A 111,914-nucleotide genomic window follows, 5' to 3' on the forward strand; every position below is an offset into this window, starting at 1 on the left:
CACCGCGGCCTCGCGGACCGAGCCGATCGTCCAGCGCGCGATGTCCGGGTCGGCGGCCCGCTCTTGGTGCGGCTCGTGATGGGACCCCACCGCCGAGGCGCCCAAACTACGAAACAGGCAGCCGCTCTGAGCAACAGGCGTGCCATCTACCCGCCCACAGCGCGGGCCCCCTGATCAGATTGCCGGGGTCTGGGGCAGAGCCCCAGGGGAAGCACGCAACAGGCACCCGCCAACGGCAAGCCAGCCAACACCAAACCTACCGCGACGGATCCAACAACAACTTCCCGGAAGTCCGACGAGCCCGCAGGTCCTCGTGAGCCTGCCGAATCTCCCCCATCCCGTACTCCCCACCGGGGATGGCCTTCAGCTTCCCGTCGACGACGAGCTGGAACAACTCAGCCATAGCCCGATGCGCCAAAGTCCCGTGCTCCGCATCGCGAACCTTCAACGCATGGGGCAGCCACATACCCGCAACGGCCGTGGAGTGCACCAGCAGCGCCCTGGGGTCGACCGGCTTCGGCCTTTCCCGCGAGGCCATGCCGTAAAACGCAAGGCGCCCGAACGGAGCCAGCGCCACCAGCGACTGGTCAGTGGTCGCACCCCCGGTCATGTCCAGCACGACGTCGACGCGGCGACCGCCGTTGGCTTCCTTCAGAGCAGCGGTCATGTCCTCGGACCGCGAGTCGATCGCCACATCCGCCCCGAGGTCAAGCGCCAACTTCCGCTTCTCCTCGGAAGACGCCGTGGCGATCACGCGGCCGGCCCCCCACAACTTGGCCAGCTGCACGGCGATAGTCCCCACCCCACCGGCGGCGGCGTGCACGACCACCGACTCACCGGCCTCCATGTGAGTCGACTTCCGCAGCAACAACCAAGCCGTGGCACCCTGCACGATCAACGACAGCGCCGTCAGGTCGTCCACGCCATCGGGCACGTCGAACGTGGTCAGCAACGGCGCGACGGCCTTCTCCGCGTACCCACCGGAGTTCGCGGTCAACGCAACGACCCGCCGCCCGTCAGCGGTAACCCCAACGATCTCACCGCCGGGCACCAACGGCAGAGACATCTTCGCCAGGTACGAGTTCTCCGCCTGGTGCGTGTCGGCGTAGTTCAGGCCGGCCCGCGACACGTTGATCAGGACTTCGCCCTCGCCCGCCACGGGGTCGGGCAGGTCGACCTGCTGCAGGACCTCGGGGCCGCCGAACTCGGTGATCTGGATGGCACGCACAGTCAGTTCTCCTCGAGCGCGATCGAAACGGGGTCCTTGCGCGCGGCCTCGACCCGCGAGCCGTCCGCGGTACGAGGACCGGGCGGGTTGCGGAAGCCGAACGGCTCCGACGGGCGGCCCGCCTGGACGAACCAGGCCTCGCCCGTGCCCGAACCCTCCACAATAGACATGAAGCCGTCCACGACGTCGGACACCGGAATGATCGGCATGCCGATCTCCTCCAGCGTCGAGCGCAGCGGCACGATGATGTTGGTGTCGGCGAAACCGGGGCACAGCGCGTTCACGCGCACGTCCGGATGAGCGCCGCCGAGCGAACGCACGAGACCGACGACGGCGGCCTTGTTCGCGCCGTACACCGGGTCGCCCGGCATCGGCATGAGGCCGGCCATCGATGCCGTGGCGATGATCTGGCCGCCGCGCTTGCGGAGCTCGGGCAACGCGTAGTGCGCGCCGTAGACGACGCCGTCGAGGTTGATGGCCATCGCACGGCGGTAGGTCTCGACGTCGAAGTCGTCGCCCAGCGAGCAGCCGGTGCCGATGCCCGCGTTCAGGAACGCGATGTCGAGCCCGCCGTACGTGCGCACGGCCAGGGCGACCGCCTCGGCGGAGTCTGCGGGCACCGTCACGTCGCACCGCACGAACACGCCGCCGATCTCGTCGGCGACGGCCTTGCCCTGGTCGGCGTCCACGTCCGCGACCACGACGTGCGCGCCGAGCGATACCAGCCTGCGGGCGGACGCGGCGCCGATGCCGTTGGATCCGCCGGTGATGAGCGCGACCTTGCCGGTGAAGTCCACGGGCACCTGCCTCCTCGAATTGCCACATTCCGACCAGTCGGTATGGTCGTCCGCACAGACCTGGACGTCAAGCGGACTGATAGGTACGTTACTAAGCGCTTGCTTAGCTCACCACTGAGACCTGAGGAGGACCCGTGGCCGACAGGGTTGCGATCGTCACCGGCGCGGCGCGTGGCATCGGTGCCGCGGTCGCGCAGCGCCTCGCCGCGGACGGACTGGCCGTCGCGCTGCTCGACCTCGACGAGCAGGGCGTGCTCGACGGCGCCGAGAAGATCGTCGCGAGCGGCGGGCGCGCCATCGGCCTGAAGGTCGACGTGGCCGACGAGGAGCAGGTCGGCGCCGCGGTCGCGAAGGTCGCCGAGGAGCTCGGCGCGCCGACCGTGCTGATCAACAACGCCGGCGTGCTGCGCGACAACCTGCTGTTCAAGATGACGGCGGGCGACTGGGACACGGTCATGAACGTGCACCTGCGCGGCGCGTTCCTGATGAGCAAGGCCGTGCAGGCGTTCCAGACGAAGGAAGGCTTCGGCCGCATCGTCAACCTGTCGAGCACCAGCGCGCTCGGCAACCGCGGCCAGGCGAACTACTCCGCCGCCAAGGCCGGTCTGCAGGGCTTCACGAAGACCCTCGCGATCGAGCTCGGCAAGTTCGGCGTCACGGTCAACGCGATCGCGCCCGGCTTCATCGCCACCGAGATGACCAAGGCGACGGCCGAGCGGATGAAGATCTCGTTCGAGGACCTCGTCAACGGTGCCGCGCAGGCCATCCCGGTCGCGCGCGTCGGGCAGCCGGAGGACATCGCGCACACCGCGTCGTTCCTCGTCAGCGAGGGTGCCGGGTTCGTGTCCGGCCAGGTCATCTACGTCGCCGGCGGACCGAAGGACTGAGGACGCCCACCATGCGCGCTTTCGAGAACATCGACGAGCTCGTCGCGGCCAAGGGCCAGCACCTCGGCTTCGGCGAGTGGCACGAGGTCACGCAGGAGCAGGTCAACCTGTTCGCCGACGCGACGCTCGACCACCAGTGGATCCACATCGACGTCGAGAAGGCGGCGAAGGGTCCGTTCGGCGGCCCGGTCGCGCACGGCTACCTGACGTTGTCGCTGGTCCCGTACCTGGTGCGGGACGTCTACACCGTCAAGAACATCAAGATGGGCGTGAACTACGGCAGCAACAAGGTCCGCTTCCCGCAGCCGGTGCTCGTCGGTTCCAGGGTGCGCGGCGGGGTCGAGCTGCTGGACGTCACGGACATCGCGCTGGGCAAGCAGCTCGTGACCAAGGTCGTCATCGAGATCGAGGGCAGCGACAAGCCCGCGTGCGTCGCCGAGATCGTCAGCGTGATCGTCCCCTGACGGTCACGGCCTGAGACTGCGGATCAGCAGGTCCGCGTAGTGGTCCGCCAGCCGCTCGGGCGGGATGTCCCCGTCCGGGCGGTACCAGGTGCCGAGCTGGTGCAGCGAGCCGAAGAAGTAGTACGTGGCCACGTCGGCGGGCACGTCGGCGCGGAACGTCCCGTCGCGCTGCCCCTCCTCGACCAGGCCGCGGAACTTCTCGTGGTAACGACGCCGTTCGGACCGCACGACCTTCTGCTTCTCGGCCGAGAGGTGGTTCATCGAGCGGAAGAACACCTTGGCGGCGTCGAAGTCCTCGATGCTGGTGACGATGACGTCGACCGCGGCCTCGCGCAGCCTGTCCTCGATCGGGCCGGTGCTCGACGCGATCTTCTCCAGGTGCTCGGTCTGCAGGCGCAGCAACCGCCCGTAGATCTCGTGCAGCAGGTCGTCCTTGGAGCCGAAGTAGTGGTACATCGCGCCTTTGGTGACACCGGCGTGCTCGACGATCTCCTGCACGGCGACGCGTTCGTACCCCTTGTCCGCGAACAGGCGGGTGGCGGAATCGATCAGTCTTTCAGGCACGGTCACGACCGGAGCGTACCTCCCGCGCTAGGAGAACCCAGGCAATGATCAGCAGCTGGACCGTGGTCGTCGACCGCGGAAACCTCGCCGAAACCGAAGTGCTGCACGACGAAGCACCCGCCGCGGCCGACCTGTCGGACTGCGAGGTGCTGCTCCGGGTGAGCCGGGTGGGCCTCACCGCCAACAACGTCACGTACGGCGTGATCGGCGACCTCATCGGCTACTGGAACTTCTTCCCCGCGGGCGGCCCGGGCCAGGGCGTGATCCCGGTGTGGGGCTTCGCCGACGTCGTCGACTCCACTGTGGACGCCCTGCCCGCCGGCACCCGCGTCTACGGCTACCTGCCGATGGCCGGCCACTTCGTCGCCCGCGCGCGCCTGACCTCGTCCGGCTTCGTCGACACGGCCGACCACCGCGCGTCCCTGCCCGCCGTCTACAACAGCTACCTGGTCACCTCGGCCGACCCCGCCTACGACGAGGCGCTGGAGGACCTGCAGGTCCTGTACCGGCCGCTGTTCCTGACGTCGTTCCTGCTGGCCGACCAGCTCGTGGACAGCGCCTTCCACGGCGCCCGCACGGTCGTGATCTCGTCGGCGTCGAGCAAGACGGCGTTCGGCACCGCGCAGTGCCTGCGCGACGCGGGGGTGCGGGTCGTGGGCCTGACTTCACCGCGCAACGTGGACTTCACCGCCGGCCTCGGGCTGTACGACACCGTGCTGCCCTACGGCGCCGCGGTGGACGTCGAACCGTCGGTGTACCTGGACTTCAGCGGGTCGGCCGAGGTGCGGTCGGCGCTGCACGACCGGCTGGGCGAGGCGCTGGTGAAGGACATCTCGATCGGGCTCACCCACCAGGCGCCGTCGCAGGACCCGCGGTCGGAGTTCTTCTTCGCACCGGACCAGCTGCGCAAGCGGACCGCCGACTGGGGTGCGGACGGGTTCGCGCGGCGGTTCGGGGAGGCGTGGCGCGGGTTCACCGCGCAGGCCGGTGCCTGGGTGGCCGTGACGCACCACAGCGGGCCGGAGGGGCTGGTCGAGGTGTGGCGGTCGGTGCTGGCGGGGACGACGGACCCGGCGCGGGCCGACGTGATCACCTTCTGACGCTCTCAGGACTCCTCCATCACCGCGGACCTCGCCCGAGCAGCCCGGCCAGCAGACCCGCGATGTTGAACGCGTCGTCGTGCCCGCGGTGGTGCGTGCCGTCGATCTTCCGGCCGGTGATCCGCACCGCCTCGGCCATGCCGACCTCCCGCGGCAGGGCGTGGGCCAGCCCGAACAGCGTCTTGACGTTCAGGTGCCGCGGCCCGAACGGGTACCGGACGCCGAAGTCCGCGCACTGCCGTTCGAACATCTTGCGGTCGTAGTCGCCGTAGGACGCCCAGACGCGGCGGTCGGACCGGAACTCCTTGCGCAGCACGGCGCACGCGTCGGCGAACGAGACGCCTTCGGCGACCTGCGAGGCGGTCAGCGTGGTCAGCGAGGTGCAGAACGCACTCACCGACGACCGGGACGGGCGCACCAGCACCGAACGGCGCTCGCCCCGCTTGCCCGTGGCCACCGAGAGCGGGCAGATCCCGATCTCGATGATCTCCGAGACCTCGCCGGGTGGCGGCGATCCCTCCCAGCAGGTCGACTCGACGTCGACCACCAGCACCTCGTCCAACGTGATCACGCCACGATCGTCCCCCACGCGTCTACTGGAATACGACGACCGGCAGCACCACGATCTCGCCGGTGGCGGCGTTCCAGGACTGGACCTTGCCCAGGCAGCGCGCGTTGAACTGGCCCGGTGGGAGCGTGTCGCGCAGTGACGCGCGGTCGCACTCGACGCGGACGCGGGACGAGCCGACCGGTGCGAGCAGCACGGCCGGGTCGTCGCCCTCGCCCACCTCGAAGCGGCCGTGCAGGGCCACGTAGTCGCGGATGTCGTTGAGGCGCTTGGCTTTGCCGCGCCGCCACGCGTCGTCGGCCTTGATGGTCTGCGTGGTCAGGTCCACCTCGACCACGCCGTGGCCCGCGCGCAGGCCCGCCAGCACGACGCCGATCACGTCGATCTCGGTGGCGGGTTTCTCGTAGGTGTCGGTGTTCTGCTCGACGACGGAGCCGTCGACGCCGATGCCGAACTCGCTCGGGCCCACCTGCAGCTTGCCGTTCTTGGTGACGGTGATCTGCTTGACGAACTGCCGGGTGACGGCGTCGTCGTAGCGGCCCACCTTGCAGAGGTTGATCATCCGCTGGCCGTGCACGTAGAACAGCAGGCCCGGCACCTCGGGTTCGGGGGCACGGCGGCGCAGCCACCGCCAGCCGAGCGCGACGACGACCACCAGCGCGATCAGCGTCACGGCCCAGATCAGGATCCAGCCCCACGTGACGGACCACCAGAGCGCTCTATCGACAGCCACGGATCTCCCTCACCGCCTCCAGCAACGACTTCGCGCCCGCCTCGACGAGCCGGCCGCCGCTCGCCTGCGCCACCCGGTCCAGCTCGGCCGTCGAGGCCTCGCCGAACCGGATCGGGAACACGGGCACCTCTCCCCTGCCCACGCGCAGGAACTCGTCGACCGACGGGCCCGCGTTGTTCTCGCCGTCGGTCATCAGCACCACCGCCGTCTCGCCGCGCGCCAGTTGCAGACCGCGTTCCAGCGCGGCCCAGATCGCCGTGTTGTCGCGCAGGTCCTCGGACGCGACGACGGCCAGCAGCGCGTCGAGGTCCTCCTTGCCGCGCACGGTGATCGACCGCTCCTCCAGCACCGTGCCCGCGAACCGCACGATCGTCACGGTCTCGCCGACGTAGAAGCGGTCGAACCCGTTGAGCGACGCGAACGCCTCCCGCAGCCCCGCGAGCCGCGCGCCCCGCATGGACGTCGAGTAGTCCAGCACGAACACCACCTGGCGGCCGTCGCCCGCGCGGTCGTGGAACAGCAGCAGCCGGTCGATCACCTCGGCGCTGTCCGGGAAGTAGAGCGCGATGCCGAGGTCGGCGCGCAGCTTCTGGTCGCGCACCACGGACGGCTCGACGGGGCGGCGCCAGGTGCGGTCGGCGATCATCTGCTGCGCGGCGGGCGACCGCAGCCACTCGACGACGCGGTCGTAGGTGGCCCGGTGCTCGGGTCTCACCAGCATCAGCGGGTAGTCGGACAGGACGATGCCGTCGCGCGGATAGACGATCTCCAGCGGTTCCGGCAGCGAAGCGTTGAGCGACAACAACTCCGACTCGTGCGCGACCAGTCCGTCCACATCGGACCGGCGGGCGAACTCGGCGACCGGGTCCGGCACGTCGAACGCCCGCCCGGCCAGAAAGCCCTGCAACCGGTCGCAGCTGACGTCCTCGGGTCTCAACGGCGCACCGGTGCCCGCGGCCGCCGTGGCGACCCCGATCAACGCGGCCATCCCGCCGCCGGACACGCGCGGATCCGCCATGCCGTACCGGAACTGGCCCAGCGCGGCGCGGTCCGCGACGTCGGCCCAGGTCGGCCGATCCCCCAGCACCGCCCGCTTGCCGCGTTTCACGCCCAGCACCACCGGGGACGTCATGACGCTCGCCGCGAGCTCCGGCTCGGCACCGCGCAGGCGCAGGAACCTGGTGGTGGACAACCACGCCAGGTCGAACCCGTCGAGCGACCTGCTCGCCTCGACCGTGCCGCGGTGCTCCACGGCCAGCTCGACCCCCGTGGCCTTCTTCAGCTCCGCGAGCACCGGCCCGAGGTCGGCGAGCTCGGTGCTCGCCAGCACCTTCAACCGGACCGCGGGCGTGCTCGGCGTGCACGCGGCCAGCAGGAGCAGCAGGACCGCCGCCAGCACCCTCACTTGCACTCGCCGACGACGTCGAGCATGCGCTCGAACAGCTCGGCCTTGGGCAGCTGGACCCGGCCGGTGTCCCCGGCCGGCGGCTCCGGCAGCCCGCGGCTCGTGATGTGGGCGCCGAAGTCGGCACCGGTCTCCCCGTTCCACCCCAGCGGGTGGAAGCCCAGCTCGACCGCGCGCTGCCGCAGCTCGGGGTCGTTCATCATCAGCTCGCCGATCCGGTCGCCCTCGGGCGTGAACGAGATCAGCTCGGGCGTGCTCTGGTGCTGCTTCTCCGGGTAGAGCAGCACGCGCTCGGTGTCGACGCTCTTCTGCCGCAACTGGTAGGCGATGTACTGGTGCTCGTAGATCACCGCGATGACGGCGTGCGTGCGGCCCTCGGGCACGAAGTACTTGGGGGCCATGTCCTCGCCCGCCTGGCCCTGCGCGTCGACGTAAGGCTTGACGTCGCGCGCCAGTTGCTCCGCCGCCTCGACGGTCTGCGGCGGCTCGTCGCCGAAGGCGGTGGCGAAGAACCCGACGAGGGTCGCGCCCGAGTAGGCCTTGCAGGGGTCCGGCGACTGCACGAGGATCCGGTTCTCGTTCGGCAGGCCGTAGTCCTTCCAGCGCCTCTGGGCGTTGGCCAGTTCCGTGAGCTTGTCCATCTTGAGGGTGTAGTAGAGGTCGCCGTGCTTGGTCGCGGCACCCGCCTTCACCAGCGCCTCGGCGTACTCGCGGAACGTCGCCAGCACGACCGGCGTGAAGAACGGCCGGTACGGCACGACGTGCTTACCCGCCCTGCGGGTCTTCACGTGCTCGTTCGCCACGTGTCCCGACGGGAACACGAAGTGGTACGAGTCGAGGTCGGGCTTCTCGGCCAGGTCGCGGGACCCGATCGGCGTCACGTGCACCTGGTAGCCGCGGGCCATCAGGATCCGCTTGACCTGCTCGTCCTGGAAGAAGTCGCGCTTGGACGCGAAGAGCGCCCGCACGACCGTCACCGAACGGAAAGGGCCGGTGATGTGCCCCGCCACGAGCAGCACCACCAGCCCGACCACGAACACCGCCAGCGGCGGCGCGAACCACAGCAGGAACCGTCTTCGCGGGTCCACGACCTTGAACTCGGGCTCCCGCACGGCTCCCCCTGGAGTCAGACGATCACGGCACCACCGTCGACGACGAGCGTCTCGCCCGTAACGTAACCGCCCGCCGGGGAGGCCAGGAACAAAACGGCGGCGGCTAGTTCCTCCGGGTCACCGATTCGCCCGGATGGCAGAGAGGCCTGCATCTTCTCGAGGTACCCGGGCGGGTACTGGTCGGTCATCTCCGACTCGAAGAAACCGGGGCAGATCGCGTTGACGCGGATGCCCTTGCGGCCGGTCCACTGCTGCGCGAGGTCCCGCGTCAGGCCGAGCAGGCCCGCCTTGGACGCCGAGTACGCGGCCTGCGGGATGCCGCCGGTCACGAGGCCGAGCACGCTGGAGATGTTGATGATCGAACCACCGGAGGTCATGACCGCCGCGGCGGCCTGGGCCATCCAGTAGGCGCCGTTGAGGTTCACGTCCACCACACCGCGGAACTCCTCCGGCGTCTCCCGCGAGGCCGGGACGGCCGACGCGACACCGGCGTTGTTCACGAGCACCGCGACCGTGCCGAACTCGGCCGCCGCACGGGCCACCTCGCGGCAGTCCTCGGGCTTCGAGACGTCGGCCTGCACGACGAGCGCGCGCTGCCCGGTGGCCTCGACGAGCGCGGCCGTGTCCTTCAGCTTGTCCGCGCGGCGGGCGGCGAGCACGACGTCCGCGCCGGCCTCCGCGAGGCCCTTGGCGAACGCGACGCCGAGACCCGAGGAGGCGCCGGTGACGATCGCGACCTTCCCGTCCAGGCGGAACTTGTCCAGGATTCCCACTACGACAGCCTTTCCAGGATGATCGCCATGCCCTGACCGCCGCCGACGCACATGGTCTCGAGGCCGAACTGGGCGTCGCGGGCCTGCATGCCGTTGATCAGGGTCGTCATGATCCGCGCGCCGGTCGAGCCGAACGGGTGGCCGAGCGCGATCGCGCCGCCGTGCACGTTCAGCTTGTCCAGGTCGATGCCCAGCGCGCGCTGGGACCCGAGCACCTGCACGGCGAACGCCTCGTTGATCTCCACCAGGTCGATGTCCGAAATGGACAGACCGGCGTGTCCCAGGGCCTGCTTCGTGGCGTCGACCGGGCCCAGGCCCATGATCTCCGGCGAGAGGCCCGAGACGCCCGTGGACACGATGCGCGCCAACGGGGTCAGGCCGAGCTCACGTGCCCGCACGTCGCTCATGATCACGACCGCGGCCGCGCCGTCGTTCAACGGGCAGCAGTTGCCGGCCGTGACGGTGCCCTCGGGGCGGAAGACGGTCTTGAGCTGGGAGACCGCCTCGTAGGTGACGCCGGCGCGCGGTCCGTCGTCCGTGGAGACGACGGTGCCGTCGGGCAGGGTGATCGGCGTGATCTCGCGGGCGAAGAACCCGTCCGCGATCGCCTTCTCCGCGAGGTTCTGCGACCGCACGCCGAACTCGTCCTGGTCGTGGCGCGAGATGCCGAGCTGCGTCGCGACGTTCTCGGCCGTCTGGCCCATCGCGATGTAGTAGTCGGGCAGCGTGCCGTCGAGGCGCGGGTCGGTCCACGGCGCGTTGGAGGCCGCCGTGTCCTCGGTGCGTTGCCGCGCCTCGTCGAACAGCGGGTTGAACGACGGTGCGCCCGAGTGCATGTACCGCGACACGCACTCGACACCGGCCGAGATGAAGGCGTTGCCCTCGCCCGCCTTGACGGCGTGGAAGGCCATCCGCGCGGTCTGCACCGAGGAGGCGCAGAACCGGTTGACGGTCGTGCCGGGCAGGCCGTCGTGGCCGAGCTGCACGGCGACGCGGCGCGCGATGTTCTGACCGTGCTCGTCCTGCGGCTCGGCGCACCCGAGGTGCAGGTCGGTGATCTCGGACGCCGGGAGGTCGCCCAGCGCGGCCGAGATCACCTGAGCGGCCAGGTCGTCGGGCCTCATCGAGGCGAGGGAACCCTTGCGGGCACGGCCGATCGGCGACCGGGCGGTGGAGACGATGACTGCTTCGGGCATGTCGTTCTCCCCTTACAGGCCGAGGTCGCGGCCGATGAGTTCCTTCATGATCTCGTTGGAGCCGGCCCAGATCTTCGTGACGCGGGCGTCCATCCACGCGCGGGCGACGCGGTACTCGGTCATGTAGCCGTAGCCGCCGTGCAGCTGCACGCAGGCGTCGATGACCTCGTTCTCGACCTCGGCGCTCCAGTACTTCGCCTGCGCCGCCTCGACCGGGGTGAGCTCGCCGCGAACGTGCTGCAGGGTCAGCGTGTCGACGAACGCCTGGGTGACGTCGAGCTTGGTGCGCAGCTCGGACAGCAGGAACTTGTTGTGCTGGAACTTGCCGATCGCCTGCCCGAAGGCCTTGCGCTCCTTGACGTACTCGAGCGTCTCGTCGAAGACGCCCTGCGCGTGCGCGAGGTTCGAGATGGCGGCGCCGATCCGCTCCTGCGGCAGGCGTTCCATCATGTAGATGAAGCCCTGGCCCTCCTCGCCGATGACGTGCTCGGACGAGAGCCGCACGTCGGAGAAGAACAGCTCCGCGGTGTCGGACGGGTGCTGGCCGACCTTGTCGAGCTTGCGGCCGCGCTCGAAGCCGGGCATGCCGGTCTCGACGGCGAACAGCGTGATGCCGCGCGCGCCCTTGGACGGGTCGGTGCGGGCCGCGACGACGATCATGTCGGCGGTGTAGCCGTTGGTGATGAACGTCTTGGAGCCGTTGAGGATCCAGTCGTCACCGTCGCGCACGGCGTTGGTCTTGAGCGCCGCGAGGTCGGAGCCGCCGGACGGCTCGGTCATCGCGATGCCGGTCTTGATCTCGCCGGTGCACATGCCGGGCAGCCAGCGCTGCTTCTGCTCCTCGGTGCACAGGTCGACGAGGTAGGGCGCCACGACGTCGCCGTGGATGCCGAGCGACGAGGCGACCGCGGCGTTGACCCGGCACAGCTCCTCGGCGAAGACGGTGTTGAAGCGGTAGTCGTTCGCGCCGCTGCCGCCGTACTCCTCGGGGATCTCGAGGCCCAGCAGGCCCTGCCGTCCGGCCTCCAGCCAGACGTCCCGGTCGATCACCCGCTCCTCGATGAACTTCTCGACGTTCGGGGTGATCGTGCGCTCGACGAACGCCTTCGCCGACTCCCGGAACGCGGCGTGATCCTCGTTGAACAGCGTCCGCTGCACGACTAACCTCCATACTAAGCGGTTGCTTAGCGCTAAGCGCACGCTTAGCGTGCAGTACGATCCATCACCTGTCAACACGCTAGGAGCGACCCGATGACGACGACCGGACTGGACGGGTTCGCGCTGCTCGACGAGACCTGGCGCGCGGTCACCCCCGAGGCCGCCCGCCGGATGCTCATCGCGGCCGTCCAGGCGTTCGCGGACAAGGGATACCACGCCACGACGACGCGGGACATAGCTTCACGGGCGGGAATGTCCCCTGCGGCCGTGTACATCCATTACCGGTCCAAAGAGGAACTGCTCTTCAACATCTCGCTCGTCGGTCACGAGACGTCGCTGGCGCTGCTGTCGTCGATCGAGGGCAGCGACGCGACGGACCGGCTGAAGAACGCCGTCGCGGCGTTCGCGGGGTGGCACGCGGAGTTCCACACGACGGCGAGGGTGGTGCAGTACGAGCTCGGCGCGCTCTCTCCCGAACACCACGCACAGGTGGCGGAGCTGCGCCGGCAGATCGAGCAGCGGATGCGGTCGTACATCGCCGACGGCGTCGAAGAGGGCGTGTTCGACGTGCCGGATCTGAAGGGCGCGACCCTGGCCGTGCTGTCGCTGTGCATCGACGTCGCGCGCTGGTACCAGCCGGGCGGGAAGCGGACCCCGGACGAGATCGGCGCGATGTACGCCGACCTCGTCCTGCGGATGGTCCGTCCTAGCTGACCGACTTCCTGCCGTACAGCCCTGCCACCAGGGACACGCCGACCGCGGCGACCACGATCTGGACGATGAGCTCGATCCAGTCGATGCCGGGCGTGTCCTCCACGCCGAGCAGCCGCGCGATCCACGTGCCGATGAACGCGGCCACGATGCCGACGATGATGGTCAGCCAGATCGGGATGTTCTGCTTGCCCGGCGCGAACAGCCGGCCGAGCACGCCCAGGATCAGACCGATGACGAGCGCACCGATGATGCTGCCGATGCCCATGACCGCCTCCTCCGCGATGATTTCGGATCTTGGCCGAGATCATCCCTTCAGAGCACGGTTCACGCAGCGTGAGGCGTAATGCCATCGACCGTTCGGGTTACCAGCGGCTGCCGGAGACCTGCGCCATCCACTGGTTGATCGTCGCGGTCCAGTCGGTGGCGACGGCCTGCTGGTGCGACACCGCGAACCGGCCGTAGGCGTCGCCGCCCGCGCGGAGCAGCCCGGCGCGCTTGTCGGCCTCCAGGATCACGTGCAGCTCGTGCGGCGTCGTGACGAACGTCAGCTCGACCTGCTTGAGGCGGCCGGCGAACTGCGCCGGCGGGTAGAACTCGATCTCCTGGTAGAACGGCAGCTGCTGCGGGACGCCGTAGATGCGGCCCTTCTCGTTGTCCGCCTTGGTGAAGCGGAAGCCCATCTGCCCGAACGCCTGGAGCACGGCGTCCTGCGACGGCAGCGGGTGCACCCAGATCGGGTCGAGGTCGCCGGGGTCGACGGCGCCGCGGACCTCCAGCTCGGTGCGCAGGCCGAGCTGCATGCCGTTGAGGTGGCCGCCGCCGACGACGTTGAGCGGGCACTCGAACGGCACGGGGACCTGGAACGGCAGCGTGAGGTTCTGGTGCGGCTGGGCGATGATCCGCTGGCCCACGGAGAACTTGTGGAACTCCATGTTGGTGTTGTACTCGTTGTCGCCGCTCTCGACCTCGACGCGGGTGAGCAGCGCGAGCGTGACGTGGTCGATCTCGGCCGGGTGGTCACCGCCGGCGATGCGCACCTCGCCCGAGAGCACCTCGCCGGGCCTGACGTTGGGGTTCGTCAGCACCGTGTCGACAGTCGGCCCGCCCACACCGAACGCGCGCATCATCCTCTTGAACACCACTGCGGCCTCCTGAAAGCCCTACGCATGTTTGCGGGGAGTCTGCCAACTGGATCGCCCATTCGCGGCGAAGTGTTCCGTTGACGCCTCAGCACCACGATCGGTTCCGTATGGACTTCCGTTGACTTCAGATGGCAACATGCGACCGCCGTCACATACTAAGCGGTCGCTCAGGAGGATTGCCGTGCTGCTCGTCGCCAACCGGGGTGAGGTCGCTGTCCGCGTGCTGCGCGCGGCAGCTGACCTGGGAATACGCACCGTGGCGGTGTACGCGGAGGACGACGCTTCGTCGCTGCACGTGAGGCTCGCGGACCGGGCCGTGGCACTGCGCGGCCCCTCGCCGTACCTCGACGTGGAGCAGATCCTCGACGCCGCCGACGGCTGTCAGGCGGTGCACCCGGGGTGGGGGTTCCTGTCCGAGAACGCCGATTTCGCTCGGGCGTGTTCGGCGCGCGGACTGGCCTTCGTGGGGCCGTCCGCTGACGTTCTGGAACTGCTCGGTGACAAGCGGCGAGCACGGGAACTGGCGGCGTCGCTGGGGATTCCGGTGCTGGACGCCCCGCCGGGCACGTTCCCGGTGATGGTGAAGGCGGTCGCCGGTGGCGGCGGCAAGGGCATGCGGGCGGTGTTCGCGCCCGAGGACCTCGACAGCGCCGTCGAGGCGTGCCGGGCGGAGGCGCTGGCAGCGTTCGGGAACGGTGACGTCTACTTCGAACGGTTGCTGCCCTCCGCCCGGCACATCGAGGTGCAGCTCGTCGGGACGTCCGTGATCGGCGACCGCGACTGCTCGCTGCAGCTGCGGCACCAGAAGGTCGTCGAGATCGCCCCCGCTCCACTGCTGGACCCGTTGCTGCGCAAGGATCTGCACGCGGCCGCCGTCGCGCTGGCGGAGGCCGCCGGGTACACCGGTGTCGGCACGGTGGAGTTCCTGGTCTCCGGGGACTCGTTCGCGTTCCTGGAGGTCAACCCGCGGCTGCAGGTCGAGCACACGGTGACCGAGATGGTGTCCGGAGTGGACCTCGTGCGCACGCAGCTGCTGCTCGCGTGGGGCGGGGACGTCGACTTCACCCCGCACGACCGGGGCGCGGCCGTGCAGGTGCGGGTGAACCAGACCTCGGGCGGGGTGCTGTCGGCGTTCGGGCTGCCCGCCGGCCCCGGTGTCCGCGTCGACACGCACGGGTACGTCGGCTACCGGGTCGGCACGCGCTACGACGGGCTGCTCGCGAAGCTCGTGGTGCACGGCGAGGACCTGGACGTGGCCCTGAACCGGGCGCGGCGGGCGCTCGGCGAGTTCCGCGTCGAGGGTGTGGGCACGAACCTGGAGTTCCTGTCGGGGCTGCTGGCGCGGGATGTCGTCGGCGCGACCACGGACTTCGTGGTCGAGGAGCCCGTCACGGGCATGCGCGCCCCGCTGGCCGGGACGGTGGTGGCCGTCTCGCCGGACTCCGTGGTGCTGGAAGCGATGAAGATGCAGCACGTCGTGCGGGTGTCCGGCGACGTGCTGGTGGCGGTCGGTGACACGGTGGCCGAGGGCCAGGTGCTGGCGTCGGGCGTCGGCGAGTCCACTGAGGACGATCTGCGCGTCGATCTGGAGCACGTGCGGCCGGACCTGGCGGAAGTATTGGCACGCCACGACTTCTCGCGCCCGGAGGCCGAGGCCCGGCGGCACGCGCGGGGCGGGCGGACCGCGCGGGAGAACATCGCGGACCTGTGCACGGACTTCGTCGAGTACGGCGGTCTTGCGATCGCCGCCCAGCGCGCGCGTCGTTCGTTGGAAGACCTGATCGAACGCACGCCCGCGGACGGCATGGTGGCGGGCATCGGTGTCGTGAACGGGTCTCGGGTCGTGGCGATGTCCTACGACTACGCGGTGCTTGCCGGCACACAGGGCATGCGCAACCACCAGAAGAAGGACCGGCTCTTCGCCCTCGCGCAGCAGGAGAACCTGCCGGTGGTGCTGTTCGCCGAGGGTGGCGGCGGGCGGCCGGGCGACACGGACCACAGCATGGTCAGCGGCCTCGACTGCGGCTCGTTCCACGCGTTCGCGCAGCTCAGCGGCCAGGTGCCGTTGGTCGGCGTGGTGGCGGGGCGGTGCTTCGCGGGCAACGCGGTGCTGCTCGGCACGTGCGACGTGATCATCGCGGTGGAGGGCGCGAACATCGGCATGGGCGGGCCGGCGATGATCGAGGGCGGCGGGCTGGGGGTGTTCCGGCCCGAGGAGATCGGGCCGTTGGACGTGCAGGTGCCCAACGGTGTCGTGGACGTGGTGGTCGGTACCGAGGAAGAAGCGGTGGCCGTCGCCAAGAAGTACCTCTCGTACTTCCAGAGCACTTCGGCCGAGTGGACGTGCGACGACCAACGTCGGCTGCGCCACGCCGTCCCCGAGAACCGCCTCCGCGCCTACGACGTCCGCGCCGTCATCGACACCCTCGCCGACACCGGCAGCGTCCTCGAACTGCGCCGCGCGTTCGGCAAGGCCATCGTCACCGCGCTGATCCGCGTCGAGGGCCGCCCCATCGCGGTCATCGCCAACGATCCGGCCGTCCTCGGGGGCGCCATCGACGCCGACGCCGCCGACAAGTGCGCCCGCTTCCTCCAGCTCGCCGACGCGTTCGGCATCGCCGTCGTCTCGCTCACCGACACCCCGGGCTTCATGGTCGGCCCGGACGCCGAGCGCACCGCCACCGTCCGCCACCTCACCCGCATGGTCGTGACGGGTGCCAACCTGACCGTCCCCTTCGGACTCGTCGTGCTGCGCAAGGCGTACGGCCTCGGTGCCCAGGCGATGGCGGGCGGCAGCCTCAAGGTCCCGCAGTTCGCGATCTCCTGGCCCACCGGCGAGTTCGGGCCGATGGGCCTCGAAGGTGCCATCAAACTCGGCTTCCGCAAGGAGCTCGACGCCATCGAGGACCCGGACGAGCGCCGCGAGCGCTACGAGCAGATGGTCGCGATGGCCTACGAGCACGGCAAAGCCCTCAACGTCGCCTCGGTCTTCGAGATCGACGACGTGATCGACCCGGCCGACACGCGCCGTTGGATCGCCACGGCGCTGGCCCCCTCGACTTCCCCTTCCCAAGGGAAGAAACGCCCGTTCATCGACACGTGGTGAGGAGAATCCGTGGTCAGCGTCGCCCCTGCGGAAAAGACGACCCTGCGCCGGCTCATGGCGGCAGGACTCGTCGGTTCGAGTCTCGAGTGGTACGACTTCTTCATCTACGCGACAGCCGCGGCCCTGGTGTTCCCGAAACTGTTCTTCCCCGAGGCGACGCCGCTGGTGGCGTTGCTGCTGTCCTTCAGCACGTTCTGGGCGGGCTTCATCGCGCGCCCGATCGGCGGCCTGGTGTTCGGGCACGTCGGGGACAGGTTCGGCCGCAAGCCGGCCCTCGTCATCTGCCTCGCGCTGATGGCGGCGGCCACGTTCCTCATCGGCCTGCTGCCCACGACGGCGACGCTCGGCGTCGGCGCTCCCCTGCTGCTCGTGCTGCTGCGCTTCCTGCAGGGCATCGCGGTCGGCGGCCAGTGGGGTGGCGTGGTCCTGCTGCTGACCGAGTCGGCCGGGCCGCGCCGGCGCGGGTTCGCGGGCACGTTCGGGCAGGCCGGCGTGCCGATCGGGGTGCTGCTGGGCAACGTCGCCTTCATCAGCGCCACGACCTCTCTCTCGCCCGAGGCCTTCGCGTCGTGGGGCTGGCGTGTGCCGTTCCTGGCGTCGGCGCTCCTCTTCCCCGTGGTGCTGTTCATTCAGCTCAAGGTCGAGGACAGCCCTGTCTTCCGTGAGATGCAGCAGCGCCGTGCGGAGGCACCTGCCGTGAAGCACGCACCGCTGAGGGAGGCGCTGCGGACGCACCGCAAGCCGATCCTGCTCGGCGCGGGCCTGATGTTCGCGTCCAACGCGATCTTCTACGTGTCGATCGCGGGCGTGCTGTCCTACGCGACCACCACGCTCGGTCTCTCCCGTGAGTCGGTGCTGGTCGTGAGCCTGCTGTCGTCGCTCGTGAGCGTCCCGGTGATCCTCTACGCCGGCGCGCTGAGCGACCGGCTGGGACGGCGTCCGTTGATCATCGCGGGCACCGTCGGCCTGATCGTGTGGGCGTTCCCGTACTTCCTGCTCGTGGACACGGCGTCGCTGCTGATGCTGTTCATCGCGAACACGATCGGTGGCATCGCGTCCTCTCTCGTGTACGGGCCGATCGCCGCCTACCTGGGTGAGCTGTTCGAGGCGCACGTGCGGTATTCGGGTGCCTCTCTCGCGTACCAGCTGGCGTCGATCCTGGTCAGCGGCGGTACGCCGTTCGTGATGACGGCGCTGCTCGGCGCGACCGGGACGTCGATGTCCGTGTCGGCGTTCTTGCTGGTCATGGGCCTGGTCACGCTCGTGTCGGTGCTGAAGCTGCCGGAGACCCACCAGCCGGAACGGGCCTGATCATCAGCCGGCCGGATTGGTGCTACCGTGGTAGCACCAATCCGGTTACCATCAGAAACATGGCGGTGGAGAAGCTGAGCGTGTCGATGCCGGGCGTCGTCGTGGCCAGGGCACGACTCGCCGCAGACCGGGCCGGGGTGCCGCTGTCAACCTGGCTCGCCGAGGCGGCGGAAGCGGCCGCGGACCTCTCCGAAGCCCAGGCGGCCGCGCAGGAGTACGCCGAGAAGTTCGGCGAGCCGGACCAGGCCGAACTGGACGCGATCCGCACTCAACTCGCGGAAGCGGGCGTGGGCGCCCCCGAGTCACCGATCGATGCCGCGGCACGGGCAGCAGCACTGGCAAGGTTGCTGGGACTGCCGGACGAAAGGCAGGCGGGGTGAGCACGCGAGGCCTCGTTCTGGATGCCGGAGCGTTGATCCACGTCGAGGGCAACCCCAGAGGCCGCGTCTACGGGGCGTGCCGCGACGCGTTGGACTCGGGCACCCGCGCGTTGCTCCCCAGCGTCGTGCTCGCCCAGGTGTGGCGAGGAACGGCCAGGCAGGCACCCGTGTCGATGTTGCGGCGGATGTGCAAGCCGGTGCCCTTCACCGAGGACGTGGCGGAGGCGGTCGGCCGGCTCCTGGCGCTCGCGGGGACGGCGGACGTGGTGGACGCCGCCGTCGTCATCGCGGCCGTCAGCCACAACTGCGCGGTGCTCACCTCTGACCCCGGTGACCTCGGCAAACTGGCCGATGCCGTAGGTGTGCAAGTGCCCCTCATCGTCGTCTGACCGGACAAATCGGGCCTTCACAGTCAAGACCTCTGCGGAACCTGGAGCCGATGCCGTACGTTGCTGCGTCGTGACCACTCTCATGGCGCGCTTGAAGCAGCGGATGCGCAGGTTCGCGCAGAAACCGGGCTCCGTCGACCTCGCCCCGTTCCAGGCAATGCTCGCGGACGTGGAGAAACACGCTGACGCGTTCAAGGCGTTCAGCGACGAGGAGCTGACGGAACACGCGAAGAAGCTGCGCGACGAGAGCACCGACACCGAGCTCGTGGCCCTCACGCGGGAGGCCGCGGAGCGCGCCATCGGGCAGCGCCCGTTCGACGTGCAGGTGCTGGGCGCGCTGGGCATGTTGAGCGGCCTCGTCGTCGAGATGGCGACCGGTGAGGGCAAGACGCTCGCGGGCGCCATGGCCGCGGCCGGGTTCGCGATCAAGGGCAAGCGCGTCCACGTGGTCAGCGTCAACGACTACCTCGCCCAGCGCGACGCGGAGTGGATGGGGCCGCTGTACCGGCTGCTCGGCGTCACCGTCGGGTGGATCAACGGCAGCTCGAAGGCCGAGGAGCGCCGCGAGGCCTACCAGTGCGAGGTCACGTACGCGCCGGTCAGCGAGATCGGCTTCGACGTGCTGCGCGACCGGATCGTCACGAGCCCGGACGACCTGATCGTCCCGGAGCCGGAGGTCGCGCTGATCGACGAGGCCGACTCGGTGCTCGTCGACGAGGCGCGCGTGCCGCTCGTGCTCGCCGGTTCGACCAGCGCGGAGGCGGCCGACCCCGTCATCGCGGACCTGGTGAAGCGGCTGCGGCAGAACCTGCACTACGAGATCGACGACGAGGAGCGCAACGTCTTCCTCACGGGTGCGGGGTCGGAGGCCGTCGAGCGGGCGCTCGGCGAGATCGACCTGTACTCGCAGGAGCACGTGACGTCCACGCTGTCGAAGGTCAACGTGGCGCTGCACGCGCAGGTGCTGCTGCACCGCGACGTCGACTACATCGTGCGTGACGGCAAGGTGCACCTGATCAACGACACGCGCGGTCGTGTCGCCAAGCTGCAGCGGTGGCCGGACGGCCTGCAGGCCGCGGTCGAGGCCAAGGAGAACGTCCAGACCACCGAGTCCGGCGAGATCCTCGACTCGATGACGGTGCAGGCGCTGCTCTCGCGCTACCCGACGCGCTGCGGCATGACCGGTACGGCCGTGGCCGTCGCCGAGACGCTGCGGGAGTTCTACGAGCTCGAGGTGCTCGTGATCCCGCCCAACAAGGAGAACATCCGCGAGGACGAGCACTTCCGCCTCTACGCGACGCTGGAGCAGAAGGAAGACGCGATCGTCGAGGAGATCAAGACGGTCCACGAGACGGGCCGCCCGATCCTCGTCGGCACGCTCGACGTGGCCGAGTCCGAGCGCATCTCCTCGAAGCTGCGCGCCGCGGACATCGAGTGCGTGGTGCTCAACGCGAAGAACGACGCCGAGGAGGCGTCGATCATCGCCGACGCCGGCTCCTACCAGCGCATCACGGTCTCCACGCAGATGGCCGGTCGCGGTACGGACATCCGCCTCGGCGGCCACGAGGGCGAGGACCACGACCGCATCGCCGAGCTCGGCGGCCTGTACGTGATCGGCTCCGGGCGTCACTCGTCGTCCCGCCTCGACGACCAGCTGCGCGGCCGCGCCGGCCGCCAGGGCGACCCCGGCGGTTCGGTGTTCTTCTCCTCCATGCAGGACGACCTGATCACGCAGTACGCGCCGGACGCCGAGGACCCGTCCGAAGTGGACAACGACGGCCGCGTGCACGACAAGGGCCTGCTGCACACCTTCGAGCACGCGCAGCGCGTGGCCGAGGGCGTGAACCTGGAGATCCACCGCAACACCTGGCGCTACAACAAGCTGATCGAGCACCAGCGCGACATCCTGCTCAAGCACCGCGACGTGGTGCTGCGCACGGACGCGGCGTTCGAGAAGGTCGGCGAGAAGGAGGGCGTGTCCGACGAGGTCGCCTCCGACGCGGCCCGCAAGATCACGCTGTTCTTCCTCGACGACCTGTGGACGCACCACCTGACGTTCCTGTCGGACCTGCGCGAGGGCATCCACCTGCGCGCGCTGGCCCGGCAGAACCCGCTCGACGAGTTCCACCGCGAGGCGATCCCGGCGTTCAACAAGATCGTGCCGGAGTCGTGGGAGCTCACGAAGGAGAAGTACGAGGCTGCCAAGATCACCGACGACGGCTACGACCTCGCCGACGCCGGGGTCAAGCGTCCGAGCTCGACGTGGACCTACCTGGTGCACGACAACCCGTTCGGCTCCGGGCTCGAGGAGTCGATGAAGGGTCTCGTGAAGATGGTGCGCGGACAGCGCCGCTGACAGCTACATCTTCCCGGGGACGACGAGGTCGTCCGCGGGTCTGGCGGGCCGGGGCAACGTCTCGGCCCGTCTGGCGTTCAGCGTCGACACGGCGGTCATCTCGTCGGTGAGCTTCTTGATCTCCGCGAGGATGTCGAGATGTTCCTGCGACGGCGGTGGGCCCACGAAGTTGGACCTGTTGTGTGCCGTCCGTTCCGCGCGCTCGGCCAGCAGCCGGATGCGGCGCAAAAGTCCGTGCTCCCCGTCGGGGAGCAAGAAGTCGGGTTGCTCCATCACCCGTGCCAGCTTTCGCGTGCACGGGTGACGAGTCGATCCCCTAGTCGGCTGATTCCAGTTTCTGGACCAGCCACGCGTGGAAACCGCCGATGTGGTGCTCGGACGGCACCAGCACTCCGCCCTGCGCGTAGGCGCGGGAGGCCATGGCGGGCTGGCATCGCTCGCAGGCTTCGAAGTCCTGTTCGTTCACCCGGTGGAACAGCTCGACCGAGCGAGACACGTCACGGCCGGTGTCCACGACTTCCTTGGCGTAGAGCCAATCGCACTCGACGACCGTCCGGTCCGCCGCCAGCGGGTACATGCGGTGCACGATCACGTGGTCCGGCACGAGGTTGATGAACACCTGCGGTCTGACGGTGATGGCGTAGTACTTCCTGTCGCGTTCCTCTTCCAGGGCGGAGAGTTTCTCGAAGCCCTCGCTGCCGTCGACGGTGAAACCCTTGATCTCGTCACCGAACTCGGCGCCGTGCCCGACGTAGTACTGGGCCGCGTAGCCGTCGGCGAACTCGGGCAGCACCTCGGTGAGCTCGGGGTGGATCGTCGCGCAGTGGTAGCACTCCATGAAGTTCTCGATGATGAGCTTCCAGTTCGCCTTGACGTCGTAGACGATCCGCCTGCCCACGGACAGCTGGTCGATCTCGTAGCCGTCGATGGCGTCGAGCGTTCCCAAACGTTCGGTCACGGCGCTGAGGACGTCGTCCTCGAAACTCGGCGGATCGTCGGCGAGGTTCACCCATGCGTACCCGAGCCACTCGCGCAGGTGCACCTTCGCGAGTCCGTACGCAACGCGATCGACGTCCGGCATCGAGGTGAGATTGGGTGCGGCGATCAGGTTTCCGTCCAACGCGTACGTCCAGGCGTGGTAAGGGCACTGGAACGCCCGTTTGACCGTCCCGGACTCCTCGACGCAGATGCGCGCGCCGCGGTGGCGGCACACGTTGAGGAACGCGTTGAGGGCGCCTTTGCGGTCTCTCGCGACGAGCACGCTCTCCCGCCCGACCTGCACGGTGCGGAAGTCGCCGGCGTTCGGCAGGTCGGCTGAGCGGACCGCGCAGAACCACATCTGCTCGAAGACGCGCGCCTGCTCCCGGGCGAAGATCGCGGGGTCGGTGTAGTAGCGGCCCTCGAGGGTCGGGATCAGGCTGCCGGTCATGTGCCGCCTCTCAGACGAGCGGGGTCGAACAGTGCGATCGGGTGCCGCGTGGCCCCGTCGATGGCGAGGTCGGCCAGGATCTCGCCGACCACGGGCACGAACTTGAAGCCGTGCCCCGAGAAGCCGCACGCCACGGTCACGCCGTGCTCCCGGGCGATGACGAAGTGCCGGTCCGCGGTGTTGGTGTACATGCAGGTCGCGCCGCGCTGGAACGTGCCGGCGAGACCGGGCATCACGGCCCTGGTGGCGGCCGCCACCGCTTCGACCTCGTGCGCGTGCACGGTGCGGTCGATCGTCTCGGGCGTGCAGATCTCGCCGCCGTGGTGGAACGCGACCTTCACCGCGCCGTCGTGGAGCGGAAAGCCGTAGAAGCCGTTCGCGCGGTCCCAGATGTAGATCGGGTAGCCGGAGAGGTCCTCGGCCGGGGTGAAGTAGAACTGCACCTGGCGTTCGATCTCAAACGGGATTCTCAGTTCTGCCAGCAGTTCCGGCGCCCACGGCCCTGGGCACACCACCACGTGCTCCGCCTCGTAGGTACCGCGGGGTGTGGTGACCTTCCCGGGCTCCCAGTGGGTCACCGGCTCCTCGAAGCGCAGGTCGGCACCGGCACGGGTGGCGAGCGCCAGGTGAGCTTTCACGGACGTCTCCGGCACCACGAAGCCCGCGCCGGGTTCGTACAGGCCGATCTCGTCGGCGTGCGGGCGCAGGGCCGGGAAGCGCCGGCGCAGGTGAGTCGCGTCGAGCAGTTCGTGTGTCAGACCGAACTGCTCGACGCTCGCCCGGCTACCCGTGATGGCGCCGCTGTCCGGAGTGCCGACGATCAGTCCGCCGACCCGGTGGAAGATCTTCTCGCCGCTGTCGTGCTCGATCTGGTCCCACATCTCGTGGGCCCGCAGCAGCAGCGGCACGTACGCGAGGTCCTCGAAGTACGCCTGGCGCGTGATGCGCGACCCGCCGTGGCTGGAGCCGTGCGCGTGGGCAGGCGTGAACTTCTCCAGGCCCAGCACGCGTTTCCCGCGCTGGGCGAGCCGGTACGCGGCGGCACTGCCCATGCCGCCGAGCCCGATGACGACGACGTCGTACGTCACCCCCGCAGCCGCTTCATCCCGGGGTCGAACAACGGCTCCCGCGCGGGACGGGCGGTGACGCGCCGGCCGAGGTACTCGATCTCGACCTCGTCGTCGATCTCGCTGGGCAGCCACGCGTAGGCGATGTTGAGGCCGGTCGTGTAGCCGTAGGCGGCGCTGGTGACGTAGCCGACCGGTTCGCCCTGGTGGAACACGGGTTCACTGCCGAGCACGACGCTGTGCGGGTCGTCGATCGTGAGGCAGGTGAGCTTCTTGGTCGAGGTGAGGTTGTGCAGCGAGCCCTTGCCGAGGAACTCCTTGTCCTGCCGCACCGCGAAGCCGAGCCCCGCCTCGAACGGGTCGTGCTCGGTCGTCATGTCCGTGCCCCAGGACCGGTAGCCCTTCTCCAGGCGGAGGCTGGTGAACGCGCCGCGCCCGGCCGCGATGACCCCGTGCCGCTGCCCGGCCTCCCACAGCGTGTCCCAGAGCTTCGGGCCGAGGTCCGCGGTGGTGTAGAGCTCCCAGCCGAGTTCGCCCACATAGGACAGTCGCAGCGCGGTCACCGGGACGTTCTTGATGAACGCCTTCTGCGCCGTGAAGTAGCCCTTCCGCACGTCGAGGGTGTGCGGGAGGTCGTCGACCAGGTCGCGGGCGAGCGGGCCCCACAGGCCGATGCAGCACGTTCCGGCGGTGATGTCCCGGATGAACACGTCGGCGGGCGCGTGCCGGCTGAGCCAGTCGAGGTCGAGGTTGCCGTTGGCACCGACCTGGAACGTGGTGGCGTCGAGGCGCGCGATCGTGAGGTCGCTGCGCACACCGCCCTGGTGGTCCAGCAGCAGCGTGTAGACGACGGCGCCGGGCTTGCGGTCGAGGTTGTTGGTCGTCATGCGTTGCAGGAACTCCAGCGCTCCCGGCCCGCCGACCTCCAGCCGTTTCAACGGGGTCATGTCGAAGAGCGCGACCCGCTTGCGCGTCACCAGTGCCTCGGCGCCGCAGATCGGGGACCAGTACCGGCTCGCCCACTCGTCGCGGCCGGGCACCTCGGTGACCTCCGGCAGTCCCGCGTTGGCCTCGTACCAGTGCGGCCGCTCCCAGCCCGAGGCCTCCAGGAAGAACGCCCCGAGCTCCTGCTGCCGCGAGTAGAACGGGCTCGTGCGCAGCGGCCGCGGGCTCTCCATGGGCTGCAAGGGGTGCAGCAGGTCGTAGACCTCGACGAAGTTCTGGCAGCTGCGTTCCAGCACGTAGTCGGGCGCGAGCTGCACCTGCTCGAACCGGTTGAGGTCGCTCGAGTGCAGGTCCAGCTCCGGCTGCCCGTCGACGATCCACTCGGCCACCGACCTCGCGACGCCGGCGGAGTGCGTGATCCACACGGCCTCGGCGACCCAGAAGCCCTTCAGCCCGGGGTGCTCGCCCAGCAACGGCATCCCGTCGCTGGTGAACGAGAACAGCCCGTTGAACCCGCGGTCGACCCCGGCCTCGGCGAGCGCGGGGATCAGCCCGACCGCCGACTCCCAGGACGGCTCGAAGTCCTCCTTGGTGAACGGCAGCTCCGAGCCCGTGATGTCGCGTGCGGCGATCGGCATGGGCTTGTGCCCGTACGCGCCGATGCCCAGCGCCCTGCCGTGCGAGCGGAAGTACAGGTCGGCTTCCTGGTGCCGCAGGATCGGCCGGCGCGCCAACGCGTCCGCGTCCGCGTTCAGGTCGCCGGTGAACACGTACTGGTGCGCCATCGGCACGAGCGGCACGGTCAGCCCGACCATCTCGCCCAGCACCGGCCCCCACATCCCGGCGCAGGAGACGACGATGTCGGCCGCGAAGGTGCCGGTCCCGGTGCGCACCCCGGTGACCCGGCCGCCGGACGTCTCGACCGCGACGATCTCCTGCCCGAACACGAACCGCGCGCCACGCCCGATCGCCCGCCGTGCCTGGACCTCGGCGGCGTCGACCGGCCTCGCGAGGCCGTCGCTCGGGATGAGGAACCCGCCGAGCACCTGGTCGCGGTCGAGCAGCGGGTGCAGCCGCGCGACCTCGTCCGCGTCGACCAGCCAGCTCTCCACACCCCACGACGTGGCCCAGCCGTGCCGCCGGGACAGGTCCACGAGCCGTTCAGGGCTGGTCGCGATCTCAAGGCCGCCGACCTGGTCGAAGCAGCCGAGCGCGGTGTACTTCTCGACGGTGTAGCGGGCGAACTGCGTCATGCTGCGGCACGAGTTGGTCTGGAACACCAGGCCGGGCGCGTGCGAGCTGGACCCGCCGACGGCGATCCCGGCCGCCTGGTCGAGCACCGTGACGTCGGTGAAGCCCCGTTCGGTGAGCTCGTCGGCCAGCGCGCACCCGACGATCCCCGCCCCCACGAGCACCACGCGTGGCACTGCACCAGGCATCAGGACACCCCTTCGCCGCAGTTGCGGGTAACAGAACTCGTTCCGTTATGAGCAACAAAATCCGGCTCGTGGGGTCGGCTGTCAAGACCGCCGTTCGCGCGATCAGCGGGGAAACCGGGCGAACGCGTAGGTTCCGCGCATGGAGCCGATCACCCTGCACACGATGGCGCGCAGGTACCTGATGAGCCGCAACCAAAGGCTGCACGCCGAGTACGCCGAGCTCCCGGACGACGGGCGCAGGGGTCTCGGCTACACCGACGAGGCCAAGCGGATCTTCCCCAGGTACAACGTGGTGGCCGCGGTGCTGCTGGAGGTCGAGCGCCTCGACCCCGACGACCTGCCGCCCGTCGACCGGCTCGCCACCGCTCTCGCCACCGCCGCGTCGTCGGCGTGGTCGGTCTTCACCACCGATCTCGGCGCGGTCGAGGCCGAGGCGACGGCCGCGGAACGCGACCTGTTCCGCAGGGCGATCAGGAGCTGGGTGGCGGCGGGGGACCTCGTCGTCGAGCCGCTGCCCTACCGGCGCGTCTTCGGCGACGAGGAGGTGCAGGACTGGCGCCGGCGGCTCGAGCAGAGGTGGGGGTTCGCGAGGGACCAGACGCTGTGGCACCCGTTGATCACCGAGACCGTGCCCGAGGACGTGCTGGTGGTGAACGCCGACGCGATGTGGGACGCGGGCGGGTTCGAGCGGGTGCACGAGGCCCTGACCGCCATGGGACTGCGCCGGGTGGTCGAGATCCGGGAGCACGGCGACGCCAGCTGCCTGCTCGACCTCGACGAGTTCGCGCCGAGCTACACCGGGGCGGAGGGGATCTGGACCGACGACACGCTCGACTGGATCGCGTACGCCTCGCACGAGTCGTCGGTGGCGTTCGGCGGCACGCTCGCCGAACGCCTCCGCACGTCCTGGCCGGACCTCGCCGACTGGGACTGGGTCCCGATCTGGGATCAGCCCGCGAAGTAGCCGAGCTGCGCCGACAGCTCGCCGGCCGCCGACGACATCGCCGGCACGATCTCCGCGACCCGTTCCCGCGACAACCGGTACGACGGCCCGGACGCGCTCATCGCCGCGACGACCTCACCACGGTGACCGCGCACCGGCACGGCCACGGCGTGCAGCCCGAGCTCGAGCTCCTCGAAGCACGACGCGTACCCCTTCGCCGCGACCTCCTCCAGTTCCGAGAGCAGCCGTGCGGACTCCACGACCGTGTTCTCGGTGTACGCGTCGAGCGGCAACGACACGAGTCGCGCGCGCTCGTCCGTGGGCAGGTAGGCCAGCAGGACCTTGCCCGAGGACGTGGCGTGCAACGGCGTGCGCTGGCCGATCCAGTTCACGGCGGAGACGGCCGCGGAGCCGCGGGCCTGGGTGATGTTGATGGCGACGCCGGCGTCGTGCACGGCGATGTTGACGGTCTCGCCGAACGAGTCCGCGAGGGTCTGGCAGACGGGCTGACCGAGTTTGGTGAGGTCCATGCGGCCGGTGGCGGCGCCGGCGAGCCTCACCACCCCGAAACCGATGGCGTACTTGCCTCTCTCGCCGAGCTGCTCCACCAGGCCGCGCGACTCCAGCACGGAGACGAGTCTGGACACCGTGGACTTGTGCACGCCCAGCTCACCAGCGATTTCGGTGATGCCGGCCTCGCCCTGGGCGAGTAGCTCCAGCACGCTGATGGCCCTGTCCACGCTCTGCACCTGAGCTGCCGAGTCGGAGTTGCTCATCGCGCAACAGTAATCGACAGGCAAAACAACCGGCTGGACTCTTGACGGCGGGTCGCGCGAGGCTCACATTGTGTTGCGTCATTCGGAACGTGTGCCGCGTAACGCAACGGAGGCCGACGATGATCCGCGCCTGCGCTCTCATGGACCTGCCCCCAGGGGAGGCGGTTCGCATCGTCGGCCCTCACGCACCGATAGCCGTCTTCAACGCCGACGGCGTCGTCTACGCCATCGACGACACCTGCACCCACCAGGACGCCTCCCTGAGCGAGGGGTGGCTGGAGGGGTGCTTCGTGGAGTGCCCGCTGCACGCCGCGAGCTTCGACCTTCGCACCGGCGAGCCGACTTGTCTGCCCGCCAAAAGACCGGTGAGGACCTATCCGGTGCGTGTGGAAGATGGAGTGGTCTATGTCGAGGTCGAAGTGAATAAGGACGTAGCGTGAAGACCATCGCCATCATCGGCGCCTCACTGGCCGGTCTGAGGTCGGCGCAGGCACTGCGCCAGCAGGGGTACGACGGACGGATCGTCCTCATCGGCGATGAGGTCCATCTGCCCTATGACCGGCCTCCTCTCTCGAAGGACTTCCTGCTCGGCAAGGTCGAGGCCGTGCCTCTCGCGGACCAGGAGGACCTCGACGAGCTCAACGCCGAGTGGCGTCTCGGCGTGAAGGCGACCGGCCTGCTCTCCGCGCGGGAGATCGAGCTCAGCGACGACACCACCGTCGAGGCCGACGGCATCGTCATCGCGACGGGCGGGCTGCCGCGGACGATTCCCGGCACGCACGTGCTCAGGTCGCTGGACGACGCGATCAAGCTCCGCGAGGCGTTCGGCACCGCGCAGCACATCGGTGTCATCGGCGCCGGCTTCATCGGTGCCGAGATCGCGTCGAGTGCACGCGCTCTGGGTAAGGACGTCACCGTCGTCGAGGCTCTCCCCACGCCGCTGACGCGTGTTCTCGGTGCCGAAATGGGAACGGCGTGTGGACATCTGCACGGCGACCACGGATCAACATTGATCACGGGAATCAACGTTGATTCGGTCAACGTTGACGGCGGAATCAACCTCGCGGACGGACGCGTTGTCGACGCCGACGTCGTCGTTGCGGGCATCGGGACACGCCCGGCCACGGATTGGCTCGCGGGAGGGCCGGTCAACCTCGACAACGGCGTTCTGTGCGACGCGGGTGGCGTGACGAACCTGAAGAACGTCGTCGCGGTCGGCGACGTCGCGAACTGCGCGGGACATCGCGCCGAGCACTGGACGTCCGCGACCGAACAGGCGCAGGTTGCCACCCGCAACTTGCTCGCGGGCGAGACCGTCGCGACGCACACCCGCGGTGGCTACGTCTGGTCGGATCAGTACGGCGTGCGAATCCAGTTCATCGGACGAGCGACGGACGACGTTCGCGTCGAAGATGGGTCCATCGAGGACAGGAAGTTCGTGGCGACCTATCGAGACGGTGAGAATCCGGACGACATTGTTGGCATTGTGGCCATGAGCAACGCACGGCTTTTCACCAGACTCCGCCGGAATCTGAAGTAACGGTCGTCACGGTTTACCGCCACCGGCGACCGGACATACCCGAGTGTCCCTCGTGGACACATGAACCAGGGAGGCTTTCCGTGTCGCCGGTGCGGCAGATCATCAACCCCTTCGACCAGAGCGTCGTCACCGAGGTCGAGGAGCAGACCCGCGACCAGGCCGTCGCCGCGATCGCGAAGGCCAGAGACGCCTTCGACCACGGTGACTGGCAGCACGCGAGCCCCGAGCACCGCGCCGCCGTGCTGAACCACGTCGCGGACCTCCTGGAGCGCGACAAGGAGGACATCGCCCGCACCGAGACGCTCGACACCGGCAAGACGCTGGTCGAGAGCCGCATCGACGTGGACGACGTCGTGTCCGTGTTCCGCTACTACGGCAACCTCGCCGGGCTGCTGCACCCGAAGATCGTCCAGGGTGCGCCGGACGACGTCATCAGCCGGATCGACTACGAGCCCGTCGGCGTCTGCGGCCTGATCGCCCCCTGGAACTACCCGCTGCTGCAGATGTCCTGGAAGGTCGCGCCGGCCCTGCTCGCGGGCAACACGATCGTGGCCAAGCCCAGCGAGATCACGCCGCTCACGACGATCAAGCTGTTCGAGCTGCTGACCGAGGCGGGCCTGCCCGACGGCGTGGCGAACCTCGTCCTCGGCACCGGGCCCGAGGTCGGCGCGCCGCTGTCCGAGCACCCCGACGTCGACCTGGTCTCGTTCACCGGCAGCCTCGCGACCGGTCAGCGGATCATGGCGTCGGCGGCGAAGACCGTGAAGAAGGTCGCGCTGGAGCTCGGCGGCAAGAACCCGAACATCGTGTTCGCGGACGCCGACCTCGACGTCGCGGTGGACTACGCGCTCACCGCCGCGTTCTTCCACGCGGGCCAGGTCTGCTCGTCCGGCACCAGGCTCCTCGTGCACTCCAGCGTCTACGACGACTTCGTGAACGAGGTGGCGCGCCGCGCCGACCTCGTCAAGCTGGGCAACGGGTTCGACGAGGCCACCGAGTCCGGCCCGCTGGTGAGCGCCGAGCACCGCGCCAAGGTCGAGAGCTACGTCGAGATCGCGAAGAAGGAGGGCGCGACCCTCAAGGCGGGCGGCAGGCGTCCCGAGGAAGCCGAGCTGCAGAACGGGTTCTTCTTCCGCCCCACCGTCTACGCGGACTGCACGCGGGACATGAAGCTGGTGCGGGACGAGACGTTCGGTCCGATCATCACCGCCGAGCGCTTCGAGACCGAGGACGAGGCGGTCCGGCTCGGCAACGACACCGAGTACGGCCTCGCCGGCGGCGTCTGGAGCCAGGACCTGGAGAAGGCCCAGCGCGTCGCGAAGAAGCTGCGCCACGGCACGGTCTGGATCAACGAGTTCGGCCCGTACCTGCCGCAGGCCGAGTGGGGCGGGTTCAAGCGCTCCGGCGTCGGCCGCGAGCTCGGCACCGCGGGCCTGCACGAGTACACCGAGCCCAAGCACGTGTACCAGAACTTGAAGCCGCAAGCCCAGAACTGGTTCGCGCGAAGGGACACCAAGTGACCGCGTACGACTACGTGATCGTCGGCGGAGGAACGGCGGGCTGCGTGCTCGCGGCACGGCTCACCGAGGACGAGAACGTGACGGTCGCGGTCATCGAGGGCGGCCCGTCCGACGTCGGCGACGAGAAGATCCTGAACCTGCGCAACTGGATCAACCTCCTCGAGACCGAGTACGACTACGACTACCCGACGGTCGAGCAGCCGCGCGGGAACTCGCACATCCGGCACAGCCGCGCCAAGGTGCTCGGCGGGTGCTCCAGCCACAACACGCTGATCTGCTTCCAGCCGCTGCCGCAGGACCTCGACGACTGGGGCCACGGCTGGACGTGGGACGCGCTCGGCCCGTACTGGGACAAGGTCCAGCTCAACATCATCCCGGTGGTGGAGAAGGACCGGAACCCGATCGCGAAGGACTTCGTGGTCGCTGCCAAGCAGGCCACGGGCGTCCCCGAGATCGACGACTTCAACGCCGAGCCGTTCCAGGACGGCGTGGGCTTCTTCTCCATCGCGTACCACCCGGAGAAGAACAACCAGCGTTCTTCGGCGTCCACGGCCTACGTGCACCCGATCCTGGAGCGCAAGAACCTCACGCTGCTCCTGAACACGTGGACCAGCAAGATCGAGTTCGACGGCGACCGCGCGATCGGCGTGCACACCGACAAGGGTTATGTCGAGGCCAACAAAGAGGTTCTCCTCTGCGCGGGCGCGATCGACACGCCCCGGCTGCTGATGCTCTCGGGCGTCGGCGACGCCGAGCACCTGAGCAGCATCGGCATCGAGCCGAAGCACGACCTGCCGGGCGTCGGCGAGAACCTGCTCGACCACCCGGAGTCGGTGATCGTGTGGGAGACCACGAAGCCGTTGCCGGAGAACTCGGTGATGGACTCCGACGCCGGTCTCTTCATCCGGCGCGACGAGTCCGACCCGCGGCCGGACCTGATGTTCCACTTCTACCAGATTCCCTTCACCACCAACACGGAACGCCTCGGCTACCCGGCGGTGGAGCACGGGGTCTGCATGACGCCGAACATCCCGCGCCCGCACAGCAAGGGCAAGCTGTGGCTGAAGTCCAGCGACCCCACCGAGAAGCCGGAGCTCGACTTCGGCTACTTCATGAACCCCGACGGCTACGACGAGCAGACGCTCGTGGACGGCTTCCGGATCGCGCGGAGGATCGCCGAGGAGGAGCCGCTGAAGTCGTGGCTCAAGCGGGAGATCGCGCCGGGGCCGGACGTCACGAGCGACGATGCCCTGTCGGAGTACGGCCGCCGGGCCGCCCACACCGTCTACCACCCGGCGGGCACCTGCGCGATCGGGTCCGTTGTGGACGGTGACCTGAAGGTGCTCGGACTCGAAGGCCTCCGGGTCGTCGACGCGTCCGTGTTCCCGACCATGCCCACCGTGAACCCGATGGTCACGGTGCTCATGATCGGAGAGCGCGCCGCGGACCTGATCAAGGGGGCTTGATGACGGCCACAGCGGAAGACAGGCTCAAGGACCTCGGCTACACCTCGGAGTTCAAGCGGGACATGAGTCCCTGGGCGAACTTCTCGCTGGGCTTCACCTACCTCTCCCCCGTGGTCAGCACGTACACGCTGTTCGGCGTCGCGCTGGCCCTGGGCGGCCCGCCGATGATCTGGAGCTTCGTCGTCGCGGGCGTCGGCCAGTTCCTGGTCGCGCTCGTGTTCGGCGAGCTCGTGGCGCAGTACCCGGTCGCGGGCGGCGTGTACCCCTGGGCGCGCCGCCTGTGGGACAAGCGGTGGGCGTGGATGACCGGCTGGGTCTACATGATCGCCCTGCTGGTCACCATCGCGTCCGTCAGCTACGGCGCGGGGCCTTATCTGGCAACACTTCTCGGCTACACGGCCAACGTAGGCAACACGGTGCTGTGCGCGGTCGCGATCATCGCGGTCTCGACGCTCATCAACTACGCCGGCACGAAGGTGCTGAGCTGGGCCGCGATCTTCGGGTTCGCCGCGGAGATCGTCGGCGCGCTGGTGGTCGGCATCTGGTTGCTCGTCGACAACCGCGTGCACGGCCTGGGCGTGCTGTTCGACAGCTTCGGCGCGGAGGGCTCGGGCAGCTACCTGCCCGCGTTCTTCGCGGCGGGCATCATCGGCCTCTACCAGTACTACGGCTTCGAGGCCTGCGGTGACACCGCAGAAGAGGTCAAGGACCCCGGCCGCGTCATCCCGAAGGCCATGCGCCGCACCATCTACATCGGTGGCGCGGCGGCCACGTTCGCGTGTCTGTCGCTGCTGCTCGCGGTGCCGGACTTCGGCAAGGTCATCTCCGGCGAGGACGCCGACCCGGTCACGAACATCCTCACGAACGCGTTCGGCCCGGTCGGCTACAAGATCGTGATCGGCGTCGTGCTGATCTCGTTCCTGTCCTGCACGATGTCGCTGCAGGCGGCGGCCAGCAGGCTGACGTACTCCTACGCCCGCGACAAGATGCTGTTCGGGCACAAGGCCCTCGCGAAGTTCAACAAGAAGCGCCACATCCCGCCGTACGCGCTGGCGCTCGCCGGCGTGATCCCGGCGGTCATCGTGGTCGCGTCGATGCTGTCCACGAACGCGCTGGACAAGATCGTGTCATTCGCGACGCTCGGCATCTACCTGGGCTTCCAGATGGTCGTGTTCGCGGCCCTGCGGGCGCGGCTCAAGGGCTGGACGCCGTCGGGCGAGTTCACGCTCGGGCGGTGGGGCCTGGTGGTCAACGTGCTGGCGCTCGTGTACGGCGTCGCGGCGATGGTCAACATGGTGTGGCCGCGCACCCCGGACGCGCCCTGGTACGACAACTACATCGTCATCCTCAGCGGTGCGCTCGTGGTCGGCATCGGCCTGGTGTACATGCTGATCGCCAAGCCGTTCGGCAACTCCGACGCGGCCGCGGGCGACGCGATCCCGTCAGCTCTGCAGGCGAAGTAGCCGCAGCGCGAGCTGCACCTCCAGCACGCGGTCCGGCGACTGCCAGTCGCCGAGCAGCGACGACACCCGGTCGAGCCGTTGCGTGACCGTGTTGACGTGGAGGTGCAGCTCCGCCTTGGCGCGGCTGAGGTTCGCGCCGCAGCGGAAGTAGACCTCCAGCGTGTGCACCAGTTCCGTGCCGCGCTCGGCGTCGTAGTCGAGCACCGGGCCGAGCACCGACCGCACGTACCCGGACACGTCCGCCCGGTCGCCCAGCAGCACGCCGACGAACCCGAGGTCGTCCATGGTCGCGGCGTCCTTCTCCCGGCCCAGCTGCCGCAACGCCTTCAGGCACCGCCGCGCCTCCTCGTAGGCCGCCGCGATCGCCACCGGCCCCGCGACCGGCCCGCACGCGCCCACCGTGGCGTCCAGCGCCTTGGCCACCTCACGGGCGACGTGCGTGGACACCGAAGGCAGTGCCAGCACGACATCCCGGCCGCGCGACCCCGCCAGTCCCCTGTGGACGGACGCGTAGTGCGTCGCCCCGGACAGGTTCCCGTCCGCCACCAGCACCACGTGCGGGTCGCCGAGCTCGACCCCGACCCGGCGCGCCCGCGCGACCAGCCCGGTCGCGTCGCGGCCGTCCAGGATGTCGGTGATCAGCTCTCCGCGGACCTTGTTCTCCGCCTCGGCCACGGTCCGGCGCAGCAGGAGCAGCAACGCCGTCACCGCCGCCGACCGCTCGAACAGCCGCCGGTCCGCGTCGGTCAGGTCGGGACGGCCGGACAACGCGATGCCGCCCAGCAGTTCCGATCCGGCGAGCACGGCGCACACCCACACGTCGCCGAGCAGCACGGCCCGCCCGCTGGCCCGCACGGCGGCGGACGGCACGCCGTTCGCGCCCGCGCCGGGCGGCACCGCCCGTCCTCCGTCCGAGGGCACCGCGTCCAGCACCTCCACGCGCCCGCCCAGCAGCTCCCCCACCGCCGCCGCGACCTCGGCCGAGGAACCACCGCGCAGCACCAGGTCCGTGAGCCGGTCGTGCGCCTCCTCGGCCCGTTTCATGGCCTCGTTGTGCGACTGGATGGTGGCGAACAACGACGCCGTGTCGATCGCGATCGCCGCGTGGTCCGCGAGGGACTGCAGCAGCGCGACCTGTTCGGCCGGGAACTCGCGCGTGGTCCGGTCGGCCGCGTACAGCACGCCGATGACCTTCGAGTCGAGCTTCAGCGGCACGCCCAGGATCGCCGTGAGGCCCTCGTCGTGCACGGCCGAGTCGATCGGGTTCGTGTGGTTGAACCGGGCGTCGGCGAAGTAGTCGGACGTCGCGTACGGCCGGGCGGTCTGCGCGACCAGTCCGCCGAGGCCCTCGCCGAGCCCGAGCCGGACCTTCTGGAACAACGGCGAGAACGACCCGTCCGTCACCCGCATGTAGGTGCCGGCCGGGTCGTTCATCGACAGGTAGGAGACGTCCGTCCCGAGCAGCGTCCGCGCCCTGCGCACGATCGAGCGGAGCACCGCGTCCGGGTCTCGCATGCCCGCGAGCTCGGACGCGGTCTCGAACAACGCCGCCAGTTCGGCCTCACGCCGTCGTGTCACACCCCAACCCTGTCACGTTCCTCCAGATCCGCACCACGGGTCTCGCGGGCCAGCAGGACCGCGATCACGGTCAGCACGCACATCGAGACGACGTAGATCGAGATGGGGAACGACGACCCGTACGCCTTCAGCAGCGCCGTCGCGATCAGCGGGGCCAGCGCGCCGGCCACGATGGACGCCAGCTGGTAGCCGACCGACGCGCCCGAGTACCGCACCCGCGTGCCGAACAGCTCCGAGAAGAACGCCGACTGCGGCCCGTACATCGCGCCGTGCAACACGAGTCCGACGGTCGTCGCCAGGATGATCAGCCCGGGGTCCTTCGTGTCGAGCAGCGCGAAGAACGCGAACACCCACACCGCCATGCCGACCGCGCCGACGAGGTAGACCGGCCGCCGCCCGAACTTGTCGGAGAGGTGGCCCCACACCGGGATCGTCACGAGGTGCACCGCCGAGCCGATCAGCACAGCGTTGAGCCCCACCGACTTCGAGAGCCCGAGGCCGGTCGTCACGTACACCAGGATGAACGCGGTGATCACGTAGTACGACACGTTCTCGGCGAGCCGGGCGCCCATCGCGACCAGCACCTCGCGCCAGTTGTGCCGCAGCAGCTCGAAGATCGGCGCCTTCTCCTGCTTCGAGGCCCGCTCCGCCTCCCGCTGGGCCGCCAGGAAGACCGGCGACTCGGCCACCTGCAGCCGGATCCACAGGCCGATGACGACCAGCACACCCGAGAGCAGGAACGGGATCCGCCATCCCCACGCGAGGAAGTCCTCGTCGGACTGCACGGCCGCGAGGATCGCGAGCACGGCCGTCGCGAGCAGGTTGCCACCGGGTGCGCCGGCCTGCGGCCAGGACGCCCAGAACCCGCGGCGCTTCGGGTCGCCGTGCTCCGACACGATCAGCACGGCCCCGCCCCACTCGCCGCCCAGCGCGAAACCCTGCACCAGGCGCAGGAACGTGAGCAGCAACGGCGCGAGCACGCCCACCGACGCGTACGTCGGCAGCACGCCCATCAGCATCGTCGCGCCACCCATCAGCAGCAACGACAGCACCAGCAACTTCTTGCGCCCCAGGCGGTCCCCGAAGTGGCCGAAGACCACGCCGCCGAGCGGCCGCGCCAGGAAGCCGATCGCATACGTGGTGAACGCGAGCAGCGTGCCGGTCAGCGGGTCCGCGGTCGGGAAGAACAACTTGTTGAACACCAGAGCGGCGGCCGACCCGTAGAGGAAGAAGTCGTACCACTCGACAGTTGTCCCGATGAGCGAAGCGCCTACCACTTTTTTGATCATCGACAACTCCTCATTGAGCTGACCAGCCGCCGTCGACGGCCAACGACGTACCAGTGACAAAACTGTTGCCGCACAACCACAGCACGGCTGAGGCGACCTCGGAGGGTTCGATCAGCCGCTTGACCGCGGTGCGCTGCAGGAAGACCTGCTCGGTCACGTCCTCGGGCGCGATGCCGTGCACCTTCGCCTGGTCCGCGATCTGCTTCTCCACCAACGGGGTCCGCACGTACCCGGGCTGCACGCAGTTGGACGTGACGCCGTGCGGGGCGCCCTCGAGCGCGGCGACCTTGGAGAACCCCTCCAGGCCGTGCTTCGCGGCGACGTAGGCGGACTTGAAGGCGGAGGCGCGCATGCCGTGCACGCTGGAGATGTGGACGAGCCGGCCCCAGCCGTTCTCGTACATGTGCGGCAGCACGTGCCGGGTGAGCCGGAACGCCGCCCCGAGCATGAGCTCGACCATCGCCGAGAAGCGCTCGGCGGGGAACTCGTGGATGGGCGCGACGTGCTGCACGCCGGCGTTGTTGACGAGGATGTCGATCTCGCCGGGCAGCGCGGCCACGGGCTCGGTCAGGTCGAGGACGTGCCCGACCCCGCCGACCTCCTCGGCGAGGGCGAGGACCTGCGGATCGCGGTCGACCAGGTGGACCTTCGCGCCTTCGGCGGCCAGTGCGCGGGCGCAGGCCAGGCCGATGCCGCTCGCGGCTCCGGTGACCAGCGCGCTGTGACCCGTGACACTCGACATGACCGGAAACGGTAGGCGTCACGCGCCGTCATCGACATGTGGTGGGCACACATAAAGGCTGGTGACCAGGTGGCTTTAGCCAACATTTAGCGTTTTTGGCGCATATGTGGCGGGAAGCCTGGGTACAGAGGCGTAAGCTCCCGTCACCTGAACGGGGGAAGATCCGCAACCGAGGGGGACCCATGTCCACAACACCGATCTACGACGACCTCCTGCGCGAGCTCGAAGGCATCGCGCAGGAGGCCGGACCGGCGGGCGCGGAGCCCACTCCCGAGCCCGCCAAGCAGTAACTACTTCGGAGGCGCGATCAGCTCGGCGGGGACCGGCTGATCCTTGCTGATCAGGTCGAACAGCTGCGACGCCTTCTCCTTGTTCCACTGCACGACCGAGCCCGCACCGGGCACCGTCGGCGTGGACCCGACCGGCACCGTCCCGCTCGTCGCGTCGCTCATGTTGAGCGCCACGCTCGCGAGGTGCCACACGTGGTCGTCCTCGTTGACCGAGACCGATCCGGACGCCGCGTTCATCAGCGGGAAGACGCGGAACGGGTTCGCGAGCGTCGCGGGGCTCTTCACCTTCTCGAAGAGCGCCGACAGGAACTTGCGCTGGTTCTGCACGCGCTGCAGGTCGGCCGTGGCGAACGCGCGCGTCCGCACGAAGCCGAGCGCCTGCGGCCCGTCGAGCTCCTGGCAGCCCGCGGGGAGGTCGATGCCCGCCAGCGGGTCCTTGATCGGCTGGTCGAGGCAGATGTCCACGCCGCCGACCGCGTCGACCATGTCGGAGAACCCGCCGAAGCCGATCTCCATGTAGTGGTCGATCCGCACGCCGGTCGCGCCCTCGACGGTCTGCACGAGCATCTGCGGCCCGCCGAACGCGTACGCGGCGTTGACCTTGTTGCGGCCGTTCTCCGGGATCGCGACGTAGGAGTCGCGCGGGATCGACAGCAGCACGGGCTTCGCGGCGCTGTTGTCCGGCAGGTGCAGCATCATGATGGTGTCGGTCCGCCGGCCCGCGGCGTCACCGGTGGCCAGCGCGTCCTTCTGCTCCTGCGTCAGGCCTTCCCGGGCGTCCGAGCCGACTAGCAGCCAGGTGGTGCCCGGCGTCTCGGCGGGACGGCCCTCGTACTCGGGCAGCGCGTTGATCCGCGTCAGCGTCGAGTCGACGTAGAACCCGAACCCGACGGCACCCAGAACCAGGACGAGCAGCAGCACCAGGATGACGCGTCCCGGACGCCTCTTCTTCCTCATCGGCCGCTGCGGCGGCATGGGACGCCGCGGCTGCTGGTAGCCGTGGTGATACCCAGCGCTCATGTGTCGCCAACCCCGATCGCATTAGTTTCGCTTTGCAACTGAGGACGTCGTTCGGCGCCTCAGGTTGCGAGGAAACCTACCGGGGCGGCAGCACCAACGCCTCGAAAAGGCGGTTCACCTCGGCCGATGGATCGTCGGTCCAGCCCGTGTGGGCCGGTGACGTCTGGACGATCGTGCTGCGGGGCGCGGTCAGCCAGCGGAACCGCTGCCCCACCGTCGTCCTGCTCACCGGCCCGGCCTCGGCGGCGCCGTCGCACGAGTTCGTGAGGTGCTTCAGCGACGACTCGAGCGTCTCGACGTCGAGGTGCGGGTCCAGCGCCCGCAGCCGGTCGCCGTCCACATAGGTCCTCGCGCACAGGAAGTCGAGCGGCGCGCAGTAGACGATGACGCCGACGTTCATGAACTCGCCCCGCTCCTGCCGCGGCACCGCCCGCAGCAGCGCGTACTCAAACACGTGCGGCACGCGCGGCCTCCAGCGAGTCGACCCAGCCGCGGTTCGCGAGGCGGTAGGTGAAGAAGTCCTTGTAGCGCTGCCGCAGTTCCGCCGGATCGCCTTCGAGCCACTCGTCCGGGACGAGCGCGAGCACCTCGTCGAGCAGCTCCGGCGTGACCTGCGCGGTCATCTCGGCGTCCACTTCGGACAGAGCGCCCGCGTTCGGCAGCATCGCGTGGTCCGACGGGTCCCAGCGGTAGTCCTTGGTGGCGGGCCGGTCCTCGCTCCACGAGTAGTGGAAGTACAGCGCGGCGCCGTGGTCGATCAGCCACGGTTCGCGGTGCCACAGCAGCATGTTCGGGTTGCGCCAGCTGCGGTCCACGTTCAGCACGAGGGCATCGAACCACAGCAGCCGCGTGGCGAGTTCCGTGCCGGGGTCGCGGACGACCGGGTTGAAGTCGAACGAGCCGGGCAGGTAGTCGAGCCCGAGGTTGAGGCCGCCGCTCGCGCGCAGCAGTTCCTGGACCTCCTGGTCGGGTTCCGCGCGGGCCAGCTCGGGATCGAGGTGCACCAGGACGATCTCGGGTATCCGGAAGCCCAGCCGGCGGGCCAGCTCGCCGACGACGACCTCGGCGACCAGGACCTTCACGCCCTGCCCGGCGCCGCGGAACTTCACCACGTACATGCCCAGGTCGTCGGCCTCGACGAGACCCGGCATCGACCCGCCCTCGCGGAACGGGGTCACGTACCGGGTGGCCGTGACCTCCCTCAGTTGACTCACCCGCGCATGATCACACGAAGGCCCGCCGGAAGCCGAGCAGAATTCCGCCCCAGCCACCCTCGGGGCCGGTCCGGTACCAGCGGCCACCCGGACGTGGTCGACCGAGCGCCGTTCCGCAAGCGGTGAGTCGTGGACCTACCCGAGCGCGCCCGTCAACGCCCGGAAGTACGCCGCCTGCCCGGCGGAGTTCGGGTGGTAGGAGTCGGCGGTCGGGCTGACCAGGCCGTTGATCCACGGTTCGGCGGCGCACACGCCGTGGTCCGCAAACGCTTCCCTCACGTCCACGTACCGCGCGCCGGCGCGATCGGCCGCCTTCGCGACCTCGTCGGAGAGCTGGTCGGCGGCGTCGTTGAGCGCCTGGCGCTTGACCCTGCTCAGCGTGCGGCACCCGTCGTCCGGCGTGAACAGCCGCGGGTAGCCCAGCACGACCAGCCTCGCGGCCGGCGCGGCGTCCTTGATCGTGGCGTACGTGGCGTCGAGGCGGCCTGGCAGCTGGGAGCGCACGAAGCCGACTGCCTCGGCGACCCGCTTCTCGCACGCCCGGTCGCCGCTGAGCGTGCACGTCGTCAGCACGTCGGTGAACCCGAGGTCGTTGCCGCCGATCGTGATCGTGACGAACGTGGTGTTCGACGTGAGCGCCCGGAACTGCGACCGGAGCGACTTCGTGGTCGCACCGCTGCACGCGACGAACCGGAACAAGGGGAACTCGGCCCCCTGCAACGCCGGATAGGCGTTCGAACTGCGGCGGCACGAGCCGTCCACATAGGAACCGGCGCCCGCACCGGACGCGTAGGAGTCGCCGAGTGCGACGTACTCCGGTGCGATCGGCGCGGGCGCCAGCAACGCGACTGCCAGTACTCCAGCCATGAGACCCATACACGCCGGAGTACCACTGTGGACGGTCGGTCCGGAAGCGCGTTACCCCAGTCGGGTGGGCAGCACGCAGACCGGGATCGCGGTCTGCAGCGGCGCGCCGGACGGGGTCAGCGTGCCCGTGACCTTGTCGACCTTGAACGACGTGACGTTGTTCGAGTTCTGGTTGGCCGCGAACAACAACGACCCGGTCGGGTCGAACGTGATGTGCCGCGGGTACTCGCCGCCGACCGGCGTGTGGCCGACCAGCGTCAGCCCGGACGCGCCGACCGCGAAGTGCGCGACGCTGTCGTGGCCGCGGTTCGACAGGTAGACGTGCTTGCCGTCCGCCGACACCAGCACCTCGGCCGGGTAGTTCGCAGGACTGCCGGACGGCACGGTGTCCAGCACCTGGCCCGGTGTGAGGACGCCGTTCGCGTAGGAACAGGTGACGATCGTCGAGTCGAGCTCGTTCGCCACGTACGCCGTCCTGCCGTCCGGGTGGAACGCGATGTGCCGCGGTCCGGCGCCGGGCTCGACCCTGGCCTGCGAGACCTGGACCAGCTTCCCGCCGGTGAACGAGTAGACGAACACCGAGTCGGCGCCGAGGTCGACCGCCGCCGCGTACTTGCCGGCCACGTCGAACACGATGTGGTGCGCGTGCGGGCCTTCCTGGCGTTCCTTGTTCGGCCCGGACCCCTTGTGCTGCACCTTCTGCGTGCGCGCGCCGAGGCTGCCGTCCGCGTTCACCGGGAAGACGCTGAGCGAGCCGGACGAGTAGTCGGCCGTGATCAGGAACTTCCCGGACGGGTCGAGCGTCAGGTGGCACGGGTCCGCGCCACCGGTCGCCTGCTTGTTGACCACCTTCAGCGTGGCCGCATTGATCGCGGTGACCTCGCCCTTGGTGTTCTCGTTGACCGCGTAGAGGAACCGGCCGTCGCGCGACTCGATCACGAACGACGGGTTGACCACGCCGCTGATCACGCCGGTGGCCCTGAGCTGCCCGGTCACGGTGTCGTACGTGCCGGTGCCGACGCCCTTGGCGCCCCCGCTCCAGGTCGTGTAGGCACCGAAGAAGACTCTCCGGGTCGCGGCAGCCGCCTCGGCGGTTCCTCCGGTCATCAGCAGTCCCGCTCCCACACCCATGGCTCCGAGAAAACGTCGCCGGTCCACACCCACGTCCGCACCTCCGGTAAGACTAAGCGGCGGCGGCGCAGCCCACACTGGCCTAGACCACTACGGCCAGGCAATAGGTGCAATCAAGATTGCGTCTAGCGCAACGGGTCGTTCGAGATCAACCGGGCCTTCTCGGCCTCCAGGTCGTAGGCCGGCGGCGGGAACTTCGGGTCCACCTCCCGCAGGGTCTCCAGCAGCAACCTGCTGATCGCCCAGTTCCGGTACCACTTGCGGTCCGACGGCACGGCGTACCAGGGCATGTCCGAGCAGTTCTTCAAAGCCTGCGTGTACGCGTCCTGGTACTTGGACCACTTCGACCGGACGTCGATGTCGGCCGGGTTGTACTTCCAGTTCTTCTTGGGGTCGTCCAGGCGTGCGAGCAGCCGTTCCTTCTGGACCTCCGGCGAGATGTGCAGGAAGCACTTGACCAGCGTGATGCCGGAGTCGGCGAGCTCCCGCTCGAACTGGTTGATCTCCTTGTAGCGCGTGCGGATCTCCGCGGCCGTGACCAGTCGCTCGACCTTCGGCACGAGGACGTCCTCGTAGTGGGACCGGTCGAACGCGCCGAGGCGGCCCTTCTCGGGCAGGGCCCTGCGGATGCGCCAGAGGTAGTGGTGGCGCAGTTCGGCGGCGGTGGGCTTCTTGAACGACGCGATGCGCACGCCCTGCGGGTTCACCAGGCCCATCACGTGGCGGACCACGCCGCCCTTGCCCGAGGTGTCCATGCCCTGCAGCACGAGCAGGACCGCGCGAGAATTCTCCGCGTACAGCGCCTCCTGCAGTCCGTCCAGCTCGACCCCCGTGGCGGCGATGTCCTCGGCCGCCTCCTTCTTGTTCTTGGGGCCGATCGGCCGGCCGGCCGGGTCGAGGGTGGAGAGGTCCACCTGATCGAGCCGCAGGGCATCACGAACCGACTTCTTCGCCATCAACTGACCGTAGCGATTCACCGCCCAGTCCGCCCGCTGTGCACGAAACAACCACCGATCGGTGAATCTACGCAACGAACTGAGCCAGTGCGCAACGCATCACGGTCGAAATCGCTTGTTCCGGCCCCTAGCCTTGGAGGATGACCGCCATCGCTGAGCACACCATCACCACCAGCGCTGACTTCGTCTCGATGGACGAGGAGTGGAGCACGCACAACTACCACCCGCTGCCGGTGGTCATCTCGCACGGCGAGGGGTCCTGGGTCACCGACGTCGAAGGCCGCCGCTACCTGGACTTCCTGTCCGGCTACTCGTCGCTGAACTTCGGGCACCGCCACCCCGCCCTGGTGGCCGCCGCCGTCGAGCAGCTCGGCCGCGTCACGCTGACCAGCCGCGCGTTCCACCACGACCAGTTCGGCCTGTTCTGCAAGGAGCTCGCCGCCCTGACCGGCACCGAGATGGTGCTCGCGATGAACTCCGGCGCCGAGGCCGTCGAGTCCGCGATCAAGGTCGCGCGCAAGTGGGCCTACCAGGTCAAGGGCGTGCCGGAGGGCACGGCGGAGATCATCGTCGCCGGTTCCAACTTCCACGGCCGCACCACGACGATCGTGTCGTTCTCGACCGACGACACCGCGCGCAACGACTTCGGTCCGTTCACGCCCGGCTTCAAGGTCGTGAAGTACGGCGCGCTCGACGAGATCGAGTCCGCCATCTCCCCGCGCACCGCCGCGGTGCTGCTGGAGCCGATCCAGGGCGAGGCCGGCGTCGTCGTGCCGCCCGCCGGCTACCTCGCCGGGATCCGCCGCCTGTGCGACGAGCACAACGTGCTGATGATCGCCGACGAGATCCAGTCCGGGCTCGGCCGCACCGGCGAGCTGTTCGCCCTCGACCACGAGGGCGTGCGCGCCGACCTCTACACGCTCGGCAAGGCGCTGGGCGGCGGCATCCTTCCGGTGTCCGCGGTGGTCGGCTCGCGGTCCGTGCTGGGCGTGCTCAAGCCCGGCGAGCACGGGTCGACGTTCGGCGGCAACCCGCTCGCCTGCGCGGTCGGGCGCGGTGTCGTGCGGTTGCTCGCGACCGGCGAGTTCCAGGAGCGCTCGCGGACGCTGGGCGCGTACCTGCACGCGGAGCTCGGCAAGCTCGTCGGGCACGGCGTGGCCGAGGTGCGCGGGCGCGGGCTGTGGGCCGGTGTCGAGATCGCGCCGGGCGGTCCGGTCGGCCGGGCGGCGTCCGAGGCTCTCTCCACGCGTGGGGTGCTGTGCAAGGAGACGCACGCGTCGACGTTGCGCGTCGCGCCGCCGCTGGTCATCACGCGGGACGAGATCGACCTGGGCGTGCGGGCGATCGCGGAGGTTGTTCGTCCCGTTTAGGGTGATTCGCCCGCGTAGCTAGGTCACAAATCCGGCGGATGGGCCACGGTGTCCGTCCGCCGGAGGCATCATGACTCGTATGGGTGAACGGGTTCGGGCGGAAGCCGCCGCTGCTCTCGGCCGCTGGGTGGAGCCGGAAGAGGTCTACGCCGAGGGGCGCGCGTTGCGGTCCTCAGTGGACTTCAAGGCGCACCGCGCGATGTCGCTCGCGTCCTCCCGCCCGTCCGTGCTGGAGTTCATGAGGGCCAGCAACGAGGGCCGCCTGGAGCACCTGGTCCCGTTGCGGGTCGGCCGGATGCTCGAGAACCCGTTCGCGTTCTTCCGCGGCTCCGCCGGGCTGCAGGCGGGTGACCTCGCCGCCGGGTGCTCGACGGGCCTGCACGCTCAGTTGTGCGGCGATGCACACGCAGCGAACTTCGGCCTCTACGGCACGCCCGAGGGCCAGATCGTCATGGACATCAACGACTTCGACGAGACGCTGCCCGGCCCGTGGGAGTGGGACCTCAAGCGGCTCGTCGCCTCGCTGGTGCTCGCGGGGCGCGTCGGCGGCGTGTCGGACAAGGGCTGCCGCGACGCCGCCGAGGACGCGGTGAGCGCCTACCGGGCGGTGATCAAGCGCCTCGCGGAGATGCCGTTCATGGACTCGTGGACCGCGCTGGGCGACCAGTCCACGCTGTCGAAGGTGAAGGCCGACGACCTGATCGAAGACTTCTCCAAGGCCGCCGAGAAGTCGCGCAAGAACACCAGCGCGAGGTTCGCCGCGAAGTGGACCGCGCACGACGGCGAGAAGTGGCGGTTCATCACGAACCCGCCGACCTTCACCGAGGCCACTCCCCCGACCAAGGCGGCCGTGATCGCCGCGCTGCCGTCCTACGTGGACACCCTGCGCGAGTCGCGGACCAACCTGATCATGCGCTACGGCGTGTCCGACGTGGCGTTCCGCGTGGTCGGCACCGGCAGCGTCGGCCTGCGCAACTACCTGGTGCTGTTGCACGGCAACGGTTCCGAGGCTCTGGTGCTGCAGGCGAAGGAGGCCCGCCCCTCGGCGTTGCAGCCGTTCCTCGACGTCGAGCCCGCGAAGCACGAGGGCAAGCGGATCGTGCACGGCGCGCGGCTCGTGCAGGCGGAGACCGACATCCTGCTCGGCTGGACGACGATCGAGGGCCGGCACTTCATCGTGCGGCAGTTCCGCAACCGCAAGGGCGAGATCGACGCGACCACGCTCAAGCGCGACGACCTGGACGACTACGGCCGCTTCGCCGGCGCCCTCCTGGCCCGCGCGCACACCCGGTCGCTCGACCCGCGCCTGCTCGCGGGCTACTTCCAGAACGGCGGCGGCAACGACCTCGACGAGGCGTTCGCGAAGTACGCGTTCGACTACGCCGACCAGACCGAGGCCGACCACGACGAGCTGACGAAGCTCGTCAAGAACGGGAAGCTGCCCGCGCTCGTCGAATGACGGCCTCGGACACGAGCCACAGCGTCACGGCGTTGAGGACGTGCCACAGGAAGTGCGTGCCGCTCGGGATGCTGCCGCACAGCGGTTCGTCGAGGGTCCGGAGGGTGAGCGACACCGCGAAGACCGCGGCCGCCCCGGCGAACCACCGCCAGTCGCGCCCGGCCAGCGGCGCGAGGACCAGCAACGCGAGCAGGGCCGGCAGGTAGATGCCCGGCCCCACGCGCACCAGCAGGCCGACGACCACCGCGAACACGACGAAGGCCGGTGCCGCGAGCCAGGCCAGGGACCAGCGGACGCCCCGGTGGTGGTGGGCGAACACCACCACGTAGTACAGGACGAACACCGCGATGAACGCGCTGTCCAGCGCCCCGGTCAGCGGCGTCGCGAACGTGTGGAAGCCCAGGCTGGCGAGACCCACCAGCGCCAGCAGCACCGGCAGTGCCCTCAGGCTGGACGGCGCCTGGTTCCGCAGGAGCAGCAGGGCCGCGACCAGGAACGCGAGGTTCGTCAGGGCGTTGAGCGGCTCGGCCCAGATCCCGGGCCCGAGGCGTTCGCAGTAGGCGTCCACCGACACGCCAGCGGTTCTACCGCACCGAGATGAACACCGGGCATGCTTAACCTGGCGGTATGAAGATCCGCCGCGCCGCCTCCCCCGACGACGTGTTCGCCGCCGCGCACCTGTTCGACGCGCCGCCGCGGCCGGACGCGACCGCTCGGTTCCTGGCGCAGGATCACAGCCACCTGCTCATCGCCTACCTCGGCGACCAGCCGGCCGGGTTCGTGTCCGGGGTGGAGACCACGCACCCGGACAAGGGCACCGAGATGTTCCTCTACGAGCTGGGCGTGGACGACGCGTTCCTGCGGCGGGGCATCGGGACCGCGCTGGTGGAGGCGTTGAAAGCCCTTGCGGTGGAACGGGGTTGTTACGCGATGTGGACCGGCACCGCCGCGGGGGACGCGGCGGCGCAGGCCACCTACCGGAAGGCGGGCGGGGCCGTGGAGGACGGCGCGTTCGTGTCGTGGGAGCTGAGCGGCGCGGCCTGAGCTACGCCGCTAGGTCCAGACCGGCTCGTCCACCTCGGACACCCTGCCATCGGCGCGGAAGTGCAGGAACCGGTCGAACGACTTCGCGAACCACCGGTCGTGCGTCACCGCCACCACCGTCCCCTCGAAGTCGTTCAACGCGTTCTGCAACGCCTCCGCCGACGCGAGGTCGAGGTTGTCGGTCGGCTCGTCGAGCAGCAGCAACGTCGCCCCCGACAGCTCCAGCAACAGGATCTGGAACCGCGCCTGCTGACCGCCGGACAGGTTCTCGAACCGCTGGTCGCCCGCGTGGTGCAGGCCGTAGCGCTGCAGCACCGACATCGCCGCGCCCCGGTCCCGGCCGGCCCGCCGGCCCTCGCCGTGCCAGAGGATGTCGACGAGCGTGCGGCCGAGCCACTCCGGGTGCTCGTGCGTCTGCGCGAACAGGCCCGGCACCACCCGTGCGCCGAGCTTCCAGGCGCCGGTGGTCCGCACGTCGTCGCCGCCGAGCAGCCGCAGGAAGTGGCTCTTGCCGGAGCCGTTCGAGCCCAGCACCGCCACCCGGTCGCCGAAGAAGATCTCCTGCGAGAACGGCTGCATGAGGCCCGTGAGCTCCAGCTGCTCGCACGTGATCGCGCGAAGGCCCGTCCGCCCGCCCCTCAGGCGCGGGTTGACCTTCTCGTCCATGGGGATCTCCGGAGGAGGACCGGCGTCCTCGTACCGTGCGAGCCGTGCGGCCATCACGCGGTACTTCTGCGCCATCACCTCGGAGGACTTCGCCTGCTGCTGCAGGGTGCGCACGAGTTCCTTGAGCCGTTCGTGCTCCTCGTTCCAGCGGCGGTGGTCTTCGAGGAGCTTCTCGATGCGTTTGGCGCGGGCGGCGTGCCAGGTGCCGAACGAACCGGAGTGCGTCCACGTGGAGTGCGCCTCGACCGTGACGACGTGCGTGGCGGCGGTGGCGAGCAGCTCGCGGTCGTGGCTCACGACCAGCACGGCCTTGTCGGTGGCCCGCAGCCGTTCCTCCAGCCAGCGCTTGCCGGGGACGTCGAGGTAGTTGTCGGGCTCGTCGAGCAGCAGGACCTGCTCGTGGCCGCGCAGGAGGGTTTCGAGGACCAGGCGTTTCTGCTCGCCGCCGGAGAGCGTGCGGACCTCGCGGAACCGGGCCCGGTCGTAGGGCAGCCCCAGCGCGGCGACGGTGACGGTGTCCCAGAGGACCTCCACGTCGTACCCGCCGGCCTCGCCGTACGAGGTCAGGGCGTTCGCGTACCGCATCTGGGCGGCTTCGTCGTCGGTGTCCATCAACGCGAGCTCGGCGGCGTCGAGCTCCTCGGCGGCGCCGCGCAGCGCCGTGGGGGCCACCGAGAGCAGGAGGTCGCGGACGAGCGACTCGTCCCGGACCGAGCCGATGAACTGCGGCATCACCGCGAGCCCGCCCTGCACGTGCACGCTGCCCTGCTTCGGGGTGAGCTCCCCCGAGAGGATCCGTTGCAGCGTCGTCTTGCCGGCCCCGTTCGCGCCGACGAGCGCGACCACGGTCCCGCCGCTCACCTTGAACGACACGTCGCGGAACAGCTCCCTGCCGTCCGGCAGGGCGTACGCGAGCCCGTTCGCTTCCAGATAACCCACGCCCGAGATGGTCGGGCGTGCCGGTCGCGGACGTCCAGCGAGTTTCCGGCTACCTCAGCCGCAGCGGGTACCTGCGCAGCACCAGCACTCCGGCTGTGACCAGCAGGCACTGGAAGGCGGGGCCGAACGCGCCGATCACCGTCAGCAGGACCGTGAGGCCGCCGAAGACGAGGAGGAGGGCGTAGAACAACCAGGGGCGCACCTGGCGGTTCATCGTGCGGGCGAGTCTCGGCTCGTCCGCGAGCAGCCGCTGTTCGATCTCCTCGAGCGAGCGGCGTTCGGCTTCACTGAGCATCGGGGCCTCCGGAGAACGTCGGGACGTCATCATTCCCGCCCGTCACCCAGTGGATACTCGAACGCCGCCGGAGTCAAACTCGCTGGTCGCCATCAGTCATACTCCCGCGCATGTCTGGGGGATACTCGAAGAAGCTGGCACTGAGACTCGACGCCGCGCAGTTCAGCGCGTACGAGGGCACGCCGCCCACGCGCCCGGAGTGGACCGGGGCGCGGGTGGCGCTGGTCGCGCTCTCCGCGGTGCTGGTGGCGATGGTGGCGGGCCTCGCCGTGTTCGGCGGGTGGCTGATCACCCGCGACTTCCCGTCGTTCTTCCCGATCGCCGGCGGGATCCCGCTGCTGCTGCTGGCGTGGGCGCTGCGCCCGCGGCTGGGAGATGACGGCGACACGTGGCACGAGCTGCGCCGCGACGACGCGCCGACGTTGTTCGCGCTGCTCGACCGGGTCGCGGCGGCCGCAGGCACGCGCCTGCCGGACCGGGTGACGCTCGACGCCGACTTCAACGCCTCGGCGGGCACGCACGGGTGGCTGCGCCGACGCACGCTCCGCCTCGGGCTGCCCCTGTTCGGCATCTTCACGCCGCAGCAACGGGTGGCGATGCTGGCCCACGAGTTCGGGCACTTCGTGAACGGCGACCCGTCGCAGGACGTGCTGACCGAACCCGCGATCCGCACGCCGCTGATCCTCGCCGACCTGGTGCGGCCGTCCGAGACGTTCGTCAGCGACAACCTGTGGGGCCAGCTCGCCGAACGCGCGCTGTGGCCGTTCCAGGTGGTGCTGGAACGCCTCTTCGTCTTCGTCGGTGTCGGCGTCATCGCTGTCGCGGCACGCGACCACCAGCGGGCGGAGTACTGCGCCGACGCCCTCGCGGTCCGGCTCGCGGGCTCGTCCGCCACCGAGGCGATGCTCGTCGACTTCGCGACGGCCGAGCAGTTGTGCGGGACGATCGCGGCCGTCGAGCGCGGCACGCAGGCGAACCCCGCGACCGCCCGCCGCCACCACCCCGGCGCGGCGCGCTGGCGGGAGGCCGCGGACGCGTGGCGGGCGTCGGTGGACGTGGAGGCGGCGCTGGACTCCTCGGTCGAGGACACCTCGCTGTGGCACGACCACCCGCCTGCCGGACTGCGCGCCCGCATCGTGCGGTCGTGGCCGCACACCGACCCGTCCGTCGTGCTCAGCGACGCCGACTCGGCGCGGATCGACACCGAGCTGCACCGCTTCTACGCCCGTGCGGGCCGCGACATCGCCTGGTCAGCGGCTTAGCGCGACCAGGCGGGACACCGCGCGCAGGTACTTCTTGCGGTAGCCGCCGCGCAGCATCTCGTCGGTGAAGAGCTCCGAGAGCGGCCGGCCCGAGACGGCGACGGGGATGTCGCGGTCGTAGAGCCGGTCGCCGAAGGCCACGAGCCGCAGCCCGACGTTCTGGTCGGGCGCGGGCTTGACGTCCTTGAGGTGCACGGCGGTGACGCCGTCGAGCAGCCGGCCGTACTTCGACGGGTGGATGCGGCCGAGCGCCGCGCACAGGTCGTCGAAGTCGTCGAGGGTGGAGCCGTCGGTGGCCGAGGCCTTGACGACCAGTTCGGAGTCCGACATCGGCGGTGGCGCGTCGGGCAGGCCGCGGTGGCGGTAGTCCGGGCCGTCGACGCGCACGACGTCGAACTTCGAGGACATCGACTGGATCTCGCGCAGGAAGTCGGCGGCGGCGAACCGGCCCTCGCCGAGCTTGTCCGGCAGCGTGTTCGACGTGGCGGCGACGTGCACGCCCGCCGCGATCAGCTCCTTGATCAGGCGCGTGACGAGCATCGTGTCACCGGGGTCGTCGAGCTCGAACTCGTCGATGGCGAGCAGCTTGTGGCCGCTCAGGCGCTTGACCGCCTCGGGGAAGGTCAGCATGCCGACCATGTTGGTGAGCTCGACGAACGTGCCGTACGCCTTGGGGCCCGGCACCGCGTGCCAGAGCGAGGCGAGCAGGTGGGTCTTGCCGACGCCGAAACCGCCGTCGAGGTAGAGGCCGAGCTTGCCCGCGTCCTCGTCCTTCGAGCCGAACAGCGACCACTTCTTGCGCTTCACGCTCACCCGTGCGGCGAAGAGGCGCCCGGCCTCCACCGCGGCCGCCTGCGAGGGCTCGTCCGGGTTCGGGATGTAGGTGTCGAAGCTGACGGAGCCGAACCTCGGTGGCGGCACCAGGCTCTCGATCAGTTCGTCGGGACTGATCCGGGGATCCCGGTCGGACAAGCGCATGCCGGGAGCTTATCGGCGTGGTGGGATGGCTCAGTGGAGATGTTGTGGCCCTCACCGGGCGTTGAGATGACCGACACAGCCCTCGCGACGCTGTACGGCTATCCGGACGACCGGACGTGGGTCACCGCGAACTTCGTGTCCAGCGTGGACGGTGCGGTGTCGGTCGACGGGCGTTCGGGCGGGCTCGGCTCGCCCGCAGACCGCAAGATCTACCTGCTCGGGCGCGAGCTCGCCGACGTCGTGCTGGTGGGGTCGTCGACCGTGCTGGCCGAGGGCTACCGGGGTGCGCGGCGCGCGAAGCCGCTGCCGATCGCCGTCGTGACGGCGCGGGGGTCGCTGACGCCGGACCTGCCGCTGTTCACCGACACCGCCGTGCCGCCGATCGTGATCACGACCGAGGCCGCGCGGATGCCGTCGCTGCCCGCCGACGTGATCATCGCCGGCGAGACCGAGGTCGACCTGCGGGTGGCCGTCACCGAGCTCGCCTCCCGCGGCCTGCACCGGATCAACCTCGAGGGAGGTCCCCGGTTGTTCGGGTCGATGGTGGCCGAGGGACTGGTGGACGGGCTGAACCTGACGGTGGCGCCGGTGCTCGCCGTGGGCGACGCGGGGCGCATCGCGCACGGTCCGGTGGTGCCGCCGGTGGACCTCGCGCTCGCGTCGGTGCTGCGCGCGGACGACGTGCTGTTGTTGCGGTACCAGCGGCGGATCTCCCGCTGACGAGGCAGGATGTCGGCGTGGACCTACCGCTGACACCGCCGCTGCAGCCCATGCTCGCCACCGCGGTGGACGGGATCCCGGACGACGCGAACCTGTTCTTCGAACCGAAGTGGGACGGGTTCCGCTGCGTGGTGTTCCGCGCCGGCGACGAGGTGCTGCTGCAGTCGCGCAGCGGGAAGCCGCTCAACCGGTACTTCCCCGAGGTCGTCGCGTCCATGCTGGACGTCCTGCCGGAACGCGTGGTCGTCGACGGCGAGCTGGTGGTCGCGAAGAACGACGAGCTGGACTTCGACGCGCTGTCCGAGCGGATCCACCCGGCGGCCTCGCGGGTGGCGCTGCTGTCGGACTCGACGCCCGCCACGTTCGTCGCGTTCGACCTGCTGGCGCTCGGGTCCGAGGTGCTGCTGGAGTCGCCGACGACCACGCGGCGCGAGGCGTTGCTCGGGCTCGGGGGCCTGAACGTGACGCCCGCGACGACGTCCGTCGAGACCGCACGGCAGTGGTTCACACTGTTCGAGGGCGCGGGGCTGGACGGTGTGATGGGCAAGCCGTCGGACGGGCCGTACACGCCGGGCAAGCGGTCGATGATCAAGGTCAAGCACGCCCGCACGGCCGACGTCGTGCTCGCCGGGTTGCGCTGGCACAAGGACACCGAGCCGGGAACGGCCGTCGGGTCGTTGCTGCTCGGCGTCTACGACTCGGCCGACGTGCTGCACCACATCGGCGTGTGCGGGTCGTTCAAGGCGGCCGAACGCCGTGAGCTCGCGGCCGAGCTGGCGCCGCTGATCACCACGTCCGACGACCACCCGTGGGCGAGTCCCGTTGCGGGGCAACGGATCCCCGGCGAGATCAACCGGTGGCGCGGCAAGCAGGCCGAGTACGTGGCGTTGCGGCCGGAACGGGTACTGGAGATCCACTACACCCAGACCGAGGGCGAGCAGCCGGTGCGGTTGCGGCACAACGGCCAGTTCGCGCGGTGGCGGCCGGACCGCGAACCGCTGTCGTGCCGCTACGACCAGCTGGAGATCCCGGCCCGTTACGACGTGGCGTCGGTGCTGAAGGGCGAACTGCGGGCGCGTTAGACGTCGGGCTTGGCCGAGCGCGTCGCACCGACCGAGGCGATCACCACGCAGCACACGGCGACCCACTGCGCTGGTGCGAGGTACTCGCCGAGCAACACCAGTCCCGCCACAGCGGCGACCGCGGGCTCGAGTGACATCAGGATGCCGAACACGCGCGGTGGCATGCGCCGCAACGCTTCCAGCTCCAGCGAGTACGGCACGACCGACGACATCAGGGCGACCGCGACGGCGGCGGCGAGCACCACGGGGTCGAGCATCGCGGTGCCGGCCGTCGTCACGCCGAACGGCAGCGCGACCGCCGCCCCCACCACCATCGCGAGCGCGAGTCCCTTGCCGTCGCTGGTCTGGCTGCCGAGCTTCGCCGTCACGAGGATGTACGCCGCCCAGCACGCGCCCGCGGCGAGCGCGAACAGCACGCCCGTCCACAGCAGACCGCCCTGCACGCGGGTCAGCAGCACCACACCCGTGCCCGCGAGCAGCACCCACAGGCCGTCGAGCCAGCGCCGCGAGCCCGCGACCGCCACCGCGAGCGGCCCGAGGAACTCGATCGTGACGGCGGCGCCGAGCGGGATGCGGGCGAGCGAGGCGTAGAAGCAGAGGTTCATCGCGGCGAGCACCGTGCCGTAGGTGACGACGGTGAGCAGCGTGCGGCGGTCGAGCCGCAGCGACGGGCGCCAGATCGCGACGAGCACGACCGCGGCCACGACCAGGCGCAACGTGACGGTGCCGGCCGCGCCCGCAACGGCGAAGAGCTGCTTCGCGAGAGCCGCGCCGACCTGGACGCTGACGATGCCGAGCAGCACGAGCGCCGTCGGCGGGACGCCTCCGATGAGCCGGGCGACGGGGAGCCGATCAGCGTGAGCCATGCACCCATCCTGACTCACTCCCCATTTACCTACCTCGTGCGAGGCTCGGCGTCTCGGAGTGTGGATGAGAGTGAGGAAATCTGTGCGTCGCGCTGCCCTGGCCCTACTGGCAGTGAGCGTGCTGACGGCGTGCAGCGCGGGTCCCTCCAACCGGCCGGTGATCGCGGTCAAGGGCGAGGGGAACCTGCCCGCCGACCAGAGCACGCTCGCCGGTCCCCAGCCGGTGCCCCCGCTCAGCGAGTTCAAAAGGGACTCGCTGCCGTGGGCGCCGTGCAACGAGCAGATGAAGGACCGCTTCGGCGCCGACGCACCGCAGGGCGACCAGAAGTACGAGTGCGCGCGCATGACCGTCGTGCTCGACCCACCGGGACGTCCCGGCCGCGGCACGCTCGGCATCGCGCTGACGCGGATCGGCACGGGCAAGAGCGCGCTGGTCGTCGTCACCGACCCCGGTGGCGAGCCCGGCACGCTGAAGGCCGCGCGGCTCGCGGCGTCGTTGCCCAAGGAGATCCTCAGCACGTACACGATCATCGGCATGGACCGGCGCGGCACGGGCCGTTCGGACGGCATGTCGTGCGTGCCGCCGGCCACGCGCGCGCAGCTCGTCGAGTACGACCCGGCCGAGGCCGAGCAGTCGCTCCTCGTCGTCGCCGCCGGTGAGGCGTCGCAGGAGTGCGTCCTCGACCTCGAAGGCAGGCTGACGGCGTTCGACTCGTGGCGCGCGGCCGCCGACCTCGAACGGCTCCGCGACTACCTGGGCACCGACCGCCTCAACGCGATCGGCCTCGGCGAGGGCTCGCGGGTGATCACGACCTACGCCCAGCGCTACCCGTCCCGCATCGGCCGCACCGTCCTCGACGGCGCCCCGGACCCGACGCTCGACCAGGTGGGCGTCCTCGAGTCCCGTGCCGTCGCGGCCGAGGCGACGTTCGCCGAGTTCGCCCGCGACTGCAAGCTGCGCGGCTGCGCCCTGGCGAACCCGCGCGAAGACGTCACCGCGCTGCTGACCCAGCTGCGGACCAGTCGCATTCGCGGCGAGTACGTCGACCTGACGCCGGGCTCGGCCCTGAACGCGATCCTCGCGGGCCTGACCGACCGCGCCCGCTGGCCCGCGCTCGCCGACGCGCTGGTGAAGGCCCGCGCGGGCGACGGCGCCGGCCTGTTCGCGCTGCTCGAACCGGTGGTCAACGACCTGGACGAGAACCCGCCGCGGTTCGACTCGGGCCTGATCATCGGCTGCAACGACACCTCCACCCGCATCCCACCGGACCGGGTGAAGGCGCTGGCCACCGACTGGCAGTCGAAGCACCCGATGTTCGGCGCCCTGTTCGCCCGGATGCTGCTGCACTGCAACCCGTTCCCGCCGCCCAAGGCCGAGAAGGTGGACGCCCTGAAGAGCGCGCCACCGATCGTGGTGCTGAGCACGGCCAACGACGCGTCGACGCCCGCGCCCGGCACCGAGCACACGGCGCAGCGGCTGCCGGGGTCGTCGTTGATCGGGTGGCAGGGCAGCGGGCACGGCGCGCTGGGGCTGTCGGGGTGTGCGACGACGGCGGTGCGGGACTACCTGGTCGACGCCAAGGTGCCGTCGAACGGCACCGTCTGCCCGCCGTGATCGGGCCTGGACCTGCAGGCCGCGCCTCCAGTGGTGGACGGCGTGCGATTCCGCTCTGCTTCGGCTGAGCTCCCTGGTCGGAGCGGGGCGGCCGGGCTCCTTGTCGAGGACGCCGGGTGCGTCGGCGGTGCTGTGCGAGGACTGCGTCGTGGTGTTCCAGTGAACGATCTTCTGAAGCACGCCGGCGATCCCGGCGGGGATCGCACGGGCGAACATGCAGACGGGGAGCCGATCTGATGACCGGCTCCCCGTGCGAATCTTCGTGTCAGCAGCTCGAACAGCAGCCGCAGCCGGGCCCCGTGCACCCGGAACAGCACCCACACGTACCCATCAGGGCCTCCCCGTCTCCAAGCCGGACCTGCGCGGGACATCCGCGCACCCCACGGTCCGCCCCGGCACCAGCCCTGGGAACCCCTCTCACCCGTTCGCGTGCGGACAACCACCGGGGCGTCGCAGCACGTGATCGCGCTACGCGCCCAGGTCCTCCAGGGCCTTCTGCGCGGCCTCCAACTCGGCGCGCAGCTGCTCCACCCGGGCCAGCTGCTGGGCACGCGCCGCGTTCAGCACGCCCTCGACGATCTCGGAGACCTCGGGGGTGAGCAGCTTCGCGGCCTGGGCCACGGCCGCGGGCGGCACCGGCGTCGGCTTGACCGTCCGGCGGGTGCCCTGCAGCACCTCCACGGCCCACTCGCCCTCGCCCGTCGTCACCAGCGTGACGGTGACCTCGGGGAAGCTCGCCTTCGCGGCGGGCTTGCGCGCGGGCTTCGCGGGCGGCGCCTGCTCGACGGGAGCGGGTGCGGGTTTCGGCTTGGGGGCCGCGGGCTTCACCGGCGCCTCCGGGACGTAGGGGTGGATGATCTCAGTCTCCCGCGCCGGCTCCGGTGGCGCCGGAGGCGGGGTGGCCGGCTTCTTGCGCGGCGCCGGCTTCTCGAGCGTCAGCTCGGCCGGGGACAGGAACATCTCGTCCTTCGAGCCCGTGGGCCGGACCTGGATGAAGTCACCCTCGGGCGGGTCGGTGACGGCCAGCAGCTTTGCCGAACGCCCCTCCTCCATGCCGACGGCGGCCGCCGTGAACCACACCATCGGCTGACTGCCGTCGTCCAACTGCGAGCGCAGGTCGACGACGTCCTCCGCCGACAACCCGCTCTTCTTCGCCATGGCGCTGCCTCCCCAACCATTCGAACACCTGTGCCCCAAGCATGCCCTACAGGTCCGACATTTCCGATCACAGGGTCGGCAGCAAGATCAACAGCGACGTCAGGACTCTTCGGCCCGTTCGACTTCCTCGGCGCGCAACCGGTACTCGCACCCGTACTCGACCGCGTACGACAGGTCGTACACGTGCACGATCTTGGGTCCGCCGTGCAGGTGCACGTACGTCACGGTCTGCTTGGGGTCCTCCGGCGTGGACGGCAACGAGTCGACCCGGCCGTCGAGGGGACCGCCGACATAACGCACTACATAGGGCTGAGGCATGGCGACCTCCTCTCGCGTTTCGTCCAGTCTACGAGGTCACCGACTGGATTCGTTCCCGATACAGCCGGTTGGCTCACTCACGCCCCGAACCACCGCACGGCGAGTTCCTCGAACGTTTCCCCTTGCGGCATCTCACGCATGTACCAGGGCATGTTGGAGTACACGTGCAACAGCGCGTACGCCATCACACGTTCCGGCTCGGGCACGCGCCCGTACGCGTCGACCAACGCCGCCCAGCAGCGCCGGTCACCTTTCGTCACGAACAGCCCGACGCTCGCGAACTCGTACTCGAACGCCCCGCGCATCGCCGGCTCGAAGTCGAACAGCCCGGACAACATCCCGTTGCGCCACAACAGATGCGCGCTTATCACCTCGGTGTGCAGCAGCACGGCCGGTTGGTCCCCGAGGTCCACCCGGTCCAGGAACGCCGGAATCCGCTCCAGCCACCGCTCGTCCAGCCCGTGCTCGCGTTGCCGCTCAACGCACTTCTCGCGCTGCCCCACGACGAACGCCGCCCAGTCCGCCGGCCCCAGCACCTCCGGCGGCTCGACGGCGTGCAGCGCCCTCAGCATCTCCCCCACCTGCCGGCTCACCTCGACGTCGGGAACGGCGGGCTCCTCGCCGTGCAGCCGGGACATCAGCACGCAGGCCCAGTCGTCGACCACCCCGATGCCCTGGAAACACGGTGTCGGCACCGGCAGCCTGCCGTGCAACGCCTCCATGACCGCGACCTCGGTGGGCACCTCGGCGTGGTGCTGCGGCGGGAAGAGCTTCACGACCAGGTCGTCGCCGATGGCGAAGACGGGCAGCGAGCCGGCCTCGAACCGCACCACCTGGCCGTCCAGCCCGAGCCGGTCGCGCACCAGTTCCCCGTCGGGCTCCATCACTCCTGCTTGCGCGCCCTCGACGGCTGCACGCGCATCGGCTCGCCCGGCATCTTCGGGTAGTCCGGCGGGTAGGGCATCTCCCCGCGTGGGTCCGCCGCGTACCACTCCAGCAGCGTCTCGATCCCGAACGCCTCGGAGTCGAGCCCCGCGTGCGGGTCCCCGCGCTCCTCCAGGTACTTCGGCACGGTCAGCACGTCGAAGTCATCAGGGTCCACAGTGGACAGTTCGTCCCACTGCACCGGCGTCGACACGGTGGCGCGCGGCGTCCCCCGCACCGACCAGGCCGAGGCGATCGTGCGGTCGCGGGCGGCCTGGTTGAAGTCGATGAACACGCGTTCACCGCGTTCTTCCTTCCACCAGGCCGAAGTGGCGAGCGACGGAGCCCGCTTCTCGACCTCGCGGGCCAGGGCGATCACCGCGTGCCGGACGTCGATGAAGTCCCACGACGGCCGGATCCGCACGGCCACGTGGATGCCGCGGCCGCCCGAGGTCTTCGGGTAACCGACGAGACCGGCGTCCGCCAGCACCTCGCGCAGCACCAGCGCCACCCGTGCGGCGTCGGAGAAGTCGGTGCCGGGCTGCGGGTCCAGGTCGATGCGCAGCTCGTCGGGGTGGTCGACGTCGGCGCGGCGCACGGGCCACGGGTGGAAGTCGAACGTGCCCAGGTTCGCGGCCCACACGATCACGGCTTCCGAGGTCGGGCAGATCTCGTCGGCGGGGCGGCCGGACGGGAAGCGGACCTGCACGGTCTCCACGTACTCGGGCGCGCCCTTGGGCACCCGCTTCTGGTAGAACGCCTCGCCCTCCACGCCGTCGACGTAGCGCTTCAGCACCACGGGCCGGTCGCGCAGCACCGGGAGCAGCACCGGGGCGACCGTGCGGTAGTACTCGACCACCTGCCCCTTGGTGATGCCCCGCGCGGGGAAGTACGGCTTGTCCGGGTTGGACACCCGCACCAGCCGGTCACCGACCTCGAGCTCGATCGCCTTCGACTTCGCAGCAGCCACGCCAGCACACTAAAGGCCGCGCACGAACGCCGCGAGCGCCAACTCGAAGCTGTCGCGGTCGAGTTCCCGCGCCACGCCGGGCAGCAGGTGGGCGCGGTCGAGGTGCGGGTAGCGGTCGGAGTAGTCGGCGGGGTCGGCGGAGAAGCCGCTCGAGAACGAGCTCAGGGCGGAGCCGAACACGATGTACATCAGGCCCGCGGCGATCATCGTGGCCTCGCGGCGCGACCAGCCCGCGTCGACCAGTGCGCCGTGCAGCAGGTCCAGGCGCTGCAGGGACTCCTCGCGGCCGGCCGGGCCGTACGCCAGGAACGGCACGATGTTCGGGTGCGACGACAGCGCCGCGCGGTACGAGCGCGCGCACCTGACCAGGCCCTCGCGCCAGTCGACGGCGAAGCCCGACACGTCCACCGCCGAGAGCACCGACGACGCGATGTCGTTCAGGAGCTGGTCCTTCGTGCGGACGTGCCCGTAGAGCGACGCGGCCTGCACGCCCAGCTCGGCGGCGAGCTTGCGCATGGACAGGCCGTCGAGGCCGTCGCGGTCGATGATGGCCAGAGCCACCGACCGGATGCGGTCGGGGCTCAGCAGTGGGGTGCTCGGCCGGGGCATGTGAGTTAACCTAACACTGTTCGGTTAGTCGGGAGGGCCTGTGGATCTAACGCTTTCGGACGAACACCGGCAGCTCAGGGAGCTGGCCCGGCGGTTCACCGACGACCGCATCGTGCCGCACGCCCAGCGCTGGGACCGCGAGGAGGCCATCGACCGCGACCTGGTGCCCGCGCTGGGCGAGGTCGGGTTCCTCGGGCTCGGCATCGACGAGCGCTACGGCGGCAGCGGCGGCGACAACCTCGCCTACTGCCTGGTCCTCGAAGAGGTCGCGCGGGGTGACAGCGCGGTCCGCGGCATCATCTCCGTCTCGCTCGGGCTCGTCGCGAAGTCGATCGCGAAGCACGGCACGGAGGAGCAGAAGCAGCGCTGGCTGCCCGGTCTCACGTCCGGCACCCAGGTCGGCTGCTTCGCCCTGACCGAGCCCGGCACCGGCAGCGACGCGGGCAACCTCACGACCAAAGCGACGAAGACCGACACCGGCTACCGCATCAGCGGCAGCAAGGTCTTCATCACCAACGGCACGTGGGCCGACGTCGCGCTCGTGTTCGCCCGCACCGGCGGACCGGGGCCTCGGGGCGTCAGCGCGTTCCTCGTCCCCACCGGCACGAAGGGCTTCCAGGCCACCGAGATCAAGGGCAAGCTCGGCATGCGAGGCCAGGCCACCGCCGAGATCACCCTGGACGACGTCGAGGTGCCGCACGACGCCCTGCTCAGCGACCAGGGCTTCAAGCTCGCGATGGGCGCGCTCGACAAGGGCCGCATGTCCGTCGCGGCGGGCTGCGTCGGCGCCGCGCGTGGCGCCCTCGAAGCGGCGTTGCGGTACGCCAAGGAGCGCGAGCAGTTCGGCAGGCCCATCGCGGGCTTCCAGCTCGTGCAGGAGCTCCTCGCCGACATGGCCGTGGAGACGGACGCCGCGCGGCTCCTGACGTGGCGCGTCGCCGACCTCGCCGACCGGGGCGAACCGTTCGGCACCGAGGCCAGCATGGCCAAGCTCTACGCCAGCGAGGCCGCGGTCAGGGTCGCCAACAACGCCATCCAGGTCTTCGGCGGTTACGGGTACATCGACGAGTACCCGGTCGGCAAGTACCTGCGGGACACCCGCGTCACCACCCTCTACGAGGGCACCAGCCAGATCCAGAAACTGCTCATCGGCCGCGCGCTCACGGGCGTGAACGCGTTCATCTGAAGGGAAAGCAATGGACTTCACGCTCGACGACGAGCAGAAGGAGATCCGCGACTGGGTGCGGACCTTCGTGCGCAAGGAGATCGTCCCGCTGGAGCCCGAGGTGCTGCGCCGCGAGCGCGCGGGCCGGCCGGGCCTGTCCCGCGACGAGCTCAAGGCGCTGCAGGACAAGGCCAAGCAGGCCGGGTTCTTCGGTGTGCTGACGCCGCAGGAGTACGGCGGCATGGGCCTCGGCGCGATGATGACCGCGCTCATCGAGGCCGAGCTCGGCCGGTCGTTCGTCCCGTTCCGCTTCGGCGGCTACGCGGACAACATCCTGTTCCACGGCAACGACGAGCAGAAGCAGCGCTACCTGCTGCCGACGATCTCCGGCGAACGGGTCTCGTGCTTCGCGATCACCGAGCCCGGCGCCGGCAGTGACGCCAAGGCCATCCGCACGTCCGCCGTCCGCGACGGCGACGAGTGGGTCATCAACGGCGAGAAGACGTTCATCACGCAGGGCAACGAGGCCGACTTCGTCATGGTGTTCGCCGTGACGGACAAGGAGAAGGGCGCCGACGGCGGCGTCACCTGCTTCCTCGTCGACCGCGACATGGGCTGGAAGTCCGAGCCCATCCCGACCATGGGTCAGTGGGGCCCGGCGGCGCTGGTGTTCGACAACGTCCGCGTGCCGCACGAGAACATCCTCGGCGAGGAGGGCAAGGGCTTCCACCTCGCGATGCAGTGGATCGGCCAGGGCCGCTACCTGCTGCCCGCCCGCGCGCTCGGCAGCGTCGAGCGGCTCGTGGAGATGGCGATCGAGCAGGCCAAGAACCGCGTCACGTTCGGCCAGCCCATCGCCGAGTACCAGGCCATCCAGTGGATGATCGCCGACTCCGCCGTCGAGATCGAGGCGCTGCGCTGGCTCGTGCTGCACGCCGCGTGGCTCGTCGACCAGAAGCAGGACTCGCGGCAGGCGCAGTCGATCGCGAAGCTCTACGGCGGCATCAAGGCCAACGAGATCGTCGACCGCGTGCTGCAGATCCACGGCGGCATGGGCTACACCCGCGAGCTGCCGATCGAGCGCTGGTACCGCGAGCTGCGACTGCTGCGCATCTACGAGGGCACCGACGAGATCCAGCGCCGCACGATCGCCCGCAACCTCCTCAAGGGTCACGCGAACATCCGCGGCACGCTGGGGTGACGCTCGACCACGGCATCCTCGGCGTCGTCGAACGACAGGTCCGCACCTGGTCGTCCGGCGACGCCGAGGTGTACGCGGCGGCGGCCGGCGGCCCCTCCCCCGCGTTCGCGATCCCGGTGCTGCAGCACGGCGGCCCGCAGCTCGGCCTGACCGGCGCCGACATGACCCAGGTCCTGCACGCCGAGCAGTCCCTGTGGCTGCACCGAAGGTTCCCCACCGAGGGTTCGACGGTCGTCACCAAGAAGGTCGAGCACATCTACGACAAGGGTTCCGGCGCGCTGGTCGTCAGCACGTGGGAGTCCGAGTACGCGAGCACGCGGTCGTCGTGCTTCGTCAAGGGCGAAGGCGGTTTCGGCGGCGAACGGGGTGAGAAGCGCGAGTTCGCCGTGCCCACCTCACGCCCGGAGACCGTCTTCTTCCAGACGACCGAGGACCAGGCGCTGCGCTACCGCGAGACCGGCGACGTCAACCCGATGCACCACGACGAGGAGTTCGCGCGCCGGGCCGGGTTCGCGCGGCCCGTCCTGCACGGCCTGTGCACGCTCGGGATCACCGTGGCGGGCCTGGATTTCACCGAACTGCACGCCCGCTTCACCGCACCCGTGACGCCCGGCGACGAGCTGCGGATCGAGCGATGGCCGACCGGCGAGTTCCGCACGGTCGCGAACGGCCGGCAGGTACTGCTCGGAACGGTTCGGTTTTCCGAAGTGGACGGCCGCTGAAACTTCGCACGATCGTGTCATGAGTAGTGCCCTGGCAACCGTGGACTCCGGAATCGAACCGGTGCGCGTGGCGGTGGAGTCCCGCGACCTGATCAGCGCGGCCGGCGTGACGCACCTGCTGAAGAACTCCCCACGCGTGCGGGTGGTGCAGGACCGCTCGGACGCCCACGTCCTGCTGGCCCTCGTGAACGAGCTCTGCGCGCAACAGGCCGCCCGGCTGCGGGCCTGCGGTTCCGCGAAGATCGTGGTGATCGCGGCACGCGTGCACGACCTCACGCCGTCGATCGCGGCGCAGGCCGGGCTCGCGCTGCCGTTGCGGCGGGCCGACGTCAACGCCGAACGCCTGATCAAGCTGCTGGTCGGGGGCCAGCAGGTGCAGGAACGCGCGCCGGTGCTGAACGACCGCGACCTGCAGCTGCTCCGGCTGCTGGCCGACGGCGCCACGATCGCCGAGGTCGCCGCCCGCCTCTTCTGCTCGGAGCGGACCGTGAAGTACGCGCTGCACCAGCTGCTGGAACGGTTCGGGCTGCGCAACCGGGTGCACGCCGTCGCGTGGGCACTGCGCTCCGGGCTGCTCTAAGCGACGCCGAAGACCGCCGAGAGCTGCACCCGCCTGCTGATGCCGACCTTGCGGTACACGCGAGTGAGGTGCAGCTCCACCGCCCGCTGCGTCACACCGAACCGCGCCGCGATCGCCCGGTTCGTCTCGCCTTCGAGCACCAGCGAGACGATGCGCGACTCGTGCGGCGTCAGCTTGTCCCAGGCGATCCCGCGCACCGGCCGGCGCTGCCGGCCCAGCGCCGCCTTCGCCTCCTCCGCCAGGTCGGCGGCACCCGCGCGGTCGGCGTCGGCGAGCGCGGCGCGCGGAGCACCGAGCGCGAGGTGCATGCGAGCCCGCTGCCTCAGCAGCAGCGCGCACGCCCACGCCGGTGGCAACGCACCCGTGTACCCCAGGCGCACCAGTGCTTCCCGGGCGTCGCCGGGCCGGCCGGTGTCCACACAGGACGCCACGAACGCCGCAGCGCCCAGCGCCACGCAGCCCCGTGACGGTGACGCCGAGGCCAGGTCGCCCATCAGCCGGACGACGGCGGCGTGGTCACCGCCGGCCCGGTGGGCCCACATCTCCAGCGCGGTCAGCCAGTCCCGTTCCGCGCCGTCGAGCCGGTCCCGCAACCGGGGCGCGAGGTCGAGCACGACCCGTTCGGCACCCCGTTGCAGCAGGCCGAGTCCGGCGAGCGCGAGCGGCACGACCCGCGGCCCGTTCTCCGGCAGGTCGCGCAGGACCCGCTCGGGATCGTCGGGGACGACCGGTGCCTCCGCGTAGCCCTGCAGGTCCTCGTCGCACTGCCAGTCGAGCACGACCGCGGCGAACCACTCCCCCGCCGCCGACCGCTGCCGCGCCAGCTCGCCCGCGCGGGGCGGGATGCCGCAGCGCAGGTGCAGGTCCGCCATGCCCGTCGCCACCTGCGCCGCGATCTCCGCGGTCGCCGGCTCGCGCAGAGCCGCGCGCAGACACCGTGCCGCGAGTTCGGCTCGTCCCGCCGCACGGTGCACCTGTGCCGCGCCGTGCAGCACAGGTGCCACCCACTGCGCACCTACAGGCTCAGCGCACGCCACTACGTGTTCCGCGACGGCGGCGGACGGGTCGCACCGCCGATGCAGCACCTCGGCGGCTGCGCGATGCAGGGACTCACGCGACTGAGGCGCCATCTCGTGCCGTATGGCGTGACGCAGTGCAGGTGACCGCACGCGCATCGGTTCGTCCACGGCCAGACGTGCGTCCACGAGCCGTTCGAACGCAGCCAGCGCACGGAACGAGTCCAGGCCGGCCACCTCACCCAGCACGTCGAGCGACGCGCTCCCCAGCACGGCGAGCGCGCGGGCGACCGCGACCGCGTCGGCGTCCAGCACCTCCCAGCCGCGGCGCACGGCCCTGAGCAGTCGCGGCAGCCGCAGCCCCGGCAGCGCGGCGGGCAGCGAGGCCAGGTCCCCGACCAGGTCCAGGACGTCGCTCAGGACCCCGGGAGCGCCACCGCTGTACTCCAGGCACAGCGCGGTCACCTCCGGCGGGACGTCCTCGTCGAACCGCCGCCGGACCATCTCCGCGACCGCCTCGGCGCCGACCGGCCGCAACGGCACCCGCACGGCGTCCACGACCCCCAGCACGTCCGGGTCGCAGTCACCGGCGAGCAGCACGGCACCCCGGAACCGCGCCAGCCGTTCGGATTCTTCCGGGCCCAGCCTCTCGACGTCGTCGACCACGAGCACCGTGTGGCTGTCGACGCCGGTCACCGCGCGCAATCCGCGAACGGGCCGCAACCCGCTGCGCACCGCGATCGACGCGGCGACCGACAACAATGCGCTTTTCCCCATACCAGTTGCACCATGCACAACGCACGAGCGCGCGCCACCGCCCAGCGCCTCCGTCAGGACCGCGATCTCCCGCTCCCGGCCCACGAGCAGCCCTCCCGCCCTGCGCACGGCGGTGCCGACGAGACCGTCGTGACCGGGGCGAAGAGGGGCGACCATGCCGTCCAGCAAATCGTGGGCGGCTCGTCGGGACCATGCAGAAGCACCGGCAGAAGTTCCGCAGGTCTGCCCCTTCGCACATCATCGGACACCGATGCGACCGGAAGAACGCGAAAACCGTTCAACCAATCAACAGGTAATGACAAGACGATCCCGTGAACCATTTCGGTGCCCATTACGTGATGCCTTGTGTAGACATCAGAACACCTCTAGGAGTTGCGATGAGGGTCGCGTCACGCACCGTCTTCGACTTCGTCCGGCCGAACGGCTCGACGGCGCCGGTCGAGACCGAGCTGCTCTACCGGTCGGAGGACCCCTTCGCGGTGACGATGAGGTTCCACTCGGGCGGCTCGGTCGCCACCTGGGTCATGGGCCGGGACCTGCTCGCCGAGGGCATGAGCCTGAGAGCGGGCGACGGCGACGTGCGGCTGCGGCCGCTCTCCGGCCGGGTGCTGGTGCTCGAGCTCCTCTCGCACCGGCACCTGACGGTGTTCCGGGTCCCGGCGGGCACGCTGCGCAAGTTCCTCGACGCCACCTACCGGCTCGTGCCGGCCGGGTCCGAGCGGTTCGACGCCGACGCGTTCCTGAGCACCGTCCTACGCTGACAGGCCGAGCACCGCGGTGAGGTCGTGCTGCAGCCTGGTCATGGCGGGCGACTCGTAGCCCTCGCTCTCGGCCAGCGCCCGCACGCGGTGCCGGATCGCGGAGTCGTGGTCGTCCATGCGGTCGCACAGGCCCGCGATCTCCATCAGCACGGCGACCTTGGCCTCCGGGTCGATGAGCGCCTCCACGGCCCCGGACAGCTCGCGCCGCGCCTCGGCGAACCGCCCGGCGGCGAGCAGCGTGCGACCTCGGGTGTGCCGCGCCATCGACAGCAGCGCCGCCGCGCCCTGCCCGACGAGCTCCTCGGCTTCGGCCACGACGCTCAACGCCTCGTCGTGCCGGTGCTCCGAGACCAGGGCGTCCGCGAGGCGCAGCAGCAGCTGGGCGGCGATCTCGCGCGTGACGCCGCGCTGACCGTCGCGCAGCACCCGTTCCTCCGCGATGCAGGCGCGGTGCGTCCGCACGGCCTCCGCGAAGTGCCCCTGCCGTTCCAGCAGCACGCCGGTGAACGACAGCGCAATCACCACGTTCATCGGCTGGCCCGCCTCGCGGAACAGCTCCGCGGCCCGGCGGGCGTGCGCCACCCCCGCCGCGAAGTCGCTCTCGCGGTTCTCGACGCCCGCCAGGTAGTAGTGCGCCCAGGCCTCCTCCGCGAGCGACCCGCACTCCCGCGCCACCCGCAGGGCCTCCCGCTGCCACCGCCGGGCCAGGGGGATGTTCGTCAGGCGGACCACGTAGACCCAGCACACGAAGTTGAGCTGCTGGGCGTGCCGCTCCGCCTCGCCGAGCTCCCGCGCCGCGGCGGCACCCGCCGTGTACACCTCGAGCCACAGCTCGCCGGACCCGCGGTGGTCGGAGTACCAGTGCAGGGACCGGGCGAGGGCCAGCACCTCCCCGTGCGCGCCGTCCCGCACGGCCTCGCGGAACGCGCCGCGCCAGTGCGCGAGTTCGGCGGACAGCCATCGGTCGGCGCCGGCCAGGTCGGGCGCGCCCTGCTCGTCCGGCAGGAACGCCGACGCGTGCCGGGTCGCGGTGGCGAGCAACCAGTCGCGCGTGCGCAGCCGATGGACCTCCACGTCGGCCTCGTCACCGTGCAGACGCTCGCGCGCGTAGTCGCGGATCAGGTCGTGGAACGAGTACCGGCCGAGAACGTCCGACCGCAGGAGGCTGGCGTCCACGAGTTCCTCCAGCAACGCCTCCACGTCGTCGATCCCGGCGGCGACGGACGCGAGCTCGACCGACGTGTCCGGGCCGTGGACCAGCGCGAGCCGCCGGAAGAGCGTCGCCGGGGCCGGGGCGAGCAGCCGGTAGGACAGCTCGAACGCGGTGCGGACCTGGACGTCGCCGGACGCGAGCGCGTCGAGGCGGGCACGTTCGTCGGAGAGCTGGTCCGCGAGGTGCCGCAACGACGACGTGGTGCGGCCCGCGATGGCGAGCGCGAGCGGCACCCCGCCGCACAGCGCCGCGATCCGGTCGGCGGACTCGGCGTCGGCCCGGATCCGGTCGGCGCCGGCGGTCGCGGCGAGCAGGGCGACGGCGCCGTCGTGCCGCAGCGGGCCGACGTCGACGCGGGCGCGGCTGTTCAGGCCCGCCAGGACGTTGCGGCTGGTCACGACCACCAGCGAACCGGGACTCGCGGCGAGCAGCGGCCGGACCTGGGCCTCGTTCGCGGCGTTGTCGAGCACGAGCAGCACGGTGCGTTCGCGCAGCATCGACCGGTAGAGGCGCTGGCCGTCGCCGGGATCGGACGGCATCTTGGCCTCGGGCACGCCGAACGCCAGCAGCAGCCGCGCGGTGGCCCGTTCCGCGGACAGTGGAGCCGGGTCCGTGCCGCGCAGGTCGAGGTGCAGGCAGCCGTCGGCGAACCGGCCGGCGAACCGGTGGGCCGCGTCCACCGCGAGAGAGGTCTTGCCCACGCCGGGAGGGCCGTGCACGACCACGACGTCGAGCACGGCCGATGCCGCCGCACGGTTGATGTACTCGGCCAGTTGCCGTTGCTCTGCCTCACGACCGATGAGCTTCTCGGCGGAAGGAGGCGCACAGTCCGTGCGTTCAGGACGGGGCTGCACGGCTTCTTGCGACCGTGCGAGCGCCACGAACCCCTCGGCCTCTTCGTTCCGCAGCCCCAGTCCCCGCACCAGCAGGTCGACGGTCTGCGCCTGAGGGGTGTGCACGCGGCCGCGTTCGAGATCGCTCAGCGTGCGGACGCCCAGGCCGGTGCGGGTGGCGAGATCCTCCTGGGTGAGCCCCCTGCGGCGCCGGTAGAAGCGCAGGAACTCGCTGAAGGTGGTCGCCCGCATCCCTCACCCTCCGGACAAGCGCCTCCGCACCTCGGCGGCGATCTCCCGCGTGGCGTCGGTGTCCCACCGCTCGCACGCTGCGAGCGAGTCTCGCAGATGGCGTCGGCACGCGCTGTGGTCGCCCCGTGACTCGGCGTTGTCCGCGAGAGCGCGCAGCAGCTCGATCTCCCCGGCGCCGTCACCGATCGCGCGGAACCCGGCCAGAGCCCGGTGCAGGTCGTCGTCGGACTCGGCGAGACGCTCCGCCGCGCGGTGGGCGAGGCCGCGGTGCCACAGCGTCGTCGCGAGCCAAGACGCCATCCGGGCGCGGTCGTAGACGGACTCGGCCTCGGTGAGGACCTCCACCGCGTCGTCCGGCCGGTCGACGTCTATCAGCGCGAGGCCGAGCCATCCGAGCGTGCGGCCCAGTGCGGAGAGTTCGTAGATGGTGCTGGCATAGGCACGTTGTTCCTTCGCCACTTCTTCGTGGGCGGTCACGGCCGCGATAGGGCGGTTCATCGACCGCCACAGCACCCCGAGGACGGACCTCGCGTAGTGCTCGTCCATCGGTTCGTGCATCGACTCGATGGCCTCGAGGCACACGCGTTCGGCCTCGTCGAACTGACCGAGCCCGCTGTGCGCGGCCGACGCGATCAGCCGGATCCAGCCGAGGTGCCCCGTCTCGCCCGTCCGCTCGGCAAGTGCGGCCGCACCGGTCAGCACGTCGAGCGCGGGCCCTGGGCGGTGGGCGACGTCGAAGAGCACCCAGCCGAGCTGGCCGCGCACGACGATCTCCTGCCACGGAGCGCGCGCGGACCTCAGAGCCAGGCGGTAGACGCGTTCCCAGACGAGGCCCGGTTCGATGGCCGCGTAGTGGGAGAGGGCGATCACCGCACGGGTCACCTCCTCGTGCAGCCGCCTCGCCTGCGCCCGTTCGACGATCTCGGGCAGCAGGTCGCGGTGGTCGTCGAGCCAGCGCCGTCCGGTGGCCACGTCGGGGAAGGGCTGGTACTCCGCGTGGACGCGCCGCGCGTCGCCGGTCTGTCCGAAGAGGACTCCCGCCGCCACCGTGGTCTCCAGCAGCCAGGCGAGCATGGCGCGGTCCGCGTCGTCGTCGGTGGCGTCTATCAGTCCGTCGGCGAACGTCCGGACGAGGCCGTGCATCGCGTAGCCGTGGTCATCGGCGTCGAGGAGGCTCACGTCGGTGAGCTCCTCCAACGCCCGCTCGGCCTCCGCGACGGTGCTGCCCGCGAGGACGGCGGCGAGGTCCGGCGTGACGCGCGTGCCGACGAGGAGCCCGAGCCGCCGGAACACCAGCCGGGCCGTCGCGGGCAGGTGCGCGAGCGACACCTCGAACGCGCCGCGCACGTCCAGGTCGCCCGCCGTGAGCGCGGCCAGGCGGCGTTCCTCGATCTGCTCCACGAGGTGACCCAGCGGCCAGCGCGGGCGGCTCGCGAGGCGGTTGCCCGCGATCCGCAGCGCGAGCGGCGAGGAGCCGCACAGCCGGACGAGCCGCAGCGCGGTCTCCCGGTCGGCGTCGACGCGGCCGGCACCGATGATCGACGCGAGCAGCTCGACGGCGCACGGTTCGGTGAGGCCGCCGAGCCGGATCCAGGTCGCGCCCGCGAGCCCGGCGAGCCTGCGCCGGGACGTGACGAGGGTGAGGCAGCCCGGACCCGCTGTCAGCGTGCGGACTTCCTCCTCCGTGTTCACGCCGTCGAGCACGAGCAGCAGGCGCTTGCCCGCGAGCAACGACCGGTAGAGCCGCTTCTGGCCGTGCTCGTCCTCCGGCACGTGTTCCGCGGGTACACCCAGGTCCTTGAGCAACCGCTGCAACGGCTGTGCGGAGCCCTCCAGGTCGAGGAACAACTGACCGTCCGGATAGCGGCCCTCCAGCAGATGGGCCGCCCTCACGGCGAGGCTCGTCTTACCGGTGCCCGCCGCACCATGCAGCACCACGAGGCCGTTGGACTTCCGCGCGATGGCGTCGAGTTCGGCGTCACGGCCGACGAGATCCGCCACGTACAGGGGCAGCGACCAGACCGGACCTGCCATCGCGACGCGGCCGGCCCTGGCGAGCCGGCGCAGCTCGGCGCGGTCGCGCTCGCCGAGGTCCAGCGCGTCGAGCAGGGCCTCGGTCGTGCGGCGCTGGGGAGAGCGGGCGCGGCCCCGTTCCATGTCGCTGATCGCGCGGACGCTGACCCCGGACCGACCGCTCAGCTCCTCCTGGCTGAGCCCGGCGTTCTTGCGGTGCCGCAGCAGCCGGGCGCCGAACGTCATGTCGCTGAAGTTAGTGGGTCACGCTCGTGAGCATCTGGGCGCACACCCGCGAGAGGTGCCGCCGCATCACCGTCGAGGCCTTCGCCGCGTCACCGTCCGCGATCGCCAGGACGAGCTCGTCGTGGTCGTCCATCGACGCGCGCTGGTGCGGCGGGTCGTCGGCGAGGGCGCTGCGCAGCAGCACCACCCGTTGCTGCACGAGCCGCACCTGCTCGGCGATGTACGGGCTGCGGGCCGCGTCGAGCAACGACTGGTGGAACGCGAGGTCGAGCCGGTACGGGAACGGCTGGCCGGCCCGGTAGTTGCGGCGGCTCTCCGCGCACACGTCCTGCAGCCGCACCAGGTCGGCGTCGGTGCGCCGGGACGCGGCCAGCTCGGCCGCCGCGCACTCCAGGGCGGTGCGCAGCTCGAACAGCGCCCGGACGTCCTCGGGAGTCGCGTCGGGGACGAACGCGCCGCGGTGCGGCACCAGCGTCAGCAGCCCCTCGGACGCGAGGTGCCGGATCGCCTCGCGGAGCGGCCCGCGGCTGATGCCGAGCTGCTGCGCCACCTCGACCTCGTTGACCCGCGACCCGGCCGGGATCTCCCCGGTCAGCACCTGCTCGCGCAGGACGTCCACGGCCTGCCCGGCCAGGCTGAGGTGCAGAGGGGGTGTCACCTTCGTCTCCCGATCTGGACGGCACCGGCCGTCCTCCCGCTAAACTAGCGAACGTGTCAACTGTCGACAGTTGGCAGTTTCTACTTCCTGGAGGGGCGACATGGCGCACGAGGTTGTGGCGGAGGTCTGGCGGGGCGACTTCCTCGAGTCGGTGCACCACGGCACCGTCGTGGCGACCGACCCGTCCGGCACCGCCGTGGTGTCCGTGGGCCGCCCCGGCGACGTCTCGTTCCCGCGCTCGTCGAACAAGCCGCTCCAGGCCCTCGCCATGCTGCGCAGCGGCCTCGACCTCGACGGCGAGCTGCTCGCCCTGGCCTGCGCCTCGCACTCGGGCGAGGACTTCCACGTGGCCGGAGCGCTGCGCATCCTCGCCGCGGCCGGTCTCGGTGAAGAGGCCCTGCAGTGCACCCCCGACCTCCCGCTGGGCGAGCAGGCCCGCGCGCGGCACCTCGCCGCCGGGCTGGACGCGGCCCCGAAGTACATGAACTGCTCGGGCAAGCACGCCGCCATGCTCGCCACGTGCGTGGCCAACGGCTGGTCCACCCACGACTACCTCGACCCGGCGCACCCGCTGCAGGTGGCGACCAGGCGCACGATCGAGGACGTGGCCGGCGAGCCCGTCGCCCAGGTGGGCGTGGACGGCTGCGGCGCCCCGATCTTCGCCATCAGCCTCACCGGCCTCGCCCGCGCGTTCGGCCGCCTGGCGAGCGCCGCCGAGGGCACCCTCGAACACCGCGTGGCCACCGCCATGAACACCCACCCGGAGTGGGTGGGCGGCACCGGCCGCGACGTCACGGTCCTCATGGACGCCCTGCCCGGCGTCATCGCGAAAGACGGCGCCGAGGGCGTCTACGCGGTGGGTCTGCCGACCGGCGAGGGCGTGGCCCTGAAGATCGCGGACGGCTCGTCCCGGGCCCGCGCGGTGGTGGTCGTGGCGGTGCTGCGGCGGCTCGGGGTGGACGTGGACGCGGTCGAGGGGCTCGCCACGGTGCCGGTGCTCGGGCACGGGCGGGCGGTGGGCGCGGTGAAGCCGTCGCTGGCGCTCGCGAGCTGAGCAGGGCCTTGCCGGGGCGCCTGCCGCCAGGCGCCCCACACCCCTGGGCGAGTCAACCGTCACTCCCGCCCCCGCCGCCCGGCACACCGGGATGTTCACCCGCAGCCACTACGCTGGGAGTTATGGGCGATTCGAAGGACGAGAACGAGAGGTTCCAGGAGGAGCTGATCGGCCTCGACCCCCAAGACCCCGAGACCAGGGCGTTCGCCGACCATCTGGACAAGATGCAGCGGCAACGGCCCGGCTACACCGTCGAGGGGTACCTGGAGGGCGTGCAGGACTTCGCGGACTCCGCGAACCGCACGACGGGCCACCAGCGGCTCGTCGCCGTCATCGTCGTGGGCCTGATCCTGCTGGGCGTGCTGCTCACGATCTGGTTCGCGCTCGGCGACATCATCGCCATCATCTTCTGACCCGAACGACAAGCAGACCTTAACGGGGTCTTACGCCGACGCACCCCGGACGCCCGCCGGGAAGCCCTGGGCCCGCGCCGGAGTTATAAAGAGACATGGAACCTGTTGTCGGCGCCACCCCGAAAGTCGTGCGTTCCGAAGAGGAATGGCGCGCCCAGCTCAACCCCGCCGAGTTCGCGGTGCTGCGGCAGGCGGGCACCGAACGTCCGTGGACCGGCGAGTACACCGAGACCAAGACCGAGGGCCTCTACGAGTGCCGTGCCTGCGGGGCCGAACTCTTCCGCAGCGACACCAAGTTCGACTCGCACTGCGGCTGGCCCTCGTTCTTCTCGCCGCTCGCGGGCGACGCGGTGATCCTGCGCGAGGACCGCACGCTCGGCATGAAGCGCGTGGAGGTCCTCTGCGCGACGTGCCACAGCCACCTCGGGCATGTTTTCGAGGGTGAGGGGTACCCCACTCCGACGGATCAGCGTTACTGCATCAACTCCGTCTCCTTGAAACTCGTTCCGTCCGAATAGGAGACTGAGCCTCGGTCCGGTCACCAGGGCCGGACAGACCTGGGAGGCGCAATGATCTTCTCCACCGCCCTGCAGGGCACCGACGGCGAAGGCTCCGGCGGAGTCGACGGCGGCTCCTCCAGCTAGTCACCACGCGGCAGAGCCGCAACCCTAAGGCTTCGTCAACAAGGCTTGTGAGCCTGTGGCGCGGACCACACCATTGACCCACCGAAGCACATTCGGGGCAGTCAGGGGGTGGGTCGCATGCCGGAGCATTGGGGATTGACTGGGCCGGAGTTCCTTCAGCTGTACTGGGTCGGGCTGGCACTGGCCGTGCTGGTCGCGATCGCTGTCCGGGTACGCGTGCGGGCGGGCCACAGCAGCCAGCCCGTGCGCTCCCTGGACATGGACGAGCTCGCATATCTTGCGGGCGGTCCAAGGCGCGTCGTCGAAACTTCGCTCGCACGCCTGCTCACCGCGGGTGAGCTCAGGACTTCACGGCGTGGCACCGTCCAGGTCACGTCCGCGACGCAGTCGCTCAACGCGGTCGACCGCGCCGTCGTCACCGACGGCCAGCGCTACACCAACCGCACGGTCAACCTGATGATCCCCGCCGTCGCCAAGGACGACGTGGTCACGGCGATCGGCCGGCGTCTCGAGGACATGGGCCTCGTGGTGAACCCGGAGACCGCGAAAAGCGCGGTGCGCAAGGGATCCATCGCGCTGTGGGTGCTGCTCGCGGTGGGGGTCGCGCGCTGGATCAACGGCATCGCGGTCGGCGCGCCGGTCGGCTGGCTCACCGTGCAGCTCGTCGTCACGGGGCTGCTGATCCTGCTCCTCACGCGGCGCCCCCAGCACGTCCGCACCAGCAAGGGCACCAGCGTCCTGAACGTCGCACGCGACCGCAACACCAAGCCGCCGGGCAGCGTCGACGAGGTGATGTACGCGGGCGCCGCCGGCGCGGTCCTCTTCGGCGGCCTCGTCGTCTACCCGGACCTCGCGGTGCGGAGCTCGTTGCTCGCGTCGTCCGGTTCGGGCGGCTACACCGGTGGCAGCACGTGTTCGGTCGGTTCTTCTTCGTGTTCGAGCGGGAGCAGCTGCGGCGGGGGCGGCGGCTGCGGTGGTGGGTGCGGCGGCGGCAGCTGACCTGCCGTCCGGTCTTTTCAGGTAACGACAGGAACCCAGGGGTAGATCTCACGTCGAAGATGCGACGACACCAGTGAGGGGAGTGCTGATGTCCCAGTCTTCGACACCGCACCGCACCACGTGGACCGCGGAGGAGATCGGGTTCCTGTCCGGGGGACCGGGGAGGGCGGCCGAGGCCGTGCTCGCCCGGTTGCTGGACGGCGGTCTCGTGCGCGTCTCCCGCGAGGGCCTCGTGACCGCCGTCCACCAGAACGGTTACGGCGCCACGACTCCGCTGGAGGCGTACGTCCTCGCCGGACTGCACGGCACCGCCCGCCCGATCCGCCAGGTCGTGCAGGTGGCGATGACGAGCCACGAGATGGGCGCGCTGCACCAAAGCCTCGTCGACCGAGGTGTGGTGCACCGCCAGTTCGGCAGGCCGCGCGGTGGCAAGACCGCGTTGCGGGTCCTGCTGTTCCTGCTGGCGTTCGTCTCGGTGTTCGTCGCGTTCGCGGTCGACACCTGGCTGTTCCTGCTGACGGCGTCGCTGGTGCTCTTCGCGGTCCTGCTGCGCAACCCGGGCAGGCTCACCCGCAACGGCAAGACCGTGTGGCTGCACGCGTTGCGGAACCCGCGCAGCGGCGCGGACTCCGTGGCGTTGTTCGGGCTGCGCCGGGGCAAGCAGCGGCAGCGTTCGACGTCGTCCACTCCGTACGTCGTCAGCAGCGGGTGCGGTTCGTACGACTGGGACCACCACGGGTGCGGCGGCACGTCCAGCTGTTCCAGCGGTAGCAGCGGTTGTTCCAGCGGCAGCAGTTGTTCCAGCAGCAGTAGCAGTTGCAGCAGCAGTAGTTCGAGCTGTGGCAGCAGCAGTAGCAGCAGCTGCGGCAGTTCCAGCAGCTAGGGGGAACCGATGACGACATGGCTGTCCGCGGAGGAGGCCGGCTTCCTGACGGGAGGTCCCGGACGCGCGGCGGAGACGGTGCTGGCCCGGCTGATCGACCAGGGTCTGCTGCGCGTGTCGCGCGAGGGCCAGGTCTCGGCCGTGCACCGCGAGGACCGCGGCGCGACCACGTCGGTCGAGGCGCGGATGCTGTCCTTCGCCCGCGACTCCATCCAGTTCGACGCGCTCGTGCTGGCCACGAGGAACTGCACCGAGGTGGCCGAGCTCTACCGGCACCTGCTCGGCCGCGGGCTCCTGCGGGTCCCGCACCGGCGGTACGGGGACCGGTGGTTCTCGCTCGCGGTCGCGGCGGGGGCGACGGTGATCGGGTTCCTCCACTCCCCCGTGTTCTTCGTGGCCGCGCTGATCGCCCTGGGCTTCTTCGTCTGGCAGCACAACGGCGGGCCGGTCACCGCGGCGGGCCGCGAGGCGCTGCGGCAGGTGACCGCGAGCGACCGCGTGCACGCGGTGGCGTTGCACGGGTTCGACGGCAAGGACGTCGGCGCGCTCTTCGACCTGCCGCGGCGGGTCGTGAGGCCACTGCCCGTCAGGCAGGCCAGGACGGGACGGAGGACCACCTCATCCGGTGGCGGGTGTGGTTCGTCCCACAGTTGCGGCAGCTCCAGCTGCGGCGGCGGAAGCAGCTGCGGTGGCGGCGGAGGAGGAGACTGATGGCGGCACCGACAGCGGACCGGGGCACACGGGTGCCACCGGAGCAGATCGGGTACCTGGCGGGAGGTCCGGGCCGGGCCGCCGAGACCGCGCTGGCACGGCTGATGGACGCCGGTCTCGTGCGGGTGGCGCGCGAGGGGTGGGTCTCGACGGTGCACGAGACCGAGCTCGGCGAGACGACCGCCGTCGAGACGAGCATCCTGCTGCGCCTGAGCAAGCCCGTGCGGTTCGACTCGGTCGTGCGCCAGGCCGCGAAGAGCCCGGAGATGCGGGCGCTGCACCAGCACCTGCGCGCCCGCCGGCTGACCCGCAACGCCCGCCCGCGGCTCGCGGTGTGGTGGCTCTTCCTCGTGATCGGCGTCGTCCTGGGCCTGGCCGCCTTCCTGGAGCCGTGGACGCTCTTCGGAGCGGCGGGGTTCCTGGGCATCGCGTTCTGGACATATGGCGCGAAACCGCTGACGAGGGCGGGCCGTGAGGCGTTGCTCCGCGTGGACACGGGCAACAGGGTTCTCGCGGTCGCGGTGGAGGGGTTCCGCGGCAGGATCGGCAACCGGCCCGTCGGTGACCACTTCGGACTGCCGCAGAGCGTGGTCAAGACCCTGCCGCGCAAGGGCAAGCAGCAGCGCAGGCGCGCCAGGAGCGGCGCCGCGTCGTCGGCGGCGGGGTGTGGCGCGGGCTGCGGCGCGAGCAGTTGTGGCAGCAGCAGCAGTTGTTCGTCGGGCGGCGGCAGCAGCTGTGGCGGGGGCGGCGGAGGCTGTGGCGGCGGAGGTGGAGGCGACTGATGGCGGGGATCAAGGACCTGGGTGTCGGCATCGGCTGGCGTTCGGAGATCGACCTGACCGTGGAACGGCTGCCCGGCGTGGACTTCGTCGAGGTCGTCGCCGAGAACCTCCACATCGGACACCTGCCCGAGTCGGTGACCCTGTTGCTGGAGCGCGGGATCCCCGTGCTCCCCCACGCCGTGTCGCTGTCGCTGGGCGGTGCCGACGAGGTCGACCTGCACCGGGTCGAGCACCTGGGCGCGATCGCCGAGGCGGTCGGCGCGCCGATGGTCAGCGACCACGTCTGCTTCGTGCGCGCGGGTGGGCTCGACTCCGGTCACCTGATGCCGGTGCCGCGCACCAGGGACGCGCTCGACGTGCTCGTCGCGAACGTCAAGCTGGCGCAGGCGAACCTGCCCGTCCCGCTCGCGCTGGAGAACGTCGCGGCACTGCTCGAGTGGCCGGACGGCGAGCTGTCCGAGGGCCAGTTCCTCGCCGAGCTCGTCGAGCGCACGGACTGCTGGCTGCTCGTGGACGTCGCGAACCTCTACGCGAACGCCCGCAACATCGGCACGGACCCGGAGCGGTTCCTCGACGAGATCCCGCTCGAACGCCTGGCCTACGTGCACGTGGCGGGCGGCGAGCAGCACGGCGACATCTACCACGACACGCACGCCCACGCGGTGCTGCCCGAGGTCCTGGAGGTGCTCGACGAGCTGTGTTCGCGCGTCGCCCCTCCCGGCGTGCTGCTGGAACGCGACGACAACTACCCGTCGGACGCCGAAATCGAGTCCGAACTGACCGCAATTCGTGCGGTGGTGGACAAACATCGTGACTGAAATCGTGAACAAGACGAACCTTTCGTCCGCACGCGAAAGGCTTGCGGCCCAGCAGGCGGAACTGCTAAACGCATTGCTCGCCGACGGCCCCGCACCGGCCGGATTCGACGAACAACGACTGGCTGTCGAACGCCGCGCTTTGCTGTCGAAACGGCGCGGCATCGTGCGCATGCTCGGCCCCGCCGTCGCCGACGAGCTCGGCGACCGGTTCCGGCCGCTCTTCGACGCCTACGCCGTCGTCTACCCACGTCGCGCGGGGTCTCGCGCGCGCGAGGACGCCGCCGCCTTCGCGGAATGGTGCCGCGCGGCGGGAGAACTGCCAGAAAAGCGCAAGGCTCGCTGGAAGTTCTGGCGGTCGAACTGACGGTCGAATCGAACGGGGGCCAGAATCCCCCGTTCGGCCCTGTGTTATCGGGTTGTGACATCGATACGTTCGAAACGTCGGGGGACTTTTTCGCATTGCCTTCGCTTTGCCGCGGAAGGCCTTCCGGCCTGCGCGGACCACAGCGCGCAGAATTCGAAGCACGAGGGGATTCGAATGCGCGGAAAAACGAAAGTGCTGGGCGCCGTCACGGCGCTCGCCCTGACCGTGGCACCGGCCGCCACCGCGGCGGCCGCTCCACCCGCGGGCTCCGGCTCGCCGAAGGCGGTCGACGAGGTCACGCTCGTCACCGGCGACAAGGTCCTGCTGGGCCACGACCGGCAGGTCGTGGCGATCCAGCCCGGTGAAGGCCGCGAGCAGATGGCCTTCAAGACCTCCCGCACGGCCGACGGACACCAGGTGGTCGTGCCGGGAGACGCGTTCGGGCCCCTGGCGGCGGGCCGGCTCGACCGCAGACTCTTCGACGTCACCACGTTGCTGGAGTTCGGCTACCGCGACCGCATGCCGTTGATCGTGGACGGCAGGGCGAGGATCGGCGCCCGGTCGGCGGACGACTGGTCGGCGCTCAAGGCGGAGACGGCGACCGGGGACAAGGTCTGGCTCGACGGCATCCGCAAGCCGAGCCTCGACCGCAGCGTCGCCCAGATCGGCGCGCCGGCCGCCCACCGGAAGGGCATCACCGGCAAGGGGACCAAGGTCGCGATCGTCGACACCGGCGTCGACGAGAAGCACCCCGACCTCGCCGGTCAGCAGATCGCCGAGAAGAACTTCACGACCGACCCGGACAACACCGACAACGTCGGTCACGGCACGCACGTCGGGGCCACGGTCGCGAGCCACGACGCCGAGTACGGCGGCGTCGCGCCGGGCGCGCAGCTCATCGACGCCAAGGTCTGCGTCGAGTTCGGCTGCCAGGAGTCCTGGATCCTCGACGGCATGCGCTGGGCCGCCGAGCAGGGCGCCCAGGTGATCAACATGAGCCTCGGCGGCACGGACACCCCGGAGGTCGACCCGCTGGAGCAGGCCGTCAACGACCTGACGGCCCAGTACGGCACGTTGTTCGTCATCGCGGCGGGCAACTCGGGCTCGCCGGGCTCGGTGGGCTCACCGGGATCGGCCGACGCGGCCCTGACGGTCGGCGCCGTCGACCGCGACGACAAGCTCGCCAACTTCTCCAGCAAAGGCCCTCGCGTTGGAGACAGCGGCCTCAAGCCGGAGGTGACCGCACCGGGCGTCGACATCGTCGCCGCCAAGGCCGGCTCCTCCGACCACGTCGCGTTCAGCGGCACGTCGATGGCGACCCCGCACGTGGCGGGCGCGGCGGCACTGCTGCGGCAACAGCACCCGGAGTGGACGCCGGCGCAGCTCAAGTCGGTGCTCGCGACCACGGCCAAGCCCACCGAGGGCCTCAGCGCGTTCGACCAGGGCGCCGGGCGCATCGACGTGGCCAAGGCGATCGACCAGGTGCTCACCGGTGACGTGACGGTCAACCTCGGCCTGCACGAGTGGCCGCACGGCGACGACAAGCCCGTGACCAAGCCCGTCACCTACACCAACCCGACGGACGCGGTGATCACGCTCGACCTGGCGCTCAGGACGACCGCGCCGGCCGGCATGTTCACCCTGGCCGCCACGAAGGTCACCGTGCCCGCCAAGGGCACCGCGTCGGTGAACGTCACGGGCGACACCCGCGTCGGCACCCGCGACGCCGCGTACTCCGGCGAGATCGTCGCCACGTCCGGCACGCACACCGTCCGCACGCTCGTCGGCATCGACCGCGAGGTCGAGAGCTACACCCTCACGATCGACATGATCGGCCGGGACGGCGGGAACCCCGCGGACTCGTTCTCGTTCCTCATCGGCCTGGACAACAACACGTTCACGCCGCTGGGCGGCTCGGGCGACCTGAAGGTGCGGCTGCCCAAGGGCACCTACTTCCTCGACACGTCCCTGCCGAACGGCGAGCGCGGGTTCGACCTGCTCTACCAGCCCACGGTGAAGCTGACCGGCGACCTGACGATCACGCAGGACGCCCGCCAGGCCCAGCCGGTGTCGATCAAGGCGCCGGAGCAGACCGGTGACTTCACCGTCGGCGTGCTGAGCTTCCTGCGCACGTTCGGGGGACGGTCGCTCGGCGGTACGTTCTTCTCGTTCGGTGGCTTCGAGGGCATGGCCATCGCCCAAGGGGGCGGCCCGCTGCCGCCGGCCGAGCTGTCGTCGATCGCGTTGCTGAACGCCAACACCACGGCCGACCCGCACACGTTCTACCGGCTGGCGTACCCCGTTCCGGGCAGCTTCCCGATCGGCCTGGACAAGGCTCCCGCGAAGAAGGACCTGGCGAGGGTCGAGTCCACGATCGGCGGGCAGAAGCCGGACAGCCAGGCGCAGAAGGGCGAGTTCGCGGTCGACCCGAACGGCGTCGGCGGCGGCACCGCGCTCTACCCCGTCGCGCCCGGCGCGACCGCGGTCGAGTACCTGTCACCCGAGGGCGTGCGCTGGCAGTCCACGGTCATGACGCGGCACGCCAACGGGTCCCAGGAACGCGTCTCCTCCGGCGACCGCACGTACGCGGCGGGCAGGACCTACCGCGAACGCGAGGTGCGGCCGGTGTTCTCGCCGGGCCTGCCCGCGTCGCAGTACGGGTTCGTCGAGCGGTTCGGCTCGCAGTTCTACGTCGGCCCGCCGATGCTGAGCGACGGCAGCCACGGCACGGGCGCGTCCACTGTGGACAGCGCCAGGGCCGCCCTGTACCGCAACGGGGTGCTGCTCGGCGAGACGACCACGCCGGGCGGGTCGTTCACGGGCGTTCCGCTGGCACAGGGCGACTTCCGCGCCGAGGTGAGCCTCGACCGGAGCACGCAGTTCGAGTTCAGCACGAAGGTGGCCGCCGCGTGGACGTTCCGGTCGAAGGGCGTCGAGGGCCAGATCACGACGCCGTCGCTGCCCGCGGTGCGGTTCGAGCCGAAGCTCGACGACAACGGCGCGGTGCCCGCGGGTTCGTTGCAGCGCATCGGGTTGCTGACCCAGTCGCAGGGTGACGCGGGCAGTGTGCGCATCACCGGCGTCGAGTACTCGCACGACGACGGCAAGACGTGGCGCCGTGCGGGCGTGGTGGGCGGCAGCGCGCTGGTGTACCACCCGCTGAACGCGCAGTGGACCTCGTTGAAGGCCACCGCGAAGGACGCGAACGGCAGCACCGTCGAACTGACCGTGATCCGCGCCTACAAGGTCGCGGCGAGGTAGGAACCGGTGGCGGGGGTCCCGCGGACCCCCGCCCCGTCACGGCAGGTTGAGGACCAGCTCGGCGGCCGGGACGCGGGTGCCCGTGTAGAAGGGGATCTCCTCACGCACGTGCAGCCGCGCCTCGGTGCCGCGCAGGTGCCGCATCAGGTCGACGATGCGGTGCAGCTCGTCGGCCTCGAACGCGAGCAGCCACTCGTAGTCGCCGAGGGCGAACGACGCGACGGTGTTCGCGCGCACGTCCGGGAAGTCGCGGGCCTCCTTGCCGTGGTCCGCCAGCATCTTGCGACGGTCCTCCTCCGGCAGCAGGTACCACTCGTAGGACCGCACGAACGGGTAGACGCAGATGTACTTGCGCGCCTCCTCACCCGCGAGGAACGCGGGGATGTGGCTGCGGTTGAACTCCGCCGGGCGGTGCAGGGCGACCTGCGACCAGACCGGCGTGGAGACCTTGCCGAGCGGCGTGCGGCGGAAGCCCGTGTAGGCCTGCTGCACCTGCTCGATCTCCTCGGCGTGCCACCAGATCATGAAGTCCGCGTCGGCGCGCAGGCCGGCGACGTCGTACACGCCGCGGACGACGACGCCCTTGCCCTCCAACGCGTCCAGGTAGTCCTGGGTCTCGCTGGCGGCCGCCGAGCGGTCGTCCGGGAGCTTGCCGGGTTCGACCCGGAACACCGACCACATCGTGTAGCGGATGGTGTCGTTGAGCTCGTTGTAGTTCAAGCGCGCCATACGTCCATCTTGGCACGCGCCCCTCAACGGCGAACGCGGCCCAGCAGGTGTGCTGCGACACGGGCGGCGGCCGCGTCGCCGGACGCGATGCAGGCCGGCACGCCCACGCCGTGCAGCGTGGCGCCCGCCACGGAGAGGCCAGGCACGTCCGCGATGCCGCGTTCGATCGTGTCCACCAGGTCGACGTGGCCGACGCCGTACTGCGGCAGCCCGCCACCCCAGCGCTGCACCACGGAGTCGATCGGCGTGGCCGTGATCCCGGTCAGCTCGCGCAGGTCGTTGCGGACGGCCTTCACCAGGTCCGCGTCGCTGCGCTGCAGCAGCGCCGTCTCGCCGTGCCGGCCGACCGAGCCGCGCAGGATCACCGGCTCGCCGTAGTGCGCCCACTTGCGGCTGGAGAACGTGAACGCCTTGGCGGTGAACGGGGTGATGCGGTCGGCGTACCGCTCCCCCTCCGCGATCAGGATCCCGGACCGCTGCGGCAGTTCCGTGCCCGGCGGCAGGGCCAGCGCGACGACGGCCATCGAGGCGACCTCGACCTTGCCGTACGCGGCGGACACCTGCGGGGCGATCTCGTGCAGCAGCTTGCGGGCGGACGGCGCCGGGACCGCGAGCACGACGCCGTCGCACTCCAGGTACTGCGGGGTCGCGGCCGAGCCGATCTCGAGGCGCCACCCGTCGCCGAGCCACGACAGCACCCGCACGGGCAGGCCGAGCCGCACCTCGGGCCGCGCGACCTCGGCGAGCCGGTCGACGAGCGACGAGACGCCGTTCGCGAGCGAGGCGAACACCGGCGGGCGGACCGCGCGGGGCTGCGGCGGCGCGGGCATCATCATCGCGGCGGCCGCGAGCAGCGAACCGACGCCCTTGTCCAGCAGGGTCGCGATCTGCGGCATCGTGGCGCGCAGGCCGAGCTCGTCCGCCCGTCCCGCGTAGACGCCGCCGAGCAGCGGGCCGACCAGGCGGTCGGCGACCTCGGGGCCGAACCTGTCCTTCATCAGCGCGCCGACGGAGACGTCGCCGCCGCGGAGCTCGACGGGCGGCAGCGTCGGTTCCATCTCGACGCGCAGCGCGCCCTCGGACGACAGCACGGGCCGCACGGACTCGACGCTCGCCGGCACGCCCATGAACGTGTGCGCGGGGAGCTGCTGCGTGCGCCCGGCGGCGTGCACCGACGCCTTGGCGTCCGTGGGGTGCACGACGTGGTCGGCGAGCCCGACCTCGGCGATCAGCTCCTGCGCCTCGGGCTTGCGGTGCAGGAACGCCTCCGCGCCCACGTCGAACCGCACGCCCGCGAGCTCGGTCGTGCGGAGCTTGCCGCCGAGCCGGTCGGACTGCTCGACCACCGTGATCCTGGCGTCGGGGCCGAGCAGCATCCTCAACCGGTGCGCGGCGGCGAGCCCGGAGATGCCTCCCCCGACGACGGCGACGTGCGGCGCTCTCCCGTGCATTACAAGCTGTGGATCAGTTCGACGGTCCGGGTGATGATCTCCGGATCGGTGTCGGGGAGCACGCCGTGGCCGAGGTTGAAGATGTGGCCCGCCGCGGCCTTGCCCTCGGCGTGGATGCGGCGCACCTCGCGTTCGACGGCCTCGAAGCCCGCGAAGAACAGCGCCGGGTCGAGGTTGCCCTGCACGACCGGCTTCGGCAGCTCGGGGTGCGCCTGCTCGAGCCGCGCGACCGCCACGTCGAGCGGGATCCGCCAGTCGACGCCGACGACGTCCGCGCCGGCCTCGCGCATGGCGGGCAGCAGCTCGCCGGTGCCGACGCCGAAGTGGATGCGCGGGACGGTGCTGATCGTCTCCAGGACGCGCTTCGAGTGCGGCAGCACGAACTCGCGGTAGTCGCGCTCGGACAGCGCGCCCGCCCACGAGTCGAACAGCTGCACGGCCTGCACGCCCGCGTCGAGCTGCGCGTGCAGGAAGGCCGCCGTGACGTCGGCGATCTTCGCGAGCAGCGCGTGCCACAGCTCGGGGTTGCCGTGCATGAGCGCCTTGGTGCGCTCGTGGTTCTTGCTCGGGCCGCCCTCGACCAGGTAGCTCGCCAGGGTGAACGGCGCTCCGGCGAACCCGATCAGCGCGACCTGCGCCGGGAGTTCCTTGAGCAGCAGGCCGATGGCGTCCTGGACCGGCTGGACCTGCTCGGCGTGCAGCTCGGGCAGCGCCTGGACGTCGGCGAGCGTCCGCACGGGGTTCGCGACGACGGGGCCGGTGCCCGCGACGATGTCGAGGTCGACGCCGGCGGCCTTGAGCGGCACGACGATGTCGGAGAAGAGGATGGCGCCGTCGACCCCGTGCCGCCGGATCGGCTGCATGGTGATCTCGCAGACCATCTCCGGGGCCATGCACGCGTCGAGCATCGCGGTGCCCTGGCGCAGGGCGCGGTACTCGGGCAGCGACCGTCCCGCCTGCCTCATGAACCAGACAGGGGTGTGCGACGGGGTGCCGCCACTTGCGGCCACGAGGAGGGGGACTTGAGTGCTCATATCTCTTTCATGGTCCCACGTCCCGGCGTGCCGCCGTCACTCGGCCGGATTGCGAGGCATACAGTCAGTTGTGTGACCGAGCCGGAAATCTTCCGCCGGGCGGTGGGGACGCTCAAGTCGGTTCGCCACAGGCCCGAGATCGAACTCACCGAAGTTCGCCCGCCGCAACGGCTCGCTCCGTGGGCGTACGCGCTGACGGCTGAGGTCACCGGCCCGTCGGACGAGCTGTCGACCGGAAGGCTCGTGCTGCTGCACGACCCGGACGGCGACGAGGCGTGGGGCGGTGTCCTCCGCGTGGTGGCGTACGTGCGGGTCGAACTGGACCACGAGCTCGCGTCGGACCCGCTGCTGCCCGAGGTCGGGTGGTCGTGGCTGACCGAGGCGCTGGACCAGTCCGGGGCGGGCTTCACCGCGCTGGGCGGCACCGTGACGCAGACGTCGTCGGCGCGGTTCGGCGACATAGCGGGGCCGGCGCGCACCGACGACCTGGAGCTGCGCGCGTCGTGGACCGCGCTCGACGGGGAGCTCGCCGAGCACGGCACCGCGTTCTACGAGCTGATGGCGACGGCCGTGGGGCTGCCGCCGGTCGGCGTCACGCTGTTCGGGCAGCGCTAGTCGGCGTCCTTCAGGACCCGCAGGACGTTCGCGCCCGCGAGCTTGGCGAGGTCGTCCTCGGACCAGCCGCGATCGAGCAGCGCTCCGAAGAGGTTCGGGTAGGTCGAGACGTCCTCCAGGCCCTGCGGGAGCGCCCCGACGCCGTCGTAGTCGCCCCCGATGCCAATGTGGTCGACACCGACGACCTCGCGCGCGTGCTCGACGTGCGCGACGACGTCGTCGAGGGTCGCGGTGGGCGCCGGGTGGTCGACGACCCACTTCTCCCCGAACTCCTTGCGCTCCGCCATGTCGGCGTGGCTCTTGCCGGCCGCCGTCATGGCGTCCCGAAGGGCTGCGTCCCATTCAGCGAACCGGGGTGCGACGAAGCTCGGGACGAATGTGATCATGGCCACACCGCCGTTCGTCCGCAGCTTGATCAACACGTCGTCCGGAATGTTGCGCGGGTGGTCCGCAACCTTGCGGCACGACGAGTGGCTGAAGATGACGGGCTTGACGCTCGTGTCGAGCGCGTCGTGCATCGTGCTGGGCGCGACGTGGCTCAGGTCGACGAGCATGCCGATCCGGTTCATCTCGCGCACGACGTCGCGGCCGAAGTCGGTCAGCCCACCGTGTTCGGGCTGGTCGGTGGCGCTGTCGGCCCACGGGGTGTTGTCGTTGTGGGTCAGCGTCATGTACCGGACGCCCAGGCGGCGCAACGCGCGCAGAACGCCGAGTGAAGAGTTGATGGAATGTCCGCCCTCGGCCCCGAGGAGGGAGGCGACACGCCCGGACCGGAAAACTTTTTCGGCTTCCTCGGCGGTCGTCGCGATGCCCAGGTGATCGGAGTACCGCTCCGCCAGCTCGTAGACCAGTTCGACCTGCTCCAGCACGGCGGTCACCGCTGCGTCGCCTGCCAGCCTGCCGGGAATCCAGACGGACCAGAACTGCATGCCCAGACCGCCCTCGCGCAATTTCACGAGGTCCGTGTGCAGGCTGGGGTGACGTTCGGTCAGATCGATCTTGGCGGCGGTCTCGTAGACGTTCTCGCCCGTACCCTCGCCGAACTCGCGCAGGGCCCACGGCAGGTCGTTGTGGCCGTCGACGAGAGGGACGCGCTGCAGCAAGGCCCGCGCTCGTTCGATGCCGGAACCGCTAGGCACAACCAACTCCAAGATGTCGTTCTGAGAGGGGCTCGCGTTACACCCCCTATCTAGTTGTCATCCAATCGTGTGACACATGAGGCCATCTGTCACAACTCAATAGGGATAGATACCCGATTGATCGTCCCGTAGACCCGCATGGGCGGCTACGCTGCCCCAGACGACACCACTTTCGGTCGATCAGTGGCGCGGCTGATTGGACGAAAGTCTCCGGTGCCGGTCGGGGGGCACGACCGACTCCAGGGAGGTAGTGACGTGGCTGCCGTCGGCTTAGGTCAGGCCGTTCGTACCACGCCAGCCGGCTCGTTGCCGGCGAACATGGTCCCGCACCCGCGGGAAGAGCTTTTTTCAGTGCTGGTGGTCGACGACCACCCACTGCTGAGGGAGGCGATATCAGCTCGGCTCACCCAAATGGGAGCCGGGACAGTGCATGAGGCCGCATCGGTGGCAGAGGCTCGGGCGCGGGCACTTGCAACCGGTCCTTGCGACCTCGCGATCCTTGATCTGGGCCTGCCGGATGGCACCGGCATCGACCTGGTCACGGAACTCCGTGCCCAGGGCTGGCCCCGCATCGTGGTCCTCGCATCCTCCGACGACCCCTACGCGGTCAGGTCGGCCTTCCAGGCGGGCGCCCAGGCGTACCTCCTGAAGTCCGCCTCGCCGATGGTGGTCACCGACGGGGTGCGCAGGGTCCTCGACGGCGGCGTTTACGCAGATCCGAGCGTGGCACCAGTACTCGCAGCGGGTACTCGGGTGCCGGGCACGGACAACACGCCGCGGGAACTCTCCGCGCGTGAGGTCGAGGTGCTCCAGCTGGTCGCCGATGGCCAGAGCAACAAGGAGATCGGCGAGGCTCTGAGCCTGTCCGCGTTGACGGTGAAGTCTCACCTGTCGCGGATCGGCCGGAAGCTGGGCACAGGAGATCGCGCTCAGATGGTCGCGCTGGCCATGCGTGCCGGCGTGATCCGTTAGATACCGGTTTGAAGCACTGAACCGGCCGAGAACACCTGTGAGTGGTGCGATCGTCGTAGGGTCATCCGCTGTGGATGTACCCGCCGACGAGCCAACCGCACCAACCGGACCAGAACCGGTACCGCTGACGGAACCTGCTGATGGGGTCCCGCCCGTGGTCGCCGATCCAGCTGCGCTCCGGCGAGCCGCTGACGCGCTCGCCGGGGCGAAGGGCCCGGTCGCGGTGGACACCGAGCGAGCCTCGGGCTACCGCTACTCACAGCGTGCCTATCTGGTGCAACTGCGCCGGGAAGGCGCCGGCACCTGGTTGGTCGATCCGATCGCCCTGGGCGGACGGATGGACCCGCTGGTGCAGGCCCTGGAGGGCACTGAGTGGGTGTTGCACGCGGCGTCTCAGGACCTGCCGTGCCTCGCCGAACTCGGTCTCCGTCCCGGCGTGCTGTTCGACACCGAGCTGGCGGGCAGGCTGGCTGGGTTCGACCGCGTCGCACTGGGCACGCTGGTGGAACGGCTACTCGGTTACAGGCTCGAGAAGGGGCACGGCGCGGCCGACTGGTCGCGCCGGCCCCTTCCTGCCGATTGGCTGACGTACGCCGCTCTCGACGTGGAGCTGCTCGTGCAGCTGCGCGACGTCCTCGAAGCCGAACTGGAGCGCCAGGGCAAGCTCGCCTGGGCGCTCGAGGAGTTCGAGGCGGTCCGGACGGCGCCGTTGCCGCGCCCCCGCACCGACCCCTGGCGCCGCACCTCGGGCATTCACCGCGTGCGCAACCAGCGGCAACTGGCCCTCGTGCGTGCGCTGTGGGAAGCCCGCGACGCCGTGGCCCGTGAACGTGACATCGCTCCCGGCCGGGTCCTGCCGGACTCCGCCCTGATGGAGGCGGCCGCCCGCAACCCCGCGAACGAGGCCGAGCTGCTCGCCCTGCCCGTGTTCCGGGGTCGTTCCCAGCGCCGCATGGCCGGCACCTGGATGAACGCCCTGCGCAAGGCCGGTGCGTTGACCAAGGCGGAGCTCCCGGAGCCCGCGGGCCAGCACGACGGCCCGCCGCCGCCCAACCGCTGGGCGGACAAGGACCCGGACGCCGCGGCCCGGCTCGCCGCGACCCGTGCTGCACTGGCGGCCATCGCCGAGGCCAACACCCTCCCGGTGGAGAACCTGCTGCTGCCCGACCTGGTGCGCCGCACCTGCTGGCAGCCGCCCGCCGACGTGTCACCCGAGTCCGTGGCCTCGGTGCTGCGCGACGGAGGGGCCCGGTCGTGGCAGATCGAGCTCACCCGGGACGCGCTGGCCAAGGCGCTGACCGCGACGGCTCCGACCCCGTCCGACTGATCTCACGTCCGCTAGAGGCTCTAACCAGCACGAGAGCCTCTTACTGAAGCTGTGCGTTGACGACGGCCTCGACGTCCTCGCGCCGGGACAGACCCAGCGCGCCGCCGAGTGCCGTCGTCAACGCGTCGAAGGGGTCCTCCGTCTCGACCTCGGCCAGTGCGTCGGCCAGTCCGGCGACGGTCCACGGTTCGGCACTCTCGACGCGCGGCCCGAGCGTCCAGCCGCGGTTGACGGCCACGGAGCCGCCGCGCACCGACAGCACCTGCCCGGTCAGCGGACAGCCGTCGCCGGCCAGGTAGGTGACGAGCGGGGCGACCACCTCGGGTCCGGACAGGCCGTCGCCCGGCACGGCGGTGGTCAGCCGGGTGCGCACCATCGACGGGCTCACGCAGTTGACCCGCACCCCGAACCGGCGCAGCTCCAGCGCGTGCACGGTGGTCATGGCCGCGACGGCCGCGTTCGCCGCCGCGTAGTTGGACTGCGTCGGCAGCGGGTTGAGCAGCCCCGAGCCGGACGCGGTGTTGACGATCGCCCGGTCGGCCCGGTCGCCGGCCTCGTACCGCGCCCGCCAGTGCGCGGCGGCCCAGTGGCTCACCGCGAACGTGCCCTTCAGCTTGACGGCGACGACGTCGTCGAACTCCGCCTCGGTGAGCCGTTCGAGCCCCTTGTTGACCTCGGTCGTGGCGTTGTTGACGACGGCGTGCAGGTCGCCGAACTCGCCGACCGCCCGCTCGACCATGCGTCGCGCGTCCTCCCACCGGGCGACGCTGCCGGTGTCGGCGACCGCCCTGCCTCCCCGCGCCCGGATCTCGTCGACGACGGCGGCGGCGGCGACACCCTCGTCACCACCGCGCCCGTCGATCTCGACGCCGGGGTCGTTCACCACGACGTTCGCGCCGGCAGCCGCGAGGTGCAGCGCCTCCGCCCGCCCGATCCCCCGCCCCGCACCGGTCACCAGCACCGTCCGTCCGATCATGTCCACCCCTTCCTTAAGTGCACTCAGTGCATCACTATACTGAGTGCATTAATTATCGGAGTGCACTAAGCTCGGTCCGTGCCAGACGACCCCGGACGCCGTGAACGCAAGAAGCAGGCCACCCGCCAGGCCCTGGTGGCCGCTGCGGTCCGACTCTTCGCGGACCGGGACTACGACGAGGTGAGCGTCGCCGACATCGCGGAGGCCGCCGACGTCAGCAAACGCACGTTCTTCCTGCACTTCCCCACCAAGGAGGACGTGCTGCTGGCCGACGGCGCCGGCCGGGCCGCCCTGGCCGTGCGCGCCGTCGAGGAACGCGCCCCCGGCGCCCCGCTGTCCGAAACGCTCGCCGCCGCCGCGGACCGGATGATCACCAGCGCCGAGGCCGACCTCCCGACCGGCCTGGCCGCGTTGCGCGCACGGCTGGTGGTCACGTCTCCGGCCGTGCAGGCCCGCGTGCTGCACACGACGTTCGCCGCGCAGACCCGCATCACGGCGGCCGTGCGCGACGCCTACGACCTGGACGACGTCACGGCCGCCGCCCTGGTCGGCGCGCTGATGGGCGCCATCAGCGCCGCGACGATCACCAGCCTCGAACGCGGCGACACCCCCGAGGAGACCCTCGCCGCCATGCGCACCGCCACGTCGGTGGCGCTGCGCTGCGCGGTCACGCCCGGCAGCTGATCTCCATGCCGTCCTCGACGGGGAACGCGACGCTGACGTACCCGTTCGCCGGATCGCGCACGTACCGGAGGTAGTCCGCCATCGACTCCTGGTCGATGTCGTCGGCGACGACGAGCGCACCGGGCGCGAGCCGGGGCTCCAGGTCGCGCAACACCGGCAGGCACAGCTCCTTCCACCCGTCGAGCAGCACCAGCCCGATCGGCCCCGGCAGGTCCGCCAGCGTCCGGCGGGCGTCGCCGGGCAGGATCGTCGCGACCCCGCCGAGCCCGGCCTCGTCGAGGTGCCCGCGCGCCGCCGCGACCTTCACGGCGGACATCTCCGTCCCGTAGACGTGCCCGCGCCCGTTGTCCGCGACAGCCGCCGCCAGGTAGAGCGTCGAGATCCCGAACGACGTCCCGAACTCGACGACGGTCTCCGGCCGGCCCGACCGCACCAGCCCGTACAGCAGCTCCCCGCCGCTGGCCGAGATGGGCATGTACACCGCGGCCAACGCGTCGGCCCGCTCCTGCGCGCTCTCGGCCCGCACGACGTCCCGCGGCGCCTCGAAGTGATCGTCAGCCGCTGCCTGCCCGAAGAGCCGCTCGAGCACCGAACGCACCCGCGGCTCGTGCAAAGTGATGGTCATGTCAGCCAGAGTAGACGCAACGTTGCGTCTAGACTAGCCCTGGCTACAGTACGGCCGGGAGGTGGCGATGAGGAGCACCACGCATCGCGGAAACCGGCACGGCCGCAGCGAGGAGGCCCGCCAGGCGGTCCTGGAGGCGGCCGACGACCTGCTGGCCGAGAAGGGCTTCGCCGGCGTCACGATCGAGGGCATCGCCGCCAGGGCCGGCGTCGCGAAGCAGACGATCTACCGCTGGTGGCCGTCCAAGGTCGACGTCCTGCTGGAGGCGTTCGGCGAGGACATGGCCGACGCCCTCACCCCACCCGACACCGGCGACCTCGCCACCGACCTGCGCACGCACCTGGCGAACCTGGCCGAGTTCCTCACCACCTCGGACCCCGGCGCCGTCTTCCGCGCCCTGACGGGCCAGGCCCAGCACGACCCCGCCCTGGCCACCCGCCTGCGCGACGACCACCTGACCCACCAGCGCGAGAGAGACCTCCTCCCCCTGCACCGCGCGATCACCCGCGGCGACCTCCCACCCGACCTGGACACCGACACGGCCCTGGACCACCTGGTCGGCCCGGTCTACTACCGCGTCCTGGTCACCGGCGCCCCGGTCCCCCGCCCGTTCACCGACGACCTCGTCGCCGCCTTCCTGGACCGCCACCGCCGATGATCACCACACCCCGCCTGGACCTGCTCCCGCTGACCGCGGACCACGCCGCCGAGATGGCGGAGGTCCTCGCCGACCCGGCGCTGCACACGTTCACCGGCGGCACCCCGCTCACCCCGCAAGCCCTCCACACCCGCTACGAACGCCTGGCAGCGGGCTCCCCCGACCCGGCGGCCCGCTGGCTGAACTGGGTCATCCGCCTCCGCGACGCCGGCTGCCTGACCGGCACCGTCCAGGCGACGATCACCCTCGCCGACCGCACCGCCGAGATCGCCTGGGTCGTCGGCACGCCGTGGCAGGGCCGAGGCATCGCCCGCGAGGCCGCGCAGGGCCTCGTCGCGTGGCTGCGCACCCAACCGGTCGACACGGTGATCGCGCACGTCCACCCCGACCACCACGCCTCGGCATCGGTCGCCGCCTCCGCCGGCCTCACCGCCACCGACGAGGTGCACGACGGCGAGACCCGCTGGCTGCTCCGCCTCCCCTGACGAACTCCCGCAGCCCTCCATGCCCGAGCCCTTGCAACAACACGTTTGTCGTCGTCGGCAAAAGAGTCATTGCTAAGCCGCAGCTCACAGGGGTCGCCTCAGCCGGACATCCGCTCGCCGAGCCGCCGCGCGAGGTCGGCGACCTCGTCGTCGGGCAGGTCGAGCACCCCGCGCGAGGCTGCGAAGACGGCGATCTGCTGATCTTCGTAGGGCACGCCGGGCGGCAACGGCGCGAGGTGCCAGTGCACGTGCCGGTTGGCTTGCTGACTGCCGAGCGACAGCACGTAGAGCCGTTCCACGGGCAGCAACGACGTCAAACGCCGTACCCGCCCGGTGCACGACCCGCTGGATCGCGGCGTACTCGTCGGGCGTGAAGTCGGTGACGGCGTGCTCGCGGTGCTCGACCGGCGCGACGAGGAAGTGCCCGAGCACCGACGGGAACCTGCTCGCGAAGACGATCGCGACGTCGTCGCGGTGGGCGACGTGGTGCGCGTAGTCCGGGTTGCCCGCGAGCAGTTCGCAGATGAAGCAGGCCCGGCGAGCGAGCTCGAGGTAGGCGTCGGGGTCCCTGCTCGACCCGATGGAAATCCTGATCAACCGGCTCTCGCAGGAGACCGGCACGCTGTTCGTGATCGCGTCGGGCAACGCCGGACCGAACTCCGTCGGGTCTCCCGGCAGCGCGGACGCCGCTCTCACCGTCGGTGCCGTGGGCCGCGACGACGTGCTCGCGGGGTTCTCCAGCACCGGTCCGCGCAACGGTGACGGTGCGATCAAGCCGGACATCACCGCGCCCGGTGTCGGCATCGGTGCCGCGGCGGCGGGCCGGCTCGGTGAGACCAGGCCCGGCCCGGCGGAGGGCTACATCTCGCTCGACGGCACGTCGATGGCGACCCCGCACGTCGCGGGCGCGGCGGCGATCCTCGCCCAGGCGCACCCGGACTGGCGGGGCGACCAGCTCAAGGCCGCGCTGACGGCGTCGGCGAAGCCCGGCGCGCACACCCCGTTCGAGCAGGGCAGCGGACGCGCGGACGTCGCCAATGCGATCAGGCAGACCGTCACGTCCGGCCCGGTCTCCTTCGGCACGGCGCTGTGGCCGCACCACGACGACGTCCCAATGACGAAGGACGTCGTCTACCGCAACGAAGGCGACCAGCCCGTCACCCTCACGCTCAAGGTCGACACGACGGCACCGCAGGGCTTCTTCACGCTCAAGGACACCTCTCTGACCGTGCCCGCACACGGCACGGCCACCACCACTCTGACCGCGGACACCCGCCTCGGCGGTGACGCGTCCGGCACGTTCAGCGCGTACGTCGACGCGAGCGGCGGCGGCCAGTCCGTTGTCACGCCTGCGGCCGTGACGCGCGAAGCAGAGCGGTACACCCTCACGATCAAGACGATCGGACGTGACGGCAAGCCCGCCGCGAACTGGGGCGCGAGCCTGCAGGGCGTCACCGGCGAGGCGAAGGGCGCCTTCGCCGGGCTCGGCACGGGCCTCGAGTCGCTGCGCGTCGCCAAGGGCCGCTACCTGCTCGACGGCCACGAGTGGGTCCGTCCCGACCAGCCGAACCCGTACTACAGCTGGTTCAGCGGCACGAACATCGACATCAAGGCGGACACCACGATCACGCTCGACGCCCGCCAGGCCAAGCCCGTCGACATCGCGCTGCCGGGCAAGCCCACCGAGCGCCACTCCTACATCCGCGTCGGCCACAAGATGCCGGACATGGAGTACGGCTTCGGCCTGCTCGGCGTGCCGCTCAGCGTTCTCGGCACCGCGCACGTCGGTCCCGAGGGCAGGTCCGGCGAGATGAACGAGCTCGTCATCGCCTCCTACACGGGCGCGGACCGCGAGGAGTTCCACGTCGTCGACCAGAACACGACGCTCACGAAGTTCTGGACGGGCTACCGCAAGCACCTGAAGTCCAAGGACCTCGTGTTCGTCGAGGCCTCGGTGGGCACGACGGCACCCGGCCGCACCGGGTACGTCCACGCCCAGGCCGAGGTCGGCGACAGCCCGCTGTTCGGGGTCGCGTTCGGCCACGCGTTGCCGCACAAGCGGACGCTCGGCCTCTACTCGCCCACCAACACCTGGAGCTTCCGCTTCGAACAGGACAGCGGCGACACCACCGAGGCGTGGTGGAACGCGGAGAACGAGCAGTTCAAGCCAGGGCGCACCTACCAGCGGACGTTCGGCACCGGCGTCTTCGGCCCGGCCCTGACGGACGAACGCCGCGTCGGCCTCTACCGCGACGGCGACATCCTCTTCGGCAGCCTGCCGTTCTTCGCGGACGGCAAGGGCCGCTCCGGCGGGTCCGTCGTGGACTCGGGGTCGACGGTGCTGAAGCTCGGCGGCAAGGTGGTCGACTCGACCGACCGGCCGCTCGACCTGGAGACGTTCTTCTCGCTGCCGTCCGCTCCCGGCCGGTACGAGCTGACGACCACGGCGAACCGGTCGGGCGTCGCGGCGATCAGCACCTCGGTCACCACGACGTGGGGCTTCGACTCGGCCACGACCTCGGGCGTCGCGCAGGTGCCGTTGTCGATGGTCCGGTTCACGCCGGAGCTGGCGCTCGACGGCACGCTGCCGGCGCACCGGGTCCAGCGGATCCCGCTGACCGTGCAGGGAAAGACGAAGTCGCTGACCGCCCAGGTCTCCTACGACAAGGGCGCGACCTGGCAGAAGGCGCTCGTCTTCGGCGACGCGCTGCTGGTGGTCAACCCCGGCCGCGGCGGCAGCGTCTCGCTGCGCGCCACGGCCGTGGGCAAGGGTGGTGACACCGTCACCCAGACCGTGATCAACGCCTACCTGACGAAGTAGCCGCCGAACGGCGATGCGCTCCCCGAGGCGCATCGCCGTTCACCTCTTCGGGAACGCCTCGTCGTACACGGCGCGCAGCGCGGGTTCGTCGATGCCGCTGTAGCCGCACCCCATCACCTTCAGGTCGCTCGCCGCGACGAGGTATCTCCGGCCGACCTCGGGCTCGAACCCGGCGAGCACCGGCCCGCCGGTCGCGTTCCTGACCTCGACGAGATCGGCCTCGCCGGCCCACGCGCGGTGGACCTGCAACGTCACGACGTTGCCCTCGAGCTTCAGCACCGTCGCCTCGAAGGCCATCTGGGCGCGCTCCGCGAGCACCGCCGCCTCGGGAGCGCGGCACCGGACGTCCGGATCGGCCGGCACCTCCGCGAGCACCGCGACCGTGGTCTTGCGCCCCTCGGACGACGTGGTGGCAGGGGGAGCCGACGATGTCGTCGTGCCGGGTGGCGGCGCGACGGTCGTGGTCAGCCGCCCACCACTGGTGTCGGGCAACCCCGACCCGTTCTCCAGGCCGGCCTGGGTCGACGTCGGCAACGCGACGTCCGGTGGCGGCGCCTGCTCGGCCCCACCCCCGTTCAGCACCAATACCCCGGCCACCACGGCGATCACCGCAGCGGCGCCGACCAGCACCGGCAGCCGGCGCGAGGAGAACCTCGGCGCGGCGGGAACGTCGAGCGCGGCCCCGGCCACCAGCCGGCGCGCCTCGTCCTCGGGCAACGGGCGCAACGACGCCGCCGGATCGGCGCGGCGCATCCGGTCGCGCAGGTCGTCGTCGGTCATGGCCGCTCTCCTTCCGCCTGCTCGTCCAGCAGGGACTTCAACTTCCGGCGCGCCCGGTGCAGGCGGATGCTGACCGCGTTGGCGCTCAGGCCGACGACCTGGGCGATCTCGGCGGGACCGAGCTCCTCCCACGCCCACAGCCGCACGAGTTCGGCGTCCGCGGACGACAGCCGCGCGAGCGCCCTGGCGAGCCCCGGATCCGGGTCGTCCCGGGCGGGCGCGTGCTCGGGCGGTCTCGCGAGCTGCCAGATCCGCACCAGCAACCGGTCCTGCCTGCGCCGCGCCCGGTCCGCGTTCGCGAGGCAGTTGCGCGCGACCGCGTACGCCCAGGCGAGCGGTTCGGCCGGCATCTCGGCCCGCCGCCGCCACGCCACCAGCAACGTCTCGGACAGCACGTCGTCCGCGGTCGCCGCGTCGGTCCGCCGCGCCAGGTACCGGCGCAGCGGCTCGATCAGCTCCTGCGCGACGGCCTCGAACCCCGTCTGGCGCGGTTCCACGTCCACCTGCTCCACCCCGGGTCATGTCCGGCAGGACGCCCGCTCTTTCACACCCGCGCCAGGCCCTTGCACCAGCTCGTTTGCGGACGAAGTCAAAAGATCTGTTGCAAAGGCGCAGGTCGCGACCTGCGCTGCGCCGGCGACGAAGCCGCCGTGTCAGTTCGACGGGTTGGCGTTGGCGCCGATGACCGCCCGCGACACCTGGGCGTGGGCAAGCCGTCGCACCGCCTTCAGCACGGTGTCGCCGATCAGCGTGCCGACGACCATCGCCTCGATGACGTCGTCCCGCGAGCCGCGTCCGGCGATGTAGTCGACGTCGGCCTGCGCGATGATCTTCAGCCCCTCCAGGTAGGGGTCGAGCAGGTCGCGGAAGTGGTCGTGGCCGATCGAGCGGGCGACCGACAGCGCGGCGGCGAGCATGTGGGTCACGTTCGACTCCGTGACGTCCACGCACTCCGTCTCGCCCTGCCGCTCGAAGAACGCCTGGACGTCCTTGATCGCGAGTGGGTCGAGCTCGACCGCGCTGGGCTGGCTGATGGCCTCTTGGACGGCGCCCAGCTTGCTGTGCAGCGACTCCTCCTGGGTGTCGATGGCTCCGAGGACCTCCCGCACGGAGGCGATGGACAGACCTCCCACGTCCACGAGCGCGCGCACCAGACGCAGCCTCCGCAGGTGCTCGTCGTCGTAGTGGGCCTGGTTCGGGCTGGTCAGCACGCCGGCGGGCAGCAGTCCCTCGCGCAGGTAGTACTTGATCGTCGGCACCGGGACGCCGCTTCTCTTCGAAAGCTCGCCAACACGCATATGGATAGTGTACCTTCCCGTTTGTCGATAGCGGAGAGTGCCGCTATCCATTTGCTCGAGGGGGCTCGGATGTTGAAGGCCACGCAGAACTGGCACCGCCCGTTAGTCGTCTTCGGCTGGGCGATGGCGGTGCTGATCCCGATCGCGCTCGTCGGACTGCTGGTCGACGACCGCACGGTGATGAACTCGCCGATCTGGCTCAAGCCGTTCAAGTTCGCCGTGTCGCTCACGCTCTACGCGTTCACGCTCGCGTGGCTGCTCACGTTCCTCAAGCGGTTCCAGCGCGTCGGCTGGTGGGCCGGCACGGTGCTGGCGGCGGCCGGCGCGATCGAGATGGTCGTGATCGTCGGCCAGGTCGTCCGCGGCAGGCGCAGCCACTTCAACTTCGAGACGCCGCTCGACACGGCGTTGTTCTCGATCATGGGCTCGACGATCGTCGTGCTGTGGGTGACGCACGCGATCGTCGCGATCCTGCTGTGGCGCACGGAGATCGAGAACAAGGCGTTCTCGTGGTCGATCCGGCTCGGGCTCGTGATCTCGTTCCTGGGCCTGGGCGTCGGGTTCCTGATGACCAGCCCGAAGCCCGGCCAGGCGCTCGACGGCGACACCCTCGGCTCGCACACGGTCGGCGCGCCCGACGGCGGCGCGTACATGGCGCTCACGGGGTGGAGCACCGAGCACGGCGACCTGCGGGTCGGGCACTTCGTCGGCATGCACGCGCTGCAGGTGCTGCCGTTGCTGATCGCGCTGCTCGGCCACCGCGCCAACACCAAGGTCGCGTGGGTGCTCAGCGGGTCGTTCCTGGGGATCTTCCTGCTCGTCACCTGGCAGGCGCTGCGCGGCCAGTCCCTCGTCCAGCCGGACGGCACGACGTTGCTCGCGCTCGCCGGAATCGTCGTCGCGACCGCGCTCGGCCTGGTGTGGGCGCGCGAACCCAAGAAGGAGCTCGTGCACGCATGACCGCCCTGCTGTTCGACCTGACGTTCCTGGTGGCCGCGCCGTTCTGGGCGCTGATGATCCTCGCGCCGAAGTGGTCGTGGACGAAGAGGATCGCCGAGTCCTACCTGATCGTCCTGCCGCCCGCGCTGATCTACGTCGTGCTGCTGGTCCCGGAGCTGTCCACGGTGCTGCCGCTGGTCACCCGGCCCGAGATCGGACCGCTGGCGGAGTACCTCGCGACGGACGCCGGCACCGCGCTGGTCTGGGCGCACATGCTCGCCTGGGACCTGTTCGTCGGGCGCTGGATGTACCTGGAGGGGCGCCGGCTGGACGTCCACCCGCTGGTGATGGCACCCGTTCTGGTGATCACGATCCTGCTGGCGCCCGTCGGGTTGCCGCTGTTCCTGATCGTCCGCAAGGTGTGTGACACAAAGAACAGGGGTGCCGCTGTGGTTACTCACCAGTAACTAGGGTTAGAGTTGGCGTTACCGACCGGTAGGGATGTCGCGCAGCCCCGCCGGAGTGGACAGAGTTGTCACCACAAGTGAGGAGACGCCGTGGCCGCACCAGCAGCGCCGGCACGCGTTCGGAACGTGGTCTTCGTCGACGGCGTCCGCACGCCGTTCGGCAAGGCCGGCCCCAAGGGGATTTTCGCCGAGACCCGTGCCGACGACCTGATCGTCAAGGTCATCCGTGAGCTGCTGCGCAGGCATCCCGAGCTGCCGCCGGAGCGCGTCGACGAGGTCGCGATCGCGGCCACGACGCAGATCGGCGACCAGGGCCTGACGCTCGGCCGCACCGCCGCCCTGCTCGCGGGCCTGCCGAAGTCCGTGCCCGGCTACTCCATCGACCGCATGTGCGCGGGCGCGATGACCGCCGTGACCACGGCCGCGAGCGGCATCGCGTTCGGCGCCTACGACGTCGCCATCGCGGGCGGTGTCGAGCACATGGGCCGCCACCCGATGGGCGAGGGCGTCGACCCGAACCCGCGCTTCCTGTCGGACCGGATCGTCGACACCAGCGCGCTCGTCATGGGTCAGACCGCGGAGAACCTGCACGACCGGTTCCCGCACATCACCAAGGCGCGCACGGACGCGTACGCGGCCAACTCCCAGGCCAAGTACGCCGACGCGCTCAAGAACGGCAAGATCGGGCCGGAGCTCGTGCCCGTCGCGACCCGCTCCGCCGAGAACGGCTGGGGCCTCGCGACCGCCGACGAGCCGCCGCGTCCGGGCACCACGGTCGAGGACCTGGCGAAGCTCAAGACCCCGTTCCGCCCGCACGGCCGGATCACCGCGGGCAACGCGGCCGGCCTGAACGACGGCGCGACCGGCTGCATCCTCGCCGAGGAGGAGACCGCTCGTTCGCTGGGCCTCCCCATCGGCATGCGCATGGTCGGCTACTCGTTCCTGGGCGTCGAGCCCGAGGTCATGGGCATCGGCCCGGTCCCGGCCACCGAGAAGGCGCTCGAACGGGCCGGTCTGTCCATCGAGGACATCGGCCTGTTCGAGGTCAACGAGGCGTTCGCGATCCAGGTGCTCGCGTTCCTCGACCACTTCGGCATCGCCGACGACGACCCCCGCGTGAACCAGTGGGGCGGCGCCATCGCGACGGGCCACCCGCTGGCCTCGTCCGGTGTCCGCCTGATGACGCAGCTGTCGCGTCAGTTCGCCGAGCGTCCGGACGTCCGTTACGGCCTCACCACCATGTGCATCGGCATCGGCATGGGTGGCACGGTCATCTGGGAGAACCCGAACTGGAGTGGCAAGTGACCATCACCGCTGAGGAAGCAAAGGCGATCTTCCCCGACGAGGTCGTCACCCACGCCAAGACGCGTCTGATCAGCGTGCCCGGCCTCGACAAGCCGGTCGCGTTCATCACGATCGACAACGGCCTGGACCACACGCGTCCGTCGACGTTCGGCCCGCAGTCGCTGGTGTCGCTCGGCGCCGCGTTCGACGAGGCCTACGCGGCGAAGCCCGCCGCGATCGCGGTGACCGGCAAGCCGTTCATCTTCGCTGTCGGCGCGGACCTGTCCGCCGTCGAGCAGGCCACGGACCGCTCGCAGGGCGTCACGATCGGCAAGCTCGGCCACGACGTCTTCAAGAAGTTCACCGACTCGGACATCCCGACCTTCGCCTTCGTCAACGGCGCGGTCATGGGCGGTGGCCTCGAGCTCGCGCTGTCGTGCCACTACCGCACGCTGGCGTCGAACGCGGCCGCGATCGCGCTGCCCGAGGTGTTCCTGGGCCTGTTCCCGGGCTGGGGCGGCACGCAGCTGCTGCCGAACCTGATCGGCGCCAACGACGCCGTGACGGTGATCTTCGAGAACGCGTTGAACCAGAACAAGATGCTCAAGCCGAAGGAAGCTCTGGCGCTGGGCATCGCGGACGTGCTGTTCGACTCCGCCGACTACCTGGAGCAGTCGCTGCTGTGGCTGTCCGGCGTCGTGCGCGGCGAGATCTCCGTGCCCCGCAAGGAGATCGACCGCGGCGAGGCGTGGGACGCGGCGCTCGCGCGGGCCAAGGGCATCGTGCACGGCAAGACCAAGGGCGCGGCGCCGGGTGCGCAGAAGGCCCTGGAGCTGCTGGAACTGGCGCGCGAGAACGACCTGGAGAAGGGCTACGCCGCCGAGACCGAGGGCCTCGCGGACCTCGTCATGAGCGACGAGCTGCGCGCGGGCCTGTACTCGTTCAACCTGGTGCAGAAGCGCGCGAAGCGACCGGCGGGTGCTCCGGACAAGTCGTTGGCGCGCAAGGTCACCAAGGTCGGCGTCGTCGGCGCGGGCCTGATGGCCTCGCAGATGGCGCTGCTGTTCATCCGCCGCCTGCACGTGCCGGTCGTGCTGACCGACATCGACCAGGCGCGCGTGGACAAGGGCGTCGGCTACGTCCACGCCGAGATCGACAAGCTGGCGTCGAAGAAGCGCGTCTCGCCGGACGAGGCGAACCGCCTCAAGGCCCTGGTGTCCGGCTCGCTCGACAAGTCCGCGTTCTCCGACGCCGACTTCGTCATCGAGGCCGTGTTCGAGGACCTCGCCGTGAAGCAGCAGGTGTTCGCGGAGGTCGAGGAGCACGTCTCCCCCGAGGCCATCCTCGCCACGAACACGTCGTCGCTGTCCATCACGGACATGGCGTCGAAGCTCAAGCACCCCGAGCGGGTCGTGGGCTTCCACTTCTTCAACCCGGTCGCGGTCATGCCGCTGCTGGAGATCGTGCGCGCCGAGCAGACCGACGACGCGACGCTCGCGACGGCGTTCTCGATCGGCAAGCAGCTCAAGAAGTCCTCGGTGCTCGTGAAGGACGCGCCCGCGTTCGTCGTGAACCGCCTGCTGACCCGCTTCATGGGCGAGGTCATCAAGTCGGTCGACGAGGGCACGTCGTTCGAGGTCGCCGACAAGGCCACCGAGCCGCTCGGCCTGCCGATGTCGCCGATGATCCTGCTGCAGCTGGTCGGTTCCGCCGTCGCGCTGCACGTGTCGGAGACGATGCACGGCGCGTTCCCGGACCGCTTCTCGGTGTCGGAGAACATGAAGAAGTTCGTCGCCGCCGGCAAGGGCGCGGTCTGGCAGTGGGACGCCTCGGGCAACCAAACGGTCGACCCGGAGGTCCAGGCGCTGTGGGAGTTCGGCTCCGCGCCGCTGACCGGCGACGAGGTGAAGAACCGCGCGCTGGAGGCCCTGGCCGAGGAGATCCGCATCATGCTCGACGAGGGCGTGGTCGCGGAGGCGCAGGACATCGACCTGTGCATGCTCCTGGGCGCCGGGTGGCCGTTCTGGCTGGGCGGCATCACGCCGTACCTGGACCGCACCGGCATCTCGGAGAAGGTGACCGGGAAGCGCTTCCTGGCACCGGGTGTGGCCTCCGTGCCCGCCTAGTCCGCTGTGCTCGAAGCCCCGGTTCCTCCTCGACGGAGCCGGGGCTTCTTCACGTCGTCAGGCCTCCTCCGGCACCATCACCGGCTGGTGCAGCTCGGCCTTGCCGGCCTGGCACACGAAGTAGGCGTCGATGTTCGTCGCGCGCAGCGTCACCTCGGAGCCCGCGACCAGTTCCCGGTAACGGGGCAGGTCGGGCAGGCCGATGGCGACGGTGTCGAACGGGTGCGTCTGGCGCAGGACCAGCGACCTGCGCAGCGCCTCGCCGAACGCCCAGCGGGGCGAGTCCTCGTCTCCGGGGACCTCCACCAGCGCGCCTTCGAGGTGACGTTCGAGCGCGGCTCGCACGTGGTCCGCCGTGCCCCACGCCGCGATGTCCGTGACAGTCATGTGTCAGGTATCGGGAAAAATGGCGGGATCATTAGCCGTCCGGATGTTTCGATCAGGTCATTTTCTCGCGTCCCGCGGTTCTGATGGACGCTCAGACCTGACGGATCGGCACGACGTCGACCAGCCGGTCGAGGTCCTTGAAGTCCTTCACGTTCATCGTGAGCACGGGAATCTTCGCGACGGCCGCCGTCGCCGCGATCTGCAGGTCCATCCGGCGCGGCCGCGGACTGCGACCAGCCCGGCGCACGAGCGAAGCCATCTGGCCGTAGACCTTGGCCTCCTCGACACCGAACGGCAGCACCTCGAACGTCTGCAGCGCCGCGTAGTACCGCTCCGTGCGCGCGAACCGCTCGACCGGGTCGTCGGTGTCGAGCCCGAACGCGAGCTCCGCGATCGTGACCGCGCTCAGGAACGGCTGGGCGCCGACGTACTCGCCCAGGTTCGCCCGCTCCAACCTGATCAGCACACAGGTGTCGAGCAGGCACCTCAGCTCTGCCACGGGTCTTCCAGGGGGTCGTCGGAGCCGAACACCTCGTCGGCGGCGCGCCGGTCGGCCTCCCACCGGTCCGCGTCGACCGGCGGCAGTGCGCCGAACAGCACCTGCACGTCCCCGAGCGGCGGCCGCGAGACGGCGTCCTCCCGGTACGGCGAGAGCTGGGCGACGGGTTTGTTGTTGCGGGTGACGACGAAGCTCTCACCCGCCTCGACGCGCCGCATGATCTCCGCGTTGTCGTTGCGGAGCTCACGCTGGCCGATGGCTTTGAGCTGCTGCATGCCACGACTGTAGCGCAATTCCAACATAAGTGCTATAGAATGGCTACACCGCCACCGGGCTACCCGGATGACGTGATCACCATCGGCACGTCGGGCTGGCGCTACCCGGAGTGGCGCGACGACTTCTACCGCGGCGTCCCCCAGCGGTCGTGGCTGAGCCACCTCGCCACCCGGGTCGGCACGATCGAGATCAACAGCTCGTTCTACCGCCTCCAACCCGCGTCGAACTACCGCAAGTGGGCCGCCGAGACCCCGCCGGACTTCGTCTTCGCCGTCAAAGGACCCAAGCTGATCACGCACGTCAAACGCTTGCGCGACATAGATGATCCGCTCAAGACGTTCACCGAGTCGCTCGCCCTCGGCCCCAAGCAGGGACCGATCCTCTGGCAGTTGCCGCCGTCGCTGCGCTTCGACCGCGCACTGGTCGAGGACTTCCTCGCCACGCTCCCGCCGGGCCGGCACGCGTTCGAACCACGGCACGAGTCGTTTCGCACCGACGGCTACTTCGACCTGCTGCGCGCGCACAACGTCGCTCACGTCGTGTCGGACGCACCGACGTTCCCGTGCATCGAGGCCGTGACCGCCGACTTCGCCTACCTGCGGCTGCACGGGCATGACGAGCTGTACATCAGCTCCTATGACGACGCGCAGCTCGACGAGTGGGCGGCGAAGATCCACGACTGGGACCGGGACACCTACGTCTACTTCGACAACACCATGCACGGCGCCGCTCCCCGCAACGCCCTGAGCCTCATGGCCCGGTCCACGTCCGCAACGCCGCCGGCAACGTCTCGGGATCAGCCACCCAGGCGACGTGCCCATCCGGCCTGATCAGCATCCCGCCGAACTCGTCCAGCAGCACCGGGCGGCCGGGGCGGAGCAGTTCCGCGACGGTGGTGGACCTGCCGCCGGACCGCACCTCGAAGTTCGGCGCCAGCCGCCCGAGCAAGGGGTGTGCACCCGGTATACGAGCGTCATACCGCGTGTCCACACCCGCGACGAGCTCGGCGAGGTGCTTGTTCGCGACGGCACTCAGCTCCGTTAGGAGGTCTCGCACCGGTGAGAGGTCCTCACGGGCGAGAAGGGATTGCGCGCGCGTCGTGCGCAGGACGCGCGCACCCGCCGCATGCCGTTCGTCGTGGTACGTCTGCAACAGCCCCTCGGGGGCCTGGCCCGTGACGGTCGCTGCCAGCTTCCAGCCGAGGTTCACCGCGTCGGCCAGCGCCACGTTCACCCCGACCGCCCCCGCCGGCGGGTGGACGTGCGCGGAGTCGCCGGCGAGGACCACCCGGCCGCGCACGTAGCTCTCCGCCTGCCGCGCCGCGTCGGAGAAGCGGCTGAGCCACAACGCCCTCCCGAGCGGCACCTCCCGGCCGAGCCGGGCGTTCAGCAACTCCTGGACGTAGCCGAGCTCGACCGGCCCGGACCGCGGCTCGGGTTCCTCCAGCACGATCCGCACGTAGCCGGGCCGGGGCAGCACGAACACCTCGCCCGTCGCCAGCGCGTCGAAGTCCGCCTCGACGTCCGCGACCAGTCCGTGCGACGTCGCGCCCACACCGGGGAAGGCGATCCCCGCGCGTTTGCGCACCAGGCTGCGGCTGCCGTCGCACCCGATCAGGTGCGAGACGCGCCACCGCTCGTCGCCGACCACCACGTCGACCCCGTCGGCGTCCTGCGTGAAGTCCACGACCTCCTGTCCCCACCGCACCCGCACCCCGAGCTCGGCGAGCCACTCCTCCAGCAGCTCCTCGACCCGGTTCTGCGCGATGCCCAGCACGTACGGGTGATCGGTCTCCATCGCGGAGAAGTCGAGGCCCATCCCGGGCACGAACATCCCGTACGGCACCACGGGTCCCTCCGCGAGGAACCGGTCGACGAGCCCGCGCCGGTCGAGCAGCTCCAGGCTGCGCGCCGACAGCGTGAAGCCGCGCGGGTGCGGGAACCTCGCCGGCGCCGCGTCCACCACGGCCACCTCGACGCCGGCCAGCGCGAGCTCCGCCGCCACCATCAACCCGGCCGGGCCGGCCCCGGCCACCAGAACCGTCATCACGCCCCCTCCGGCCACGCGAGCCGCCCGGACTCGACGTCGCCGATGATCTCCTCGACCCACCCGAGCTCGGCCTCCGCGAGCCGGACCGCGTACTCGACCTCCACCACGAACAGCCGCGGCACCTGCGCCAGCGCGTCCCGGTGAGCACCGCGCATCTCGTCGAGCGACGCCCGCAACCGGTCCGCCCGTTCCCGCAACGCCTCCGCCGCCCCCGAAGCGCCGAGCGCGCCGAGGTAGCTGACGGCGGAGAGGAACTTCGGGAACTCGGGCTGCGGCTCCCGCACCAACCGGTCGACCCAGCGGGTGAACTCCTGCTGCCCCACCGCGGTGAGCCCGTAGATCGTCCGCTCCGGCCGGGCCCCGACCTTCACCGTCTCCCGCGCCTCGATCCACCCCTCACGCACGAGCGCGCGCACCACGTCGTACAGCGATCCGGTCGTGACCTTGAAAGACCTGTCCATGCCACGTTCTCGCAGCGTGGCCGCCATCGCGTGCGGGTGCATCGGCGACTCCAGCAGCAGTCCCAGCACCGCCATACCCAGCGGGTTCTTCATCACTCGGCTCCGATCGCTCGAATCCGAGTATTTGCGGGACGATCCCGGTTGTCAACTAGCCTGTTCAGATATGAGAACGATTCGCGTCTTGGCTCCCCTGCTCCTGGCCGCGAGTCTCGTGGCTCCCGTGCAAGCGCACGCGGAGGAGGCGGCCTGGACCGGCCCCCTCAGCACCCGAGGCCGGTGGATCGTCGACGCCCACGGCGACCGCTTCAAGCTCAAGTCCGGCAACTGGCACGGTGCGAGCGGCACCTACACCGGTTCCGGCGACATCAACGACCCCGCCAACCACCACTCGGGCGAGAAGGCCGACCAGGTCCCGCTCGGGCTCGACCGCGCGACCATGGCCACGATCATCAGTGGCTTCAAGGAGATCGGCGTCAACAGCGTCCGGCTGCCGTTCTCCAACCAGATGATCAAGGACACGAACCCGGTCAACGGGCTGAAGGACGCGCAGCTCAACGGGAAGCGGCCGCTGGAGGTCTACGACGCGGTCGTCGCCGAGCTGACCCGCAACAACCTCGCCGTCATCCTCAACAACCACACCACGACCTCGCGGTGGTGCTGCGGCGTCGACGGCAACGAGCGCTGGAACACCAGCCAGAGCACCGACCAGTGGATCACCGACTGGGCGTTCATGGCCGACCGCTACAAGGCGAACAAGCGCGTGGTCGGCGCGGACCTCTACAACGAGGTGCGCCGCAACGTCTGGGACGACCCGAACTGGGGCTGGGGCAACGACCACGACTGGCACAAGGCGTCGCAGCAGGCCGCCGACCGGCTCCAGCAGGTCGCTCCCGACCTGCTCGTCATCGTCGAGGGCATCAACTGGACGGGCATCCCGGTCGACGGCTTCGCGCACGGGCGGCCGACGCTCGAGCCGGCGCGGTTCCTCAGCCACACGCTCGCCAACCCGAACAAGCTCGTCTACTCCGCCCACTTCTACGGCTACACCGGCCCGAACCACAGCGGTGCCACGGGAATCGGCGAGACGAGCGACCCGCGTTACCAGGACCTCTCGCCGCAGGACCACGTCAACGTGCTGCAGCGCCAGGCTTTTTTCATCACCGAGGCGCAGAAGCACTTCACCGCGCCGTTGTGGATCAGCGAGTTCGGTGTCGGCGGCCGCGGCGAGAACAACCCCAAGGCGCGTGACTGGTTCGAGCGGTTCGTGAACCAGCTCGTCGCGAACGACACCGACTTCGCCTACTGGCCGCTGGTCGGCTTCCACACCAACCGGGGCGGCAACGGCTGGGCGTTGCTGCACTGGGACGCCGCCGGGAACCGCATGGGCGTCAACGACGGCGACGACTGGCGGGCCGGCGCGTGGAACCGCCTCGTCACCGCACCGAGCCGCACCGGGCAGATCCCGCAGGAGACCCGCTGGAACCAGCTCCTCAAGGAATCCTGCCCGCAGAACGAGAAGCTCGTCGGCATCAGCCACACCGGCAACCGCGGGCTGTGCGTCAGCGGTCCACAGTGGAGCGGCACCAAAAGGGTCACCAACGAGCAGCACGTGACCAACGACTGGGCGTCCGGCTACACGAAGCTCCAGTGCCCCAACGGAAACGCCGCCGTCGGCTACGCGAGCTTCACCCTGGTCTGCGCTCCGGTCGCGCAGGGAACGCAGACCCGCGTGCTGTGGTTCGACCGCGGTGACAATCGGCCGGACCAGGGTGGCGACTGGGCCAACGGGCACTACAAGGGGCAGTGCGCGCAGGACGAGCACATCGCCGGTGTCGCCTACAACTGGCGCAGGACGCCGGACGCGTTGCTCTGCCGGAAGTGAAGTCCCAGGCGTTCCTGGAAGGCGGCCGCGGGATCCTCGACATCGGTCGAGGTCTTGCGGCCGTTCTCCGTCACCACGACCTTCTTGTCCGTCACGGTGATCCGCCCGTCCGGCAACGCGAGCGACGCCATCGGCCCGGTGCGGAAGTGCGACTCCGGCGCGGTCTGGTGCCACCAGCAGGTCGGCACGAACTCGGCGAGTTCGCGCGGCCGGCGGTCGAGCCGGTAGCAGGGCTTGCCGTCCATCAGCACCTCCACGTCGTCGCCGACGTCCACGAGCCGGAAGACGCCGAACGGGTCGCGCTGGTCCTCACGGGACTCCCAGGACAGCGGCCGCAGCGTGAACGAGCCGAACCCGACGTCGGCGAGCCACGTGCCGTCCACGAGCAGCGCCAGGTGGTCGAGCGGCGGGCCGAGCCGCTGCTCGTCGCCGATCGTGCGCGCGCCGAGCAGGTCGACGTGATGTCCCAGGTGCCGCAACAACTCCGCGAACAACCCGTTGAGCTCGTAGCAGAACCCACCGCGCCGCTGCACCACGATCTTGTCGTGCAGCCACGGGACCTCCAGCACGATCCGGATGTCCATGTGGGTGTGGAGGTTCTCGAACGGGACGGTCAGCAGATGCCGTTCGTGCAGCTCGGCCAACGAAGACGTGCGGGAGGCACCGATGCGCTGTAGGTAGTCGTCCACCGTGCCACGATAGCCACATGGGCGAGGTCAGGATCGGCACTTCGGGGTGGGTCTACCCGCCCTGGCGCGGAGTGTTCTACCCCAAGGGCGTCACGCAGAAGCGCGAGCTCGCCTACCTGAGCGAGCAGCTCGGCTCGGTCGAGATCAACGGCTCGTTCTACTCGTTGCAACGCCCGTCGAGCTACCGGAAGTGGGCCGCCGAGACACCGGACGACTTCGTCTTCTCCGTCAAGGGAAGCCGCTTCATCACGCACATGAAGCGCCTCAAGGACGGCCACGAGCTCCTCGCGAACTACCTCGCGTCCGGAGTGCTCGCCCTCGGCCCCAAGCTCGGCCCGATCCTGTGGCAGCTCCCGCCCACGCTGCGGTTCGACGCGGACCTGCTCACCGCGTTCTTCGAGAGCCTCCCCCGCACCACCACCGAGGCCGCGAAGGTCGCCGAACGCCACGACCACCGCGTGGACCCCGCCCACACCACCACCGATGCCGAGCGGCCGATGCGCTACGCCCTCGAAGTGCGTCACGACAGCTACCAGACGCCCGAGTTCGTCGACCTGCTGAAACGCCACGACATCGCGCTGGTGGTCGCCGACGCGGCCGGCAAGTACCCGTTGATCGAAGAGGTGACCAGCGACTTCGTCTACGTGCGGCTGCACGGCCACGACGAGCTCTACGTGAGCGGGTACACCGACGAGGGCCTCGACGCCTGGGCCGCGAGGGTCCGGGCGTGGCGCGAGCACGGCGACGTGTTCGTCTACTTCGACAACGACGCGAAGGCGTACGCACCGCGCGATGCGAAGGCGCTCCAAGATCGTCTGGCCGATTGACCCGAACGGACGCACACTCTTCTGCGACGGAGGTGCGCCCATGTCGACGAAGAGCCTCATCGCCGCCCTGGTGATCACTGCGGGCGCGGTCGCCTCCAGTGGGATCGCCGTAGCGCAGAGTGACAAGAGCTGCGACAAGGGCGAGTTCTGCGTCTGGTCCGGCCCCGACTACACGGGCACCGTCCAGCGCCTCGACGTGGAGTCGGCGAACCCCGGCGAGTGCATCACCCTCACCGTGGTCGGCAAGTCGTTCGCGAACCGCCTGAGCAGGGACGCGACCGTGTACCAGAGGGAGAACTGCTCGACCGAGGCCGAGTTCACCACCTACCCGAAGCACGGCACCTACGTGCCGGACGCCTACTTCGTGATCAGGGGCCTGCAGGTGTGGGGTCCCTAACGACGAGGTCCACCTTTAGTCACCCTATGCAACACCACTCGATGGTGTGAGTACTCACCAGTAGGTCCCCTTTCGTGCCTAAGTTGCCGCCCTATCGAGTGGTGGCAGCTGGAGGAAATGTGACCGTGGCGGGTGAAGCCGGGTTACTCGAACTGATGGCCGGGCGACTGGCCAAGGACGAACTCACCCCACGTGCGGCGGAACTGGTGCTGGCGGCGTGCCGGGGCGACGAGGCGCTGGAGCGCGCTCTCGCCGGCGTGCCCACGCACGACGAGGCCCCGCGCGAACGCACGGACGGCCCCGGTCAGGGGATCTTCGTGTCGGAGATCCGCGTTCAAGGTTTTCGCGGCATCGGCCCGCAGGCACGCCTGCCGCTGGCGCCGGGTCCGGGCCTGACCGTCGTCACCGGGCGCAACGGCTCCGGCAAGTCGAGCTTCGCCGAGGCCGCCGAACTGGCCATGACCGGCTACAACGCGCGCTGGACCCGAGCGCGGCACGACGTGTGGCGGCAGGGCTGGCGCAACCTCCACCAGGCCGACACCGCCGTCGAGTTGGAGCTCGTCCAAGCCGCGGCGCCGGACCGCACGACGATCCGAAGACAGTGGGCGCCGGAGGACGACCTGGCGCAGGGCGAGTGGACGCAGGACAACGAGCCGTTCGACGACCGCAGGTGGCACGAGGCGCTGGAGACCTACCGCCCGTTCCTGCCCTACAGCGAGCTCGGCACCGTGCTCGACGCACAACCCGAGGACCTCTACGAGGCGATGCACCGCCTTCTGGGCCTTGAGGCGATCACCGAGGCGCAGCAGGCGCTCGCCGAGCACCGCAAGCGCCTCGCCGAAATCGTCGCCCGTCCGCACGACCGGCGTGAACGCGTCCGCGCGGAGCTGCTGGCCTCCCAGGACGAACGCGCCCACCGCGCCGCCGCACTGCTCGGCAGCGACTCCCCCGACCTCGACGCGATCGCGGACCTCGCGCTCGGTGCGGAGGTCGGCACCGGCACGAGCCTGCTGCACCAGATCGTGGACGTCGCGCTGCCGCCCGACGAGGAGGTCGACCGGGTTCGCGAGACGTTCGACCTCGCGCTCGGCGCGGTCAGCGCGGTCGCGACGGCCAACGCGCAGGACTCGTTGCGGACCAGCGAGATCCTGCGGCTCGCGATCCAGCTGCAGGAGTCCTCCAGGGACTCGCCGCGGGCCCAGACGTGCCCGGTGTGCGACCTCGGCCGGCTCGACGGCCTGTGGCTCGCCAAGGCCAGGGACCGCGCCGAGCACCTCGCCAAGGCCGCCGCCGAGCTGCACGAGGCCGCCGACCGCCTGGACGTCGCCGTCGCGGCCACCCGCGCGGTGTGCGTGCCGGTGCCCGAGGTGCTGACCGAGGCGCAGGACGTGCTCGACACGACGGCCGCACTGCAGGCCTGGCAGGCGTGGGAGGCGTGCGCCTCGATCGACGACCCCGTGCGCCTGCGACAGGAAGTATTCGACCGGTATGCAGATCTCATACAGGCTGTCGACCAGCTGAAGTCCGTCGCCCGGGAGCAGATCGACCGGCGCGACCTGGTGTGGCGGCCGATGGCGATCGCGCTGTTCGAGTGGCACTCGCAGGCGCAGCAAGCGCTTGCGGACGCCGAGGTGCTCGCCGACGTGACCGAGGCGGAGAACTGGATCCGCAAGACCGCGGCCACGCTGCGGTCCGAGCGGATCGCGCCGTTCGCCAAGGAGTCGCAGCGGATCTGGCAGCGGTTGCGCCAGCAGAGCAACGTGGACCTGGGCGCGGTGCGGCTCGGCGGCGCCCGCAACGTCGAGCTGGACGTGTCCGTCGACGGCGTCACGAACTCGGCGCTCGCGGTGATGAGCCAGGGCGAGCTGCACTCGCTGGGGCTCGCGCTGTTCCTGCCCCGCGCGATGGTGGACGAGAGCCCGTTCCGGTTCGTGGTGATCGACGACCCGGTGCAGGCGATGGACCCGTCCAAGGTGGACGGTCTCGCCCAGGTGCTCGCCGACGTCGGGCTGACCCGCCAGGTCGTGGTCTTCACCCACGACGAACGGCTGGTGGAGGCGTTGCGGCGGCTGCGGCTCCCCGCGACGGTGTGGGAGGTCTGCCGCGGCGAGGAGTCGGCGGTGCAGGTGCGGATGTCCGACGACCCGGTCGGCCGCTGCCTCGCCGACGCCCGCGCGATGCGCGTCGACGAGGACCTGCCGGACGCGCTGCGGTCCGAGCTCGTGGCGTCCTGCTGCCGGGCGGCCCTGGAGGCGGCGGCGCACGCCCGGTTCCGCCGCGAACGGCTCGGCCGCGGGGTGCCGCACGCCGAGGTGGAGCGCGAGCTGGAATGCGCGCTCACGACCAGGCACAAGCTCGCCCTCGCCGTGCTCGACGACCTCACCGAACCCACGAAGTTGTTGCCGCACCTGGAGAACACCGTCGGCTCGTGGGCGGTCGACCTGCTGCTGGCGTGCCGGGTCGGCGGCGAGAGCGGAGACCTGGACGTGCTGATCCGCGACACCGAACTGCTCGCCGGGTGGGTGCAGCGATGACCCTCCCCTCCGACGTCCAGGACCGGCTGACCTGCGTGGCGAACCTCCTGGCACGCCCGGACCAGCTCGACGGCGTGCGCATCCGGTGCTGCGCCGAGCTGTTGCGCACCGCGGTGGAGCGGTCCGTGGCCCGCGCCTGCGGTGCCGAGAACACCGACCAGCCCGTGCACGCGTTGCTGATCAGTCTTCCGTCCCATGTGGACACCGACGTGGCGCACGACGCCTCCCAGCTGTGGCACGCGCTGAGCCGCGCGATCCGGCACCACGGCTACGAGCTGACCCCGACCGTGGCGGAGCTGACCGGCTGGCACGCCGACACCGCCGCGGTCGCGGCGGCGCTGCGGCCGTCCCTGACCTTGTCCGGCAACATCGAACTCACCTGAAGGCACTGGTGAAACTGCTGCTGTTCGCGGACCTGCACCTGGACACGCGCTTTCCCTGCGCGGGCCCGGAGCGGCGTCAAGCGTTGCGTGACACGCTGGGCCACATCGTGGACCTCGCCCAGGAGACCGGCGCCGACGCGATGTTGTGCGCCGGCGACCTCTACGAGCACGACCGCTGCTCGCCGTCGACGGCCGAGTTCCTGCGGTCGTCGTTCGACTGCGGGGTGCCGGTGTTCCTGGCCCCGGGCAACGACGACTGGTACGGGCCGCAGTCGGTCTACCAGCAGGTGGACTGGACACCGAACGTGCACGTGTTCTCGTCGTCGGTGCTGATGCCGGTCGAGCTCGCCGACGGCGTCACGCTCTGGGGCGCGGCGAACGTCGGGCCCGGTCCGACGCGGGACGTCATCGACGGGTTCAC

Annotated in this window: 112 protein-coding genes (1 of these 112 running past the window's edge); 56 read left to right on the forward strand and 56 right to left on the reverse strand. The window is 70.4% G+C overall.

Going from position 1 to position 111,914, the window contains the following annotated elements; translation table 11 throughout:
* Positions 1-256: 256 nt before the first annotated feature.
* Positions 257-1,228 (reverse strand): zinc-binding dehydrogenase, encoded by a 972-nt coding sequence (locus tag ABZX02_RS38615; RefSeq protein ID WP_355306173.1) that lies wholly within the window; start codon positions 1,226-1,228, stop codon positions 257-259.
* Positions 1,229-1,230: 2 nt separating this feature from the next.
* Positions 1,231-2,031, reverse strand: a complete 801-nt coding sequence (locus tag ABZX02_RS38620) for an SDR family NAD(P)-dependent oxidoreductase (RefSeq protein ID WP_355306174.1) — start codon at positions 2,029-2,031, stop codon at positions 1,231-1,233.
* A gap of 128 nt (positions 2,032-2,159) precedes the next feature.
* On the opposite strand from ABZX02_RS38620, the gene ABZX02_RS38625 reads away from it, so the two are divergent.
* Together ABZX02_RS38625 and ABZX02_RS38630 are read left to right on the forward strand one after the other, a co-directional pair.
* Positions 2,160-2,912 carry an SDR family oxidoreductase gene (locus ABZX02_RS38625; RefSeq protein ID WP_355306176.1) on the forward strand — a complete coding sequence of 251 codons (753 nt, stop codon included), beginning with the start codon at positions 2,160-2,162 and terminating at the stop codon, positions 2,910-2,912.
* Between the two features lie 11 nt (positions 2,913-2,923).
* The gene (locus ABZX02_RS38630; RefSeq protein ID WP_355306178.1) at positions 2,924-3,376 is read left to right on the forward strand and encodes a MaoC family dehydratase; all 453 of its coding nucleotides are present in this window, start codon (positions 2,924-2,926) and stop codon (positions 3,374-3,376) included.
* A gap of 3 nt (positions 3,377-3,379) precedes the next feature.
* Here the strand turns inward: ABZX02_RS38630 and ABZX02_RS38635 are convergent, their stop codons facing one another.
* Positions 3,380-3,946 (reverse strand): TetR/AcrR family transcriptional regulator, encoded by a 567-nt coding sequence (locus tag ABZX02_RS38635; RefSeq protein WP_355306180.1) that lies wholly within the window; start codon positions 3,944-3,946, stop codon positions 3,380-3,382.
* A gap of 38 nt (positions 3,947-3,984) precedes the next feature.
* On the opposite strand from ABZX02_RS38635, the gene ABZX02_RS38640 reads away from it, so the two are divergent.
* Positions 3,985-5,040, forward strand: a complete 1,056-nt coding sequence (locus ABZX02_RS38640) for a DUF2855 family protein (RefSeq protein ID WP_355306182.1) — start codon at positions 3,985-3,987, stop codon at positions 5,038-5,040.
* 19 nt (positions 5,041-5,059) lie between these two features.
* Here ABZX02_RS38640 and ABZX02_RS38645 read toward each other — a convergent pair whose 3' ends face one another.
* Genes ABZX02_RS38645 through ABZX02_RS38675 form a run of 7 tightly spaced genes read right to left on the reverse strand, consistent with a single transcriptional unit; the run spans position 5,060 to position 11,985 of the window.
* Positions 5,060-5,611, reverse strand: a complete 552-nt coding sequence (locus tag ABZX02_RS38645; protein WP_355306183.1) for a 3'-5' exonuclease — start codon at positions 5,609-5,611, stop codon at positions 5,060-5,062.
* Positions 5,612-5,633: 22 nt separating this feature from the next.
* A complete protein-coding gene (locus ABZX02_RS38650) occupies positions 5,634-6,341 on the reverse strand; it encodes a hypothetical protein (RefSeq protein WP_355306185.1) in 708 nt (235 codons plus the stop codon).
* Entirely contained in the window at positions 6,328-7,746 is a 1,419-nt protein-coding gene (locus tag ABZX02_RS38655) for a substrate-binding domain-containing protein (protein ID WP_355306186.1), read from the reverse strand. The genes ABZX02_RS38650 and ABZX02_RS38655 overlap by 14 nt, the downstream gene beginning before the upstream one ends.
* On the reverse strand, positions 7,743-8,858 hold the full coding sequence (locus ABZX02_RS38660) for a hypothetical protein (protein ID WP_355306188.1): 1,116 nt from the start codon (positions 8,856-8,858) through the stop codon (positions 7,743-7,745). Before ABZX02_RS38660 ends, ABZX02_RS38655 begins: the two co-directional genes overlap by 4 nt.
* Positions 8,859-8,872: 14 nt before the next feature.
* A complete protein-coding gene (locus ABZX02_RS38665; RefSeq protein ID WP_355306190.1) occupies positions 8,873-9,631 on the reverse strand; it encodes a glucose 1-dehydrogenase in 759 nt (252 codons plus the stop codon).
* Positions 9,631-10,827, reverse strand: coding sequence for an acetyl-CoA C-acetyltransferase (locus ABZX02_RS38670; RefSeq protein WP_355306192.1), 1,197 nt, complete (start codon positions 10,825-10,827; stop codon positions 9,631-9,633). The genes ABZX02_RS38665 and ABZX02_RS38670 overlap by 1 nt, the downstream gene beginning before the upstream one ends.
* Before the next feature lie 12 nt (positions 10,828-10,839).
* Positions 10,840-11,985 carry an acyl-CoA dehydrogenase family protein gene (locus tag ABZX02_RS38675; RefSeq protein ID WP_355306194.1) on the reverse strand — a complete coding sequence of 382 codons (1,146 nt, stop codon included), beginning with the start codon at positions 11,983-11,985 and terminating at the stop codon, positions 10,840-10,842.
* Between the two features lie 93 nt (positions 11,986-12,078).
* On the opposite strand from ABZX02_RS38675, the gene ABZX02_RS38680 reads away from it, so the two are divergent.
* Positions 12,079-12,699, forward strand: coding sequence for a TetR/AcrR family transcriptional regulator (locus ABZX02_RS38680; protein ID WP_355306196.1), 621 nt, complete (start codon positions 12,079-12,081; stop codon positions 12,697-12,699).
* On the opposite strand, the gene ABZX02_RS38685 is transcribed toward ABZX02_RS38680, so the two are convergent.
* Both ABZX02_RS38685 and ABZX02_RS38690 read right to left on the reverse strand, forming a co-directional pair.
* Positions 12,692-12,964, reverse strand: coding sequence for a GlsB/YeaQ/YmgE family stress response membrane protein (locus ABZX02_RS38685; RefSeq protein WP_355306197.1), 273 nt, complete (start codon positions 12,962-12,964; stop codon positions 12,692-12,694). The two genes, ABZX02_RS38680 and ABZX02_RS38685, sit on opposite strands and share 8 nt — an antisense overlap.
* Before the next feature lie 97 nt (positions 12,965-13,061).
* Positions 13,062-13,841: a sporulation protein gene (locus tag ABZX02_RS38690; protein ID WP_355306199.1), complete on the reverse strand. Its 780-nt coding sequence runs from the start codon at positions 13,839-13,841 to the stop codon at positions 13,062-13,064.
* Between the two features lie 181 nt (positions 13,842-14,022).
* Here ABZX02_RS38690 and ABZX02_RS38695 point away from each other — a divergent pair, with 181 nt between their 5' ends.
* From ABZX02_RS38695 to secA2, 5 genes are all read left to right on the forward strand, one after another.
* Positions 14,023-16,947, forward strand: coding sequence for a carboxyl transferase domain-containing protein (locus tag ABZX02_RS38695; protein ID WP_355306201.1), 2,925 nt, complete (start codon positions 14,023-14,025; stop codon positions 16,945-16,947).
* Between the two features lie 9 nt (positions 16,948-16,956).
* Positions 16,957-18,258 carry an MFS transporter gene (locus ABZX02_RS38700; protein WP_355306203.1) on the forward strand — a complete coding sequence of 434 codons (1,302 nt, stop codon included), beginning with the start codon at positions 16,957-16,959 and terminating at the stop codon, positions 18,256-18,258.
* Positions 18,259-18,317: 59 nt separating this feature from the next.
* Positions 18,318-18,638, forward strand: coding sequence for a hypothetical protein (locus ABZX02_RS38705; protein ID WP_355306205.1), 321 nt, complete (start codon positions 18,318-18,320; stop codon positions 18,636-18,638).
* Positions 18,635-19,027: a PIN domain-containing protein gene (locus tag ABZX02_RS38710; protein ID WP_355306207.1), complete on the forward strand. Its 393-nt coding sequence runs from the start codon at positions 18,635-18,637 to the stop codon at positions 19,025-19,027. The genes ABZX02_RS38705 and ABZX02_RS38710 overlap by 4 nt, the downstream gene beginning before the upstream one ends.
* A 70-nt stretch (positions 19,028-19,097) precedes the next feature.
* Positions 19,098-21,383, forward strand: coding sequence for an accessory Sec system translocase SecA2 (gene secA2, locus ABZX02_RS38715; protein WP_355306209.1), 2,286 nt, complete (start codon positions 19,098-19,100; stop codon positions 21,381-21,383).
* A 3-nt stretch (positions 21,384-21,386) separates the two neighbouring features.
* On the opposite strand, the gene ABZX02_RS38720 is transcribed toward secA2, so the two are convergent.
* From ABZX02_RS38720 to ABZX02_RS38735, 4 genes are read right to left on the reverse strand one after another with little or no spacing between them, the layout of a single operon-like run.
* On the reverse strand, positions 21,387-21,656 hold the full coding sequence (locus ABZX02_RS38720; RefSeq protein WP_355306399.1) for a hypothetical protein: 270 nt from the start codon (positions 21,654-21,656) through the stop codon (positions 21,387-21,389).
* A 43-nt stretch (positions 21,657-21,699) separates the two neighbouring features.
* Positions 21,700-22,812 carry an aromatic ring-hydroxylating dioxygenase subunit alpha gene (locus ABZX02_RS38725; protein WP_355306211.1) on the reverse strand — a complete coding sequence of 371 codons (1,113 nt, stop codon included), beginning with the start codon at positions 22,810-22,812 and terminating at the stop codon, positions 21,700-21,702.
* A complete protein-coding gene (gene solA / locus ABZX02_RS38730) occupies positions 22,809-23,900 on the reverse strand; it encodes an N-methyl-L-tryptophan oxidase (RefSeq protein ID WP_355306213.1) in 1,092 nt (363 codons plus the stop codon). Before solA ends, ABZX02_RS38725 begins: the two co-directional genes overlap by 4 nt.
* A complete protein-coding gene (locus ABZX02_RS38735; RefSeq protein ID WP_355306215.1) occupies positions 23,897-26,263 on the reverse strand; it encodes an FAD-dependent oxidoreductase in 2,367 nt (788 codons plus the stop codon). The genes solA and ABZX02_RS38735 overlap by 4 nt, the downstream gene beginning before the upstream one ends.
* 139 nt (positions 26,264-26,402) lie before the next feature.
* On the opposite strand from ABZX02_RS38735, the gene ABZX02_RS38740 reads away from it, so the two are divergent.
* Positions 26,403-27,227 carry a hypothetical protein gene (locus ABZX02_RS38740; RefSeq protein WP_355306217.1) on the forward strand — a complete coding sequence of 275 codons (825 nt, stop codon included), beginning with the start codon at positions 26,403-26,405 and terminating at the stop codon, positions 27,225-27,227.
* Here the strand turns inward: ABZX02_RS38740 and ABZX02_RS38745 are convergent.
* Positions 27,212-27,982: an IclR family transcriptional regulator gene (locus ABZX02_RS38745; RefSeq protein WP_355306219.1), complete on the reverse strand. Its 771-nt coding sequence runs from the start codon at positions 27,980-27,982 to the stop codon at positions 27,212-27,214. The two genes, ABZX02_RS38740 and ABZX02_RS38745, sit on opposite strands and share 16 nt — an antisense overlap.
* A gap of 119 nt (positions 27,983-28,101) precedes the next feature.
* Between ABZX02_RS38745 and ABZX02_RS38750 the strand changes: the two genes are divergently transcribed.
* The 5 genes from ABZX02_RS38750 to ABZX02_RS38770 all read left to right on the forward strand — a co-directional run bounded on the left by ABZX02_RS38750 (position 28,102) and on the right by ABZX02_RS38770 (position 33,971).
* Entirely contained in the window at positions 28,102-28,422 is a 321-nt protein-coding gene (locus ABZX02_RS38750) for a bifunctional 3-phenylpropionate/cinnamic acid dioxygenase ferredoxin subunit (protein ID WP_355306220.1), read from the forward strand.
* Positions 28,419-29,522: an FAD-dependent oxidoreductase gene (locus ABZX02_RS38755; protein ID WP_355306222.1), complete on the forward strand. Its 1,104-nt coding sequence runs from the start codon at positions 28,419-28,421 to the stop codon at positions 29,520-29,522. The genes ABZX02_RS38750 and ABZX02_RS38755 overlap by 4 nt, the downstream gene beginning before the upstream one ends.
* Before the next feature lie 89 nt (positions 29,523-29,611).
* Positions 29,612-31,042, forward strand: coding sequence for an aldehyde dehydrogenase family protein (locus tag ABZX02_RS38760; protein ID WP_355306401.1), 1,431 nt, complete (start codon positions 29,612-29,614; stop codon positions 31,040-31,042).
* Entirely contained in the window at positions 31,039-32,508 is a 1,470-nt protein-coding gene (locus tag ABZX02_RS38765; protein ID WP_355306224.1) for a GMC oxidoreductase, read from the forward strand. Before ABZX02_RS38760 ends, ABZX02_RS38765 begins: the two co-directional genes overlap by 4 nt.
* On the forward strand, positions 32,508-33,971 hold the full coding sequence (locus ABZX02_RS38770; protein ID WP_355306226.1) for an APC family permease: 1,464 nt from the start codon (positions 32,508-32,510) through the stop codon (positions 33,969-33,971). The genes ABZX02_RS38765 and ABZX02_RS38770 overlap by 1 nt, the downstream gene beginning before the upstream one ends.
* On the opposite strand, the gene ABZX02_RS38775 is transcribed toward ABZX02_RS38770, so the two are convergent.
* The 9 genes from ABZX02_RS38775 to ABZX02_RS38815 all read right to left on the reverse strand — a co-directional run bounded on the left by ABZX02_RS38775 (position 33,951) and on the right by ABZX02_RS38815 (position 43,058).
* Complete coding sequence (locus tag ABZX02_RS38775) at positions 33,951-35,549, reverse strand: GAF domain-containing protein (RefSeq protein WP_355306228.1); 1,599 nt, start codon at positions 35,547-35,549, stop codon at positions 33,951-33,953. The genes ABZX02_RS38770 and ABZX02_RS38775 overlap by 21 nt on opposite strands.
* On the reverse strand, positions 35,546-36,838 hold the full coding sequence (locus ABZX02_RS38780) for an MFS transporter (RefSeq protein ID WP_355306230.1): 1,293 nt from the start codon (positions 36,836-36,838) through the stop codon (positions 35,546-35,548). The genes ABZX02_RS38775 and ABZX02_RS38780 overlap by 4 nt, the downstream gene beginning before the upstream one ends.
* Positions 36,839-36,848: 10 nt before the next feature.
* Positions 36,849-37,580 carry a 3-hydroxybutyrate dehydrogenase gene (locus tag ABZX02_RS38785; protein ID WP_355306232.1) on the reverse strand — a complete coding sequence of 244 codons (732 nt, stop codon included), beginning with the start codon at positions 37,578-37,580 and terminating at the stop codon, positions 36,849-36,851.
* A gap of 290 nt (positions 37,581-37,870) precedes the next feature.
* A complete protein-coding gene (locus tag ABZX02_RS38790) occupies positions 37,871-38,890 on the reverse strand; it encodes an LCP family protein (protein WP_355306234.1) in 1,020 nt (339 codons plus the stop codon).
* Between the two features lie 76 nt (positions 38,891-38,966).
* Positions 38,967-39,353, reverse strand: a complete 387-nt coding sequence (locus ABZX02_RS38795) for a DUF3037 domain-containing protein (protein ID WP_355306236.1) — start codon at positions 39,351-39,353, stop codon at positions 38,967-38,969.
* Complete coding sequence (locus tag ABZX02_RS38800) at positions 39,337-40,104, reverse strand: HipA family kinase (RefSeq protein WP_355306238.1); 768 nt, start codon at positions 40,102-40,104, stop codon at positions 39,337-39,339. The genes ABZX02_RS38795 and ABZX02_RS38800 overlap by 17 nt, the downstream gene beginning before the upstream one ends.
* Positions 40,105-40,239: 135 nt before the next feature.
* Positions 40,240-40,971 (reverse strand): SGNH/GDSL hydrolase family protein, encoded by a 732-nt coding sequence (locus ABZX02_RS38805; RefSeq protein WP_355306240.1) that lies wholly within the window; start codon positions 40,969-40,971, stop codon positions 40,240-40,242.
* A gap of 51 nt (positions 40,972-41,022) precedes the next feature.
* Positions 41,023-42,102 (reverse strand): lactonase family protein, encoded by a 1,080-nt coding sequence (locus ABZX02_RS38810; protein WP_355306242.1) that lies wholly within the window; start codon positions 42,100-42,102, stop codon positions 41,023-41,025.
* A gap of 125 nt (positions 42,103-42,227) precedes the next feature.
* On the reverse strand, positions 42,228-43,058 hold the full coding sequence (locus ABZX02_RS38815) for a PPK2 family polyphosphate kinase (RefSeq protein WP_355306244.1): 831 nt from the start codon (positions 43,056-43,058) through the stop codon (positions 42,228-42,230).
* A gap of 140 nt (positions 43,059-43,198) precedes the next feature.
* Between ABZX02_RS38815 and rocD the strand changes: the two genes are divergently transcribed.
* Together rocD and ABZX02_RS38825 are read left to right on the forward strand one after the other, a co-directional pair.
* On the forward strand, positions 43,199-44,428 hold the full coding sequence (gene rocD / locus ABZX02_RS38820; RefSeq protein ID WP_355306246.1) for an ornithine--oxo-acid transaminase: 1,230 nt from the start codon (positions 43,199-43,201) through the stop codon (positions 44,426-44,428).
* 79 nt (positions 44,429-44,507) lie between these two features.
* Positions 44,508-45,887 (forward strand): DUF2252 domain-containing protein, encoded by a 1,380-nt coding sequence (locus ABZX02_RS38825; RefSeq protein ID WP_355306248.1) that lies wholly within the window; start codon positions 44,508-44,510, stop codon positions 45,885-45,887.
* Here the strand turns inward: ABZX02_RS38825 and ABZX02_RS38830 are convergent.
* Positions 45,853-46,461 (reverse strand): hypothetical protein, encoded by a 609-nt coding sequence (locus ABZX02_RS38830; protein WP_355306250.1) that lies wholly within the window; start codon positions 46,459-46,461, stop codon positions 45,853-45,855. The two genes, ABZX02_RS38825 and ABZX02_RS38830, sit on opposite strands and share 35 nt — an antisense overlap.
* A gap of 53 nt (positions 46,462-46,514) precedes the next feature.
* Here ABZX02_RS38830 and ABZX02_RS38835 point away from each other — a divergent pair, with 53 nt between their 5' ends.
* Positions 46,515-46,931 carry a GNAT family N-acetyltransferase gene (locus ABZX02_RS38835; RefSeq protein WP_355306252.1) on the forward strand — a complete coding sequence of 139 codons (417 nt, stop codon included), beginning with the start codon at positions 46,515-46,517 and terminating at the stop codon, positions 46,929-46,931.
* A 9-nt stretch (positions 46,932-46,940) separates the two neighbouring features.
* Here ABZX02_RS38835 and ABZX02_RS38840 read toward each other — a convergent pair whose 3' ends face one another.
* Complete coding sequence (locus ABZX02_RS38840) at positions 46,941-48,536, reverse strand: ATP-binding cassette domain-containing protein (RefSeq protein WP_355306254.1); 1,596 nt, start codon at positions 48,534-48,536, stop codon at positions 46,941-46,943.
* Between the two features lie 49 nt (positions 48,537-48,585).
* On the reverse strand, positions 48,586-48,831 hold the full coding sequence (locus ABZX02_RS38845) for a DUF3040 domain-containing protein (protein WP_355306256.1): 246 nt from the start codon (positions 48,829-48,831) through the stop codon (positions 48,586-48,588).
* Positions 48,832-48,941: 110 nt separating this feature from the next.
* On the opposite strand from ABZX02_RS38845, the gene ABZX02_RS38850 reads away from it, so the two are divergent.
* The gene (locus tag ABZX02_RS38850) at positions 48,942-50,093 is read left to right on the forward strand and encodes a M48 family metallopeptidase (RefSeq protein ID WP_355306258.1); all 1,152 of its coding nucleotides are present in this window, start codon (positions 48,942-48,944) and stop codon (positions 50,091-50,093) included.
* On the opposite strand, the gene zapE is transcribed toward ABZX02_RS38850, so the two are convergent.
* Positions 50,082-51,071, reverse strand: a complete 990-nt coding sequence (gene zapE / locus ABZX02_RS38855) for a cell division protein ZapE (protein WP_355306260.1) — start codon at positions 51,069-51,071, stop codon at positions 50,082-50,084. The two genes, ABZX02_RS38850 and zapE, sit on opposite strands and share 12 nt — an antisense overlap.
* 66 nt (positions 51,072-51,137) lie before the next feature.
* On the opposite strand from zapE, the gene ABZX02_RS38860 reads away from it, so the two are divergent.
* Positions 51,138-51,791, forward strand: a complete 654-nt coding sequence (locus ABZX02_RS38860; protein ID WP_355306261.1) for a dihydrofolate reductase family protein — start codon at positions 51,138-51,140, stop codon at positions 51,789-51,791.
* Between the two features lie 17 nt (positions 51,792-51,808).
* Positions 51,809-52,873 (forward strand): ATP-dependent DNA ligase, encoded by a 1,065-nt coding sequence (locus ABZX02_RS38865; protein ID WP_355306263.1) that lies wholly within the window; start codon positions 51,809-51,811, stop codon positions 52,871-52,873.
* On the opposite strand, the gene ABZX02_RS38870 is transcribed toward ABZX02_RS38865, so the two are convergent.
* Positions 52,870-53,739 (reverse strand): EamA family transporter, encoded by an 870-nt coding sequence (locus ABZX02_RS38870; protein ID WP_355306265.1) that lies wholly within the window; start codon positions 53,737-53,739, stop codon positions 52,870-52,872. The two genes, ABZX02_RS38865 and ABZX02_RS38870, sit on opposite strands and share 4 nt — an antisense overlap.
* A gap of 112 nt (positions 53,740-53,851) precedes the next feature.
* Here ABZX02_RS38870 and ABZX02_RS38875 point away from each other — a divergent pair, with 112 nt between their 5' ends.
* A complete protein-coding gene (locus ABZX02_RS38875; RefSeq protein WP_355306267.1) occupies positions 53,852-55,354 on the forward strand; it encodes an alpha/beta hydrolase in 1,503 nt (500 codons plus the stop codon).
* Between the two features lie 468 nt (positions 55,355-55,822).
* Here the strand turns inward: ABZX02_RS38875 and ABZX02_RS38880 are convergent, their stop codons facing one another.
* The 5 genes from ABZX02_RS38880 to ABZX02_RS38900 all read right to left on the reverse strand — a co-directional run bounded on the left by ABZX02_RS38880 (position 55,823) and on the right by ABZX02_RS38900 (position 59,333).
* A complete protein-coding gene (locus tag ABZX02_RS38880) occupies positions 55,823-56,512 on the reverse strand; it encodes a DUF6319 family protein (RefSeq protein ID WP_355306269.1) in 690 nt (229 codons plus the stop codon).
* A 99-nt stretch (positions 56,513-56,611) separates the two neighbouring features.
* The gene (locus ABZX02_RS38885; protein ID WP_355306270.1) at positions 56,612-56,830 is read right to left on the reverse strand and encodes a hypothetical protein; all 219 of its coding nucleotides are present in this window, start codon (positions 56,828-56,830) and stop codon (positions 56,612-56,614) included.
* A 77-nt stretch (positions 56,831-56,907) separates the two neighbouring features.
* Positions 56,908-57,714, reverse strand: a complete 807-nt coding sequence (locus tag ABZX02_RS38890; protein WP_355306272.1) for an aminoglycoside phosphotransferase family protein — start codon at positions 57,712-57,714, stop codon at positions 56,908-56,910.
* Positions 57,714-58,724 (reverse strand): non-homologous end-joining DNA ligase, encoded by a 1,011-nt coding sequence (ligD, locus tag ABZX02_RS38895; protein ID WP_355306274.1) that lies wholly within the window; start codon positions 58,722-58,724, stop codon positions 57,714-57,716. Before ligD ends, ABZX02_RS38890 begins: the two co-directional genes overlap by 1 nt.
* Before the next feature lie 9 nt (positions 58,725-58,733).
* On the reverse strand, positions 58,734-59,333 hold the full coding sequence (locus ABZX02_RS38900) for a TetR family transcriptional regulator (RefSeq protein WP_355306276.1): 600 nt from the start codon (positions 59,331-59,333) through the stop codon (positions 58,734-58,736).
* A 40-nt stretch (positions 59,334-59,373) separates the two neighbouring features.
* Here ABZX02_RS38900 and ABZX02_RS38905 point away from each other — a divergent pair, with 40 nt between their 5' ends.
* From ABZX02_RS38905 to ABZX02_RS38920, 4 genes are read left to right on the forward strand one after another with little or no spacing between them, the layout of a single operon-like run.
* Positions 59,374-60,519 carry an acyl-CoA dehydrogenase family protein gene (locus tag ABZX02_RS38905; RefSeq protein WP_355306278.1) on the forward strand — a complete coding sequence of 382 codons (1,146 nt, stop codon included), beginning with the start codon at positions 59,374-59,376 and terminating at the stop codon, positions 60,517-60,519.
* 10 nt (positions 60,520-60,529) lie between these two features.
* Entirely contained in the window at positions 60,530-61,699 is a 1,170-nt protein-coding gene (locus ABZX02_RS38910) for an acyl-CoA dehydrogenase family protein (protein ID WP_355306280.1), read from the forward strand.
* Positions 61,696-62,421 carry a MaoC/PaaZ C-terminal domain-containing protein gene (locus tag ABZX02_RS38915; protein ID WP_355306282.1) on the forward strand — a complete coding sequence of 242 codons (726 nt, stop codon included), beginning with the start codon at positions 61,696-61,698 and terminating at the stop codon, positions 62,419-62,421. The genes ABZX02_RS38910 and ABZX02_RS38915 overlap by 4 nt, the downstream gene beginning before the upstream one ends.
* Positions 62,422-62,440: 19 nt before the next feature.
* Positions 62,441-63,001 (forward strand): helix-turn-helix transcriptional regulator, encoded by a 561-nt coding sequence (locus ABZX02_RS38920; RefSeq protein ID WP_355306284.1) that lies wholly within the window; start codon positions 62,441-62,443, stop codon positions 62,999-63,001.
* On the opposite strand, the gene ABZX02_RS38925 is transcribed toward ABZX02_RS38920, so the two are convergent.
* Positions 62,998-64,950 (reverse strand): LuxR family transcriptional regulator, encoded by a 1,953-nt coding sequence (locus tag ABZX02_RS38925; protein WP_355306286.1) that lies wholly within the window; start codon positions 64,948-64,950, stop codon positions 62,998-63,000. The genes ABZX02_RS38920 and ABZX02_RS38925 overlap by 4 nt on opposite strands.
* 221 nt (positions 64,951-65,171) lie before the next feature.
* Here ABZX02_RS38925 and ABZX02_RS38930 point away from each other — a divergent pair, with 221 nt between their 5' ends.
* Complete coding sequence (locus ABZX02_RS38930) at positions 65,172-65,555, forward strand: SsgA family sporulation/cell division regulator (protein ID WP_355306288.1); 384 nt, start codon at positions 65,172-65,174, stop codon at positions 65,553-65,555.
* Here ABZX02_RS38930 and ABZX02_RS38935 read toward each other — a convergent pair.
* The 3 genes from ABZX02_RS38935 to ABZX02_RS38945 are packed head-to-tail and all read right to left on the reverse strand — an operon-like array spanning position 65,547 to position 70,770.
* The gene (locus tag ABZX02_RS38935; RefSeq protein WP_355306291.1) at positions 65,547-67,853 is read right to left on the reverse strand and encodes a helix-turn-helix domain-containing protein; all 2,307 of its coding nucleotides are present in this window, start codon (positions 67,851-67,853) and stop codon (positions 65,547-65,549) included. The genes ABZX02_RS38930 and ABZX02_RS38935 overlap by 9 nt on opposite strands.
* A gap of 3 nt (positions 67,854-67,856) precedes the next feature.
* On the reverse strand, positions 67,857-70,112 hold the full coding sequence (locus ABZX02_RS38940) for a helix-turn-helix domain-containing protein (RefSeq protein WP_355306293.1): 2,256 nt from the start codon (positions 70,110-70,112) through the stop codon (positions 67,857-67,859).
* Positions 70,113-70,122: 10 nt separating this feature from the next.
* Entirely contained in the window at positions 70,123-70,770 is a 648-nt protein-coding gene (locus tag ABZX02_RS38945) for a GntR family transcriptional regulator (RefSeq protein WP_355306295.1), read from the reverse strand.
* Between the two features lie 100 nt (positions 70,771-70,870).
* On the opposite strand from ABZX02_RS38945, the gene ABZX02_RS38950 reads away from it, so the two are divergent.
* From ABZX02_RS38950 to ABZX02_RS38995, 10 genes are all read left to right on the forward strand, one after another.
* Entirely contained in the window at positions 70,871-71,824 is a 954-nt protein-coding gene (locus ABZX02_RS38950) for an asparaginase (RefSeq protein WP_355306297.1), read from the forward strand.
* Between the two features lie 122 nt (positions 71,825-71,946).
* Positions 71,947-72,237 carry a hypothetical protein gene (locus ABZX02_RS38955; RefSeq protein WP_355306299.1) on the forward strand — a complete coding sequence of 97 codons (291 nt, stop codon included), beginning with the start codon at positions 71,947-71,949 and terminating at the stop codon, positions 72,235-72,237.
* A gap of 95 nt (positions 72,238-72,332) precedes the next feature.
* Positions 72,333-72,755 (forward strand): peptide-methionine (R)-S-oxide reductase MsrB, encoded by a 423-nt coding sequence (gene msrB, locus ABZX02_RS38960; protein WP_355306301.1) that lies wholly within the window; start codon positions 72,333-72,335, stop codon positions 72,753-72,755.
* Between the two features lie 243 nt (positions 72,756-72,998).
* A complete protein-coding gene (locus ABZX02_RS38965) occupies positions 72,999-73,880 on the forward strand; it encodes a TIGR04222 domain-containing membrane protein (RefSeq protein ID WP_355306303.1) in 882 nt (293 codons plus the stop codon).
* An 88-nt stretch (positions 73,881-73,968) separates the two neighbouring features.
* Complete coding sequence (locus ABZX02_RS38970; protein WP_355306305.1) at positions 73,969-74,763, forward strand: TIGR04222 domain-containing membrane protein; 795 nt, start codon at positions 73,969-73,971, stop codon at positions 74,761-74,763.
* A gap of 9 nt (positions 74,764-74,772) precedes the next feature.
* The gene (locus tag ABZX02_RS38975) at positions 74,773-75,474 is read left to right on the forward strand and encodes a TIGR04222 domain-containing membrane protein (protein ID WP_355306307.1); all 702 of its coding nucleotides are present in this window, start codon (positions 74,773-74,775) and stop codon (positions 75,472-75,474) included.
* Positions 75,474-76,256 (forward strand): TIGR04222 domain-containing membrane protein, encoded by a 783-nt coding sequence (locus tag ABZX02_RS38980; protein ID WP_355306309.1) that lies wholly within the window; start codon positions 75,474-75,476, stop codon positions 76,254-76,256. The genes ABZX02_RS38975 and ABZX02_RS38980 overlap by 1 nt, the downstream gene beginning before the upstream one ends.
* Positions 76,256-77,074 (forward strand): DUF692 domain-containing protein, encoded by an 819-nt coding sequence (locus tag ABZX02_RS38985; protein ID WP_355306311.1) that lies wholly within the window; start codon positions 76,256-76,258, stop codon positions 77,072-77,074. The genes ABZX02_RS38980 and ABZX02_RS38985 overlap by 1 nt, the downstream gene beginning before the upstream one ends.
* Positions 77,067-77,438, forward strand: coding sequence for a hypothetical protein (locus ABZX02_RS38990; RefSeq protein WP_355306312.1), 372 nt, complete (start codon positions 77,067-77,069; stop codon positions 77,436-77,438). Before ABZX02_RS38985 ends, ABZX02_RS38990 begins: the two co-directional genes overlap by 8 nt.
* Before the next feature lie 174 nt (positions 77,439-77,612).
* The gene (locus tag ABZX02_RS38995) at positions 77,613-80,699 is read left to right on the forward strand and encodes a S8 family serine peptidase (protein ID WP_355306314.1); all 3,087 of its coding nucleotides are present in this window, start codon (positions 77,613-77,615) and stop codon (positions 80,697-80,699) included.
* A gap of 36 nt (positions 80,700-80,735) precedes the next feature.
* On the opposite strand, the gene hemQ is transcribed toward ABZX02_RS38995, so the two are convergent.
* Genes hemQ through hemE form a run of 3 tightly spaced genes read right to left on the reverse strand, consistent with a single transcriptional unit; the run spans position 80,736 to position 83,913 of the window.
* A complete protein-coding gene (gene hemQ, locus ABZX02_RS39000; RefSeq protein ID WP_355306316.1) occupies positions 80,736-81,428 on the reverse strand; it encodes a hydrogen peroxide-dependent heme synthase in 693 nt (230 codons plus the stop codon).
* A gap of 23 nt (positions 81,429-81,451) precedes the next feature.
* Positions 81,452-82,879, reverse strand: coding sequence for a protoporphyrinogen oxidase (hemG, locus tag ABZX02_RS39005; RefSeq protein WP_355306317.1), 1,428 nt, complete (start codon positions 82,877-82,879; stop codon positions 81,452-81,454).
* Complete coding sequence (hemE, locus tag ABZX02_RS39010) at positions 82,879-83,913, reverse strand: uroporphyrinogen decarboxylase (RefSeq protein ID WP_355306319.1); 1,035 nt, start codon at positions 83,911-83,913, stop codon at positions 82,879-82,881. Before hemE ends, hemG begins: the two co-directional genes overlap by 1 nt.
* A gap of 72 nt (positions 83,914-83,985) precedes the next feature.
* Here hemE and ABZX02_RS39015 point away from each other — a divergent pair, with 72 nt between their 5' ends.
* Positions 83,986-84,528, forward strand: a complete 543-nt coding sequence (locus tag ABZX02_RS39015; protein WP_355306321.1) for a DUF3000 domain-containing protein — start codon at positions 83,986-83,988, stop codon at positions 84,526-84,528.
* Here ABZX02_RS39015 and ABZX02_RS39020 read toward each other — a convergent pair.
* Positions 84,525-85,667, reverse strand: coding sequence for a dipeptidase (locus tag ABZX02_RS39020; RefSeq protein WP_355306323.1), 1,143 nt, complete (start codon positions 85,665-85,667; stop codon positions 84,525-84,527). The genes ABZX02_RS39015 and ABZX02_RS39020 overlap by 4 nt on opposite strands.
* A 318-nt stretch (positions 85,668-85,985) precedes the next feature.
* Between ABZX02_RS39020 and ABZX02_RS39025 the strand changes: the two genes are divergently transcribed.
* Both ABZX02_RS39025 and ABZX02_RS39030 read left to right on the forward strand, forming a co-directional pair.
* Positions 85,986-86,639 carry a response regulator transcription factor gene (locus tag ABZX02_RS39025; RefSeq protein ID WP_181320591.1) on the forward strand — a complete coding sequence of 218 codons (654 nt, stop codon included), beginning with the start codon at positions 85,986-85,988 and terminating at the stop codon, positions 86,637-86,639.
* Positions 86,640-86,709: 70 nt separating this feature from the next.
* Positions 86,710-87,966 carry a ribonuclease D gene (locus ABZX02_RS39030; protein ID WP_355306325.1) on the forward strand — a complete coding sequence of 419 codons (1,257 nt, stop codon included), beginning with the start codon at positions 86,710-86,712 and terminating at the stop codon, positions 87,964-87,966.
* A 40-nt stretch (positions 87,967-88,006) separates the two neighbouring features.
* Here ABZX02_RS39030 and ABZX02_RS39035 read toward each other — a convergent pair whose 3' ends face one another.
* Positions 88,007-88,942, reverse strand: coding sequence for an SDR family NAD(P)-dependent oxidoreductase (locus tag ABZX02_RS39035; RefSeq protein ID WP_355306327.1), 936 nt, complete (start codon positions 88,940-88,942; stop codon positions 88,007-88,009).
* Positions 88,943-89,020: 78 nt separating this feature from the next.
* Between ABZX02_RS39035 and ABZX02_RS39040 the strand changes: the two genes are divergently transcribed.
* On the forward strand, positions 89,021-89,626 hold the full coding sequence (locus ABZX02_RS39040; protein WP_355306329.1) for a helix-turn-helix domain-containing protein: 606 nt from the start codon (positions 89,021-89,023) through the stop codon (positions 89,624-89,626).
* Here ABZX02_RS39040 and ABZX02_RS39045 read toward each other — a convergent pair.
* A complete protein-coding gene (locus ABZX02_RS39045; RefSeq protein WP_355306331.1) occupies positions 89,610-90,251 on the reverse strand; it encodes a class I SAM-dependent methyltransferase in 642 nt (213 codons plus the stop codon). The genes ABZX02_RS39040 and ABZX02_RS39045 overlap by 17 nt on opposite strands.
* 67 nt (positions 90,252-90,318) lie before the next feature.
* On the opposite strand from ABZX02_RS39045, the gene ABZX02_RS39050 reads away from it, so the two are divergent.
* Together ABZX02_RS39050 and ABZX02_RS39055 are read left to right on the forward strand one after the other, a co-directional pair.
* Entirely contained in the window at positions 90,319-90,909 is a 591-nt protein-coding gene (locus ABZX02_RS39050; RefSeq protein WP_355306333.1) for a TetR/AcrR family transcriptional regulator, read from the forward strand.
* Positions 90,906-91,394, forward strand: coding sequence for a GNAT family N-acetyltransferase (locus ABZX02_RS39055; RefSeq protein ID WP_355306335.1), 489 nt, complete (start codon positions 90,906-90,908; stop codon positions 91,392-91,394). Before ABZX02_RS39050 ends, ABZX02_RS39055 begins: the two co-directional genes overlap by 4 nt.
* A 98-nt stretch (positions 91,395-91,492) precedes the next feature.
* Here ABZX02_RS39055 and ABZX02_RS39060 read toward each other — a convergent pair whose 3' ends face one another.
* The gene (locus ABZX02_RS39060; RefSeq protein ID WP_355306337.1) at positions 91,493-91,711 is read right to left on the reverse strand and encodes a hypothetical protein; all 219 of its coding nucleotides are present in this window, start codon (positions 91,709-91,711) and stop codon (positions 91,493-91,495) included.
* A 53-nt stretch (positions 91,712-91,764) separates the two neighbouring features.
* On the opposite strand from ABZX02_RS39060, the gene ABZX02_RS39065 reads away from it, so the two are divergent.
* Positions 91,765-91,890 (forward strand): hypothetical protein, encoded by a 126-nt coding sequence (locus tag ABZX02_RS39065; RefSeq protein WP_355306339.1) that lies wholly within the window; start codon positions 91,765-91,767, stop codon positions 91,888-91,890.
* Positions 91,891-91,974: 84 nt separating this feature from the next.
* The gene (locus tag ABZX02_RS39070) at positions 91,975-94,215 is read left to right on the forward strand and encodes a S8 family serine peptidase (protein ID WP_355306341.1); all 2,241 of its coding nucleotides are present in this window, start codon (positions 91,975-91,977) and stop codon (positions 94,213-94,215) included.
* Positions 94,216-94,254: 39 nt separating this feature from the next.
* Here the strand turns inward: ABZX02_RS39070 and ABZX02_RS39075 are convergent, their stop codons facing one another.
* The 3 genes from ABZX02_RS39075 to ABZX02_RS39085 form a co-directional block, all read right to left on the reverse strand.
* Positions 94,255-94,995, reverse strand: coding sequence for a hypothetical protein (locus tag ABZX02_RS39075; protein ID WP_355306343.1), 741 nt, complete (start codon positions 94,993-94,995; stop codon positions 94,255-94,257).
* Positions 94,992-95,498, reverse strand: coding sequence for a sigma-70 family RNA polymerase sigma factor (locus ABZX02_RS39080; RefSeq protein ID WP_355306345.1), 507 nt, complete (start codon positions 95,496-95,498; stop codon positions 94,992-94,994). The genes ABZX02_RS39075 and ABZX02_RS39080 overlap by 4 nt, the downstream gene beginning before the upstream one ends.
* A 150-nt stretch (positions 95,499-95,648) precedes the next feature.
* Entirely contained in the window at positions 95,649-96,344 is a 696-nt protein-coding gene (locus ABZX02_RS39085) for a MerR family transcriptional regulator (RefSeq protein ID WP_355306347.1), read from the reverse strand.
* 18 nt (positions 96,345-96,362) lie between these two features.
* Between ABZX02_RS39085 and ABZX02_RS39090 the strand changes: the two genes are divergently transcribed.
* The 4 genes from ABZX02_RS39090 to ABZX02_RS39105 all read left to right on the forward strand — a co-directional run bounded on the left by ABZX02_RS39090 (position 96,363) and on the right by ABZX02_RS39105 (position 101,109).
* Positions 96,363-97,253 carry a hypothetical protein gene (locus ABZX02_RS39090; protein ID WP_355306349.1) on the forward strand — a complete coding sequence of 297 codons (891 nt, stop codon included), beginning with the start codon at positions 96,363-96,365 and terminating at the stop codon, positions 97,251-97,253.
* Complete coding sequence (locus ABZX02_RS39095) at positions 97,250-97,699, forward strand: ABA4-like family protein (RefSeq protein ID WP_355306351.1); 450 nt, start codon at positions 97,250-97,252, stop codon at positions 97,697-97,699. The genes ABZX02_RS39090 and ABZX02_RS39095 overlap by 4 nt, the downstream gene beginning before the upstream one ends.
* A gap of 90 nt (positions 97,700-97,789) precedes the next feature.
* The gene (locus ABZX02_RS39100; protein WP_355306353.1) at positions 97,790-99,004 is read left to right on the forward strand and encodes a thiolase family protein; all 1,215 of its coding nucleotides are present in this window, start codon (positions 97,790-97,792) and stop codon (positions 99,002-99,004) included.
* Positions 99,001-101,109 carry a 3-hydroxyacyl-CoA dehydrogenase NAD-binding domain-containing protein gene (locus tag ABZX02_RS39105; RefSeq protein WP_355306355.1) on the forward strand — a complete coding sequence of 703 codons (2,109 nt, stop codon included), beginning with the start codon at positions 99,001-99,003 and terminating at the stop codon, positions 101,107-101,109. The genes ABZX02_RS39100 and ABZX02_RS39105 overlap by 4 nt, the downstream gene beginning before the upstream one ends.
* Positions 101,110-101,166: 57 nt before the next feature.
* On the opposite strand, the gene ABZX02_RS39110 is transcribed toward ABZX02_RS39105, so the two are convergent.
* The 3 genes from ABZX02_RS39110 to ABZX02_RS39120 all read right to left on the reverse strand — a co-directional run bounded on the left by ABZX02_RS39110 (position 101,167) and on the right by ABZX02_RS39120 (position 102,270).
* Positions 101,167-101,496 (reverse strand): hypothetical protein, encoded by a 330-nt coding sequence (locus ABZX02_RS39110; protein WP_355306357.1) that lies wholly within the window; start codon positions 101,494-101,496, stop codon positions 101,167-101,169.
* 91 nt (positions 101,497-101,587) lie between these two features.
* Positions 101,588-101,995 carry a type II toxin-antitoxin system VapC family toxin gene (locus tag ABZX02_RS39115; RefSeq protein WP_355306359.1) on the reverse strand — a complete coding sequence of 136 codons (408 nt, stop codon included), beginning with the start codon at positions 101,993-101,995 and terminating at the stop codon, positions 101,588-101,590.
* Positions 101,983-102,270 (reverse strand): type II toxin-antitoxin system prevent-host-death family antitoxin, encoded by a 288-nt coding sequence (locus tag ABZX02_RS39120; protein WP_355306360.1) that lies wholly within the window; start codon positions 102,268-102,270, stop codon positions 101,983-101,985. The genes ABZX02_RS39115 and ABZX02_RS39120 overlap by 13 nt, the downstream gene beginning before the upstream one ends.
* Before the next feature lie 39 nt (positions 102,271-102,309).
* On the opposite strand from ABZX02_RS39120, the gene ABZX02_RS39125 reads away from it, so the two are divergent.
* On the forward strand, positions 102,310-103,101 hold the full coding sequence (locus ABZX02_RS39125; RefSeq protein ID WP_355306362.1) for a DUF72 domain-containing protein: 792 nt from the start codon (positions 102,310-102,312) through the stop codon (positions 103,099-103,101).
* Here the strand turns inward: ABZX02_RS39125 and ABZX02_RS39130 are convergent.
* The gene (locus ABZX02_RS39130) at positions 103,022-104,317 is read right to left on the reverse strand and encodes an FAD-dependent monooxygenase (RefSeq protein ID WP_355306364.1); all 1,296 of its coding nucleotides are present in this window, start codon (positions 104,315-104,317) and stop codon (positions 103,022-103,024) included. The genes ABZX02_RS39125 and ABZX02_RS39130 overlap by 80 nt on opposite strands.
* Complete coding sequence (locus ABZX02_RS39135; protein ID WP_355306365.1) at positions 104,317-104,874, reverse strand: PadR family transcriptional regulator; 558 nt, start codon at positions 104,872-104,874, stop codon at positions 104,317-104,319. Before ABZX02_RS39135 ends, ABZX02_RS39130 begins: the two co-directional genes overlap by 1 nt.
* 88 nt (positions 104,875-104,962) lie before the next feature.
* Here ABZX02_RS39135 and ABZX02_RS39140 point away from each other — a divergent pair, with 88 nt between their 5' ends.
* Entirely contained in the window at positions 104,963-106,663 is a 1,701-nt protein-coding gene (locus ABZX02_RS39140) for a cellulase family glycosylhydrolase (RefSeq protein ID WP_355306367.1), read from the forward strand.
* Here ABZX02_RS39140 and ABZX02_RS39145 read toward each other — a convergent pair.
* The gene (locus ABZX02_RS39145) at positions 106,618-107,352 is read right to left on the reverse strand and encodes an arylamine N-acetyltransferase (RefSeq protein ID WP_355306369.1); all 735 of its coding nucleotides are present in this window, start codon (positions 107,350-107,352) and stop codon (positions 106,618-106,620) included. The two genes, ABZX02_RS39140 and ABZX02_RS39145, sit on opposite strands and share 46 nt — an antisense overlap.
* A gap of 17 nt (positions 107,353-107,369) precedes the next feature.
* Between ABZX02_RS39145 and ABZX02_RS39150 the strand changes: the two genes are divergently transcribed.
* The 5 genes from ABZX02_RS39150 to ABZX02_RS39170 form a co-directional block, all read left to right on the forward strand.
* Positions 107,370-108,179: a DUF72 domain-containing protein gene (locus ABZX02_RS39150; RefSeq protein ID WP_355306371.1), complete on the forward strand. Its 810-nt coding sequence runs from the start codon at positions 107,370-107,372 to the stop codon at positions 108,177-108,179.
* Positions 108,180-108,219: 40 nt separating this feature from the next.
* Positions 108,220-108,576 carry a peptidase inhibitor family I36 protein gene (locus ABZX02_RS39155; protein ID WP_355306373.1) on the forward strand — a complete coding sequence of 119 codons (357 nt, stop codon included), beginning with the start codon at positions 108,220-108,222 and terminating at the stop codon, positions 108,574-108,576.
* Between the two features lie 155 nt (positions 108,577-108,731).
* Positions 108,732-111,110: an AAA family ATPase gene (locus tag ABZX02_RS39160; protein WP_355306375.1), complete on the forward strand. Its 2,379-nt coding sequence runs from the start codon at positions 108,732-108,734 to the stop codon at positions 111,108-111,110.
* Positions 111,107-111,493, forward strand: coding sequence for a hypothetical protein (locus ABZX02_RS39165; protein ID WP_355306377.1), 387 nt, complete (start codon positions 111,107-111,109; stop codon positions 111,491-111,493). Before ABZX02_RS39160 ends, ABZX02_RS39165 begins: the two co-directional genes overlap by 4 nt.
* A gap of 8 nt (positions 111,494-111,501) precedes the next feature.
* On the forward strand, positions 111,502-111,914 hold the 5' end (the start) of the coding sequence (locus ABZX02_RS39170; RefSeq protein WP_355306379.1) for a metallophosphoesterase. Its footprint extends 424 nt past the window's final position; the window shows 413 of its 837 coding nt (coding positions 1-413); its start codon is at positions 111,502-111,504; its stop codon lies off the right edge, out of view.

The organism is Lentzea sp. NPDC003310 (assembly GCF_040610935.1).
Taxonomy (GTDB): domain Bacteria; phylum Actinomycetota; class Actinomycetes; order Mycobacteriales; family Pseudonocardiaceae; genus Lentzea.

Coding starts and splice junctions, on each gene's coding strand:
- ABZX02_RS38975 (WP_355306307.1), top strand. CDS start 74,773: ATGACGACATGGCTGTCCGCGGAGGAGGCCGGCTTCCTGACGGGAGGT.
- ABZX02_RS39050 (WP_355306333.1), top strand. CDS start 90,319: ATGAGGAGCACCACGCATCGCGGAAACCGGCACGGCCGCAGCGAGGAG.
- ABZX02_RS38815 (WP_355306244.1), bottom strand. CDS start 43,058: ATGGCGAAGAAGTCGGTTCGTGATGCCCTGCGGCTCGATCAGGTGGAC.
- ABZX02_RS38880 (WP_355306269.1), bottom strand. CDS start 56,512: ATGGCGAAGAAGAGCGGGTTGTCGGCGGAGGACGTCGTCGACCTGCGC.
- ABZX02_RS38845 (WP_355306256.1), bottom strand. CDS start 48,831: ATGCTCAGTGAAGCCGAACGCCGCTCGCTCGAGGAGATCGAACAGCGG.
- ABZX02_RS38805 (WP_355306240.1), bottom strand. CDS start 40,971: ATGGCTGGAGTACTGGCAGTCGCGTTGCTGGCGCCCGCGCCGATCGCA.
- ABZX02_RS39055 (WP_355306335.1), top strand. CDS start 90,906: ATGATCACCACACCCCGCCTGGACCTGCTCCCGCTGACCGCGGACCAC.
- msrB (WP_355306301.1), top strand. CDS start 72,333: ATGGAACCTGTTGTCGGCGCCACCCCGAAAGTCGTGCGTTCCGAAGAG.
- ABZX02_RS39090 (WP_355306349.1), top strand. CDS start 96,363: ATGTTGAAGGCCACGCAGAACTGGCACCGCCCGTTAGTCGTCTTCGGC.
- ABZX02_RS39165 (WP_355306377.1), top strand. CDS start 111,107: ATGACCCTCCCCTCCGACGTCCAGGACCGGCTGACCTGCGTGGCGAAC.
- ABZX02_RS39075 (WP_355306343.1), bottom strand. CDS start 94,995: ATGACCGACGACGACCTGCGCGACCGGATGCGCCGCGCCGATCCGGCG.
- ABZX02_RS38980 (WP_355306309.1), top strand. CDS start 75,474: ATGGCGGCACCGACAGCGGACCGGGGCACACGGGTGCCACCGGAGCAG.
- ABZX02_RS38670 (WP_355306192.1), bottom strand. CDS start 10,827: ATGCCCGAAGCAGTCATCGTCTCCACCGCCCGGTCGCCGATCGGCCGT.
- ABZX02_RS38705 (WP_355306205.1), top strand. CDS start 18,318: ATGGCGGTGGAGAAGCTGAGCGTGTCGATGCCGGGCGTCGTCGTGGCC.
- hemQ (WP_355306316.1), bottom strand. CDS start 81,428: ATGGCGCGCTTGAACTACAACGAGCTCAACGACACCATCCGCTACACG.
- hemG (WP_355306317.1), bottom strand. CDS start 82,879: ATGCACGGGAGAGCGCCGCACGTCGCCGTCGTCGGGGGAGGCATCTCC.
- ABZX02_RS39160 (WP_355306375.1), top strand. CDS start 108,732: ATGGCCGGGCGACTGGCCAAGGACGAACTCACCCCACGTGCGGCGGAA.
- ABZX02_RS39135 (WP_355306365.1), bottom strand. CDS start 104,874: ATGAAGAACCCGCTGGGTATGGCGGTGCTGGGACTGCTGCTGGAGTCG.
- ABZX02_RS38885 (WP_355306270.1), bottom strand. CDS start 56,830: ATGCCTCAGCCCTATGTAGTGCGTTATGTCGGCGGTCCCCTCGACGGC.
- ABZX02_RS38785 (WP_355306232.1), bottom strand. CDS start 37,580: ATGTCGAGTGTCACGGGTCACAGCGCGCTGGTCACCGGAGCCGCGAGC.
- ABZX02_RS38910 (WP_355306280.1), top strand. CDS start 60,530: ATGGACTTCACGCTCGACGACGAGCAGAAGGAGATCCGCGACTGGGTG.
- ABZX02_RS38850 (WP_355306258.1), top strand. CDS start 48,942: ATGTCTGGGGGATACTCGAAGAAGCTGGCACTGAGACTCGACGCCGCG.
- zapE (WP_355306260.1), bottom strand. CDS start 51,071: ATGCGCTTGTCCGACCGGGATCCCCGGATCAGTCCCGACGAACTGATC.
- ABZX02_RS39155 (WP_355306373.1), top strand. CDS start 108,220: ATGTCGACGAAGAGCCTCATCGCCGCCCTGGTGATCACTGCGGGCGCG.
- ABZX02_RS38995 (WP_355306314.1), top strand. CDS start 77,613: ATGCGCGGAAAAACGAAAGTGCTGGGCGCCGTCACGGCGCTCGCCCTG.
- ABZX02_RS38630 (WP_355306178.1), top strand. CDS start 2,924: ATGCGCGCTTTCGAGAACATCGACGAGCTCGTCGCGGCCAAGGGCCAG.
- ABZX02_RS38965 (WP_355306303.1), top strand. CDS start 72,999: ATGCCGGAGCATTGGGGATTGACTGGGCCGGAGTTCCTTCAGCTGTAC.
- ABZX02_RS38720 (WP_355306399.1), bottom strand. CDS start 21,656: ATGGAGCAACCCGACTTCTTGCTCCCCGACGGGGAGCACGGACTTTTG.
- ABZX02_RS38825 (WP_355306248.1), top strand. CDS start 44,508: ATGGGTGAACGGGTTCGGGCGGAAGCCGCCGCTGCTCTCGGCCGCTGG.
- ABZX02_RS38950 (WP_355306297.1), top strand. CDS start 70,871: ATGGCGCACGAGGTTGTGGCGGAGGTCTGGCGGGGCGACTTCCTCGAG.
- ABZX02_RS38870 (WP_355306265.1), bottom strand. CDS start 53,739: ATGGCTCACGCTGATCGGCTCCCCGTCGCCCGGCTCATCGGAGGCGTC.
- ABZX02_RS38725 (WP_355306211.1), bottom strand. CDS start 22,812: ATGACCGGCAGCCTGATCCCGACCCTCGAGGGCCGCTACTACACCGAC.
- ABZX02_RS39035 (WP_355306327.1), bottom strand. CDS start 88,942: ATGATCGGACGGACGGTGCTGGTGACCGGTGCGGGGCGGGGGATCGGG.
- ABZX02_RS38860 (WP_355306261.1), top strand. CDS start 51,138: ATGACCGACACAGCCCTCGCGACGCTGTACGGCTATCCGGACGACCGG.
- ABZX02_RS38935 (WP_355306291.1), bottom strand. CDS start 67,853: ATGCGGGCGACCACCTTCAGCGAGTTCCTGCGCTTCTACCGGCGCCGC.
- ABZX02_RS39025 (WP_181320591.1), top strand. CDS start 85,986: ATGGTCCCGCACCCGCGGGAAGAGCTTTTTTCAGTGCTGGTGGTCGAC.
- ABZX02_RS38930 (WP_355306288.1), top strand. CDS start 65,172: ATGAGGGTCGCGTCACGCACCGTCTTCGACTTCGTCCGGCCGAACGGC.
- hemE (WP_355306319.1), bottom strand. CDS start 83,913: ATGAGCACTCAAGTCCCCCTCCTCGTGGCCGCAAGTGGCGGCACCCCG.
- ABZX02_RS38735 (WP_355306215.1), bottom strand. CDS start 26,263: ATGCCTGGTGCAGTGCCACGCGTGGTGCTCGTGGGGGCGGGGATCGTC.
- ABZX02_RS39070 (WP_355306341.1), top strand. CDS start 91,975: ATGGAAATCCTGATCAACCGGCTCTCGCAGGAGACCGGCACGCTGTTC.
- rocD (WP_355306246.1), top strand. CDS start 43,199: ATGACCGCCATCGCTGAGCACACCATCACCACCAGCGCTGACTTCGTC.
- ABZX02_RS39120 (WP_355306360.1), bottom strand. CDS start 102,270: ATGCAGCAGCTCAAAGCCATCGGCCAGCGTGAGCTCCGCAACGACAAC.
- ABZX02_RS39085 (WP_355306347.1), bottom strand. CDS start 96,344: ATGGATAGCGGCACTCTCCGCTATCGACAAACGGGAAGGTACACTATC.
- ABZX02_RS38640 (WP_355306182.1), top strand. CDS start 3,985: ATGATCAGCAGCTGGACCGTGGTCGTCGACCGCGGAAACCTCGCCGAA.
- ABZX02_RS39095 (WP_355306351.1), top strand. CDS start 97,250: ATGACCGCCCTGCTGTTCGACCTGACGTTCCTGGTGGCCGCGCCGTTC.
- ABZX02_RS38780 (WP_355306230.1), bottom strand. CDS start 36,838: ATGATCAAAAAAGTGGTAGGCGCTTCGCTCATCGGGACAACTGTCGAG.
- ABZX02_RS38920 (WP_355306284.1), top strand. CDS start 62,441: ATGAGTAGTGCCCTGGCAACCGTGGACTCCGGAATCGAACCGGTGCGC.
- ABZX02_RS39150 (WP_355306371.1), top strand. CDS start 107,370: ATGGGCGAGGTCAGGATCGGCACTTCGGGGTGGGTCTACCCGCCCTGG.
- ABZX02_RS38810 (WP_355306242.1), bottom strand. CDS start 42,102: ATGGGTGTGGGAGCGGGACTGCTGATGACCGGAGGAACCGCCGAGGCG.
- ABZX02_RS39045 (WP_355306331.1), bottom strand. CDS start 90,251: ATGACCATCACTTTGCACGAGCCGCGGGTGCGTTCGGTGCTCGAGCGG.
- ABZX02_RS38955 (WP_355306299.1), top strand. CDS start 71,947: ATGGGCGATTCGAAGGACGAGAACGAGAGGTTCCAGGAGGAGCTGATC.
- ABZX02_RS38680 (WP_355306196.1), top strand. CDS start 12,079: ATGACGACGACCGGACTGGACGGGTTCGCGCTGCTCGACGAGACCTGG.
- ABZX02_RS38940 (WP_355306293.1), bottom strand. CDS start 70,112: ATGACGTTCGGCGCCCGGCTGCTGCGGCACCGCAAGAACGCCGGGCTC.
- ABZX02_RS38890 (WP_355306272.1), bottom strand. CDS start 57,714: ATGGAGCCCGACGGGGAACTGGTGCGCGACCGGCTCGGGCTGGACGGC.
- ABZX02_RS39125 (WP_355306362.1), top strand. CDS start 102,310: ATGGCTACACCGCCACCGGGCTACCCGGATGACGTGATCACCATCGGC.
- ABZX02_RS38770 (WP_355306226.1), top strand. CDS start 32,508: ATGACGGCCACAGCGGAAGACAGGCTCAAGGACCTCGGCTACACCTCG.
- ABZX02_RS38740 (WP_355306217.1), top strand. CDS start 26,403: ATGGAGCCGATCACCCTGCACACGATGGCGCGCAGGTACCTGATGAGC.
- ABZX02_RS38745 (WP_355306219.1), bottom strand. CDS start 27,982: ATGAGCAACTCCGACTCGGCAGCTCAGGTGCAGAGCGTGGACAGGGCC.
- ABZX02_RS38685 (WP_355306197.1), bottom strand. CDS start 12,964: ATGGGCATCGGCAGCATCATCGGTGCGCTCGTCATCGGTCTGATCCTG.
- ABZX02_RS38790 (WP_355306234.1), bottom strand. CDS start 38,890: ATGAGCGCTGGGTATCACCACGGCTACCAGCAGCCGCGGCGTCCCATG.
- ABZX02_RS38925 (WP_355306286.1), bottom strand. CDS start 64,950: ATGGTCGCCCCTCTTCGCCCCGGTCACGACGGTCTCGTCGGCACCGCC.
- ABZX02_RS38900 (WP_355306276.1), bottom strand. CDS start 59,333: ATGCCCCGGCCGAGCACCCCACTGCTGAGCCCCGACCGCATCCGGTCG.
- ABZX02_RS39130 (WP_355306364.1), bottom strand. CDS start 104,317: ATGACGGTTCTGGTGGCCGGGGCCGGCCCGGCCGGGTTGATGGTGGCG.
- ABZX02_RS38750 (WP_355306220.1), top strand. CDS start 28,102: ATGATCCGCGCCTGCGCTCTCATGGACCTGCCCCCAGGGGAGGCGGTT.
- ABZX02_RS38985 (WP_355306311.1), top strand. CDS start 76,256: ATGGCGGGGATCAAGGACCTGGGTGTCGGCATCGGCTGGCGTTCGGAG.
- ABZX02_RS39110 (WP_355306357.1), bottom strand. CDS start 101,496: ATGACTGTCACGGACATCGCGGCGTGGGGCACGGCGGACCACGTGCGA.
- ABZX02_RS38835 (WP_355306252.1), top strand. CDS start 46,515: ATGAAGATCCGCCGCGCCGCCTCCCCCGACGACGTGTTCGCCGCCGCG.
- ABZX02_RS38970 (WP_355306305.1), top strand. CDS start 73,969: ATGTCCCAGTCTTCGACACCGCACCGCACCACGTGGACCGCGGAGGAG.